We start from the raw sequence: 113400 nt of genomic DNA, 5'->3' as shown, positions 1-113400 counted from the left end.
CGCATACCTCCACGCCAACAGTAAACAACTTTTTCCCCTTCCAATTGTTTTACCTCTTTTACAAAACGTGGCAGCTTTTCTGAAAAAATCTCAAGGCCTCTTTCTCTTGCCGCTTCAGGGCTTTTCTGCTTATAAATTGTACCGACCTCAGCCCTTTCTTCGTCGCTAAAGACGGGTATATTTACACTGTTTGGAATCATAGCATCTTTATATTCGGAAGGTGAACGTACATCTATGATATTGATTTGCTCATTTTGTTGTCTTTTCAGTAACTCATCTAATTGGATATCTTGAAACATCATAATCAACCTTTCTTTAGATGAAAACACATCCATACATTGATTGTAAAACTTTCTCCCAATAATTCAAAATGTACGGACTTAAAATCAAATAGAAGACTAGCCTATTAATCGAACTAGTCTTCTACAATTTAATGTTTTGCTGAATTTCTAAAAATTCTTTTTGTAGTCTTTTTCGGTTTAACATAAACATGGTGAATAAGCTTAATAATCCTGCTGCAATAACTACTATAATGGTGATGGGACTTGTTGCAATATGATCACTATAAACCCCCAGATGTAAGACATATAAAGTGGTAAATAAACTTAGGAATATAACAGAGATCACTTGAATATTTTTATAGTCCAATTTTCGATCCTGTAACTCCGGTTGAAGGGTAAATAAAAATCCCCAGCGAAAATAATAAAGTACAAACGTGAGATGAAATGAAATGAGAGAATAGATAAATTGCAAGGTCATTAAATTTAATAGACCATTAGGGGTGTTCATAATCATGTTTCCTTCAATTAACTGAAAGGAGGAAAGGATTAAATAAGTAATCCCTAGTATGATATTTGCCCCTACATATCCTACCATTGTAACCGTAATTGATTGCCAAAAACGGAGATGGACAAAAAACAAATAGAAACTAATGATGATTCCAATGTTTATCGCTTCCCCTAGGAAGTAGGGAACATTCAAGTAATTAAATAAGAATAAAGACATTCCTGAGATGATAAAACTAACTCCCAATAATCGAAGGTAGATAGAACGTATAGGTATTCGAAAAAGGGTTGTTGAAATAATGAGTGTTGCAAAAGCTTCAAAAGCTCCAAAAAATAATTCGAAAATAAAATAAATCATTTAGCACTTTCTCCTATTCTTTGATGTTTTGTGTCTTGGTGGTCGTCGAATAGTGAGTTTTTTCATGTTTAAACTCTTGTGTTATGGACGTATTCTTGGCGATGGCTCTTTGGATTAAAGGTGACATTATTTTTTGTTTGATTTTTGCTATTGTGGCAAAAATACTATTTTTCTCTATTTCATCTGTGAAATAAATATTCCCTAGCTCTGGGTCATAACGCTTCACCTTTTTTAAATTGACCAAATTCGTCCGATCTAATGAAACAAAACCATCGCTTTCATTTAAAACGGATTGCATTTCCTGTAGCTTCGTAATTTGATGATAGCGTTGATCCCCAATGTAATATACTAGACGACGGTTTTCAGATTCAATAAAATCTACATCAAGTAAATTAATCGTGCAATATGAAATCGTACCATCGGCTTGAGATTGCATGACTGTCATGTATTGATTTCGACTTTTGTTAATAGAAGACAAGTTTCTCTCCTCCCTCTACTATATTATAATCCCTTTGTCAATGATAATTCGCGTACATTAAATAGCCTTTCATTCAGATATTCTTTTTTTTATAATCTATTTAGAAATGATCTCGTGACAGCAAACGAGGGTCAGAATGATGGATAATCATTAGAAGATACGGAAGACTTTAGTTCGGATTCATAGAGATAAAAAAATAGATTAGCGTCTAACCAGAAAAATAGATCAATTCCAACATGAAAGTCTATGAACTCTAAGTGATTATCCATCAATTCATGATTATTGCTTCGAAATTCTTCTATTTGTTAACGTCAGGGTCGCTTTCCCCACTGCAGCTCTCGAATGCTTAATCCAAAATCTATCTGTAGATGTGGGTAATCCTTGAAACTTTCCCAATCTCCACCCCATTCAAACCCTAAATTCTTAGCCAAATCGACAACTTCCATCCAATCTGAATGACCATTTTCATTACCATCGTATTGTAGGTCCCAAATAACATGACCATTCTCTAATTGAATAGCAAAATCAATGGCCAACCCATAATTATGGTACGAGGAACCTCCTTTAGCATAAGTGACAATATTTCCTTCCTCACTTCGGCCTTGTTCATATAGCCGATTTTGTTTTTCAACGGTTCTAAAGTCATCGGTTATAAGAATAGAGATTCCTTTTTCCTTAGCTTGACTGATTAAAGTATCTCGTTTTTCAGCCACCACTGGATGCAGACGATCAGGCATGGGGGTGTTTTTTAAGTCTATTAAGTAATCGATAAATATTACAATCACAAAACCAATTGCAACTAAAATCAACAACCGGCTCAGGTTCTTTTTTATTGAGTTCACGTATTATTCTCCCTCATACATATACTGGCAACCACTCTATTATTATAGTAGACGTAAAAATAAAGAAAAACCCTACAACTTTTACATATTGATTCTTGTGACTGTTTATTTTATTGTAGAAGAGGAGTTTACAATTAGTTCTTTTATATTAAACTACATAGTAAAAAATAATAAGATAAAAAGGAGTATGGTTATGAGTAAAGTACTTGTTTTCGGTCATAAAAATCCAGATACAGATACCATCTGTTCTGCAATTGCGTATGCTAACCTAAAAACAAAGCTTGGGTTGGACGTTGAGCCTGTACGTCTAGGTGAAGTCAATGGAGAGACACAATATGCGTTAGACCATTTTAAGGTAGAGGCTCCACGACTTGTGGAAACTGTATCCAATGAGGTGGACCAAGTGATCTTGGTTGACCATAATGAGCGCCAACAAAGTGTAGATGACATTGATAAGGTCCAGGTAACGGAGGTTATCGACCATCACCGTATTGCCAACTTTGAAACAAGTGACCCTCTATACTATCGTGCAGAGCCTGTTGGCTGTACAGCAACTATTTTAAATAAGCTTTATAAAGAAAATGGTGTGGAAATTGAAAAAGATATTGCTGGACTTATGCTGTCCTGTATTATTTCTGATTCGCTTTTATTTAAATCTCCAACCTGCACGGATGAGGATGTAGCTGCAGCTAAAGAGCTTGCAGAAATTGCGGGTGTAGATGCTGAGAGCTATGGTATTGAGATGCTTAAGGCTGGAGCAGACGTAAGTGATAAGACGGTTGAGCAACTCATTTCCTTAGACGCAAAAGAATTCCAAATGGGATCTGAAAAGGTAGAGGTAGCTCAAGTAAACGTGGTTGATACATCAGACGTATTAGCCCGTCAATCTGAGCTTGAGGATGCAATCCAAAATACAATTAATGACAAAGGCTTAGGCTTATTCTTATTTGTCATTACAGATATCTTAAATAACGATTCTGTGGCATTGGCATTAGGAAATCGCGCTAATGCAGTTGAACAAGCATTTAATGTTCAGCTAGATGACAAGAAGGCTACATTAAAAGGCGTCGTCTCCCGTAAAAAGCAAATCGTTCCAGTCCTAACAGAAACACTAGAAGGTTAATTAATGAAGGCTGTATCCCTTTGATGGGATACAGCCATTTTCGTGGTCCAGGGGGACAGGTTCCTTGTCCCGAAAATAGAAATTGTAATAAATCTACTATGATGGGCTTAGGAGCATCCGAAAGAGACAGGAAACTGCCGAAAGAGGTCGATTTTTTGGCACAAAAATTGTCTAACGATTCAGTATTGTTACGTCAAATTTTAAGTGTTAGCATAAATATATAAATACATATTGATTACAACTTATATCAGCATGGGGTAGGCTTATTGGATTACTAATAGAATCCATGAATACTCCATGTTTTTTTTATGAAGAAGCCCTTATTTTAGTACATCTTTAATAAAGCACCTATGTATAGGAAGCAAAATTAAGGAGGTGAGAGAATTACGCACGTGTGTTTTGTAAGCGATTTCCCAACTCGGGTTTTAGCTAGGACAAGTTTACTTCAGAAAGATGGGTGAGAGAATCTTGGTATAGTGCAATTTTGTTATAAACCTCATTCATTCTAGAAATTATAGTTATTAAGAAGAATCTATTATTCTATAAAAGAATCTGATAGAAAGGTTGTGTAGAAGCATGCTTAAAGGGAAAAAAATAAGAAAGGTCATTATATCAATTTCTTTCTTATTAGTATTAATCTTTACCAATGGAATTCAGAATATTTCGAACGCCGAAGAAAACCTATTTAATAAGGATATATCGATTTCACCTGTTCCTAAATCCATTGAGGAAATTGGTAAAGGGTTTCCGATTAACCCTAAGGTGGGCCTGGTCAAAGAGGTAGATACGGACCCAATGGCACTTCGTGAAGTAAAGGAAACATTAAAAGAAGCAGGAGTTAGAAAAATTGTTGAAAGCAATATCCATAACAGTCTTCCGACAACAGCAGTAACTATATGGGTCGGGGAGTTTTCTGATGAAAATGATTTTAACTTAGTAAAAGAGAAGACTGGAATTGATGAAATAAATGGAAAACATAAAGAAGGCTATACTTTGTATTCAGGGAGAAAAAATGACAAAAAGCATATCGTTCTTATGGGCAATGATTCTAGGGGTACCTTCTACTCTGCGCAAAGCTTGGGCCAATTAATCTTAAAAAAAGATGGTACAGATTGGATGCCTGAAGTAATAATTAAGGATTGGCCTACTTTTCCAATAAGAGGAGCAATTGAAGGTTTTTATGGAGAACCGTGGTCCCATGAAGATCGTTTAAGTCAAATAGAATTTTACGGTGAGCATAAGATGAATAGCTATATTTATGCGCCCAAAGATGATCCATACCATCGCGCAAAATGGAGAGAGCCATATCCTGAGGAAAAACTGAATGAAATTGAAGAACTTGTACAAACTTCAGAGGAAAATCATGTAGAGTTCACCTTTGCCATTTCTCCAGGTGTTACAGTAGCTTATTCTAATGATGAAGACTTTGAAAAACTAGTAAACAAAGCGGAACAAATGTGGGATATTGGAGTACGTTCCTTTGCTATCTTTCTTGATGATATCGATCCCAACTTGAGGCATAGTGAGGACAAAGAAATGTTTGGGGATGATGAAAATCCTTCAGCTGCAGCTCAGGCCTACCTTTTGAATCGATTTAATGAGGAGTTCATCAAACAACACGAGGGTGCAGAACGTTTAATTACGGTTCCTACTGAATACTCTCAAGCAGGAACTACGCCTTATCGTGAACGCTTTGCAGAGCTTGTTGATTCAGATGTAATTGTTCAGTGGACAGGAATTGGAGTTGTAGCGCCAACCATTACAACAGAAGACGCTGACTTAACCTATGAGATTTTTGATCACGATTTATTAATTTGGGACAATTACCCAGTAAATGACATGGATCGGAATAGCCTGTTTTTAGGGCCTCTTGTTGGAAGAGATAATAACCTTTCCCCAGAAAATGGAGTAATAGGATCAACAGCAAATCCAATGAATGAAGCAGAAGCATCTAAGATTCCGTTATTTACAGTGGCTGACTATCTTTGGAATCCAAAGGTATATAATCCAACTGATTCTATAGAAAGAAGTATTCAAGAATTTGGTGGAGATGCAGCTCAGGCTTTAAAGACTTTTGTAGATAGTTCTTATTCATCTTTGATTAGTGGAAAAGAACCATTTTCAGAGGAATTGGCTCCAAACATTACTGAATTTTGGAAAGCTTATGAAAATGAAGACGAGTTAAGAAAGCCTGCCAATGAGTTATTAGATAAGTTTACTAAATTAGAAGAAGCACCTTCAGAGTTACGTAATAAGTTAGATAATGAAAATTTCTTAGATGAAGTTGATCCTTATTTAGACAAGATGGAGCTTTACGGAAAGGCCGGAAAAGCAGCTGTTCATATGCTTCTTGCTGAAAAGGAAAATGATCCAGCGGCAGTAGCAGAACATAAAGAGCAACTGGAAAGCTTATTAGTTGAACTTCAGTCAATCCCGCAAACATTAGGATTAGGTACAGTTCAACCATTTTTTGAAAGGGTCCTATATGGAGAGAATTTAGCTGAAGGAAAAACAGCGATAGCTTCCTCATCAGAAGTGGATTGGTTAACACCTGAATTAGCGACTGATGGAGACAGCAGTACACGATGGGCCTCACTCTATAATGACGATGAATGGATCTATGTAGATTTAGGTGATGTATATACAATTAATCAAGTCGTTTTACAATGGGAAGCTGCTTATGGTAAAGAATACAAAATCCAAGTTTCAAAGGATGGGGAAGAATGGACTGATGTTTACACTGAAAACACAGGAGATGGAGGGACAGACAGAATTAATTTTAACCCAACTCAAGCCCAATTCGTTAAAATGCAAGGCTTAAAACGTGCAACAGGATGGGGATATTCCTTATATGAATTTAAAGTGTACGAAGAGCAATAAAGGGGTTAAGGTTCATGGACAATGAGTAGTAGACCAAGATGATGTAAAAGAGCTATGCCGGATCATATATCTGCATAGCTCTTTTTTACTGATTATGAAAGCAATCCGATCATTTTTAGCCCATGTATTATGCCGTTATCCGCAACGTCCTTCGTAACATGTTTCGCTACCTCTTTAACAGGCTGATAGGCATTGCCCATTGCCACACTATTTGGAATGGTCTCTAGCATTTCGATATCATTCATGCCGTCTCCAAATGCATAGACATTGTCCCAATCAATTCCAAGTTCGTTCACAATCTTTTCAATGCCAATCGCTTTGGAGCCGCCTTCAGGAATAACGTCCATGGAAAACTCATGCCAGCGCATAAACGTTAGGTCATCGAAACGATTTTCATATGGTTGTTCCTCATCCTTGGTGCAAAACAACAAGGTTTGATATAGGTCCCGATTCTCATGAAAGGTTGGGTCATGTTCAGGGTGGCTAAATTTAAGACTTGCAATACTTTCCTCGATGTGTGGGTGGTGCTCAATGTTTGATTTCATCATCTCCTCACTCATGTATACGAGAGGATGGTTATTTTGAGCAGCTAAATCAGTTAACTCTGCAATACTATTCTTATTTAAGGGATTACGATATAAAACCTCATTATGTAAAACCACATATTGACCGTTGTAGCTCACATATGTGTCAATATCCAATTCTTCCATTAGGTTTTCAAATAAAAATGGGGCCCGTCCAGTAGCAATAGCAACAATATGTCCTTGTTTTTTTAAGTCGAAAACCGCTTTTCTTGTAGACTCAGGTAATTTTTTATCATGATCTAAAAGAGTGCCATCAATATCAAAAAATATAATGCTTTTCTTACTCATTGTTTTCACCTATTTCTTCTGTAGTCTTCCCCTATTCTACAATAGATTCCTTTTCAATGACATTTATAAGTAGGATGGGGGACGGTTGGATATGGTATATTGTAGCTAAAGATTGCATAGTGAAAGGAGTTTTATAAAATGTTTTGGAATCTGATCGTACTCATATTTCTGTTATGGATTATTGGTCTCGTTTTAAATATCATAGGCAATTTGATTCATATTTTGTTAGTGATTGCTTTATTTATCATTTTGTTTAAGCTTGGACGCAAATTTGCCAAGAAGTAGTTCCTTAATCCTTTGACCCTGTGAAGATATATTTTAGAAATGAAGTAAAGCGGTTCCTTTCTTCCTTTATTTTCTCATTCTTTTCTTCTTCCTTGATAAAAATATTCTCCAACTCAACAGCATAGTCTAGGACGAGTAGCAGTCCAAGATCCGTTTTCGCATTCTTATTGGTAACGGAGGTGTAATGAATATTATATTTTTGGGCTAGTTTTTTAAAAGGGTTGAAATAACTAGAGCGTAATCGCCCGTTTAAAAGCAGTTGAGCGTCTGGGTATTCTTTTATCGCATTTTCCAGCTCCTGCAAACCACGTTTTTTCATCACCTGACCCTTCGTTAAGGCCAAAACCACCCTTTCTCGTAATGAACCCAAGTATCGCCTTCGCTCATCAGGATTTGTTTCCTTTTTCCCGTATATCCCCTCTTGTAAGTACTCATCCATTTTGTCATTACCCATCAAAATAACCTCCTATTCTCAAATGTTTATACTCAACTAGACCTTAAGTCTTAGTTCAATTTATGTCTGTGGCTCATTATTTTGCTCCCTTATTCTCGATAAAATATAGACAAGCTTAAAGAAAGGGGGCGCCAAGCTATGAAAAAATTCATTTTATTTGTGTTAGGACTAGCTGCGCTAATGGTGCTTTTAGCCAATATGGGTCCAATGATTTTGTTAGCTGTTAGTGTCTGGTTATTGTATGTGGTTTTCAAACAATTCATGAAAGCTGATTCCCTTGGGAAGAAAATAGGGTGGACCATTTTAGGATTGTTTATTTTAAGTATCACATTTTCCAATATTTTTGCCGTCATGGGTCTAGTAGCAGCCTATGGTTTATACCTCATCTATAAAGAATGGAAACAAGACAAGCATTCAGATTCATACACCAGTGATCAATCAGATCCCTTCGTTAATTTTGAAAGAGAATGGGCTGAATTAAATAAATAATAAAAGGAGAGATTGAGAATGGCCAGTTTATTTAAACGTTTAAAGGATACGATTTCGGCAGACTTACACAACATTATTGATGAAAAGGAAGAAAAGAATCCCATAGCGAAACTAAACCAATACATCCGTGAGAGTGAAAAGGAAACTGAAAAAGTTCATAAGCTAATTGAACGCCAGTATCGCCTAAAAGAAGAATATAACCGGGAGTATCATCAAGCTCAGGATATGGCAGACAAACGGAAGCGTCAAGCAGAGATTGCTCAAAAAGCGGGCGAGGAATCCATGGTTGAATTTGCGAACAAGGAATTTGAGGAATATGATCGCCGCGCTGGTAGAATGAAGGACATGCGCAATGAAATGGAAGAACAGCTACACATGTTAGAGCAAAAATACGAAGACATGAAACATCGCTTAAAAGATATGCATGTAAAGCGAATGGAATTAATGGGGCGAGAAAATGTAGCGCGCGCACAATATCGAATGAACCGTGTGATGGATCAGGACGTGGACAAGCCTTACTCTCGTTTTCAGGAAATGGACCAATATATTCAAGACCTCGAACAAAAGGTTAACAGAAACTATCAACGTAGTACCTTTGATAGTAAAATGGCTCAAATTGAGCGAGAGCTAAAAGAGCAAGAAAAGGTTTCTGCTAAATAAGTAAATTATGGTATTCTATTAACGTAACAATGATACTTAAGAAAGACACAGCTTGACTGTGTCTTTTTGCAGACTAAAGAACAAAGGGGGGGCTTTCACATTATGTTGCAGCGAATAAAGACAGATACATTAAACTGGATTTTCGTCATTGTGATTGTCCTCTTTTTACTTGAAATTTTCTTGTTTAATGGATGGCTGATTTTCTCCATGCTATTTTCTGGCTTCTTTATGTTCCTGGGCTGGAAGAATTTCACCCAAACATGGGGCAAAGTGTTTTTCTTTATCGGCAGTATCAGTCTCTTTTTCAATATCATTAATACCATGGCAGTTCGATTTTTAATCATTGCAGCGGTAATCCTTTTCATTCGTCACTATCAACGAGCAAAAAAGGAACCAGACCATCTCACGCCATCATTTGAGCAAGACGATGAAGCTGAGATTGTAGTAAATCAAGAGCCGATGATTCAAACAAAGCCCTTATTAAACAATCGTTTGTTTGGTGACCAAAGTACCGAGCAAACGGCTTATAAATGGAATGATATTAGTATCCATGGGGCATTCGGCGATCGCATCATAGATTTAACGAATACCGTATTACCGAATCAAGCGGTAGTTTCCATCCGCCATTTGATTGGAAATATTGTCATTTATGTTCCCTATGAAGTGGAAATTATGATCACTCATAGCTCCGTTTTTGGACGTGCAAATATATTGGATGAGCATCATGAGAAGCTCTTAAACGAAACACTATCTTATCACACGGTAAACTACCACAATCATGAACCGAAAGTGAAAATTGTCACTTCAATATTTTCTGGAGATATTGAGGTGAGAAGAATATGAAGCTGATTTTGAAACAGGTTGTGATTGGTTTGTTGGCTGCTTTGGGCCTTACCCTTCTTATACTTGGGATTACGTTTTTGACCTTTCCGTTAGAGGATTGGGGCCAATTATTAGATACCTATCTAATGGAGGATATCCCGTATCTTTGGTTTATTCTTGCTGTAGCTGTTTTGGCTGGAATGATCAGTGGGGTTACGTATGGCATGGTGTGGCGTCAAAAGATAAACCACATTCAAAGAAAGCTAGATGAACTGCTAAAGGGGCAAAAGCTCACCATTAATGATTCTGACTCATTAAGAGAGCTACACCATATTTATAAACAGCTCGAACAAATTGATGAGAAATTTAAAACCCAAACCCAAACCTTTCAGCGTATGGCAACTGAACGAGCTAATGAACGAGAGAAAAGCCTACAGGAAGTGGTTGTTCAGGAACGGAATCGATTGGCTAGAGAGTTACATGATTCTGTTAGTCAACAGCTGTTTGCGGCATCCATGATGATGTCTGCCATCAATGAATCGAACCCACCAAAACAGGAATCCCTGAGTAAACAATTATCCTTGATGGAAAAAATGATTCACCAATCTCAGCTTGAAATGCGGGCTCTTCTGCTGCATTTACGGCCTGTAGCATTAAAAGGGAAAACACTGCAGGAAGGGATTGAAGAGCTGTTAGTGGAGCTCACCCAAAAAGTACCGATGAAGGTGGACTGGCAGCTAGAGGATCTGAAGCTTGATAAAGGGATTGAGGATCAGCTTTTCCGAATCCTACAAGAATCTGTTTCGAATACTTTAAGGCATGCAAACGCAAATTCCTTACAGGTATTATTGATCGAACGGGATGAAAATTTCATCCTGCGCGTTGTAGATGATGGGATTGGCTTTGATGTTGATGAAGCCAAAACGAGCTCCTATGGGTTACAAAATATGCAAGAGCGAGCCCTTGAAATTGGAGGAACTTTAAAAATCGTTAGTCTGGAAAATGAGGGGACAAGGCTAGAGGTAAAGGTCCCCCATTTAGAAAGGAAGGATTGTAGTCATGATTAGGGTACTGTTTGCAGATGATCATGAGATGGTGCGGATTGGTGTTTCGGCATACTTAGCATCTCAACAGGATATTGATGTGATTGCAGAGGCAAGTGATGGCGAGGAAGCGGTGAAATTAACTTTAGAACACAAACCGGATATTATTTTGATGGATCTAGTTATGAAGGAAATGGATGGAATTGAAGCAACTAAGCAAATCATGGAATCCTGGAGTGATGCTAAAATTATCATTGTCACAAGCTTTGTGGATGATGAGAAGGTATATCCAGCCCTTGAAGCCGGTGCCACAAGCTACATGTTAAAAACCTCCAAAGCAAATGAAATTGCAGACGCCATACGGGCCACCTATGAGGGTCAATCCATTTTGGAGCCTGAGGTTACAGGGAAAATTATGTCTAAAATGCGCAAACAGTCCGTAGTCGAGCCTCATGAACAGCTAACTGACCGTGAGAAGGAAATTTTGTTGCTCATGGCAGAGGGGAAAACCAATCAGGAAATAGCAGATCAATTATACATTGCTCTTAAAACAGTAAAAGTACATGTGAGCAATATACTAGGAAAGTTAGAGGTACAGGATCGTACCCAGGCAGTCATCTATGCATTTAAGCATGATCTAGTATAAGAAGAAAAACCACGTTAGCATTTTGTTTCCCATGTACGACGTGGTTGTTTACTGTTCGACGTAAATTCGTTTACCAGTGGTTTTGTTGTAGTAGACGACAATTACGTTCTTGGTTTTTGTATCAATAAATGATTCAGAGGTTTTTACATATCCTTCAGGAACCTCATTAGGACGATAATACTTCCTGTGACTCTTTTTATCCGTTTTGTTTGTGATTAGTAATATAACGATTAAAAGTACAATTTGAATAATAAAGTAACCAATGACAAATTTCATCATGATTTATTTCTTCTCCAGTGTTACGGCAGTCCCATATGCGACAATTTCACTCATGTTACTACTAATACTCCCGGAATCAAAACGAAACATAATGATTCCATCTGCACCCATTTGCTGGGCATTTTCAATCATTCGGTCTAATGCTTCCTTTCTCGCCTCCTCTAGCATCTCTACATATTGACGAACCTCTCCGCCAAATAGCCCTTTAATCGACGCAGTAATATCTTTACCAACCCCTCTTGCACGAACGGTTAAACCGAAAGCTGGGCCTTTGATTTCCTTAACTTCATGCCCTGGTACATGCTCACCTGTCATAATAATCATTTTTCATACTCCTCTCGTATTTCCTTAGGATTATTTTAAATACAATTACACAACTCTATACGAATTTAAATGGGGAATCGTTTCGTTTTTAGTGGAAATTTTCAAACTTTTATGTTGACTTACTTACTTTAGGTAAGTATTATTTATAATAAATAGTAAGTTTCATAAAATAAGTAATGGGAAAGGGAGAGGTTTACGTGGCAAAGACAAAGTGGAAGCTTGATGAAAATCATAAAAGTATGGAGTTTGTTGTTAAGCATATGATGATTTCGAAGGTGAAGGGCTCTTTTAAGGATTTTGAAGCATCTATTGAAGCGGATCCTGAAGAATTAACTACAGCCGATATTCAGTTTGAGGTTGATTTAGCTAGTATCAACACACAAAATGAAGACAGAGACAATCATTTGCGTTCAGGTGATTTTTTTGATGTAGAGAATCATCCTAAAATGATTTTTAAGTCTACCAAAGTCGTACGCACAGGTGACGGAGAATATGATGTTACTGGCGATTTAACCATCCGTGGTACGACAAATCAAGAAACCTTTAAAGCCACTTTTGAAGGGGCAGCAAAAGATCCTTATGGGAATGATGTTGTGGCCTTTAGTGCGGAAGGTAAAGTGAATCGTAAAGAATATGGATTAACATGGAATGTTCCACTAGAAGCAGGTGGAGTTCTTGTTGGTGAGGACGTTAAGTTTACGATTGAAACAGAGGCTTTAAAAGCTGAGTAAAGTTTGGTGGGAGGATGTCAAAGGGGCATCCTTTTCCTTTTGTTTCTTAATGGTTTCTGGTGTATTGTACTTGTGTGATATGCCCATTGGAGGTATCCTCTAATTAAGATACTAAAAAAGGGGCAATTGAATATGACGTTAGGATATATTTTGCTTGGAATAGTAATTGTACTATCTATACTTGTCCTTTCGCTTATAGCCATTTCGAAGGGCTATGCCTATAAGCACACGGTAGACCCACTTCCTCCTCAGCAAGAGGAAAAGAATGAAACAAAGGACATGTAGCGTAAGCAATTATTTTGTACTTTTCTAATTTCTAATGGTATAATATGAAAAAATAATACGAATTCCTTCGGGGTCGGGTGTAATTCCCAACCGACGGTGATGGAGGTATAACCTCCTTAGTCCGTGACCCGTGAGACATTTGTCGAACGGTGGACCTGGTGAAAATCCGGGACCGACAGTGAAAGTCTGGATGGGAGAAGGAAAACTATTTTAAATAGGGCGTACTGTGTTTATCATTCAATAAACACATTTATTTGTGATTGGTTTATATATTGTTAATTGTTTTTATCCCTATGCATATATTTAATTCTCCCTCCTGATGGTATATCAGGAGGGTTTTTCATTATCAATAAACCCAATACCAAGCTGAAAAAAGGCAGGGACTAGAAATGAATGATCAATACTTTATGGATTTGGCCCTAACTTTAGCTAAATCAGTTTCAGGTCAAACCAATCCGAATCCACCAGTAGGCTCAGTTGTTGTTAAGGATAGTCAAATTGTCGGTTTGGGAGCTCATTTAAAAGCTGGCGAACCACATGCTGAAGTCCATGCCTTACAAATGGCCGGAGAGAAGGCAAAGGGTGCAACGATATACGTGACTCTTGAACCTTGCAGTCATCACGGAAGGACACCACCCTGTGCAGACCTAATCATCGAAAAGGAACTATCGCGCGTGGTTATCGCAACAACAGATCCAAATGAAAAAGTAGCAGGAAAAGGAATTGAGCGTTTAAGAAATGCAGGCTTACAGGTTGATGTAGGTATACGCAAGGAAGAAGCTCAACATGTAAATAAACAATTCTTTCATTTTATTGAACATAAAACACCATATGTAACACTAAAGTCTGCGACAAGTCTAGATGGAAAGATTGCGACCGTATCAGGCGAAAGTCAATGGATAACAAATGAGGAAGCAAGAGAAGATGTCCACTTTTATCGCCATACACATGACGCCATTTTAGTAGGTGTGAATACGGTCATAAAAGATAATCCAAGTTTGACAACCAGAACTCCGTTGGGTGGTAAGAACCCGACACGCATTATTATGGATACACATCTTAGAACACCACTTGATGCAAATGTAGTCACAAAAGATGATGCCCCAACGTGGATTGTTGTGGGGAATCAGGTTAGTCCGGAACAAAAGGAGCCATACTTGGCCTACCCACACGTAGAAATTATTCAGCTAGAAGAATCGTCCATTCAAGTGAAAACTTTATTAAAAGCTTTAGCCAATAGAAAAGTGATGTCTTTATTTGTGGAAGGTGGAGCAGAAGTTAATGGCAGCTTTTTAAAGGCAAGAGCAGTTCAGCAAATTATCACATATATAGCACCAAAACTGATTGGTGGAAAGGGTGCTCCCACATCTATTGGTGGTGATGGCTTTGCCAACCTTAGTGACAGCTTAGAGTTATCCATTATTTCTGCAGAGAAAATGGGCACGGATATTAAAATTATTGCAGAACCAAAAACGATTAGTTAGGATGAACGCCGCATGTTTACAGGTATAATAGAGGAATTAGGTTCGATTCAAAATATCCATAAAGGTGAGAAGGAAATTGAAATGACGATTGGAGCGGATGAAATCTTAAAGGATGTTCAGTTAGGTGATAGTATTTCAGTCAATGGCGTTTGCTTAACCGTCACCCAATTTCGGGAGGAATCCTTTCAAGTAGACGTTATGCCAGAAACGGTGAAAGCCACATCTTTAAGAACTCTTGATGTTGGTTCTAAGGTGAATTTAGAACGTGCGATGGCAGCAGGTGGCCGTTTTGGCGGACATTTTGTTTCGGGTCATGTTGATGGTATTGGAAAAATTGTTCAAAAGAAACCAGAAGCCAATGCTGTTTATTATCAAATTGAAATTCCAAAAGAACTTCAGCAGTTTTTTATGTTAAAAGGGTCCGTAGCTGTTGATGGAACCAGTTTAACGGTGTTTGGAGTTGACCAGAATATCATTACCATTTCTCTTATTCCGCATACTGTTTCTCATACCGTTTTGGGGGATAAAGAAAAGGGGGATATTGTAAACATTGAGTGTGACATGTTAGCGAAATATGTAGCCAATATGTTGTTTCAAAAGGATCAGAACGAAGATAGTCAATTAAACGAAGGCTTTTTAAAGGAAAATGGATTCATCTAATTATAAAAAGGATGTGAGCAACGTGTTTAATAAAATAGAGGAAGCTATAGAAGATTTAAAAGCAGGGAAGGTAGTCATTGTAGTAGATGATGAGGATCGTGAAAATGAGGGAGATTTTGTTGCTCTAACGGAAAAGGTTACCCCAGAAGTGATCAACTTTATGATAAAGAATGGCAGGGGGCTTGTTTGTACATCCATAACTGAGGAATTATCCGAAAAGCTAGAACTACATTCCATGGTTAAACAAAATACAGATCCTTATGGCACAGCCTTTACAGTCAGTGTCGATCATAAAGACACAACAACTGGAATAAGTGCGGTGGAAAGAGCTCATACAGTTCAACAGCTCATTCATCCAGATTCAAAATCGATTGATTTTAAAAGACCTGGCCACGTATTCCCGATTGTGGCTAGAAAGGGAGGCGTCTTAAGACGTGCCGGACATACAGAGGCAGCGGTTGATTTGGCTAAATTGAGTGGAGCATTCCCATCAGGTGTTATTTGTGAAATTATTAAAGATGATGGAACTATGGCAAGAGTACCAGACTTGGAAAAAGTTGCTGAAGAATTTGATTTAAAATTAATTACCATTAAGGATTTAATTGAATATCGAAACCAAACCGAAAAACTAGTGAAAAGAGAAGTAGAGGTCAAATTACCTACCGCTTTTGGTGATTTTAAGGCCGTTGCTTATACGAATGCAGTCGATAATCGTGAGCATGTTGCCTTAATTAAGGGTGAGATTGACCCTGAAAAGCCAGCACTAGTACGTGTACATTCAGAATGCTTAACAGGAGATGTGTTTGGCTCCTACCGCTGTGATTGTGGACCGCAGCTTCATACAGCTTTGTCCCAAATTGAAGAGGCCGGAAATGGAGTTCTCCTTTATATGCGTCAAGAGGGGCGTGGAATTGGTTTAATTAACAAACTTCGGGCTTATAAATTGCAGGAAGAAGGCTATGACACAGTTGAAGCAAATGAAAAACTCGGCTTTGCTGCTGATTTACGAGACTATGGAATAGGCGCCCAAATCTTAAAAGACTTAGGTATAAAACAAATGAAGCTTTTAACGAATAATCCAAAGAAGATTACTGGGCTAAGTGGATATAACTTAGAGGTTGTGGACCGTGTCCCAATTCAATTGCCACATCGAAAAGAGAACGAGAAGTATATGAAAACCAAGCATGAAAAAATGGGTCATTTATTACAATTTCATATTAATAGCTAATGCTGTAGGAGGAAAAGAAAATGGGAAAAGTATTTGAAGGAAGTTTAGTCGGAACAGATCTAAAAGTAGGAATTGTTGTAGGACGTTTTAATGAATTCATTACGAGTAAATTACTAGAAGGAGCAGAAAATACGTTAAAAAGACATGGTGTCAAAGAAGATAATATTGACATTGCATGGGTACCAGGTGCATTTGAAATCCCATTAATTGCTCAAAAGATGGCAAACTCAAATCAATATGACGCTGTTATTGCGTTAGGAACAGTTATTCGTGGTTCAACTCCACATTTTGATTATGTATGTAACGAAGCGGCAAAAGGAATTTCTTCAGCATCCTTACAATCTGGGAAGCCAGTTATTTTTGGTGTACTAACCACAGATACCATTGAGCAAGCAATAGAACGCGCCGGAACGAAAGCTGGAAACAAAGGTTCAGAAACAGCGGTTGGAGCGATTGAAATGGCTCAACTAGTTAAACAATTAGATCAGTAATCATAAGTTTTTAAGCTAATAAAACTGGGAGATTTTTAAATGATTTTAACCATTTTAAATGAACAAGATGCAAAACAGTATTGGGAGCTTAGGCTTGAAGCCTTAAAAAAGGCTCCCAATGCTTTTCTAACCACATATGAGGAAGCTCTTCAAAAGGAAAATCCAATAGAACAAACGGCAAAACAACTATCAAGTGAGTCTAGTATTACGTTTGGAGCTTTTGATGAGGACCAACTGGTGGGGATGGCGACTTTATTATTCCCTTCAAAGGAGAAAGAAAAGCACAAAGCCTTTCTCGTCGCCATGTATGTAAAACAGGAGTATCGCAAAAAGGGTATTGGTAAACAATTGATCATGAAGGTTATTCAAACTGCCCGCCGCGCAAAAATCGAGCAGCTCCAACTGTCGGTTGTTGCGAATAACGAGTCAGCGATTCGTCTATACCAGTCTATAGGATTTGAATCATATGGAACGGAGAAGAGGGCCATTAAGAGCGGTTCGGATTACTTTGATGAAGAGTTAATGGTGTTGTTTTTATAAACTAACAACATGAGAGCCTATTTTCATACACAAATGTCCCAATAGACGCTTGTCGTGCATAAGGTATCAATGTGAATATTTTTCCAGAAGGGGTTTGAAAATATGGATCATCAAGGTACTTTAGCCTGGCATGAATCGTTAGAACTACATGAGTTAGTGGCGTTTAAGTCTATTGGTGTCATGAAAATGAAGATGGCGTTACCGCAGATTACGGATAAGACGTTGAAGGGTTTATATAGTAGAGCAATTCACGAGAATCAAGATGATCTGCGTGAATTAATGGAGTTTTACCAACACGTACCCAATCCGGATTACCGAGAAGGAGAAGAGCGCAATCCGAATGTCTTTTTTGAAGGGGATTTATTGGCCTTTACGAAATCTGGTGTAAGAAATTATGCTGTAGCCATTACCGAAACAGCAACACCTGCTTTGAAAAATGTGTTGGTTAACCAATTAAATTCATGTATTATCCTTCACGACCTAGTTTATCAGTATATGCATAAAAAAGGCGACTATCCATCTTATGACCTCAACAAATTATTTGCAAATGATATTAAGCTCGCACAAATGGCGCTATCTATGTGAACCTTAAGGGAGAGCAAACTCTTTACTATGAGTTTGCTCTTTTTATATGTTTTAGTGAAAAATATAAATCTAGTATTTAGGTAAGAATAATGTTAGTAAGTGTTCTATAGATAAAATATAGGTTCAATAACCTGTATTTGACTCAAAAAGATTTTCTGAGCTTCAATCCACTAGTTAGAAAAACAATTAATTCCGTATTAGGTTAATAAATTTCACAAGCCGTTCAATAATTTTCCTAACAGGTTCATAAAGCATAGTCTAAGTAGGAATTAGCTACAAGAATATTTAATCATAGAAAAAAGCACTAATCGCACCAAAAACGAAACGGTTTCTGTTTTCCGTGTTTAGAAGATTTAATCGGTAGTTCTTGGTTTCCCCGGATCGCAATGGGGCGGCTGGGTTTGTGATGATTCTGCTAACTTAATTAAATAATAACATTCTTCACGTGCCATATGATCGGCCATTAGAGCAGAAAATGAGGATAGAACCCTCTCGCTTAATTCAAGCTCCTCAACCTCCTCTAAGAAGGCTTTAAATAGTGACATTTCCAGCTCAACATCATGATTAAAACGGTCCAAAGCTGGAAAGCTAGTTAAATTGGATCTGAGATATCCCGTTAGCTCAACAGCCTTTAGATAAAAGCCTTCAAAATGCTTCGTAAAGTCATTACTCTTTTGCTTTAATCTTTTTTCAACACCGTCCAATTCATCGTTAATGGCACCCGCATGGCCATAGGCATCCTGTAGCCAAAGCAAGTGGTGATGGAGTTCGTGAAACACAGGTACGGGCTCACCTTTTGTTAAGTATTTCAACACTTTTAGATATTCGTCTAGCTCATTCACCATATGATTGATAAAAGTTGGGGAAAGGTGAATTTTCACCTGACCTTGTAACTGGCGCTCCAAAATCGATAATTTAAACGTACGGAAGGCTTTAGCTACTTTTTTCGCTTCATCTGAGAGAGGGACAAAGCTTTCTGCAGTACTATTTCGAGCTTGGTTAAGCAATTGATCAAATTGTTGGACAAACGTTTTCGCTTTATCAATATCTGACTTCTCAGATGGATAGAGGGAGTCTCGGATGAACCTTGCATGGTCCCCCAAAACCTGAAGCCAAAATGAATGTTCAAAAGCGGCGCTGTCAGCAAAGGATTTCAATTTATATTCCTCCTTTTTAATAAGTTAGTGCCATTATATTCCTGCATTAGGTTGTCATAGTCGGTATTTTTATCTCATGTTATGGCATATTATTGCGGTCACATTGAAAAGATAATAAGTGAATATACATGGGAGGTGCGACATGAGTAACCAAGAGAAACGAAAGTCAGGACAATCTCCTGCTGATAAGAATTATGAGCCAGAGGATTATCAGAAAAAAGATCAGCTTTCAGCGGGACTTGCGGAAACCCATGAGCAAGCAAGTGATACGCTAACAGAAGGCACTGTTGATGGCAAAATTGAGCGAGAAAATGGAGATGCAGAGGATATTCCGAGAAAAGGCTATGAGTAATACTTAATTGATGGAAAAAAGGGCTACCAACTATTGGTAGCCCTTTTGGTATTACTTCTTATTTTTACTAGGGAGTCGGTTCGCCGGACGCTTTCTTCCTCGTTTACGATTCAGCTCGTCCTTCCGTTGCTTATCGTGCATTCTTGCAACAAATTCACTGGTGCTTTCCATAGGGCAACCTCCTAAGCATAATTCTGTTTGTTAATGTAACCAGAAGGACTTGAAAACATACAAAATATTTTGTATGCTATAAATACCTCATAATACTAGGTAGGTGGAAAGATGTTTAATCGTGAGCTTGTAAAGGGGAGTACCTCGCTACTGCTTTTACAATTACTTCTGGAACGTGATATGTATGGGTATGAGCTTGTTAAGGAAATGGATAAACGTAGTGATCACCAGTTCCAAATTAAAGAAGGTACCCTATACCCTGCCTTACATAAGCTTGAGAAGCAAGCTTATATAGAATGCTACTGGCAGGAACAACCAAAAGGACCTGCGCGTAGATATTACAAAATTACGGAACAGGGTAAGGAAGTATTGCAGGAAAAACAAGATGAATGGCAGAGATATGTTCAAGTGATGAACAAAGTCATTGGGAGAACGGAAAATGATTCAATCTAAGCAGGACTATTTAAAGCAGCTTAGTAAGCAATTAGGAACGCATCCTGAGAAGAAACAGATTATCAATGAATATGATGTACATATCTCTGAGATGATGCATGAAATAACTACCGAAGAGTACATGAAGGTTGTTGTAGATCGTTTAGGTACTCCAGAGGAGATCGCTGATATTTGGAAAGAGGAGCTTTCTGTTACTCCAAATAAAACAAAGTGGTTGTTTGTCCTGGTCAATATTGTGTTATTCACAAGTGGGGCGATATTGACAGCTGTTTATAATGTTTTTGAATGGAACATGGTTGAAATGGTGTGGAGCCATCTTACAGATATCCCAGCACTCATTATGATGATTTATATGTTGTTTTGGGCTTTATTAGGCTATGAGATAGGTAAAGAGTTTGGTCATGGGGGTAGAACACTTCTAAAGAAAACGTTTATTCTTTCCCTAATTCCGAATCTTACGCTTATGTCCTTGACCGTTTTTCAACTGATTCCATATGAGTGGTTTCAGCCATTATTAAATACAAAATTTATCATAGCGTGTATTGTTGCTACAGGCTTTTTATACCCAATTTGTTTAGTGGGGTATAAATGGGGAAAGAAGGTTGCTCTTTCCTAATTTTTTTCATCATATACATAGTAATTCGATGTATATTGAATCACTATATACATCGGAATCAAAAGTAAGGGGTTGTTCGTAGATGTCAATTCAAGTGAATAAGCGGGATGGATTACTTTTACTTCTTTGTTTTGTGCTAGGTATTCTGGCTGAACAAACATTGTTTCATGGAAGAATAGGGATTTCGTACATTATTTTAGTGATGTCGTTTTATGGGGTCTTTTTTTATCGTTTTCGACAGGTAGCATTTCATAATACACGAATCGGGACTTTATTAATGGTCTGTATTTGGGTCATATCTTCTCACTATTTTATTTACTCTGCTTCTGTTTTTTATTTATTTAACTTTTTGGTCATTCCTTTCCTTGTTTTGGTTCATGTAATCATCGTGACACAGCCAAAAGGATTTTCCTGGCATCAATTTCACTTCTTGGTTATTTTGGGCACAAAAATTAAGCAGTTGATAAGTTACAATTTTGCTTTTATCAAAAGGGTAATCTTAAGACTTACGAAAGGGTTAGACCGGCAGCTGGTTAGTATTATAGTCAGGATAGGACTAGGGTTGATTATTTCGGTTCCTTTATTGCTGATTGTTATTGGTCTACTTGTTTCTGCAGATGCCGAGTTTAGTCGATTTATATCTTCTATACCCAATTGGTTGCTACAGATTGATGTAACTCTATTGGTAAGATTATTTGTTATTCTAATCTTCACACTAGCTGTATTTGGATTATTTCAGGTATTGTTGAAAAAGGAAGATATACAAGAACGTAAATGGTTTAAGGAACGAAAAGTGTTAGATGGGATTACGACCTTAACCGTTCTTGTGCTTTTGAATGGGGTCTATCTCTTATTTGCGACCATACAGTTCCAGTATTTCTTTAGCGACACCTTGCAGGCAGGTTTCACCTATGCTGAATATGCGAGACGTGGTTTTTTTGAGCTTATGGCGGTTACACTTGTGAATTGGTCCATCCTTTTAGTGGTAATCAACTTTGTAAAACAGAGTCATAAAGGCCTGAAAAAAGCCCTGCAAATATTACTTACATTACTCGTAGTGTTAAGCGGTGTAATGCTTATATCTGCTTTTATGCGACTATTAATGTATGAAGAGGCTTATGGATTTACGTTAGCAAGAGTGCTCGCACATTCCTTTATGATTTTCTTAATGGTAATTTTTTCATATACACTTATAAAGGTTTGGATTGAGAAGCTTTCCTTGCTTCGTTTTTATCTTATTGTCGCGGTCGTATTTTACGTAGCATTAAATGCGATCAACGTAAATGGCTATATAGTTGATAAAAACATAGAACGATATGAGGAAACAGGCAAGATTGATGTAGAATACATGAGCCGACTATCCTATGCAGGAGTAGAAGGGCTAATGGAGCTCTATGACCGAAACCCTGACGTTCACCGTTTAGAGTCGACCCTAAACAATAAGAAAAAGGAAATGCTATCTCAAGAGTACTCCTGGCAGTCATTTAATTTAGAACGTCAAGAAGTAATAAAGCAATTAAGAGAACTGTCCCTTGATTAGATTACTCAAAAAATTTTTTCCATTTCACTTATATCACTTGCTTTTTTTTGTAAAACAGGGTAAAGTGAAATAGCAAAATGAATTTGAAAGACCGAATATTTACTTGATGACCTCTTTATAAAAAAAAGAAGGTAAAGTAATTTCAGTTTCAATTCTTTTGTAAGACATTTTTTTTATAAGGAGGTCATTTTAATGACTGGAAAAGTAAAATGGTTTAATGCAGAAAAAGGCTTTGGTTTCATCGAGCGTGACGGAGGAGACGACGTATTCGTACATTTCTCTGCTATCCAAGCTGAAGGTTTCAAAACTCTTGAAGAAGGTCAAGACGTTGAATTTGAAATCGTTGAAGGCGACCGTGGCCCACAAGCTGCTAACGTTGTTAAGCTATAATATAAAAATAAAGAGCGTATTCCACATTTGTGGGATACGCTTTTTTTCATTTTGGGAAGGACTAAATAAAGGATTTGCAGAATAACTTTAGAGTGAATATTGTCTCAAAATAAAGGGGGGTTCACATTGTCTGATCACAAAGGGTGTATTAAATGTGGAAGTACCGATGCGGGTAAGAAGGAAGTAGCCATGACTGGTACGGGCCTTTCAAAGATGTTTGACGTTCAGAACAATAAATTTACAGTTGTCTATTGTAAGAATTGTGGATATTCTGAGTTTTACAATACACAAGGTTCAAAGGCTAGTAATGTGTTTGATTTTTTCTTTGGATAAAATATAGGAAAACGAGGTCAAGTCATCATGCAATGGATTCAAAAACAGTTTGAAGATTTAACAATTCAAGAATTATATACAATTCTTAAAGAACGAGTAGATGTATTTGTAGTCGAGCAAAATTGTCCGTACCCAGAAATAGACAATTATGACCAGGTGTCAGAACACTTATATTTGCTACATAAAGGTGAAATGGTGGCTTATTGTCGTCTTCTTCCACATGGAACCATGTATGAAGAAGCTTCGATTGGTCGTGTATTAGTAAATGACAAGTTTCGACGTCAAGGCTATGCAACAGACTTAATGAAGAAGGCTGTCCATGTGCTGACAAGGGAATGGGGAGAAACTTTAGTTAAACTACATGCTCAATCTCATTTGCAGCATTTTTATCGTCAATTTGGATTTAAAGTTACTTCGGATGAATACATGGATGACGGTATTTTACATGTGGATATGCTTTTGAACACAAAAAGCGAAGTAGGCTCTTGAGAATCAGTAGCCTACTTCGCTTTGTTTCATGTATGTTGACTTATTCGGTTACCTGTAAAAAGATAGAATCATATTTTTGAATAAGTTCCATGTCTAAATCCGTAATTCCTTTTGCTCTCCAAGATGTTAGTTTAATGGTTACTACTTTATACTCAATGGATATAAAGGGGTGATGATCCATTTCCTCGGATAGTTCTGCAATCTGATTCACGAATTCAATCCCGGTTAGAAATTCAGTGAATCGATATCTCTTTGTTAGCCATCGGTCATCTTCTAAGCTCCACCCTGATAGGTATTCGAGCTGCTTTTCAATTTCTTCCCCAGTTAAACGTCCCATTATGATCTACCCCCTCCGTATCTTGTCACAAGTAATATTATAAGGGTGAAGTGGAGGTGAGTAAATCATAATCTGGAAAAACTTTTAATTGTCAAATTTTCACTTCGATTTCGGTGTGATTTCTTGCTTATTTACAACCGTTACTCTAAGGGCTATGGCTAGATCTTGCTTTTTTAACTGTTTGCGCTGGGACTTGTAATCCTCCCCGCCGAGAGTTGTCATGTGATTTTTATTGGTTCCTGCAAAGGCAGCAAGATATATTGGCTGGTTTAATACTACGTCTTTCTCCTCGTGGATAAACTTTTGAAACATGGACCCGCTAATTTTTGTCTCCGGTTCAAATTGTTGGGATGTAAGGCCAGATGGTGTGCCGACAAGTATATCCATTGTTCCTTCGCCAGTAGTGCTAGTTGTTCCAAAAGAAACAATCGTATCTTCAAATTCCTTGTTGATGGAACCAAAACTTTTAGTCCCGATTCGGGATTTACCATTTTCAAATACCTCAACTTCAAAAACGAGCTCGTTTTGCTCATGTAGCGTACCGTTTAGGGTGAAGTATTCGATATATCCAATTCCGGTTTTATTGACAAGTGTAGTCTCTTTTTCACTTAGTTCTAAAGGTTGTACGGTTAGTTCATTTGATGGTTCTGTCTTTTCTTCACTACAGGCTGTAAGAATAAAGAATAAAGTCAAGAACAATAAAACTTTTCGCATCCAAAAATTCCTTTCCTAACATGGTACATACATATTGTAACATGGGCTAGAAAGAATTTATTGGTGATTTACTACATAATCATTGACCAAATCTTCAATCTTTCCTTCATCCGGTTTCTCTCCTTCAAAATCAAAGGTTAGTTCCTCAATGAACTCTCCCTCTTTATATACGTGAATGGCTCCCTTTTGTATGCTAACTCCATATTCAATATCAAACCTGAATCCACCCTGCTCAATAGCTCCCATGTCTGTAGCCTCCTTTATTACATACTTTTCCCCACAATGAACCATTCTATTTAGAGGAGGTGTTTTCTTTGCAAGATCGGGATAGAAGAACAGATATTGGTGATCCTTCTCCGCATTTAGATGGTGAGAGAGAAGGCGTGTATGCAGCCCCTGAAGGTGTACAAGCTGGAGTTTCTATGGATGGAGACCCAAAAAAAGAAGTGAATCAAAACCCAGAGGATGCGGTGGTTAAGAAGGATCCGGAAATGTTGAAGTTAAATAAAATAATGGGTGGAAGAGATCAAACTAAAAAGGATTAAAAAATCACCCCATCGCCGTGGTAGACGATGGGGTGATGATAAAACTAGCCTAAAATTTTTACTTTTACCTCTTGAACTCCCCATTGATTAGCCTTTTTTTCGGACGGAATAAACAAATCAATGCGATTACCTTTTATGGCACTTCCGATATCTCCTGCTACGGCAACACCATATCCCTCAACATAGAGCTTTGTACCAAGAGGAATCACATTAGGGTCAACCGCTACAACTTTTTTATCCGGGTTTTCAATTAAATTAATCCCTGTGTTTGTAATCCCGCTACAACCATCACAATGAGCAGTGTAAGCAGTGGCTTTCATGGTCATTGTTTTGGCATTGTCAAGATCATCTTTTGTTAATAGCTCCTGACTAGTCAGTGATAATTCAGTAGAAACATGTCCCCATTTCATAAGGCCATTAATAGAGCTACCGATTTCAAAGGCCAAATCACTCATAGGCACATTTTGAATTTTTTCTAGTTTTTCTTGATCATCTATTTTAACATTTTGGTTTTCATCTGCTGTTATACTATTAAAAGAAAAAAGTGTGAACACAAGTGTCATCACAATTAAGGTTATTTTTTTCATTTGTATTGCCTCCTCTACAATTGGAAATTATAACAGCCGAATATTTCACAGCAATTACATGGCAACAACAAACATGATACAATTTCAATACATTGGTTCATAGATTGTAAAAAAACTAGTGAAATCGATAGAGCTAATGAGTGTAAAAATAGAGTTGGTAGGGGATAGTCGCATAAATATTGTACGAAAAGGATAAAAAATAGAGGAATATCAAGAATTTTAGCGAAATAACGTAAAAGTATTAAAAAAGGGCAAAAAAAATACCTGGTTTCTTACCAGGTAAAAGTTAAACGTCATCTGTTCAATTGAGAAGCAATTGGGGATTGCTTCTTGGATTGGAATGGAAAATAGTTAAACATAGAAAGGTAAACGTATTACCCATGTTTACGCTTAAAATATAAAGATGCTAAACAGGAGATAAAAATGATTGTGATTAAAATACTTAATCCTAACTGAATAACATCTTTTTCAGGCGTTCCCATGGATCATCATACCCCTTTCAAACTTCATTTTGGTAAATTAATGTAAAGCTAATTACAACACATTCTTAACCGGAAACTGTAAACAAAAAAATCTAATTAAATTGGAAGGGAAATACTTGAAAACTACTTAGTAGCGTGGACCAAGATCTTCATCACCAAACAAAATTGCTGGTGCAGCAGTTTCTTCTTCAGGGAAACTATAACCTGATAGAGAGATAACAACAGTAGCTGCCAAAAGCAATGTTACTAGAAACCGTTTCATTTAAATCACCCTTTCTATAAGTTCTCTATTATATTTATAACAGATTTTAAAAATGTACGAATTGTCCAATATAGGCGATTTAGCCTAAAAAATCCGTTGTTACATTGGTTTTTCTAGCTTTTTCTTTAAAAGTTATGAAGATAGTAATATTAATTTACATAATTTTACAAAAAGGATGGACGGAAATGCTTATCAGTGGGAATATTGGGGAAAAAATAAAGGATTTAAGACAATACTTTGGCATTTCTCAAAAAGCAGTCTGTGAAGGAATTTGTTCACAAGCTTATATAAGCCGTTTAGAGAAAGGTGAGATTAATGTTTCAGCTGATATACTTTTTCTACTATCAAGAAGATTAGGAGTGGACATTAACTACTTTTTTGAAAATTATAACTCGCCAAGATCAGAGTATGTAATGACAACGATGCGGGAAGTACGGGATGCGATTAATAAAAGAGATTATGAGCATGCAGATGAAATAGTTTCATTAGAATTAAAAAATCCTCTGTTTAAAAAAAACATAGAAGGTGAGCAATTTTTATTATGGCACAAGGGCATATGTATGTTTGAGTTGGGTAAGGGTGTCGATGAAGCTTTATTTTACATAGACCGTGCATTGGACTGCTGTTTGACAACAAATAAAAACTATTCGGAAAGGGAAATAGAAATATTTCTTGCAAAAGCAATTATACTACATTCTACCAAAAAACTTACTGACAGCAAGAGGATTTATAATGAGTTAACAACAGCACTCAACAAAAATGTTTATATAACTGATCCTAAAATTTTCGTTAGAAGTTTTTACAACTATTCAAGGTTACTTGTAGATATGAATGAATATTCGGAGGCAACTCAAAAAGCAAAACAAGGAATTCAGTATGCGAATAAAAATGGTCTCTTATATTTACAAGGAGAATTATATTTCCAGTTAGCGAGAACTTATGAGCATATGGAAAAGTTAAACTTAGCCATAGAAAATTATAAAACGGCAAAAAGTTGCTTTGCATTAATTGACGACTATAAGCCATTTGAAGTATCTAATAAAAAAGTTGAAGAAATTGAGGAAATGCTTAATCATTAACTTATATTAAGACCTACCATTTGACTTCTATGGGTATGATTCATTTAAAATGATGGTAGGTCTTTTTTTTTTTTGACAAGGTCTTACTAACATCATGGATGGAACAAAATATAATGTATCTCAGTAAGTTATTACAAGATGGTTTAGGGACTGAAAGGGGTATTCTTGCGATGAAGGTTCTTCTTTTGAATGGAACGATTATTGGTGATAAAACCAAAGCAATGCTAAAAGAAGTGGATCAGTATTTACAAAAGATTAATGATAAATTGGAAATAAAGCATGTTTATTTGGAGGACTATGATTTACAATTTTGTGATGGTCGACCTGCTGAAGAATATAATGAGGATACACAAAAGCTTATCGAGGAAATTAGCAATGCAGACGGATATATCGTTGCTACTCCGGTTTTTCAGGGATCGATACCAGGCACATTAAAAAATATGTTTGATCTTATTTCACCTTATGCAATGCGATATAAGCCAGTAGCCATTGTGGCAAATGGTGGGACTTTTCAACATCATTTAGTTGTGGAAAACCAGTTAAAACCCATCCTAGATTATTTTCGCTGCCTAGTCACACCTAACTATGTATATACTCACTCTAGCCACTTCTCCACACAAAATGAATTAATTGATGAAGATGTGAAGAGCAGACTGAAGGAGCTTTCCAGAGTCTTTAATGAATATTTAGGAATGAGTAAAAAAGTTGAGGAAAATTAAAAGTGAACAGGGAATGTATGATACTTAAGTATCATACATTCCTTTTCGTTTTATTTCAGTATTAATTTTACAAGAAATCGCATAAGTTAAGATTAAAGCAAAAAATTTGTCATTTTATGTTATACTTATCAAGTTGGAAAATGAGATATGTAATTTAGAGGAGAGTTGTTCATGCAACATAGAGATGATTTAAGAAATATCGCTATTATTGCCCACGTTGACCATGGGAAAACTACATTAGTTGACCAATTGCTACGTTATTCGGGTACGTTTAGAGAAAACGAGCATGTCGATGAGCGGGCAATGGATTCAAATGATTTGGAAAAAGAGCGCGGAATTACGATTTTGGCGAAAAATACCGCGATTCATTATAAAGATACACGAATTAACATTTTAGATACTCCTGGACACGCCGACTTCGGAGGCGAAGTAGAGCGTATCATGAGAATGGTTGATGGGGTATTGCTTGTCGTAGATGCTTATGAAGGGGTTATGCCGCAAACAAGATTCGTTCTAAAGAAAGCCTTAGAGCAAAAGCTTAACCCAGTAGTTGTTTTAAACAAAATTGACCGCCCTAATGCAAGACCAGAAGAAGTAGTGGATGAAGTGCTTGATTTGTTTATCGAGCTTGGGGCTGATGACGAGCAATTAGAATTCCCAGTTGTCTATGCTTCTGCATTACAAGGTACATCTGGTAATGAACCAGATGAGCTAGGCGAAACTATGGATCCTATTTTCACCACAATTATGGAAAACGTCCCTGCTCCAATCGATAATTCTGAGGAACCTTTACAATTCCAGATTACGTTACTCGATTATAATGATTATGTAGGAAGAATCGGGGTTGGACGTGTTTTCCGAGGTAAGATTAGAGTTGGGGATCAGGTTTCACTGATGAAAAAGGATGGAACGGTTAAAAACTTCCGAGTGTCGAAACTATTTGGCTTTATCGGCTTAAAACGAGTTGAAATTGATGAGGCCCAAGCAGGAGATATTGTTGCTGTTTCAGGAATGGAAGACATTAATGTTGGGGAAACAGTTTGTCCTCCTGATCATCTTGAAGCTCTCCCACTACTAAGAATAGACGAACCAACACTTCAAATGACATTCCTAGTAAACAATAGTCCTTTTGCTGGTAAAGAAGGGAAATACGTTACAGCTCGTAATATAGAGGAACGTTTGTTAACTCAGCTTGAAACAGATGTAAGCTTAAGAGTTGAACCAACTGCTACACCAGATGCTTGGACTGTATCAGGTCGTGGTGAATTACACTTATCCATTTTGATTGAAAACATGCGCCGTGAAGGGTATGAGCTTCAATTGTCTAAGCCTCAAGTCATCAAGAAGGAAATTGATGGGGTCATTTGCGAACCAGTTGAACGTGTCCAAGCAGATGTTCCAGAAGAGTATACAGGATCAGTTATTGAATCCCTTGGCTCTAGAAAAGGCGAAATGATTGATATGGTTAACCAAGGTAATGGTCAGGTCCGCATTGAATTTAAGGTTCCTTCTCGTGGCTTAATTGGTTATTCAACGGAATTCATGACACAAACTAGAGGTTTTGGTATTCTCAACCACACCTTTGATGGATATGAGCCTATGTTTAATGGGACTATTGGTGGACGTCGTGAAGGTGTGTTAGTTTCACTTGAAAATGGAAAAACCACCACATACAGCATTATGTCGTTAGAGGACCGTGGTGTTATTTTCGTAGAGCCTGGTACAGAAGTATATGCTGGGATGATTGTTGGGGAACACAACCGTGAGAATGACTTAACGGTAAACATCACGAAAGAAAAGCACCTAACCAACGTAAGATCAGCTACAAAGGATCAAACGGCAACTATTAAGAGTACACGGAAGATGTCTCTTGAGGAAGCAATCGAATATTTGGATGATGACGAATACTGTGAAGTAACTCCAGAATCTATTCGTTTACGTAAGAAAATCCTGAACAAAAACGAAAGAGAAAAAGCAGCTAAAAGAAAAAAGGATTAATATAAAAGGGCGTCACTTAGTCATATGATTGAGTGACGCCCTTTTTCATTACTCACCAATAAAGTTTGGATTTCGCTTCTCCAAAAAGGCTTGTACACCTTCTTGGTGATCCTTTGTGTTACGTAAAGCCTGTTGTCCATTTGTTTCAGAATCAAGTACCTCTAATAACTTAGGTTGGTTCTGTTTTGCATAAAGAAGCTTTGTTTCAATCATCGCTTTGACAGGTGCACGATGTAAGGCATTCACCTTTTGCTGAACAAATTCCTTAAAGTCACCATGAGCTACGCCATCAACTAAGCCTAATTCTAAGGCCTCAGAAGCTGTGAGTTTCTTTCCTTCCCAAATCACGTGCTTAGCTTTAACCTCACCAAGTCTATTCTGCATAAAAAAGTGGCCGCCACCATCAGGCATTAAACCAATTCCGATAAAGTTCATGGCTAATTTTGCATTTTCATCAGCGATGACGTAGTCGCTAGCTAATGCAAAACTAAGACCTAAACCGGCAGCTGCACCGTTAACTGCACTGATTGTAATTAAAGGAAGGGTATACAACGTGGACATCAATTCCTTTATAGTTGCCATGATTCCACGAAAGGCATCTGGATCTGATTCTTGTAGCATGGTTTTAATATCACCACCGGCAGAAAATGCTTTTCCTTCACCAGTGATTACTAGTACATTAGCGTTACTTTCCTTAACCTCCTTAATTTTACTTAGTAAAGTCTTTAAAAGTTCTACATCCATTGCATTCATACTTTTGGGGCGGTTCAAGGTAAGTGTTGCTGTTTTACCTTCAATTGAAAGAAGTACCGTGTTAGACATGTTAATCACCTCGTTATTTACTTTTTCACGAATAAAACTATTAATTAAAAACGCATAGTAGACCTTCTAATAATAATATTCTCCTCTAGATTAGGTTATTCCTATTAGAGAAGATAAAAAATAAGAGCCAAAATAAGGCTCTTAAAGGGTATATTATTTAGTAGTCTTCTAAACGGAAAGTGTTCGTATAAAAGTGGTGGATTTGTTTATAGTATTCTGAAGCCTTTTTATATTGACGTTTCTCATAATAAATATCTCCAAGTAATTTCAAATGTCGCATTATCTCATTATGCTCACCTGAATTCGTGAAAAAGGGAATAATTTCTTTTTCCATTTTCATAATAAAACCCTCATCTAAGGTGGTTTTATTTAATTTATTTTCAAGAATATAGAATTTAAAGACAAACTTTTGAGAATTAATTGCTTCAGATAATGATTGACCAGAAGAAAGCGACTTTCGAAGTTGACTTATATCTTTTTTTGTATAATAAACTAGACAAAGAAGGTAAATGGAATCAACTTTATCTTCATTTTTCTTATAGTTATCAACTGCAATCATTAAGTGCTCAATAGCTTTTTCTAAATGATTCCATTGGTAATAAATGTATCCCAGATTATGAAATATAGTTGCTATTGTATGAGGTTTGAGGTATTTTTTTTGTTTTTTTAATTTGAGCAAATCTTTTTCAGCTAATTGATATTCTCCAACACCGATATGATTTACAGAAATTAATATTTGTGAATTTGTAATCATCTCGTAATCTATAGCATTTTGAGCATCTTGTAATGATTTCTCTGCATAAATTAAAGATTTATACAATTGATATGTACGTCGATAAAATACAGAAAGATTATAATAAAGACTTAAGTCATATTGATCAAGGTTTGGATAAATCTCTTCAGCATTCTGTAAAGATTTTAAGGCCCCTAATAAGTCGTTTTTATTATATTGGTACATCGATTTAAATTTGTAAAAATAATATAAGGATTCATTATTAAATAGGTCCATCATATCTTCTAGTTGCTGGTAATGAAATGTTAACTTTTTATTATTACTTTGAAAGACATTTAGATACCCAAATTCAAAAATAAAAAATAAATTTTTAATTTCTTGACTACCAGACGCTAGGCAAACATCTTTTAAATAATCATATTCTTCACTTGCTTTTTCAAAGTCCTTATCTTTTATAAATGTATACCAGTCTAATATCCTTTGCCTGGTTTCCACACTTTCCTCTTGAGAATCCAGGCTAATGTTTAACCGCTCGCTTAATAGTTCCAAAACATCACTACTCGGTTCAATGGTTTCATTTTCAATCTTACTCAAATAGGAGACAGAACATATTCCTGAGGCCAGATCTTTTTGTGTCATTCCTTTTCTGGTTCGATAGTATTTAATCAGTTTTCCTTGATACATTCTTATCATCCTAAGCCTTATTGTTTTTAAAATAGTATAATACTATCATATCATATTATTTGCCAATATTTATCAAAAGCGTTATTTTCGAATTTGTTTCTAAAATAGAACTATTCTTTAAAAGTCTAAAATTTTCCTTTGTTGATTGTGGATGTAAGTTCAAGGATAATACTAATATAGATTTAATGATTGATTGGTGGTAACGACATGTGGTCTTTGTTTGAACAACGAATGCAAACTAGAATGGAAAATGAACACATTGTTGGAGCAGCTGTTGCTGTGATGCAAAAAGGAATTGTGATTTATCAGCAAGGCTTTGGAGTTGGAGATTTACAAACTCAAACTCCAGTGAACAGTAATACCGTGTTCGGAACAGCCTCCATTTCGAAATCCTTTACGGCTTTAGCTACATTAAAATTAGCCGACCAAGGCTTTTTATCTATTGATGATTCCATTACGAAATATATACCTGGTTTTCACATAAAGGGGATGGAAAATACAGATGGAATAAAAGTCCACCATCTCTTAACTCATACCACGGGATTAGCTCCTGTTAAACGTAATGAAGAACGAAACCACTTTAAGGATGAGAAACACTTTTTAATGGAGCATCAGCACCCATTACTGGGAAAGCCCGGAGAATATTTTAGCTATTCGAACGATATGTTTTCCCTATTAGGTGAAATTATTGAAAAGGTATCAGGAAAGCTTTATCGACGTTATATTATAGAAGAAATTTTAAGTCCGCTTGAAATGAACCGCTCCACATTAAGTGTTGAGGAGTTACAGAAGCTGAATCAGGTTTCCACGCCTTATACTTACAACAAAGAAAAAAATCAACATGAGGAACAAGACTGGCCAACCCTAGGAGTTTATGAAGTGGGTGGAGGGGTACGCTCTACAGCCCTAGATTTGCTTGAATATGGAGATTTATATTTAAATAAGGGGAAGATTGGTGAATCATCCATTATATCGCCCCAGCAGATTCGAAAAATGTCAAAACCTTATGCTAAAGTTGGTCGAAACCGTTATTATGGGTATGGTCTGAAGGTAACACCAGATTACCACGGGAGAACCCTTATTGAACATGGAGGTAGTCAACCTGGTGTCTCTTCTAATTTTGGATTTATTCCAGAGGAGGAATTGGTGGTAGTGGTCCTCAGTAATGTATCGAATGTAGCGGCAGGAGATATTTGGCTAGAGGCTGTGAATACTGCTATAGGTTTACCTCTTGAGGAGAGAGATGAAAAAGAGCCGGAAATCACACTTTCCATAAAGCAATTAGAACGGCTAGTGGGTACCTATTCATCTGAAGAAGGGATGCGTCTAGAGATTACACTTGATCATGATGTTCCTATTGTGCACATAGATAATGAAGTATATGATGCCTATGCTTCAGATGAGCAAACCTTAGTGGTCAAAGCAACAGAACGGCCTATTCGATTTTACTTTAAAAATAAACAACCATGGGCTGCATTTTTCGGTATGCGTATGTTGCTTAAAGATGATTGAAAAAACTGGAATAATGTGGTTTAATAAGTTTACTAATATGTTTTAGGGGGTTTTGTTTAAGCCAATGAAGGATCATGCGTAATCTCGTTCATGAATTAAATGATATGAGCATGCAAATCTGCCTCGGTAGATGTTTGCGGGATACGTGTGTCCAAGGAAATAAACAAAATGAAAAAAGCTAATGATCTTTTGAAGTAACAATAAGCTCACTCTAAGTATACCGTTAACGTGTTTCCGCAGGCAGAGGCCTGCTTTTTTTATTGGAAAAAAGTGCTTGGAGTGATGTTATGTATATCTGTAAAGTGAAAAAACTGAGTAAAGAAATAAATGGTGAAGTTTTGTTTGAAAATGTTGACCTAGAGATTAAACAAGGGGAGCATATCGCTCTATTTGGAAGAAATGGGGTTGGAAAAACAACCTTGCTAAAGGTTTTAGCAGGCATACTTCCATTTGATTCGGGAGAAATTTACCGCGAAGTTCCCATTTCAAGTTGGGGATGGTTAGAGCAATCTCCAGTAGTAAGCGAAACCATTACTGCCAAAAATTTTGTGTTAAGTGAATTTGAAGAGTGGTTTTCGGTTAAAAGTGATTTAGAAGAGCTGGAAACAAAATTACAGCATAGTCAAGATGAGCATATTTTTGCACAGTACCAGAGTAGCTTCGAAATGTTTTTAGAGCTTGGAGGATATGACCGAGAGCTAGAAGCTGACGTACTATTATCTAGGTTAAACATCGACTCAACGATTTGGGATGTACCTTTTCACCTTTTGAGCGGCGGACAAAAAACAAAGATGCAGCTTGCGAAGATCTTATTAAAGGCACCGAAGTTTATAATAATGGACGAACCGACAAATCATTTAGACCAGGAAACCATCGACTGGTTAGAAAACTGGATGAATCAATATACGGGAGCCATTTTATATGTGTCCCATGATCGATACTTTTTAGATCAAACTGCCCATGCCATAGTCGATTTAGGGCAAAGTGGAAGTACCTTGTATACGGGTGGCTATTCCAATTATAGAGAGCAAAAAGAAATTGAGCGGAAAACAGAAGAAAAGAACTATCAAAAATACAAAAACAAAAAGAAAGAGCTGCAAGAATCCATTCGACGATATCAGCAGTGGTTCCATAAAGCACACCAAGCTGCAGGGCAGGATGATTTTCTAAGATCAAAAGCAAAAAAGAATATATCAAGATACAAGGCGAAAGAATCAGAACTAGAGCGATTAGAAAGTCAAGGGATTCGGAAACCAAAGGATGAAAAAAAACTGAATATCACCTTAGATAGTAGTGGTTTTTCGGGCAAGTCTTTATTGCAGTTTCATAACGTAACGTTTCAATACGGTAAAAAGATAATATGTAAAGACTTCAATTTCAACCTAAATCGCCAGGACAGGGTCGCGGTTATAGGTCCTAATGGCTCAGGGAAATCGACTTTATTAAGGCTATTAATGCAGCAATTGCAGCCGAATGAAGGTTCTGTGACCATTAATCCCCAAACAAAGGTGGGCTATTTTGATCAGGAATTAGACGTTTTAAATGACGAGGAAACCATCCTTGAAAATCTACTTCGTCTACCAAATATGACCCAAACGGAAGCCAGAACAATCCTGGGTTCATTCATGTTTAGACGAGACACCGTGCATAAAAAAGTAAGCAACCTGAGCATGGGTGAAAAATGTAGAGTGGCGTTAATAAAACTGTATTTTAGTAAGGCAAATCTATTAGTGTTGGATGAGCTAACGAATTTTTTGGATATTGAAACAGGGGAGCATATTGAATCTGTCATCCAGTCCTACCCTGGTGCAATGATGATTGTGACGCATGATCGTTATTTTGCGAAAAAGGTAGCGAACCGCATCCTGTCTTTACATGATGGAGAAGTCATCGATTATCATGGTGACTATGATCACTATTTAAAACACATCAAGGATAAAATGGAAGAGGGTCAGCTTTGGATTCAAAATGAGCGTGAAACATTAGAACTAAAATTAGTGGAATTGATGTCGAAGGAAGAAGAAACCATTGATTTAGAGTCTAATTTGCAAGAAATTAAAAAGTTAAAGGGACGATTGGAAGAATTGAGAGAAATGGAACAGGGAAAGTTGTAATTTTTGGTTGTAAGATTAAAAGCTGCGTAGTATATTGTAATTAAAAGAGAATAACGTATTGCCACAAAGGGGAGCCGATTGGCTGAGATTGAACGTTAGAGTTCTTGACCCTTTGAACCTGTAAAGTTAGTGCTTGCGTAGGGATTGTGGTGTTAAGGACATAAAGATCAAAGCAAAGTATGCGCGTCCTTGCGCCATACTTTGCTTTTTTTAATGCCATGAACAAAATAAAAAGGAGGTTTTACACTTGACCAATCAATCAAAAGTCTTATTTTTAGTTGAAGTGGCTATCTTTTCAGCTTTTGCTATTTTACTAGATGAATTATCAGGGTTTTTAACAGGAAGATTTTGGCCACAAGGTGGTTCTGTTTCCATCGGGATGCTACCGGTATTAATTATGGCATTTCGTTGGGGACTAAAAGGTGGTCTACTATCCGGATTGCTATTCGGTGGCCTGCAAATTTTACTAGGAGCTTCTATTTATCACCCGGTTCAAGGGTTTATCGATTACTTTTTCGCCTTCACACTAGTTGGGGTTGCCGGTATTTTTGCGAAACAGGTGAAAGATGGCATAACAAACGGGAATGGAACTAAATGGATAATTTATGTCATTTTAGGTACAATTTTGGGCGGATTTTTACGATTTCTTTGTCACTTCATTGCAGGCATTGTCTTTTTTGCCTCATTTGCTGGAGATCAAAATGTCGTTATTTACTCACTAGTCTATAACGGTGGGTACATGACTTTATCCACGCTATTTTGTATTATCCTATTGATTTTACTCATACCTGCTCTTCCGAAAAAATACTTTTTTGCCATGACGGCTAGAACATAATTAACGCACAGGTCAGAGCTCTAATCATGTGGCATACTCAAACACTTTTAAGCCTAGGGATGTTTCCTTGGGCTTTTTTTATGATTAGAACCCGGGCGAGGAGTGGCTTTAGGTGGTGGTCTTTAGCATAATGCGCCTTAACTTTAGTAAGAGGACTTTGATCATTAGCGTATTTATATTCAACTTTAGCAAGAAATCTTAAAACTTTAGCAAAAACGAATATCTTCAGCATAATGGAGGGATCTTCAGCAAAACAAGGTTGAACTTTAGCATATACAAGGCGCTGATTATACTTCAACATAATCTACTCCATCTTTAGCACGCTGGCCATGATCTTTAGCGAACATCCAGCCAGCATTAGCATAAAAACCTGAAACTTTAGCAAATCCTCCTATCTTCAGCAAAACAGACCAGAATTTCAACATCGAGAGGATCAACTTTAGCATCCACCACAGCCCCCAACCCACACATCCACATCACTACACTAATTTCCAATTAATTCAACCCCCATAGATTCACCTATCAAGCGACCTTTCAGTCAATAAAAAAGTGCTAACGCCTATAAAAAGCGCTGTCCCACTTGTGCCAAACATGTAAGCGTTTACTAAATTTTTGATTAATAAAAATTATCAGAAATTTTTCATTTTACCTGTTGACCTCGGTATAAAATGGAGTTATGATTATCGACAATATTACAAAACATCAAGAAACTAACTGAACGAAAAAAGCTTTTTCAAAACACATAACCCGAAGTTAAACAACTTTCAATTCTGAAGGAGTTGACGAAGGGTTACATTTTGACTTTTACACTTTACTGCATTAACGCTTTTAAGCAAAAAACTAAGAGAGAGGAGTGTTGTATATGGGTAGTCAATGGATTTATTTAAGTGGCGAATACGTGAAAAAAGAAGACGCTGTTGTTTCCGTTTACGACCATGGGTTTTTATACGGAGATGGGGTCTTTGAAGGTATTCGTGCCTACAGTGGAAACATTTTCAAGCTAGATGATCACTTGAATCGTCTTTATGAGTCAGCGCAGTCAATCATGCTCGACATCCCTTACGCAAAGGAGGATTTTGAGCAGATTATTGTGAATACAATTCGCAAAAACAACCTAGAAGATGCCTATATACGCGTCGTGGTCTCAAGAGGTGCTGGCAATCTCGGACTTGATCCAACATTATGTAAAGAACCTCGTGTGATTGTGATCGCAGAAGCACTCGCTCTTTATCCTAAGGAACTATATGAGCAAGGTCTAAAGTTAGCATCTGTGGCATCAAGGAGAAATCGACCTGATGTATTACCACCACAAGTGAAATCATTAAATTATTTAAATAATATTTTAGTTAAACTAGAATCCAAACAAGCCGGTGCGGATGAGGCATTAATGCTAAATGACCAAGGTTACGTAGCGGAATGCTCAGGAGATAATATTTTCATTGTGAAAAATGGAACGATTTTTACTCCACCAGTATACTTGGGTGCTTTAGAAGGTATTACACGAAACGCAATCATTGATTTAGCAAATGAGAATGGATACGAACTTAAAGAACAGCCTTTTACTAGACACGATGTTTATACTGCTGATGAAGTTTTCCTTACAGGAACGGCTGCTGAAGTGATTCCGGTAGTAGAAGTTGACCGACGTAGCATTAATAACGGGCAAATCGGTGATATAACTAAACATCTATTAGCTGAATTTAGAAGAATTGTCACAACAGACGGTGTTCAGTGTTACCCAGAAAAAAACAAAAGCGATGTCAAGGCCATTTAAGGAGGTTCCACCATGCGAAGTGACATGATTAAGAAAGGGATTGACCGCGCTCCACACCGAAGTTTGCTTCACGCAACTGGAGTTAAAACGAGCGACTTAGGTAAGCCGTTTATTGGGGTGTGTAACTCGTATGTGGATATCATCCCGGGTCACAGACATCTCAATAAATTTGCAGAGGTTGTAAAAGACGCCATACGAGAAGCGGGCGGTATACCGTTTGAATTCAATACAATCGGTGTAGATGACGGAATTGCGATGGGGCATATTGGAATGCGCTATTCGTTACCAAGTCGAGAGGTTATCGCAGATGCTGCAGAAACCGTCATTAATGCACACTGGTTTGATGGTGTATTCTACATTCCAAACTGTGACAAAATCACACCAGGTATGTTAATGGCATCAGCACGCACGAATGTACCATCTGTTTTTGTATCAGGAGGACCAATGGAAGCAGGGGTGTCTTCAAGTGGAGATAACCTATCATTAGTTTCCGTTTTTGAAGGTGTCGGTTCTTATAATGCTGGGAATATGAGTCAGCAAGAGTTAACCGAAATTGAACAATTAGCTTGTCCGACATGTGGATCTTGTTCTGGTATGTTTACAGCTAATTCCATGAATTGCTTAATGGAAATGCTCGGATTAACAGTTCCAGGTAACGGTACGATTGTTGCTACATCAGAGGAGAGACACGAGTTAATTTATCAGGCAGCACATCACTTAGTTGAACTTGTTAAGAAGGACATTCGACCAAGAGATATTTTGACGAAAGAGGCTTTTGATGATGCTTTTGCATTAGATATGGCAATGGGGGGCTCTACAAACACAGTTCTTCATACCATAGCCATTGCTCATGAAGCAGGGATCGAATACGACCTACAATCCATTAACGAAATTGCAGAAAAGGTACCGTATTTATCCAAAATCAGTCCAGCATCTGATTATTCCATGCATGACGTGCATCTAGCTGGTGGAGTTAGCGCCATTATCAATGAATTATGTAAGATTGATGGCTTAATTCATAAGGATCGAATTACCGTTACAAACCAATCACTCTATGAAAATGTACAAAACGCAGAAATCATTAATGATCAGGTGATTCGTAGAAAGGAAAATCCTTATAGTCCGGTTGGGGGACTTTCCATCCTGTATGGCAATATTGCCCCAGATGGTGCAGTCATTAAGGTTGGTGCCGTAGATCCATCCATCAAGAAGTTCTTAGGTGAAGCGATTGTCTTTGAATCTCAAGAAGAGGCTCAAAAAGGAATTGATGATGGAACCGTTCAAGCAGGTCATGTTGTAGTCATTCGCTATGAGGGTCCAAAAGGCGGACCCGGAATGCCGGAAATGTTGGCTCCTACTTCATCGATAGCAGGACGTGGTTTAGGAAAAGAAGTGGCTCTTATAACAGACGGTCGTTTCTCAGGAGCGACAAGAGGGATTTCTGTTGGACACATTTCACCTGAGGCAGCAGAGGGTGGACCTATTGGGTTAGTTGAAAACGGAGATGGTATTTTAATTGATTTAGAGACTCGTTCCATTGAATTACTCGTAGAAGATGAGATATTAGCAGAGCGTAGGAAAAATTGGAAGAAACCAGAGCCTAAAATTAAGTCGGGTTATTTAGCCAAATATGCAAAGCTCGTTACATCAGCCAACACAGGCGGTGTTATGAAAATTTAATGAGTTGAGTAAAGTGATGACGGGAACAAAGGAATAAGTGACTGTATTCCCAGAGAGCCGGGGTTGCTGGAAGCCCGGAAATACACCTTATTCCGACATCGTCCCTGAGTGTTAAGCTGAACGGATGATACTAATTAGGCTTAGCCGGGTGCTACTAATTTGGGCACTCGTTATTAAAGAGGCTAGTGAATAGCTTCGTGAGGCAGTGTTTGTGAGGATACTGTGAACATAGGGTGGTACCGTGAAAAGTAAAAGACCTTTTCTCCCCTTATATTCTGCTTTTGTGCAGTTTATATGGGAGGATGGGTCTTTTTTTAATCATTAAAAAACTTTTTATTCAGGAGGGATTATAAAGTGAGCGTTGAAGCCAAGTCGGAAACTCAAACCGGTGCTAAACCGAAAACAGGTGCAGATCTGCTCGTACAATCGTTGATCGATGAGGGAGTAGATACAATATTTGGTTATCCGGGGGGAGCCGTATTACCAATCTATGATGCATTGTATAAGGCAAGGGAGTCATTTGATCATATTTTAGCTCGCCATGAACAAGGATCAGTCCATGCTGCAGAAGGGTATGCAAGAGTGTCAGGTAAACCAGGAGTTGTCATTGCCACTTCAGGACCAGGGGCTACAAACCTTGTAACGGGGATTGCAGATGCGATGATGGATTCTTTGCCACTGGTCGTATTTACGGGGCAGGTTGCACGTTCTGTGATTGGTACAGATGCTTTTCAGGAAGCGGATGTGATGGGGATTACCACACCGATTACCAAACACAATTACCAGGTTCAGTCCTTAAGTGACATACCGCGAATTGTGAAGGAGGCTTTTCATATTGCTTCCACCGGACGAAAAGGCCCGGTTGTTGTTGACATTCCGAAAGATATATCGGCAACCATTCACGATGAGAATTATGACACGGATTTTCATTTGCCAGGATATCAGCCTACAACTAAGCCAAATCCGTTACAAATAAAGAAATTAGCTGATGCTTTAGTAAGGTCCAAAAAACCAGTATTACTTGCGGGTGCTGGAGTCTTACACGGAGAAGCCTCAAGTCAATTAAAAGCATTTGCTGTTAAGCATTCTTTGCCGGTAACGACTACTTTACTTGGTTTAGGTAGTTTCCCTGGTGACCATGAATTATCTCTTGGTATGGCAGGAATGCATGGGACATACGCAGCTAATAAGGCCTTATATGAATGTGATCTTCTCATCAATATTGGTGCTCGCTTTGATGATCGGTTAACGGGAAATCTGAACCATTTTGCCAAATATGCAACGGTCGCTCACATTGATATAGACCCTGCTGAAATCGGAAAAAACGTCGAAACAAAAATTCCAATTGTTTCGGATTCAAAAGCAGCCTTATCCGAACTCCTTTCAGTGGCAAATGAAAGTCCTAAGCACTATGAGTGGATGGATAAACTAAATGCTTATCAAGCAGAATGCCCTTTATGGTATGAGGATTCACAGGAAAAGATCTCTCCACAATGGCTAATTCAGAAAATTCACGAAGCGACGGATGGGGATGCCATCGTTACAACGGATGTGGGGCAGCATCAAATGTGGGCAGCACAATACTATAAATTCACAAATGCAGATAAGTGGGTAACCTCGGGTGGTTTAGGGACTATGGGATTTGGTTTCCCAGCTGCCATTGGGGCACAGCTCGCTAAACCAGATGAAACCGTGGTAGCCATAGTTGGCGATGGTGGTTTTCAAATGACATTGCAGGAATTATCCCTTTTACAGGAAAAAGGGTTGCCAGTAAAAGTCATTATCGTCAATAACGAAGCCTTAGGAATGGTTCGACAATGGCAAGAGAAGTTCTACGATGAGCGTTACTCCGAATCATTACTAACCGTTCAACCCGACTTTGTCAAACTAGCTGAGAGCTATCAAATAAGGGGATTAAGAGTTGAGTCACCTGAAGAATTAGAGCACATCATTCCAGACATTTTTAACTATAACGGTCCTGTTGTTGTCGATTGCCGGGTACTGAAGCTTGAAAATGTCTATCCGATGATAGCCCCAGGTAAAGGACTTCATGAAATGATAGGGGTGAAACCATGAGGAGAGTCATAACAGCAACCGTTCAAAATCGCAGCGGTGTACTCAATCGGGTTACAGGCTTACTTCACAAAAGACAATTTAACATAGAAAGCATTTCAGTAGGTCGAACGGAGACAGATAGTATTTCGAAAATGACATTTGTTGTAGAGGTTCCAGACCACCAAAAGCTTGAGCAGCTGGTCAAACAATTAAATAAACAAATTGATGTATTAAAGGTTTCAGATATTACCGATAAGGCCATTGTTGCTCGTGAATTAGCCCTAATTAAGGTGGTTAGCAACAGTCAGCTAAGAAATGAAATTCAAGGAATTATAGAACCATTTAGAGCATCGATTATCGATGTGAGTAGAGATAGCCTCACGGTTCAAGTAACCGGTAAAACCGATAAAGTTGAGGCTCTAATTGACTTACTTCGTCCATATGGAATTAAGGAATTAGCAAGAACAGGTCTAACTGCATTCTTACGAGGACATCAGCCACAAGTAACTGATTTACCATCATATTCAATTTTAAAATAAAAATCGAAAGGAAGATGTAAAAATGGCAAAGGTACTTTATCACAATGATATTCAAGATGAGGTTTTAAAGGGGAAAAAGGTAGCAGTAGTGGGATATGGATCTCAAGGCCATGCCCATGCACTCAATTTAAAGGAAAGTGGATTTGACGTTGTTGTTGGTTTACGTCGTGGAAAGTCTTGGGATAAGGCTGAGGAAGACGGAATGAATGTAAAATCCGTTCCAGAGGCAGTGGCTGAAGCAGATGTAGTAATGGTACTACTACCAGATGAATTACAAACAAAGGTATATGAGGAACAAATCAAACCAAATTTAGAGGCTGGCAATGCACTAGCATTTGCTCATGGATTTAACATTCACTTTAATCAAATCGTACCACCATCTAATGTCGATGTATTCCTTGTAGCTCCAAAGGCTCCAGGCCACTTAGTAAGAAGAACCTTTGAAGAAGGAGCAGGCGTACCTTCACTATATGGGGTTTATCAGGATGTGACAGGTGAAGCAGCAAGTGTAGCTTTGGCCTATGCAAAAGCGATTGGGTCTGGCCGTGCAGGAATTCTGGAAACAACATTCCAAGAGGAAACAGAAACAGACCTATTTGGAGAGCAAGCAGTCCTATGTGGAGGACTATCCAACCTCGTGAAATCAGGTTTTGAAACACTAACAGAAGCAGGTTATCAGCCAGAGGTTGCATATTTTGAATGTTTACATGAGCTAAAGTTGATTGTTGATCTCATGTATGAGGGCGGACTGGAATACATGCGCTATTCCATCTCAGATACTGCTCAATGGGGAGATTTCGTATCCGGACCTAAAGTGGTCAATGAGGAAACGAAAGAGCGTATGAAGGAAGTTCTATCAGATATTCAAACAGGAGCATTTGCTAAAGGCTGGATTCTAGAAAACCAAGCAAACCGTCCACAATTTAATGCCATTAATGATAAGGAGAGTAAGCACCAGATCGAGGAAGTAGGTAAAGAGTTACGTGCATTAATGCCGTTCGTGAAGAAATCTACTAAATCGAAAAAGGAAGTGGTTACGCATGGCTCAAATTAAGTTTTTTGATACAACACTTAGGGATGGGGAGCAGTCGCCGGGTGTGAATCTAAACCAACTGGAAAAGCTTGAGATCGCTAAGCAGTTGGAGCGACTTGGAATGGACATTATGGAGGCAGGATTTCCTGCTTCCTCCAAGGGGGATTTTGAATCTGTTCGCCAGATTGCTAGGACGATTAAAGACACGTCTGTAACAGGTCTTGCTAGAACGTTTAAATCCGATATTGATATTGCTTGGGATGCTTTAAAAGATGCTGAGGAACCGAGACTTCATGTGTTTTTGGCCACTTCTCCTATTCACATGACCCGTAAGCTTATGAAAACGCCCGAAGAAGTGATTGAGACATCAGTGGAAATGGTTTCTTATGCCAAGAAAAAGTTTACCCATGTGGAATGGTCAGCAGAGGATGCGAGTCGCTCGGATTTAGACTTCCTCGTTACCATTATTAATAAGGTCATTGATGCAGGTGCGACCGTAATCAACCTACCAGATACTGTTGGATATACAACACCAGAAGAGTATGGCAGAATGTTCCGTTATGTAAGAGAAAATGTTCCGAATATAGACCGGGTTGACCTATCTGCCCATTGTCATGATGACTTGGGAATGGCTGTTGCAAACTCTATTGCCGCCATTGAAAATGGGGTTACTCAAGTGGAGGGAACCATTAATGGAATTGGAGAACGAGCTGGTAATGCCTCTCTAGAAGAAATTGCTTTAGCCCTAAAAATCCGTAACGACCATTATCAGCACGGAACGAATTTAGACCTAAAAGAAATCAAGCGTACAAGTGATTTAGTAAGTAAGTTAACTGGAATGGTGGTTCCTGCTAACAAAGCCGTTGTGGGACGTAATGCCTTTGCCCATGAATCTGGTATTCATCAGGATGGAGTACTAAAAGATGTAACCACTTATGAAATTATTACACCTGAAATGGTAGGGGTTAAGTCTAATAATCTCGTACTTGGAAAACACTCTGGACGCCATGCCTTTAAAGACAAAGTGGAGCAAATGGGCTATAAGCTTTCAGAGGAGAAAATTATGGAAGCCTTTAAAACCTTTAAGGCGTTAACAGATAGTAAAAAAGAGGTCACAGACGATGATTTGTTTACCATTTTAACTGACCTTCAAACTGATTCAGTAAGCATTTCACAATATAAGCTTGAATCATTCCAAGTACAATATGGCTCCTTCAATCTACCAACTGCAACAGTTGCACTTACCACACCAGATGGTGAACGTGTAGAGACAGCGCGAACAGGTAAGGGTAGTGTTGAAGCGCTATATAATACGCTTGAGGAGCTTGTACAGGAAGAAGTTCATCTAACTGATTACCAGCTGAACTCTGTTGGCAAAGGCAGAGATGCTCTTGCGGAGGTACATGTAATGGTGACAGTTCAGGATGTTGAAATGAGTGGTAGGGGATCTGCTCAGGATGTGTTAGAAGCATCAGCCAATGCGTTTATTAACGCATTAAATCGGGTTTTAGTTAACCAAAGTCGTACGGATCAAATGAAAGAGGTTCAAGTGTAAAGAGCTTTTAACGTAAGGTGCTCGATAAAAAAGGAGGTTAGGGATTCATGAAAAAGCGTATTGTGTTGTTACCGGGAGATGGGGTTGGTCAGGAGGTTGTTCAATCAGCAAGAGAGGTTTTGGATGCTATTGCAGAGCAGTTTGATCATGAATTTTCCTATCAAGCTTGTGATATTGGTGGAGCGGCTGTTGATTGTTCTGGAACACCATTTCCAGCCGAAACAGAGGATGCCTGTCATCAAGCAGATGCCATTTTATTAGGTGCTGTAGGTGGCCCAAAATGGGACCAAAACCCATCTCACCTTCGTCCAGAGAAAGGTCTTTTGCAGCTTAGAAAGTCGTTAGGTTTATTTGCAAATCTGAGGCCAATCAAAGGGTTTTCTCAATTGTTACACGCGTCTCCCTTAAAGGAAGAGGTTGTTGGAGGTAGTGACCTTTTAATTGTTCGTGAATTAACAGGAGGACTATACTTCGGGACACCAAGTGAAATTAGTAAAGATCGTGAATCTGTGGTTGATACACTAGCCTATCAGCGAATGGAGATTGAGAGAATCGTTGAAAAAGCCTTTCAAAGTGCAAGACTACGAAGAAAGCATCTCACATCAGTAGATAAAGCAAATGTGCTCGAGTCTAGTAAGCTATGGCGCGAGGTTGTGGAAGAGAAAAAGGCAGAATATCCTGATGTAACGGTTGAGCATCAGTTAGTTGATTCAGCTGCAATGAAATTAATTACAAATCCAACCCAATTTGACGTGATTGTAACGGAAAACATGTTTGGTGATATTTTGAGTGACGAAGCCTCTGTACTAACGGGTTCATTAGGAATGCTGCCGTCAGCCAGTGTTCGAACAGATGGTGTCGGGTTATATGAGCCGGTACATGGCTCTGCACCGGATATTGCAGGTAAGGGTGTAGCCAACCCAATTGCGATGATCCTATCTACTGCCATGATGCTTAGACATTCCTTCCAAATGGATGAGGAGGCATGTGCAGTAGAGGAAGCAGTTCAAGAGGTACTCAATTTTGGCTACCATACAGCCGATTTGCATATTAAAGGCGGCGAGCAGGTAAACACCAAGGAAATGACACGCCACGTAGTAGAAGGGATTTCATCAAGAAACGTATCCGAAAGCATTATGAGCTGCTACGCCTAGCTTTACCACACTAACGCATCACCGCAAGTGGGGACAGTCCCCACTTACGGTACAGCGTTAACGCTTTAAAGGAATGGGGGACTGACCCCGAAAAAGGAGTTGAGATGATGGATAAGCCGAAGACGATTGTGGATAAGATCTGGGATCGACATATGGTGCATCAAGAAGAAGGGAAACCGGACTTATTGTATATTGATTTGCATCTTGTTCATGAAGTGACTTCCCCGCAGGCCTTTGAGGGACTGCGGATGAAAAATAGAAAGGTTCGTCGCCCAGAATTAACCTATGCCACAATGGACCACAATGTTCCAACCATAGAAAGGCATATTATTAAAGATGAGGTTTCCAAAACACAAATGCAAACCCTGCGAAAGAACTGTGAGGAGTTTGGGGTATCCTTAGCCGATATTGATCATCCCGATCAGGGGATTGTTCACGTCATAGGACCAGAGCTTGGCCTTACTCAACCTGGTAAGACCATTGTTTGTGGAGATAGCCACACATCCACACACGGAGCTTTCGGAGCTTTAGCATTTGGTATTGGCACGAGTGAGGTCGAGCACGTGCTTGCTACTCAAACCATTTGGCAGCAAAAACCGAAAACCTTAAATGTGAAGGTGAATGGTGAGCTTGGCAAAGGAATTACAGCTAAAGATCTAATCCTGGCCATTATTGCTAAACACGGCATTCGCTTTGGAACAGGCTATATCATTGAGTATACGGGCGATGCTATCCACAGTCTATCGATGGAAGAGAGAATGACTGTTTGTAATATGTCGATTGAAGCCGGTGCGCGAGCTGGTTTAATCAGCCCGGATGAAACCACCTTTGAATATTTAAGAGGAAAACGACATACTCCTAAGAACTTTGATGCAGCTGTTGAGGATTGGCGTTCTCTTGCTACGGATGAGGGAGCGACCTATGATGCAACCGTTGAAATTGATGCTGAGGAAATTGAACCCCAGGTCACATGGGGAACCAATCCAGGCATGTGTGTTCCGGTTAGTGCATCCGTTCCAAGTCCAGAATCAGCTGGAACATCGAATGAGAAAGAATCCATTCAAAGAGCTCTCGAATATATGGGTCTTGAAGCCAACCAACCGATTTCATCTGTTGAGATCGAACATGTATTTATCGGCTCCTGTACGAACTCACGACTAAGTGATCTTCAAAAAGCAGCCGAAATTGTTCGAGGAAAGAAGGTAAAAGAATCTGTGCGGGCTATGGTTGTACCAGGTTCCCATAGTGTAAAAGCAGCGGCTGAGGCGGAAGGGTTGGATGTCATCTTCAAACAAGCCGGATTTGAATGGCGTGATGCCGGTTGTAGTATGTGTCTCGCTATGAATGACGACATTGTACCTCCTGGTGAGCGCTGTGCATCTACCTCCAATCGGAATTTTGAGGGCCGTCAAGGAAACGGAGCAAGAACTCACCTCGTCAGCCCAGAAATGGCAGCCGCCGCAGCAATTGAAGGCCGTTTTGTAGATGTACGTAAATTTGCTTCACCAGCTGTAAGTTAAAATAGTGAAATAAAGGAGGTCAAGCGAATGGAGCCTTTGCGAAAGCATTCTGGTCTTGTTTACCCATTAAATCGCGCAAATATTGATACAGACCAAATTATTCCTAAACAATTTTTAAAGCGAATTGAGCGACAAGGCTTTGGTCAGTTTTTGTTTTACCACTGGCGTTTTGAGGATGATGGCAACCCGCGTCAAAACTTTTCCTTAAATGAAGAAAAGTATAGAGGTACCTCCATCCTGGTTGCGGGCGAAAACTTTGGCTGTGGTTCATCCCGTGAACACGCACCTTGGGCCCTGCAGGATTATGGCTTTAAAGTGATCATCGCTCCAAGTTTTGCCGATATTTTTTACAACAATTGCTTTAAAAATGGTATATTACCTGTCGTTTTAGAGGAAAATGTTGTTCAAAGTCTAATCGAAAAAGCAGAAAAGGAACAGTATGAACTAACTGTGAATCTCGAAGAACAAATCGTCCAGGATTCGACTGGATTACAAGAATCGTTTTCAATCTCTTCCTATCAAAAGGAAATGCTTTTGAATGGATGGGATGAAATAGCTGTCACCTTAAGGCAGGCAGATAAAATTGATCAATATGAACAAAAATTAGTGAAAAATTAGAGGAGTGTGAAGACATTGGGAATTGCGTAACTGGAAATCAAATCACGGATGCGATGCAACAAATTATGGATGTAGTTCATCGCACCCCTGTGCATTCGTCAACATCCATTAACAAGCTAACAGGAAAAAATGTCTATTTTAAAATGGAGAATCAACAGAAAACAGGCGCCTTTAAATTAAGAGGTGCGAGCAACAAAATTGCTCAACTAACTGATTCTGAGGCGAGAAGGGGGGTTATTGCCGCATCTGCAGGAAACCATGCCCAAGGTGTTGCCTTTGCTGCAACGAAATTAGGGATTAACTCTAAAATTTTTATGCCTGAAAAAACCCCTAATGCAAAGGTTCAAGCAACCAAGGGCTACGGCGCACAAATCGTGTTAACCGGTGAGTCCTTTCAAGAGGCTTATGAAGCCGCGATGGAAACGCAGCAAAAAGAAGATCTTGTTTTTGTGCATCCATTTGATGATCCGGATGTGATTGCAGGTCAAGGAACCATTGCACTTGAAATGCTACAACAGGAACCATCACTTGATACTATCATGGTACCTGTTGGTGGTGGGGGACTGATAAGCGGAATTGCCATCGCTGCTAAGCATATTAATCCCAAAATCCGGATTATTGGCGTTCAGGCGAAAGGTGCAAGTCCAGCTTATAATCGGTTTTATCGAAGTGGACCGTCAACTGTCAAAACGGTTTCCACGATTGCAGACGGCATTGCCGTGAAAAAGCCAGGCATCCAAACCTTCCCACTCATCCAACAATATGTAGACGATATAGTCACTGTTTCGGATGAAGATATTGCTCTAGCCATGGTTTACATGCTAGAACGTAGGAAGTCACTATTAGAAGGAGCAGGTGCTACTGCTTTTGCTGGACTTTTGGCACACGGTCACCGTATTCCATCAAAGCAATGTGGAGTCATTGTTAGTGGAGGAAATATGGATCTATCGAAAATGCCGATGATCCAGAGTTTAGCACAGAAAAATCATTTAACTTGTTTAGCGTAGTAAAGGTGCCCCCAGCGAAATCGGTTGGGGGTTTTTTTATTTTTTTGATTGTGTGCAATTGTGGGGATATCAGTGTTAATCACCTAGGATTCCATAGCAAAAGTTATACTAAGTTACAATACAGTCTTAAGAGATGTAATTTATTCTGGATCAGGTTCAATAAATTTGACGAGCGGTTTAATAATTCCCAAAGCAGGTTTAAATAGCATTATCCAAACAGGAATTAACAAAAAGAATATTCAATAAAAGAAAAAAAGGTTCAGTTCTTTTCATGCTAGTGCAATCCAGACCAATTTCTCCATCCACAAGTCGCACCATCATAACCCAATATGATATGATATGAAAAGTAATTTTAATTCAAAAACGGAAATGGGGATCAATTCCAATGTGATACTAAACTTCTTTAACAGAAACAAATACAAGATAAGATGGCTAATCATCTGTAGAAGGAGTTTTAAATATGTCAGATATCAATCAAGAAGTAAGTAGACGGAAGACCTTTGCAATTATCTCCCACCCAGACGCAGGTAAAACCACGTTAACGGAAAAAATGTTGCTATTAGGGGGAGCCATTCGGACGGCAGGGTCTGTAAAAGCGAAAAAATCAGCTAAATTTGCTACATCAGATTGGATGGAGCTCGAGAAGCAAAGAGGAATTTCGGTTACATCTAGTGTGATGCAGTTTGAATATCAAGGCTCAAAAATTAACATTTTGGATACACCTGGTCACCAAGATTTCAGTGAAGACACATATCGAACCTTAATGGCTGTTGACAGTGTGGTCATGATTCTAGACGTAGCCAAAGGGGTAGAGGCCCAAACGAAAAAGCTTTTCAAGGTATGTCGAGATCGGGGAATTCCGATTTTTACCTTTATTAATAAAATGGACCGTTTCGGAAAAGAACCATTAGAGCTGTTTGAAGAAATTGAAGAAGTGCTTGGCATTGAATCAACGCCGATTAACTATCCTATTGGTATGGGACCAACGTTCAAAGGGGTTTATGATCGTTTTGAAAAACGAATTGAATACTACGAGGATGGCGAAAAAGCGGGTACGCAATACATTGAGGACTATGATCAGCTTCAAGAGTCTTTAGAAAATGTTGCAGATCAAGCTACGATTGATCAGTTAATTGAAGATCTCATGCTTGTGGATGAGGCTGGCAACGAATTTGATGCTGATGCGGTTAAAGAAGGAAAACAAACGCCAGTATTCTTCGGTAGTGCCGTTTCTAGCTTTGGGGTACCAACCTTTTTAGAGCACTTTTTACTAATGGCCCCATACCCAGCAAGCCGTGAGTCTTCAAAAGGAACAGTTGAACCAACAGATGATGTATTTTCTGGCTTTGTGTTTAAAATTCAAGCGAACATGGACCCTGCTCACCGAGATCGAATTGCCTTTTTACGAATTTGTTCGGGAAAATATGAAAAGGGGATGTCTACCTGGCTTGAGCGTACGGGAAAACAAATGAAATTGGCCCAACCGCAGCAATTTTTTGCCGATAGTCGGGAAAGTGTAGAAGAGGCGTATGCTGGTGATATTGTCGGACTTTATGACCCAGGTGTCTATCAAATCGGAGACACTGTTTGTGGGTCGAAGGATATTTTTAGCTTTGGGGACCTCCCGCAATTCCCACCCGAGCATTTTGCCAAAGTGCGGCCGAAAAATGCGATGAAGCATAAGCAATATATTAAGGGAATACAGCAGTTGGCCCAAGAGGGTGCAATACAGGTTTATCGTACACCTCGTATGGAAGAAACGGTGTTAGGTGCCGTGGGTCAGCTACAATTTGATGTATTCATTTATCGAATGAAGGCCGAGTATGGAGTAGACTTAGTGATGGAGCCATTAAGCTATCAAATTGCTCGGTGGGTCGAAGAAGGTGAAATTCCTAATAAGCTGATGCACACAAGTACAAGTATGGTTGTTAATGACTATTTGGACCGCCCAGTCATGCTGTTTAAGAATGAGTTTAATTTGGATTATTTTAAAGGTCAAAATGAAGAGATTAAGCTAACCGACAAACCACCTAGAACAGAGTAATGGTAATGAGCTTGGATTCAGTTTCCAAGCTCATTTTTTATCATGAAAAATGGTAAAATTACGTTAACATTTTCTGGAACTGGAGGGAGAGGGATGAAATATCAGTTGAAACCGATGAGTCAATCAGATGCTGAGATCATTGCAGAATGGAAGTACGAGGGGCCGTATTCCTTTTATAATCCGAAAAGTGATGAAGAAGATTTACAGCTACTTTTAAGTCCACAAACTAGGGAAGGTGTCTATTATTCTGTATTTGACCAGGATGAGAGTTTAGTGGGCTATTATTCCTTTAATGATGAGGGTAAATCTGTAGAAATTGGCCTAGGATTACGTCCGGATTTAACTGGACAAGGCGGGGGTCGAGAATTTGTTATCGCCGGGTTGGAATATGCCCGTCATAAATTTAATCCGCAACATTTTAAATTAGCTGTTGCCACCTTTAACCATCGGGCCATCAAGGTATATGAACGAGTAGGTTTTGAAAGAGGTCAAACGTTTTTACAGAGGACCAATGGGGGAGAGTATGAGTTTCTAAGTATGTCTATGGATGCCAATAAAGGCACTTATTCTGAATGAAGGATACAATTTTATTACATTGGCGATTTGACAGTGCCAAAGTACTGAGAAATTCATAGAATATGGTAGATAAATGAAAACCATGCACTTTTGTAGGGGAGTGATGATGATGAAGGATGCACTTCGGTTGACCCTTACAGTTGTTGAAGTTATGGTAAATGGTAAAAAAGTTGTTTACGAATTAAACCAGAAGACTAGTTGTAAACAGCTGAATTGAGGCACTGTCCAATGTGGGCAGTGTTTTTTGTTGTGGGGCCGTGGGTGAGGGAGGCGGACGCGAATATGTGAATTTTGACTGGAAAGATTGGTGCGGCGACCGAATTATAGCTAAATCTGACAGGATTATCGATGGTTGACTGATAAAACTGCGAACTGACCTGAATACAATAATTATAAACTTGAATGGGGACGATTGTGACCGAATTATTTGAGTACCTAACTGCATAAATAACTTAACAGACTGATTTACATATCCACAGGACACAGGAGAACGCCCTCTCAGGCTTTTCTTCTTCACATAAAAAAGGGTATACCCCCTTCCAAATCGAAATAGTATATTACCAATCTATTACATAAGAGGTGGTTATCCATGTCCAAGACAATTGATTTGGGACAACAAATTACGTTAACAGATGTTTATGATTTAGGGATGGAGCAGAGGACAGGGTCTTATTTGTTCCATGAGAGGGATTTAACTATTGTTGAAACGAGTGCAAGCCCCTCCATTCCTTATTTGCTAAAGGGATTAAAGAGTTTAAGCATTAACCCAAGGGACATAAAATATATCATCGTAACCCACATTCACTTAGATCATGCGGGTGGGGTTGGACTATTATTAGAAAAATGTCCGAATGCGAAAGTGGTGGTCCATCCAAAGGGAAAACGTCATTTGGCGAATCCTTCTAAATTGATTGCGGGAGCGAGGGCGGTATATGGAGATCAATTTGATGAACTATTTGATCCTATTGTGCCAGTTCCTGAGGAGCGATTAATTACAAAGGAAGATGGGGCAACCCTTCAAATTGGAGAGAATCGCACCTTAACTTTTATAGATTCACCAGGACATGCCAAGCATCATTTTTCTATCTACGACCCAGTTAGTAATGGTGTTTTTACAGGGGATACTATTGGAGTATATTATCCTCAAACAAAAACAAACGGCTTTGAATTTGTGTTACCGTCTACATCACCCAATCAATTTGATCCAGATGCAATGTTGAATTCACTGGAAAAAATCAAAAATCTAAATGTGGACCAAATATTTTTTGGTCATTATGGCCGTACAGAAAATCCGCAATTGATTTATGAACAAATTTGGTATTGGCTGCCTAAATTTGTGGATGCAGGAAAAAAGGTGATGGAGGAAAAACCTGATAGTTCGTTGGATGAAAAAGTAGGTGCTGTTTCAAATGAGCTACTCCGGTCAGTTACTGAATTTTTAGCTGAAAAGGGCATTGACCAAGATGATGATGTCTTTAAATATATCAATGTAGATATGCAGGTGTGTGCCATGGGGATTGTGGATTATTTATTGAAATAGATGAATCTAATTATATAAAGAAACACTACACATTAGTTTGTGTGGTGTTTTTTAATTTTTAAAATTAATATAAATTTAAAAAATTTATTGACAATTTAGATAACTAACGATAAGATACAAAAAAGATACTTTGTAATAACAAAGTTGTTAAATATTAGTACATAAGAAATCCAGGGGGTGAGGGAAAATAAAACAGCCGCTGAATGCAATGATTTTTAATGATATTTATCAAAAAATAAAGTCGAATTACTATTCTGTCGGTGATTTACTTCCCACCGAACATGAAATGCAAGAAATATACGGCGTGAGTAGAGCCCCGATAAGAGTGGCATTGGGTAGACTCCAAAATGAGGGGTTCATTCAAAGAAAGCCTGGTAAAGGTACAGTTGTCGCTGAAAATTCCGTTTCTGCACCATGGACACCAATGGGAGGGTTTAGCTCACACTTTAAAACGAAAGCAAGTGTTCTCGAATGTAATACCATCGATGTTTCCAAGGCTATTGTAGAAGAGCATATTACAAATAAACTGAAGCTTGAGCCTGAGACTCCAGTCATCAAAGTAACTAGATTAAGAAAAGAAAATAATAATCCTATTTTTCTACTAAATCATTATTATGTAGATGTTGAAATGGAGAAAATAAAACAAGCCGGAGATATTTTATATATGAGACAATTCGCCTCTCAGGTGCTTGGGATAAATTTTGAGTATGTAAATGAGGAATTGGTTGCTATCAATGCAGATAAATATTTAGCGAATCTGCTAGAAGTTGAACTAGGAGAAGCCCTTTTAAAGGTGTCGAGAATATCGTATGACAAAGATTTTAAGCCTGTCGAATACGTTGAATATTATGTGAAAGCAAAAGATTGGCCATATAAAGTGATGTTTTCTAGAGAAGGCCAGAACTTTGAGTATTAAATAAACATAGTAGCGAACCAAATAAAGGGGGGGTCCAAGTGAAAAGGCATAGAGATTTAGCATATTTTTTACGTTATCTTTGTAGCTTTCTACTTTTAGTTATTGTAGTTGTGACCTTATTACAGGTATTTTTCAGGTTTGTTTTAGATAGCCCACTAACGTGGACTGATGAACTATCCAGGTTATTACTAGTATGGGTAGTATTCTTGGGGGTAGGGGTTGTATCTTTTGATGACAAACATTTAGCTGTAAATATGTTACAGGAAAATATGTCACCGAGAGTGCACTTAATCACAACATTCATTATGAGAATTATTATTATGATCTTCTTAGTCATTTTAATCCTCACCTCCTTGGATGTTGTAAAGGTAGCCCACTTGAAACAATCAGGTGCATTAGAGATACCGTTTTCTTTCTGGAGAGTAGCAGCACCAGTTGGAGCAGGAGTTATGATCTTTTTCACCATTATGAGAAGTATTAATGATATCAAGGATTTTAAAGCTGGAGTCTATCACCTTGATACAAATAACGAGGAGGTGAACGAATGATATTCTTAATAGTTCTATTAATGATTGTGTTAATTATAGTTGGGATGCCGGTTGCTTTTGCGTTAGGTTTATCCTCCTTAGTCTATCTGGTTATTGAAGGTGTCGATTTAGGAATGGTAGCTCAAAGCATGGTTAGGGGGGTAGATTCGTTTACATTACTCGCCGTACCATTCTTCTTACTCGTAGGAGAGTTAATGAATTCGGGGGGGATTACAAACCGAATTATTGACGTAGCGAGAGTTATTGTTGGACATATTAAGGGTGGACTAGCTCAAGTTAATATTTTAGCGAGTGTATTGTTTTCTGGAATTTCAGGTTCTGCAACAGCTGATACTGTAGCATTAGGTTCTGTTTTAATTCCATCAATGGAGAGGGAAGGCTATGATAAAAAGTTTGCTGCTGCTATAACGGCTGCGTCTTCTATTGTTGGTCCTATTATTCCACCTAGTATTACATTAATTATTTTTGGGATTGTTACTCAACAACCGATTGGGCCATTGTTGATAGCCGGTATTGTTCCAGGTGCATTATTAGCCATATCCCTTATGATTTATACCTATTTTATAGCAGCAAAAAGAGGATATCCAAAATATAAGCGAGCTACATTTAAGGAGGCAAGAAGTGCTGTTTCATCAGGTTTTCTTGCCTTATTACTACCAATCATCATTGTAGTTGGGATTGTCAGTGGGGTATTCACACCAACAGAGTCAGCGGCGATAGCCGTTTTATATGGAATTATAGTAACGTTTTTCTACTATAAAAATGTTAATTTAAAGTCTTTCGTTGGAATCTTGAAAAAATCGAGTTTTGATACGGCTAATATTTTGTTTACACTTGCTGCCGCGACAGTGTTTGCTTGGGTTGTTACCATGTCAAAAATATCTGAAAAGTTAGGAGATTTAATACTAAGTATCTCAACGAATGAGTATATCATTCTAACTTTAATGGTTATTTTTATGCTAATTATTGGATTGTTCATGCTCCCTTCAGAAGCGATTATCGTTTTTGCTCCAATATTAACACCAATAGTTATGCAAGTTGGTGTAGACCCTATCCACTTTGGTGTTCTTATGGTATTAACTTTAACTATTGGGGGAGCTACACCTCCTGTAGGAATCATGTTATATATTGTTGCGGATATAGCGAAGTTAAGGTATACAAAACTAGTAAAAGAAATATTACCTATGTATATCCCACTAGTAGCAACAGCGTTTATTATTGCATTTGTTCCTTCTTTAACACTATTTATTGTAGATCTGTTTTTTGAATAATACAAACTAGGAGAGATTTTAATGAGTTCTAACAAAAAGGCATTACATCTAATGACTTGGCAGGAAGTAGACGAAGCGTTTAAAGAGGATCCCGTTGTTTTAGTTCCTTTAGGTTCAATGGAGGAGCATGGGCCACATTCGATTACAGGCGACTATCTAGCCGCAACAGAAATTGCTAAACGAGTAGCTGAGAATAGTGATGCTCTTTATATTCCAACCATTCCCTTTGGTAACTCAGAGTACTTTAGAGGGTATCCTGGCACGATATCACTTTCACAGGATACGGTGCTAAGAATTTTGGAAGATATATTTGTAAGTTTAATGGAACATGGAATAACAAAAATTGTTGTTTTAAATGGCCATGCGGGTAATGGACCGGCTGTAGATCAAGTTGCTAGAAAGATTAGAAGAGACCATAAAGTAATGATTGCATCCATTGATTTATGGCAGACACTTAGCCCTGAAAAGAAAAAGGAAATATACAAAGAAGAGGATCCTTCTGGTCACGGTGGGGAACCACTAACCTCAGTTATGAGCTATTTATATCCAGACAAAATGAGAATGGATTTATTGGGAGATTGGGAAGTGCAAAACAAATGGCAAGAGTTTGAAGTTAGTAACTTTAAAAAGGTTAAGTTAGGAGACTCTTCAGCTAATATATTTTTCAATATGGAGGAGATTTCTGAACGAGGTGTTCTAGGTAATCCAACCAATTCTTCAGCAGAAAGAGGAAAAGAAATAGTTGATTATTTAACAGAATACGGTGTTGAATTAGTGAAAAAAGTATCAAAGTCTAATATGAAACTTAAATAGAAAAATAGATTCATTTAAAGGAGGTGATTTTAAAGCCTTCCAAAAGACAAGTAATCTTTTATTCAAAATTCAAACGATAAACTCAAATTAGGGGGACAGAAAAATGAAAAAACTATGGCTAACTTTAGCAGTTGTTGCACTAATGTTATTCGTCGCAGCTTGTTCAGACTCTGATAGTTCAAGTGGTTCAGAAGGAGAATCTAGTGAAGGAGATACATTTGAAATCTCTTATAGTACTTGGGCAAGTGAAGGGGAACCAGCCTACCAAGGAATGGAGAAATTTAAGGAAATTGTGGAAGAGAAAACAAATGGTAATGTAAAGGTTGAACTATTCCCTGGAAACCAACTAGGTTCAACTGTTGAGCAAATGGAGCAAGTTAAAATGGGTACAATTGAAATGATGTCTAGTGGAGATCCTGGAATGGATGAAATTGAATATCTTTCTCTACCTTACTTGATGAAGTCTTACAAACATTGGAATGCTGTTTTAGAATCAGATATTGGTCAAGAATGGAATAATCAATTAATTAGTGAACAAGGGGTTAGAAATATTGGTATTTTACCTCGTGGTCCTAGAGTAATTTCAGCAAATAAGGCTATTAAAGAGCCTGCTGACATGGAAGGCTTAAAGGTTCGTGCTCCAGCCACGGATTACTATGTACAAACTTTCGAAGCATTAGGAGCAAATCCTACTCCTATGGACTTTGGTGAGGTATATAATGCGTTACAAACTGGGCTTGTTGAAGGTCAAGAAAATCCACTTGAAACGATATATGCAGCCGGTTTTCACGAGGTACAAGACTATGTTATCAATTCTAATCATATGTTCAAGCCAGCTTTTGTAACAGTTAATGACGAATTCTTCCAAAGCTTACCGGAAGACTATCAACAAATCTTCATTGATGCTGCAAAAGAAGGGGAGGCATATGCACAAGAACAACTAGATGCTAATGCTGCAGATATGAAGGCTGAAATGGAAGAAGCTGGCGTTGAATTTATTGATCCAAACATTGAAGCCTTCAAAGAGGCTACTCAAGTAGTTCGTGATAACCTAGGAACTGAAGTCTGGGGCGAGGAAGTTTATAAGCAAGTAGCAGAAATTGGTCAGTCCGAATTAGATTAATAGAATTGCGAAGGTTATATGTTTCATATAACCTTCCTCTTTTTATTTTTAAATAAACATCATGCATTAGAGGGGCGACAATATGGATATTCAATCAATTACTTCAGAAATTCTAGATCAAATGATAGAGATAAGAAGACATATACATCAAAAACCTGAGTTGAGTATGAAAGAATATAACACAACCCAATTGATAATTGATACGCTTAAGGATACCAGTATTGAACTTCAAAAACTGAAAAATGGTACAGGTGTCGTTGGCGTCTTAAGAGGAAAAGAACACGGGGATACATTAGGTTTACGAGCCGACATTGACGCACTCCCAATTGTTGAAGAAACCGGTTTGGAGTTTTCTTCTGAACATGAAGGGATTATGCATGCTTGTGGTCATGATATTCATACAACTGTTATGCTAGGTGCAGCATTAGTCTTAGATAGAAAGAAGAATTCTCTCAAAGGAAATGTTAAATTCATTTTTCAACCAGGTGAAGAAACCATGCAAGGGGCACAATTTGTGATAGAGCAACGTGTTTTAGAGAGTGAACCTAAAGTCGATCGGATAGTTTGTTTGCACACATGGCCCCTAATTGATGCAGGACAGATAGGTGTTCGTCATGGTCCTATTATGGCAGCCACAGATACTTTTGAAATTGAAGTGAAAGGTTCTGGAGGTCATGCGGCTCACCCGCATAAAAGTGTTGATCCTATTCCTGTTGCGGGTCAAATTGTTTCGGGCTTACAATCCATCGTATCTCGTCAACTCTCACCGTTGAATTCTGCCGTCGTTACACTTGGTCAAATTCACGGAGGAAATGCAGATAACATTATTGCAAACAAAGTATTAGTCTCTGGTACTATCAGAACTCTAGATCCAGAGACTAGAGATCACATTAAGGATAGTGTTGCTGAGATGAGTGAATATATCGCGAGTGGACATAAAACGACCGCCACAGTCAAATTTAATCCTGGTAGTCATCCAGTGATTAATAATGCCGAATTAGTGGATAAATTGTCAGATACTGTTAAGCAATACTTGGGTGAAGAAAGTCTAGTTTATCTCCCTGAACCTTCCCTAGGTGGTGAGGACTTTTCTTTTTACCTTCAGAAAGTAGAAGGTATGTTGTTTAGACTCGGCACTAGAAATGAGAACGAACAGTCTTCTCGTTCGTTACACAATCCAGGTATTATTTTTGACGAGAAGGCAATACCAACTGGCATCATAGCAATGAGTTCTTTTGCATTAGAATATTTAAATGAGAATGAATAGGAAGTGTATGCACACTTAAAAGATGGCATCAGTTACACGTAAAGCTGTAGTTGATGCCTTTTCGTTTAAAAAGGAAAAGAAAGGAAATGTCTATGTCGAAAAATCCGTTTAAAGTCGCTGTTGTCCAAGCAGGTTCTGAAGTGATGAATAAAGAAAAAGGAGTCAAAAAAACCATAAAATTATTGGAAGAGGCCGGAAAGCAAAATGCAAAAAATTATCGTGTTTCCTGAAGCATTCATTCCAGCATACCCGCGAGGCATGTCATTTGGTGCGGTGGTAAGGAGCAGGTCAGCAGAAGGTAGAAAGGATTTTTTAAACTACTGGAAAAATTCAATTACCGTACCAGGTCCTGAAACAGAGCAAATCGGGAAAGCAGCTAAAAAGGCAGGAACTTATGTGGTCATGGGTGTGATTGAGAAGGATAGTGAATCAAGCCAAGGAACCCTTTATTGTACAGCCTTGTTTTTTGCCCCCGATGGTGAACTGTTGGGTAAGCATCGTAAAATGAAACCAACAGGTTCAGAGCGATTAATCTGGGGTGAAGGTGATGGAAGTACGATACCGGTTTTTGATACGCCATACGGCAAAATTGGGACATTAATTTGCTGGGAAAACTACATGCCATTGGCTAGGGCTGCGATGTATTCAAAGGGGGTCCAAATATATATTGCCCCTACAGCAGATCACCGGGATACATGGTTTGCATCCATGCGCCATATAGCAGCTGAGGGAAGATGCTTTGTCCTATCATGTAACCAATATTCGACAAAGGATAAGTATCCAGATGAAATTGCATCAAGAGAAGAATTTAAAGAGGTATCAAATGAATTAACACGTGGTGGCAGCTGTATTGTGGACCCATTAGGTGAGTTTATTGTAGAGCCTGTGTTTGGAGAAGAAAAAATAATCTATGCAGATATCGATCTTGATAAAATTGTCGAATCGCAGTTTGATTTTGATGCAGTGGGTCACTATTCAAGACCTGATATTTTTCAATTAACAGTAAATGAAAAGCAACAAAAGAATACGATCTTCGAATAATGTTCGTAATCGAAAAAACAATGTAAGGCTATTGACGCTTCTCACATATAAACCTATTATATTAGGAGATGAAAATTAAATAAGCCGTGTAATAAGGTGTGGGCAGCTAGCTGTCTGCTTAATAGGGAAGCCGGTGAAAATCCGGCGCGGTCCCGCCACTGTAAATGGGAGCAACCTAAAATAATCACTGTCTTCGGATGGGAAGATTTAGGAAGCGATGAACATGAGCCAGTAGACCTGCCTTATTATATAAGCTGATTTCCTTCGGGTTTAAAGGAAAGGCTCACAAACCTTGTTGATTGTTGACGAATATTGTGAATAAGCCTCGATTTCCTGACTTAAGGAAATCGGGGCTTTTATTAGTTTTTCTACTTATGATAAGGAGGAGCAGAAAATGAAGAACACATTACGACATATTTTATTAGCCGTACTTATTGCATTTGTCGCTGTTGGATTAATGGCATGTTCATCGGATGAAGGAGAGCAAGGAGAGAACAATTCGGAGACATCAGAAAATAATCAACAAGAAGCTGATTCATCATCTGAGAATGAAGGTAGTTTTCCGGTTACGATAACAGATGATTCTGGAGAGGAAGTAACGATAGAAGAGGAGCCGGAGAAAATTATTTCGGTTATTCCTAGTGCAACAGAAATCGTTTTTGGTCTAGGTTTAGGTGATAAAGTTGTCGGCGTGACCGATAATGATAACTATCCTGAGGAAGTTAAGGAGATTGAATCTGTGGGGGCGTTTGAGCTTAATTTTGAAAAGATTGTTTCCCTAGAGCCTGATTTGGTCGTTGCAGATGTAAACAATGGAGAAGCTATTCAGCAAATGAGAGACCAAGGTGTGAAGGTACTAGTTCTTGGTGCGCAAACACTTGAAGAGACATATGAGGATATTTTAACCGTTGGAAAGGCAACTGGTACGACAACGAAGGCAGAGGAAATTGTAGCATCCATGAAAAAGGATGTAGAAGAGGTTGAGAATGTAGTTGAGGATATTCCTGAGGAAGAGCGAAAAACAGTTTGGTTAGAAATTGGAGAAGAATTATTTACAGCTGGCAGTGGGACCTTTTTAAACGAAATGGTAGAAAAGGCCGGCGGAATCAATATTATGGCAGATCAAGATGGCTGGCCTCAGATTAGTGAAGAAGAAGTCATCGAGAAAAACCCGGATGTTATTTTTGTTACCTATGCAAACTATGTCGAGAATGCTGTTGACAAAGTGAAAAAGCGGGAAACATGGCAGGATATTACGGCCATTCAAGAGGGTGAGGTTCATGCGTTGAATTCTGATATTACAGAGCGTACTGGACCGCGAATTACACAGGGCTTAAAAATGATTGCAGAAATCTTGTATCCAGAAAAATTTAACCAGTAATTGAGGAAGAAGTTGAATGGAATGACTGGACCAAACCAACATCGAAAAAAGCTAATCATTTGGATACCAATCTTACTTATCGTTCTGTTTTTCTCTGTCCTGTTTAGTGTATCTGTCGGGAGTGCTGAAATAGATGTCATCACGGTATGGTTGGTGATTTGTTCCAAGCTTCCTTGGATTGGTGAAGGAATCGATCCATCCTGGAAGGATTCAACAGAAACGATAATCTGGAATATAAGAATGCCTCGTATTGTACTTGGGATGTTGGTAGGGTCCGCTTTGGCCACTGCTGGGGCAATTTATCAAGGAGTACTGCGGAACCCTTTGGCTGACCCCTTTATTTTGGGTGTTTCTTCTGGTTCAGCCTTAGGGGCAGCCCTTGTTTTCCTATTTGGTTGGCATACCTTATTATTAGGCAAATTAACGTTGCCAGTGGTTGCATTTGTATCTGGATTATTTACACTTTTTATAGTTTATGTGCTAGCGAGAATCAATCATAGACTGCAAATGGAAACACTCATATTAGCTGGGGTTGTGGTGCAAGCCTTTATTTCATCCATGCTCTCACTCACTTTAGCTCTTGCAGAAGAGAAAATGCAGACGATTATGTATTGGATGATGGGAAGTTTAACCCTTACAGATTGGAGCTATAATGGCATTGTTTTACCCTTTATCATTGTTAGTCTTATTATAGTTACGTTCCTAATGAGGGAGTTAAATATGTTAGGACTTGGCGAGGAAGCTGCTTATCATACAGGCGTTTCTGTGCAAAAGGTTAGGTTGGTTTTATTAATTGTCGCATCTTTACTAACTGGTGCAGCTGTTTCAGTATCAGGCACGATTGGGTTTGTGGGGTTAATTATCCCGCATATGATTCGCTTGATTTTTGGGTCGGATTACCGTGTCATTTTGCCCTTATCTGTGATTGGGGGAGCGATTTTTCTAGTTGGAGCAGATATGATTGCCAGGACTATATTAGAGCCAAGGGAGTTGCCAATTGGAATTATTACTGCCTTTTTAGGGGCACCTTTCTTTGGGTATTTACTAAGGAAAAAGAAAACCAATTATTTTTAGGAGGGCGGATGTATATGCTTACAGTTGAAACCATTTCCAAACAATATGGCGAAAATAATGTACTGAGAAACATTTCGTTCAAGGTGAATAAAGGAACGACTGTAGGCATTATCGGTCCAAATGGTTCGGGGAAATCGACTTTATTAAAAATTATATCTGGTATTCTTCCTTCTACTTCGGGTTTTGTTAATTTTGAGGGTACGAACATACAACAACTAAAACAAAAGGATCTAGCTAGGAAAATGGCAGTATTATCGCAAAATGGACTTGAACCCATGCCTATTTCCGTTTACGATACTGTCATGATGGGACGCTATCCACATTTGAAGTGGTATCAAAGAGTAGGAGCGCATGATGTTGAAAAGGTTCAAGAGGTTCTCTACTTAACAGGCATTAATCATTTGCAGGACCAACTCCTAGATACCCTTAGTGGTGGGGAAAGGCAACGGGTAGCCATTGCGAAGGCGATGGTTCAAGAGCCAGAAATTCTGTTACTAGATGAGCCGACGACCTATCTTGATATTGGTCACCAGTTAAATGTATTGGAACTAGTAAATTACTGGAAGGAAAAAACAGCTTTAACGGTTGTAATGGTGCTACACGATTTAAATCTAGCCTCGCAGTTTTGTGAACAGCTTATCCTTTTGAATGAAGGTGAAATTGAAAAGATCGGTTCAAGTAATGAGGTCATCCAACAGGATATATTAGAAAAAGTGTATGAGACGATTCCAGAAATCGTAACGCACCCGATAAACCAGGCACCACAAATTCTGTTAACAGGAAATCTCCATTAATATAATTATAGCTGGGTAAATTCTTACCCAGCATTTCATTTACTCCCCACGTTTCCTTCTTTCTGTTACTGATTCTCCAGCAATTCCCCAGTTGTCTGTTTCTACTTCATCAATGACCACAACCGTCGTTTTGGGGTTTTTCCCCAACACATCCTTCAGTAAATTTGTAGCACCCTCAATCAATTGTTGTTTTTGTTCTGTGGTAGCTCTTTGTTCTTCCTTTGTAATTTTGATATTGACATACGGCATTTTGATCATCCTTTCGTTTTTAATAATGGATGGACTGATTAACATTTGAGTGATTTTTTGAAGCTTTATATTGACCAACTCCCAGAAACATCAACCCGAAAAACAAAACGACTGCTGCTAGAACCAGAGATGAGTTGTACTTTCCAGAAGTTGAAATTAAATATCCAGCAACCACTGGTCCAATGATTTGTCCAATCCCGTAAATACACGTTAGGTATCCAATCACCTTACTGCTTTGTTCAGGGAAAATCTGACGTGCAGTTAACACACATAGAGTCGTAATCCCCATAAAGGTTAAACCAAATAAGAGTGCACCAATTAAGGCTCCATAAGCATTGAAAAATAATATAGGAAAAAGAACTCCAATCATCTGCATAACAAAAGCGATTTGCAGGGTGAGAAGCTTACCCCATTTTTGGGCAAGATGCGCCCAGATGATACATGAGGGGATAGCCGCGACTCCTACAAAAATCCAACTCAAAGAGGGGTATGAACTTAATGCGGGTATATCTTTTACAAGAGCAACTAAAAAGGTACCGCTGATAATATAACCACATCCCTCACACCCGTAAGCAGCTATCAGCCAAGGCAAAAGAACTTTTTGGCCCTTGGAACTTGCGGTTGGTTGCTTGCTTTGTTTGAAGGATGACTGAGGCTCCCTAAGCCACAACATGGAAAAAACACCTATCATGAGCGAGATTAGACCTAAGCCTATCCAGCTACCTTGCCAGTTAAAGAATTGGTCGAAAACTGGAACCATAAAGCCGGTTATAAATATACCTATACCTACACCACTGTAAAAAAGTCCTGACCATGTTGAACGCTTACTGCGAGCTAAATGGTCTAAAACAATACTAGATGCTAGTACAAAGACGAATCCACTCGTTAATCCGGAGATAAAGCGAAAAATAAACCACAGCCAAAACAGGCTTGTGAGTCCCATGAGAAAGGTGGTGAGAATATTAATCAGAAGATATAGTTGGATATAAAATCCCTTACCTTTGCCCCATTTCACCATTCCTCCGGCTAAAGCACCTAACAGATATCCTAAATAATTACTAGAGGCTAGATTTCCCGCCATTGCATCGTTAAGCTCAGTTGCTTCTTGCATGAGTGGTAATATGGGAGTATAAGCAAACCTCCCAATTCCCATCACAATACATAATGCCGAGATTCCGCCAATAACAGGTAACAACGTGTTGGATTTATGACTCATTCCATCGCCCGCTTTTATTAGAAAATTCATTCATCTTAATCATACATGGGTTAGAATAGATAGTAAATAAAGTATAAAATGTTTTTGCAAAATCCTTTTACTTACATAAACTTCTGATAAAATAAGTAAGTATGATGGAAATGAATGTGATAAGGGGAATTGATCGATGAATGTTGAATGGAAAAATATTTTTCGTGGTTTATTGATGGGAACCAGTGATGCTGTACCTGGGGTTAGTGGCGGTACCATTGCGGTTATATTAGGGATATATGATCGATTAATTGAGGCGATTAATGGCATCCTCAGTAGAGAATGGAAAAAACATCTTGGGTTTTTGATTCCTTTAGGTGTAGGAGTTGTTGCGGCTCTAGTCACCATGAGTCATGTCATTGAATGGCTGTTTGCACATTATCCCAATCAAACGTATTTCTTTTTTATCGGTTTAATTATTGGGGTTCTGCCTTATTTATTTCATAAAGCAGATGTAAAATCGAACTTTCAAGTGGGACATTATATGCTATTGGTTATTGCAGCCCTTCTCGTTGCATCTTTGGCCTTTTTTAAGGAACCAAGTGGGGGAGCCCTTTTAGATACAACAAAAACAGGCGTATTAGTTACGCTGTTCTTTTCCGGGTTTATCGCAAGTATGGCCATGATTGTACCTGGAATTAGTGGTTCAATGCTTTTATTAATCATGGGGACATATGAGACCATCTTCAATGCAATAGGAGAATTTAATCTTCTTGTGATAGGCATTTTTGGAATCGGTGTGGTAATTGGTATTGTCTCATGTACGAAAATCATTCGTTATTTCTTAACTAATCATCATGCACATACGTTTGCCGTCATTATCGGTTTAGTCATTGGTTCGGTTGCTGTGATTTTTCCAGGCTTCGAGAGAGAGGTTGGCATGTCCATCTTAAGTATTGTTACGTTTGCGTTAGGACTTGTGGCTGCGGTAAGCCTAGGAAAAATTGAATATAAGTAAGAAAAAAGCCTTGAACTAGCACGATGTTCAAGGCTTTTCCTATGGTTATCGTTAAATTTTATGGAAAACAGGCTTCTGTTGCTCAAACGTAGCTACATACTTAAAACCAGTCTTCTTCAGTAGCTCGATGGTTTCCTCATAATGTGTACCTAAAGTCGAAGGGGAATGGGAGTCAGACCCAATCGTAATGATTTCACCATTCATATCCTTATATAACTGCAAAATATCTTCGCTTGGCATAGCAGAGCCTAAGCCATACTTGAATCCAGAATTATTCACCTCGATGCCTTTACCTTCATGAATGACTACCTTGAAAATCTCCTCGATGTAATCAAGAAAATGGTAAACGTCAGGCTCATACTTGTACCTTTTCACAAGGTCTAGGTGTCCTAGAATACTATATTGGTTAAAGGATTTTATACAGGATAAAAGCTCGCCGTAATATTGCTCGTACGCTTCGTTCAATGATTTCTCTTCAAAAAAGCGTCCAGAGTGAAGGTCAATTTTGTCAGTTGTGTGCATGGAGCAAATGATAAAGTCAAAAAACTCCTGATTGACGATTTGGTTATAATCCTCTAATACATGAGGTTGAACACCAAGCTCCACGCCTTTTTTGATCGTGATTTTATTTTTATACTTTTCTTGAAATCTCTTAATGGTTTGGTCATAGTTGTCCAAATCAAGTAGGAAGCTAATGGTTGGGTCAGGATAATCGTAGTCGATGTGCTCTGTAAAACAGATTTCCTGAATGCCCCGCTTTTTCGCATTTTCGATCATTTCTTCCATTGGGATATCGCAATCTGCGGAAAAATCGGTGTGAACGTGATAGTCAAACATCTATAAACATCCTTTCTATACCCTTAACTATAACAATTTGAATAGATTCATAACAACTAGAATTTTTTGATAAGTACTACTAATCTGTTGACTTATCTCCTAATTACTAATACAATACAATAAAACTTTAATTAAATAAAGTGATAAAGTGATAAAGAGATAAAGGGATGGTTAATTTGTTACATGAAAGCAAAAGAATTCCTGAAGGGGTAACGGATCTAGATTCATTTGATTTAGCAAAAAAAGAGAATGTCACGTATACCTTAAAAGAGCTGTATAGAAATAATGGATACCGACAAGTGCAAACCCCTATCTTTGAATACTATGATTTGTTCTTAGATATAAAAGGTACGATTGCTAAAGAAAAAATGATTAAACTCATCGATCGCGATGGGAAGATTTTAGTGCTACGTCCAGATGCTACGATTCCAATTGCGCGCATGGTGGCTACCAATTACCAAAAACAAGATTCCGAAATTAAGCTTTCCTATTTTACGAATGTTTTCCGAATGGATGATGATCAGCAGGGTCTACAAAATAGAGAGTTAACGCAAGCTGGGATTGAGCTGTTTGGCAAGCCAGATGTTGAAGCTGATGTTGAAGTTATTCGTTTAACAATTAAGTCCCTTCAAGCATTAGGTTTTCGCGATTTTAAAATTGACCTGGGCCAGGCCAATTATTTTAAGGAATTAATGAATCTATCAACCATTTCGAATGAACAGCTTCAGGAAATTCGCAATCGGATTGAAAATAAAAATGTGTCTGAGCTACGCCAAATATTAGCGGACATTGAAATGGACGCTGCTTATAAAGAGGCAATCTTATCGATGCCACTACTATATGGTGAGCCCGAGGAAGTCATTGCAAAGGCAGAGAACCTTGCCTTGAATGAGGAGATGAAAAAAGAATTAGATCGTCTCCGTCAGGTCTATCACCAGCTCACTGAAGAAGGCTTTGGGGAGTTTTTATCGATCGACCTTGGCTTAATTAACCATTTGAATTATTACACAGGAATTATTTTTCAAGGCTATATTAAAAACTTCGGTAAGCCAGTTGTGGTAGGTGGACGTTATGATCAACTAACCAAACAATTTGGAACCAATCTACCAGCTACAGGCTTTGGATTTTATTTAGATGACTTGTTAGCGATTATGAAGGAAGCGTAAGAATGGAGGTACTTTCGTGAGTGAAGTGAAAATTGCTTTAGCCAAAGGAAGATTGGAGCAGCTAACACTAGCGGCTTTTCAAGAAATAGGAATTGAATTTCCAGATTTTACAAAGGACAGTCGAAAGCTCATTTTTGAAGATAAAAATCATCAATACCAAATCGTGCTTGTGAAGGCAAGCGACGTTCCGACCTATGTAGAAAAAGGCGCAGCGGATATCGGAATTGTTGGGAAGGATACATTATTAGAAAATGGTGCAGATGTTTTTGAGGTGCTAGATTTAGGTTTTGGTAGGTGTAAATTTGCTGTTGCGGGCTTGCCTGAACAAAAAAACAATCAGTCCTCAAAATTAACAGTTGCCTCAAAATATCCGAAAGTTGCCAAGGACTATTACCATAAAAAAGGGATATCGATTGAGACGATTAAGCTGAATGGTTCGGTGGAATTAGCCCCGTTAATCGGGTTGTCTGATGTCATCGTGGACATTGTAGAAACAGGGCGAACATTGAAGGAAAATGGCCTCGAGGTATTAGAGGATATCTCTGAAATTAGTGCGCGTCTTGTCGTCAATAAAGCTAGCTTTAAAACGAAAACAGATCGTATTCATTCTTTAATTCAGGATATAGAATCAGTGATTGAAAAACAAACGGTGTCTTAGAGAGGGGTATTTTTGATGAGAGAAGGTAATTTGGAGCGGAAGACAACAGAAACCAATATAAATCTCAAGTTAAATCTTGACGGAACTGGAAAGAGCCAAATCGACACAGGAATTGGCTTTTTTAATCATATGTTGGTACTCCTCGCAAGTCACGGATTTATGGACTTAGATGTAAAGTGCCAGGGTGATGTAGACGTAGACTTTCATCATTCAGTTGAGGATGTTGGGATTGTGCTAGGGCAGGTTTTTAAAGAGGCCTTAGGGGATAAAAAAGGGATTACTCGTTATGCGACCGAGCACTCTCCTATGGATGAGTCTTTATCAATGGTTTCGATTGATATTAGTGGGCGGCCATATTTACAATACAATGTTTCCTTGCCAGTCGAAAAGGTTGGGCAATTTGATACCGAGCTCGTGGAGGAATTTTTCCGTGCCTTTGTGAATCATGCAGGCGTTACCTTACACATTAACCTGTTATATGGCAGTAATGGTCACCATATCATTGAATCTATTTTTAAAGGCTTTGGTCGTGCGTTAGACCGTGCAACAGAAGTTCAAGAACGAATTCAAGGCGTTCGTTCAACAAAGGGAATGCTGTAATAAGGAAAGGAGCACAATCCATGATTTCCATTATTGATTATGGAGCAGGTAATTTAAAAAGCGTGAATCATGCACTAAACAAGTTAGGCTTTGAGGCTGAAATCATATCGAGCAAAGAAAAAATCAACCAAAGTACAGCACTGATTTTACCAGGGGTTGGGGCATTTGAAGATGCTATGAATCAATTGAGAGATTTGGATTTAGTGGATTGTATAAAAGACAATGTGCAAGCAGGTAAGCCGATTCTAGGTATTTGTCTCGGAATGCAATTATTCTATGAAAAAAGCTATGAAAATGGGGAATGGGAAGGACTAGGTTTACTAGAGGGAGAAGTAGTCCGCTTTGGTGACCAATTGAAAGTCCCACATATGGGATGGAATAACCTAATCCCGGGTCCGAATTTTGATGCTCAAAATGGAATTGGAACGGGAATTGAGCAAAAGGATTACACGTATTTTGTCCATTCGTACTATGTAAAACCGAAAAATCGCGAGGAAGTTGTTTTGGGATCGGACTATGGAATTGAATTTCCGGCGGTTGTCCAAAAGAACAATATCTATGGGATGCAGTTCCATCCTGAAAAAAGTAGTGAAGTAGGAATGACACTGTTGAAAAACTTCGGGGAGTTGATTACATGATCCTTTATCCGGCTATTGATATTCGAAACGGAAAATGCGTAAGGCTTATTCAAGGAGATTATAACAAAGAAGACGTCTATGGTGATCCAGTTGAAATGGCGTTGAGATGGATAGATAAAGGAGCAGAGGCTCTTCATTTGGTCGATTTAGATGGAGCATTATCAGGCACCTCAGAAAATTTGACAACCATTGAATCGATTGTCGAAAAAACCGATGTTCCAATTCAAGTAGGCGGCGGAATTCGTACGATGAATCAAGTGGATGCCCTTGCTTTTATTGGAGTAAGCCGAATAATCTTAGGTACAGCTGCTCTTCATGATGAACAATTTTTAACGGAAGCTGTTAAAAAATATCCAAAAGAGATTGCTGTTTCTATTGATGCCAAAAGAGGGTATGTGGCAACAGATGGTTGGACGAAAACAAGTGAGCGTAAGGCATTGGACTTTGCCAAAGAATTAGAGGATAAAGGGGTACAGACCATTATTTACACTGACATTGCTAAGGATGGAATGCTGTCGGGTCCAAACCTTGAAGAAATTCAAACGGTCAATAAAAACGTCGGATTAAATGTCATTGCATCTGGTGGGGTTTCTACTCCAGAAGATGTGCGAACTTTGTCTAAGTTGGACGTTCACGGGGCTATTATTGGTAAAGCTTTATATACAGGTAAGATTGACTTAGAAGAGATATTAAGGGAAGTGTAACGATGCTGGCAAAACGAATCATCCCATGTTTAGATGTTCGTAATGGAAGAGTTGTGAAGGGCCAAAAGTTTCAAAATATCGTGGATGTTGATGATCCGGTCAAATTGGCTAAGGTCTATAGTGAAATGGGTGCAGATGAACTGGTTTTTTATGATATTACCGCTTCTAATGAAGAGCGTAACATTTTTATAGATGTGGTCGAGCGTACGGCTGAGCAAGTACATATTCCTTTCACAGTAGGTGGGGGAATTCGATCTGTTGAGGACTTCCGAAAAGTATTAAAAGCTGGTGCGGATAAAGTGTCGGTCAATAGTGCAGCTGTAAAAAATCCACAAATCATTCAAGAGGCAGCCCGTAAATTTGGCAGTCAATGTGTCGTCTTATCCATCGATGTCAAGCAAAAAGAGGATGGACAGTGGACGGTCTTCTTAAATGGTGGCCGCATGGACACAGGTAAAGACGCACTAGAATGGGCAATAGAAGGGGAAAGACTCGGTGCAGGTGAGATTGTCTTAAATGCCATGGACACGGATGGAGTGAAAACCGGCTTTAGCACGGATATTACCAAGGGGATTTCGGAACATGTCAATATACCCGTAGTGGCATCAGGAGGAGCAGGAAAGATTGAGCATTTTCTAGATGTGCTAACAGAAGGAAAGGCTGATGCAGCTCTTGCCGCATCTGTTTTCCACTTCGGTGAAATCGAAATGAAAGATTTGAAAGATTACTTATATGAAAATGGTGTAGAAGTGAGGCGTGTATAACATGACTTTTTCCATAGATGAGATAAAATTTGACGAAAAGGGCTTAGTACCCGCTGTAGTTCAGAATCAAAAGTCCGGGAAAGTATTAATGCTAGCCTATATGAATAAGGAATCCCTGCAAAAAACGATTGAAACCAAAACCACTTGGTTTTACAGTCGTAGCCGCCAAGAGCTTTGGAATAAAGGGGAAACATCAGGGAATACCCAGCATGTTAAAAAGTTGAGCTATGACTGCGATGGAGATACTTTGCTAGTAGAGGTTGAGCCTAATGGGGTTGCTTGTCACACTGGAGCGGAGAGCTGTTTTTTTAATGAGATTGAGCTTGATGGTGTTGAAGAAACCAGTGAGGTCGATCAAGGCATTGTAGACTATTTGTATCGCTATATTAAAAATCGAAAGGAAAATCCAGTTGAGGGTTCTTATACCAATTACTTATTCCGTGAAGGTGTAGACAAAATCCTGAAAAAGGTTGGGGAAGAAACAACCGAAGTGATTATTGGAGCAAAAAACCGAGATAAAAATGAACTGGCCAATGAATTTTCGGATCTTGTCTACCATTCCATTGTGTTAATGGTCGAGCAGGGAATTTCGGTAGATGATATTAAGGAAGTTTTAACCAACCGCCATAAAGAGAGGAATTATGAGCCGAAAAGGGCAGCGAAGAGGGATTCTAATGAGTAAATTTTGGAGTGAGCGACTACAAGCAACCGAGCCATATATTCCAGGAGAACAGCCCAACAATACAAATGTCATCAAGCTCAACACCAATGAAAATCCCTATCCGCCATCTCCTAAAGCTTTAAAGGCCATTCAAGAGGCGACAGATGAGACGTTAAGGTTATATCCACCCCCAACGGTAAATGAGCTAAGAGAAACAATTGCTAAGTATCACGGGGTTCACCCTGATCAAGTATTTATCGGGAATGGCTCAGATGAAGTATTGGCTTTTTCCTTTATGGCCTTTTTTAATCCTGGTGAGCCAATTTTGTTCCCAGATATTACGTATAGCTTTTATCCAGTCTATGCCAAGCTGTTTAATATCGATTATAAGCGTGTACCTGTTCGTAGTGATTTTACATTACCAGTTGAGGAGTTTTTTCAGTCTGAGGGTGGCGTGATTTTTCCAAACCCCAATGCCCCAACAGGGTTAACACTGTCACTAATTGAAGTAGAAAGTATCGTAAACCAGAACCCTGATCAGGTAGTCATCATTGATGAAGCCTATATCGATTTTGGTGGACAATCGGCGGTTCAATTGGTGAATCAATATGAAAATCTGTTAGTCATTCAAACCTTATCAAAATCGAGATCGCTCGCTGGGATGAGAGTGGGATTTGCGATTGGTGATCATCAACTCATCGAAGGGTTAAACCGGATTAAAAATTCATTTAACTCCTACACATTAGACCGATTAGCAATAGCGGCAGCAAAGGCAGCTTTTGATGATGAAGAATATTTTCAAGATGTTCGAGGCCAAATCATCCATACTCGTGAACAAACGTCTAAAAGGCTTCATACCCTTGGCTTTGAGGTTATCGATTCAAAGGCTAACTTCCTTTTCGTACGTCACCCACATGTGGATGCAGAAGATTTGTATCTGCAGTTGAAGGAGCAAAATATTTTTGTCCGGTACTTCAATAAACCAAGAATTCAGGAATATCTTCGTATATCAATAGGAACAGCTGATGAGATGGAACAATTTATCATAGCTCTAGAACCAGTGCTCCAAGAAGTGAAAAAGTAGTTCTAATCATCTTCATAAGATAAATAACTATGGTATAGTTAGCTTGCGGTAAAGGATAAGACGTAGATAAGGAGTTTAACACAATAATGAATAAAACTCGGTCGCTTTGCTATATCATAGGCTTGCTTATCGTAACATTGGGAATTTCCCTTACCATCAAATCTGATATGGGTGTAGGTGCCTGGGATGCCCTGCATGTTGGTTTATCTAAGCTTTTGTTTACAGTTGGAACGTGGGTAATTATTACTGGAACCATGTTAATTATCATTAATGCAATTTTATTAAAACGAAAGCCAGACGTATATGCTTTTATTACGATATTTATCATGGGACCGGCAATTGACCTTTGGCTATGGCTCTTAAATATTGAGCCATATAACTTGATGATGAAATTTGTCATTTTTACCATAGGGCTATTGGTATTATCCACTGGTGTTTCTATTTATCTACAAGCGAAATTTGCCCCGGCTCCTATTGACAATCTAATGATTGCCATTCATACAAGATTTCATGTGAAGTTAAGTGTGGCTAAAACCATTGGGGAAGTCATTGCCCTTATATTTGCACTGATATTTAAGGGACCAATTGGGATTGGGACGATTTTAGTTACTTTTTTAGTTGGCCCTATTATCCAAGTTATTTATCCTAGAGTAGAAAAAATAGTGGGGCAGTTTTCATGAGAAACGATTGATGAATTTATTGTCAATCGTTTCTTTTTTGTGGGCTGAGTGAAAAGGAAATAAACTCGAAAGCAACCTATTGAAAAAAGCTTTTCACTTCTTCGGGTACTACTTTTACATTTACGATTTTATGTTCATCCTCATCCTCACTTTTCGGGGCGAATTCAACGAGCAACATCTCCCCATTGTCGAAAGTCAAGAGCTCATAATTCTTATAATTGGCCCCAGAGGTGGATATTTCTCCGAATTGCTTAAAACGATCTTTTGAGACATTGTCTTTAGTTCCATCGTAAAATAAGGTCTGAAATAAAGTATATTGCTCCTGGTCAATGTGGTATTTCATTAAGAAAGCGGCATTTGTTGGTGAGTCTGGCTCTACGTATTTTTCATGGCTACAGCCGGTTATAGTGAAAAGTAAAACAAAAATAAAAACGAATATAAACCTCATAATCATCCTCCTAGTTCCATATTATAACATTTGCGCTAACAAAATAATTTATAATCATGTAGTGAATTAGGAAAGGTAAAAGTAGAAAGGAGTGATTTCGCTTGAGAAAAGAAAAGCCGAGAAAAGATGAGCCAACAATTGCAGCTGGCATGGATACAGAGGATGAGTTGAAAGAGGAAGCGACAGAAAAAGAGGTTGAAAGAGGGGATTACACTAGGGTCACATCATTATCTCTAGATGAAAACGACCCTAGTTAATGGAAAAACACTTGGATGTGGGAATCCAAGTGTTTTTCTTGAGGTGCTTTCTATTCCTTTGTTCTTAACAGTCTAAGCCCATTTAATGTGACGAGTAGGGTAGCGCCCATATCCGCGAAAATCGCAATCCATAATGTTAACCATCCAGGAATTACGAGTAGAAGCGCCAAAACCTTTATGCCGATGGAAAAGATAATATTTTGTTTGATAATCGTAAGTGCGCGCTTACTAAGTTTTATCGTAAAAGGTAGTTTCGATAGGTCATCACTCATTAAGGCTAAATCGGCCGTTTCAAGTGCTGTATCTGTACCTGCCCCACCCATGGCAATTCCAACATTTGCAGCGGCAAGTGCGGGAGCGTCATTCACCCCATCTCCAACCATTGCTACTTTTCCATATTGTTTGTGATAGTCCTTAATAAAGTTGAGCTTATCTTCAGGTAATAGATTTGCTTTTGTTGTTTTGACGCCAACTTCATTAGCAATAGAACGGGCTGTTTTGTCATTATCTCCTGTTAACATAACGGTGTTTTGAACACCAAGGCTATGAATTTGTTTCACAATTTCACGGCTCTCATGGCGAGGCTCATCCCTTACTGCAAATATGGCGATAACATCCTTTTGATCCCCATAAAGCATGACGGTTTTGCCTTCGTTTTGCCATTGATCAAACGTTTGTTTGATTGTCTCAAACCCTTGTGTTGAAAGCATTTCCTTCGCTAGTTTGAGATTTCCGACCCAGTAGGTAGAACCATTGAAATTTCCTTTAATTCCTTTCCCCGTAACAGAGGAAAAGTCGGTAATCTCCACTTGATCGGTCACACCGAATTGCTCACTATAATTCATAAAGGCTTTAGCTAAAGGGTGCTGAGAGTATGATTCCAGATTTCTTACCATTTTTAAATGGAAATCTTTTTTTTCCTCACTTATCCAATCTACATCTGTTACTTTTGGTTCACCGTTTGTTAGGGTTCCCGTTTTATCGAAAGCAATGGCATTGAGTCCACCTATTTCTTCTAGGTAGATGCCACCTTTAATGAGTACACCCTTTCTAGCTGCGGTACCAATTGCTGTGACAATAGAAACTGGTGTTGATACCACTAGTGCACATGGACATCCAACCACGAGAACAGCCAATCCTTGATAAACCCACTCACTCCATGATTGCCCAAATAGGAGAGGAGGTACGATCGCGACTAAAAAGGCAATCATGATAATAATTGGTGTATAGTATTTAGCAAATCGATCAACAAAGGCCTGTGATGGCGCTTTTTCTGCCTGGGCTTCTTCAACAAGATGAATAATCTTGGCTAAGGTGGTGTCTTCGGAGGTTTTCGTGACTTCAACCTCTAAATAGCCTTCTTCATTTAATGTCCCAGCAAAAACTTCATCTCCATGTTGCTTTTCAACAGGAACAGATTCTCCCGTAATTGTCGCTTGATTAACGGCTGAGTTCCCTTTGATTACGACGCCATCAAGCGCAATCTTTTGACTAGGTTTCACAAGTAGGGTGTCGCCAATTTGCACATCCTCAACAGCAAGCTCAATTTCCTCTCCCTTACGACGAATAACAGCTGTATTAGGGGCTAAATCCATTAATGATCGAATAGAATTTCTCGCCATGTCCATTGAGTAGGATTCTAATGCTTCACTTATGGCAAATAAAATAACAACAACGGCACCTTCCCCCCATTCACCTATCAGGGCTGCTCCAATAATGGCAATCGTCATCAAGGTGTGCATATTAAATTCTAGCCGAGCAAGATTTTTCAACCCGGTTATAAATAAAGAATACCCACCTAAAATCATGGCCATTAAAAAGGAAATGACCGTATAGTAGTGAGATTCCCCATTTTCGGCTGCTGATAGATAACCAACAATCACTAAAAAGATAGAAATTAAAACAAAAGAATGCCTTTGCCAAAAAGGTTCCTTCTTTTCGCTCTCATCTGGTTTTTGCTGGTTTTCAGGTCTTATCTTTAAGTTTTCAAATGCCCCAGCTTTTTCTAAATCAGCAATGGAGGTATCGCCAAAAACGGTGATTTTTGCAGCTCCAAAATTTACTTTTGCATCTTTCACACCATCCAGGTGCTTAACGTTCGCCTCGAACTTTCCGGCGCAGTTTGCTCAGGTCAGTCCTTCAATGCGATAAATCTCTTTTTGATATAGATCAGCCACGATGATTCACCTCCTTGTAGTGAGTAAAGGCTAAATCAATCATTTGTTTCACATGTTGATCGTCTAATGAATAATAAGCAAGCTTTCCTTGTTTTCTATATTTAGCTAAACCATTTTTTCGCAGCTGGCGTAAATGATGTGAGGCTGTGGCGTTAGATGAACCTACAATGTTGGCTACATCACATACGCATAATTCTTCTTCAATCGAAAGTGCATAGGCAATCCTGAGTCTAGTTTCATCAGAAAACGCTTTAAATAAGTTTGAGACAGAATCAATGGGCTGTGCTGCTACTTCAGGTTGAACACGATTGACCACGTTTTCATTTATACAGGATACATCACAGACATCCTTTGCTTTCAAGGGTATCCACCTCAATTAATCGTTGTTTGTGATTCATTATATTCAAATGTACATTTGAATGTCAATCATGTAATTTGCACTAGAGACAATAGAATTATAATCTTATAATAGTTTATACGTTGAAAAGGGAGACAGCAGGAGGGTGTAGAATGGAAATAATAAGATTAGCAAAGCTTTCAGATATCCCAGATATTATGAAAATAGTAAAAAAGTCTATTCAAATTATGCAGAAGAATGGCAATGAACAGTGGGGAGAGGACTATCCTTTGGCAGAGCATTATGAAGGGGACATTAAGGAAGACCATCTCTATGTCTATGAAGATAATGGGGAGGTTACAGGTGTTGCATGTATTAGCAATGAAGGCCATAATGAATATGATGAGATGAACTGGTCGTATGATGAACCATACTTATGTATTAAACGTCTTGCTGTTGACCCGGAAGTTCGTAAGCGTGGAATAGGTCTAAAATTCTATCAGAAGGCGGAAGAGCTAGCGTTAGAAAGAGGAATACAAACGATTCGCACGGATACATACTCAAAAAATAAAGGAGCAATTAAGCTTTTTGATAGAGGTGGCTATCAATTTGTCGGTGAAAGATATAACGGTGGAAAAGAGGCACCATTTTATTATTATGAGAAGAGGTTTTAAAGGGAAAAGCCTAAATCGGCATTATTGCCGATTTAGGCTTATTTTTATTTCCAATCCCTTGCTAGCGCTGAGTATATAACTACATCATGAAAATGGTCGTACAAAAATTCACCATCCCGAACAATTCCTTCTTGCTGAAAGCCTAGTCGTTCAGGGATTGCACGACTTTTCGTATTATCAACGCCACAGCGGATTTCAACACGATTGAGTTCTAATTCTTGAAAGGCATGTTCGACTAATGCCTTGGTTGCTTTTGTGATAATTCCTTTACCTTGATATCCCTTTGCTAGCCAATAGCCAATCGATGTTTGTTTACTGGCCCAGTTAATTCCATGGTACCCAATCATGCCAACGATTTCTTGACGATATAGAATGGCCACTTGAAAGCCATCATTTTTTGCGAATTGATTCAGCCACATCTCGATAATGGGATGATAATCCTCAGGTGTTGTGGAGCTATCGACCCAAGGCAACCATTCACGTAAGTAGCTGCGAGAATGGTCCACCACTTTGAATAATGTTGCTGCATCTCTTTTCTCCAATAACTTTAATTGAATGTCATCATCAACATAAAATGTGAACATGATTCTTCTCCCCAATCTACTTCGTAAGCTTCAAGAACGTTTCTGCATCTTGTACACAAAGGTTAATTCCTTTTTCCCAGAATGCCTCTTGGGTAATATCTTCACCTAGGTGCTTCATAGCTAATTCTTCAACTGACATAATGGCTGTGTCTCTTAGTAAAGCCATATATTTTTCCTCGTAATCTGTACCTTCCTCAATGGCCTTCGCATAAATGCTTAATGAGAATAAATAGCCAAAGGTGTATGGGAAGTTGTAGAATGGCACACCTGTAATATAAAAGTGCAACTTAGACGCCCAGAAACGTGGATGAGCCTCATTTATAGCACCACCATATGCTTCCTGCTGTGCATCAACCATAAGCTCATTTAAGCGACTAGCAGGAACCACACCATTTTTTCGTTCCTCATAAAATCTTGTTTCAAAAAGAAAACGGGAATGGATATTCATAAACATGGCTACACTGCGTTGTAGCTTGTCTTCTAGCAAGGATTTTTGTTGTTCCTCTGATGATGCCTCTTTTACAGCTGCATCTGCCACAATCGCTTCGGCAAAGGTTGAGGCAGTTTCAGCTACATTCATAGCATAGCTGCGGTTTAGGGGGTGCATTGGTTTTAACGTATGACTATGAAAAGCATGACCTAGTTCATGAGCTAACGTTGCGACATTAGACATCGAACCACTATATGTCATAAAAATGCGCGACTCCTCACTTAATGGGAAAGAGGTACAAAAGCCACCTGGGCGTTTTCCGGGACGATCCTCCGCTTCAATCCAAGCCCCATCAAATGCCTTTTCTGCAAATTGAGCCATCTCAGGACCAAATTTTTCAAAGTGCTTTAGGATAAACTTCGCCCCTTGTTCATAGGAGAGCGTTTCTTTTTCACTTGAAATCGGTGCATTTAAGTCATACCAATCTAATTTTTCTTTACCTAAGAGCTCTGCTTTCCGATTTAAATATTTAACAAAAGCTCCCTTGTGTTTTGTGATTGCTCCCCACATGGCATCAAGGGTATCTTGCTGCATACGATTATATTCAAGCGGTTCTTTCAATACATGGTCCCAACCTCGTTTTTCGTAAACGTTAAGACGAAAACCAGCAAGATGATTCAATGTCTTGGCAAATAGTTCTTCCTTTTCTCCCCATGCCTTCTCTAGCTTTTCAAAAATTTTTTTACGCACCTTGGGGTCGGAGTGGGAACCAAGGTTATTGGCTTGGCCAACTGATAATTCCTTTTCTTCCCCATCAAGGGTAAAAGGAATGGTCATGGAGCCAACGATGGTATCATACATTTGACCCCAACCGTGATAGCCATCAACCGACAGACTTTCGATGAGGGCTTCCTCTTGTTCGGAAAGCTTATCTGTTGCCTTTTTCCGCCATTCCTCTAAAACAAATTCAAGTTCAGATAATGCTGGATGTTGAAGTAACCCTTTCCAAACTTGATCGGTCGAGGCCGCTAGTTTTTGTTGAAATGTATTAAAGGCGGTTGAAAATTGGGCGCTTAAGGTTGTCACCTGACTGCGTAAAACATTCGCTTGTTTGTCTGCCATATTTTGTGCTTCCAGACAGCTCACAAATGCTCCTGCTTGGCGAAGGTTCATGATGACGTTTTTCGCGTTTTCAATTTGTTCGGCTACTATTTCTGCTTGGTCTTTGGAATGAGGTGTTTGGAACTGATTCATTTTTTCTGAAAATGCTGTTGTCATTTCCGTTAAGTTTTTTAAATGGTCTTGGAATGCTTTGGAATCACTTCCGCCTGGAAAGATCGATTCTAAATCCCAAACTTCTGAATATGTAGTTGACATGTATAACTTCCTCCATTAAGTCATGATAATTATTAGTTTAGCATAAGTGATTCTGCTGTTCGTGTTATTTGCAAAAAATTCTGTCATGTGGGCAGGAAATTTTCAATAGGGAAAGGAAAAAAAGATATAGAATATAAGGAAATGGGGTTGGATAATTTTGAGTGTGAAATTGGAGAGAGTGGGAACCACATACATTCCTGTTCAAAGTGTGGAACAAGCAACCGAATGGTATGAAAAAACGCAGAACTTCAGCATCAAGATGAAAATAAAGCCATTGTGCAATTAGCGAATCAAAGCTTTTTTCTCGTAAAGGCAGCAAAAGAGCAAACTGCCAATTATAAGGATGCATCTGGAAAAGAGTGGTTTTCTTTAACTTTTGAAGTGAATGGTTTAGAGGCTTTGTATCAGCTACACCAAGAGCTTAAAGATAAAGAGGTAAAAGTAGGTGACATCGAGGATAGGGGACATCCTGGGGAAAATTTTGTGTTTTTGGATTCAGACGGGAATCAATTTGATGTTTGGAGTGAGCTTAGTCCAGAATTTAAATCACGATATCAAATTGATTAAAAAAGAGCTGAATCCTCCAATAATGAGGATTCAGCTTGAATATTATCTAGACATAACTAAGTCACCAAAATTGGCTTTTAAACCCTCGCCTTTAACAAGCTGAAGTCTACCATTATCTAGTGGCCACTCTGCTATATAATGTTCATTCTGATTATGAATAATCTTTGGTTGCCCCAATCTGTATGTTTGTTCAAACTGCTTGCTGGCTTTCTGGATGTCAGAAACGCCTACTTGTATTGTTGAGAAATCCATTTCGTTAACGGACTCCTCATTCGGTGGCTGATTCCCTTCACCCTCCCATTCAATCAAAAAAGGCAAAATCTCATCATTCATTTGATATTTAGGAAATAGCATTCTCCATTTTAAAGTAGACCCATCTGGTTTTACCCTACTTCCTGGAAAGGGTCCTTGATAGGGGATCTCTTGCTTATTAAAGTGATGAATCAGCTTATCCATTTGATTGGTTCTTAAGGCAAACTGAATAGGCTCCTCCATTTTTTGCTGGTGTGCATAAGCTGTATGTTGAATTAAAGGATTATCCGAAGCGTGAGCCTTTTCTTTGTCCTCAATCCCTAACCATTCGATATAGCTGTTATTGTTCATGAAAGCAAGGTAATTGTATGTTCCCCATGGCTCATGGTGCCCACCTTTAACAACAACAACCTCATTCTGTTTTGAAGCTTTTTCAATATCATTTTCAATAGATTCCCCATAAACAACAAGATGATCAAAGGCCAACAAATAATCTCCCCCTTTAAGCTTTTTGAAAGGCATCCATAATCAGTTGATAGGATTCAAACCTCTTTTCAGTTGAAGTAGCAATCGTATTAACAATGATTTCATTTACTCTATAAGCTTTTGCCAATTGCTCAAGCCGTTCTCTTACTTGGACTGGATCCCCAACAATCATACGGTTGCGGTTATGACGGACACGCTCCTCTTCAAAATACGTATAAGTAACATTGGCGGCTTCTTCTGGAGTCGGGTATTCATCTCGGAAATCCCCATTTTCCACACGCAATAGCTGTAAATCTAAACTTTTCGCCAAATACTCGGCCTCTTTTTCCGTCGGAGCACAAATAACAAAAATCGCTACACTACCCTCAGGTTCTTGCCGATATTCTGATGGCTGGAAACAGTTAAAGTAAGCATCCATGGCACCTGTTCCACCCTCACCATTAATAAATTGGGCAAATGTATAGGAGGCACCAAGCTGAGCTGCAAGTGTAGCACTAGTTCCGCTTGAACCTAGCATCCAAATCGGTGGCCATGTATCCCCAAGTGGTGTTGCTTTTACTTTATAGGTTTGGTGTTTTCGGCCTTGAAGATAACTCATTAATTCTTGAACCTGCTGAGGATAATCCTGAACGTTTGGGTATTTCCCTTTATTTAAAGCGTAATTCACTCCAGGCATACCACCAGGTGCACGCCCAATTCCTAGGTCAATGCGTCCTGGATATAGGGACTCCAGCACGCGGAACATTTCAGCAACCTTAAAGGAGCTGTAGTGGGGAAGTAAAATACCACCTGTCCCAACACGAATTCGCTCCGTATTGGCAGCGAGATGTGTAATGAGAATTTCAGGAGCTGAACCCGCTAAAGTCTTTGTACTATGGTGCTCGGAAACCCAAAAACGATGATAGCCAAGTTTATCGACGAACTTGGCCAGCTCTGTCGTTTGGTTTAATGCATCCTGGGGTGTAAACCCCGGTAATACAGGGGACTGGTCTAATACACTCAATTTTAATGACATCATGAACATCCTTTTTTATGTAAGAAGTTAATTTTATTTTTCCCTTTTTGAGGAAGAAATTCAATGATTGTGCTTGAGGAGAGGATTAGGCGAGGTGTAGTAATATCCAATCAGTAAAAAATGATATTCAATCAGGAAAATTGATAGTTTATCAGTAAATTGGGCAAATATATCAGTAAATTCCAAAATGTAGAGCACTATCAAAAAGGATTTTCCTTGAAAATCTTTAATATTAATAGTGTAGAGAGGAGAATTTAAGATGAAACATGCTCTTGTTGTTGGTGGAACAGGGATGTTAGCAGATGTGACATTATGGCTGAATAAAAAGGGATACTATGTTTCAGTTATGGGGAGGCGAAAGGACAGGTATCACAAATTAATGGAACAAGTACATGATCCAAAGAGGATTTCGAGTATCTTGGTAGACTATCATAATACGGATGAATTACGGAAGCGGCTGATGGAATCGATTAAGGAACACGGACCCTATGAGTTAGTTGTTGCTTGGGTCCATTCGTCTGCACCAGAGGCTTTGCCTACTTTGCTGCAATTACAAGCGGAAAAGGGTCTCAAACAAACGTTTGATCTATATCATGTAAAGTCTAGTACATCGTATATTAAGAGAGAAAAACCTGATTTACCCTCTTCATGCTCTTATCATGAGGTATTCCTAGGCTTTAAGCTTTTTGGTCACCATTCCAGGTGGTTAACTCATCAAGAAATATCGGACGGAGTGAAGGATGCGATTCATCACAATCGGAAAGAAACCATTGTTGGGCAGCTGGAGCCTTGGGAGAAACGCCCACATTAATGGAATTATGAGATTTTAAAAGAGGAGATGAACGAAATGGGGAGATTACAAGATCAAGTAGCAATCATAACAGGTGCAGCCAATGGAATTGGCTTAGAATCCGCTAAAACATTTCTGCGAGAAGGGGCAAAGGTTGTATTAGCTGATTTTGATGAGGAAACAGGTAAACAAAGAGAACAGGAACTAAAAGGTGAGGGTATGGACTGTCTGTTTGTTCAGGTAAATGTTGCAGACCGAAACAGCGTAGATGCAATGGTAAAGACAGCTGTAGATTATTTTGGTCAGATCGATATTTTAATAAACAACGCAGGTATTACGAGAGATGCCATGCTTTCGAAAATGGATCCTGAACAATTTCAACAGGTCATCGATGTCAATATGACTGGAGTTTTTCATTGTACCCAAGCCGTGCTGCCACATCTTATTCATCAAGGCAAAGGAAAAATTATCAATACATCTTCTGTCTCAGGAGCGTATGGAAACGTAGGACAAACCAATTACGCTGCGGCGAAAGCGGGACTAATTGGGATGACGAAAACCTGGGCGAAGGAGTTAGGACGCAAATCGATTAACGTAAATGCTGTAGCTCCTGGGTTTACGGAAACATCCATGGTAGAGAGTGTACCTGAAAAAGTGATTGATTCCTTAAAACAGCAAGTACCGATGAATCGTCTTGGAAAGCCTGCTGATATTGCAAATGCTTATTTGTTTTTAGCATCGGATGAATCCGATTATATTAATGGCCATGTGCTTCATGTAGATGGGGGTATTATGATGTAATCAAACAAATGTTTGTTTGATAGCCATTAACCCTACTGTACCTGTGTTTTTTAAAATATGGTATAGTGAAAATAGAATAAATTTACAGGGGGATGTTTCCATGTTTACCTATCCTTTTGAACAAATTGTTGAGGTTGAAAACATCGGAGAACCTACTAAACAAACGTTTGATCAATTTCTTAGAAATACAAATTTACCATCAGTGAAGAAGGCAAAGGATGACGAAGAGAAAGTTTTACTGCTGGCCATTGATGTTCAAAATGATTTTATGGATGCAGGAGCGTTAGGGGTACCAGGCGCAAAACAGGATGTAGAAAGATTGCTGCAGTTTATCCACCACAACTTTGAACAGATCACCCACATCATGGCGTCCATCGACACCCACAAACCACAGCAAATTTTTCACCCTTGTTGGTGGGAAGACTCCTCCGGAAACGAACCAGAGCCACTCACCATCATAACATATGAAGATATTCAATCAGGAAAATGGTCACCGCGTTTTCATCATGAGAAGAGTATGGCTTATGTTAGAAAATTAGAGGAGCAAAGTAAGAAACAGCTTTGTATTTGGCCATATCACTGTATCCAAGGCTCGTATGGTGTTTCATTGGAGAGCCAGTTTACGAAAATGGCATATTTGCACTCGTTGTTAAGAGATTACGAGCTAAAAACAGTAGTCAAGGGCGAAGATCCATTAAGTGAGATGTATGGTATTATTCAGCCTGAGTATAGTGAGAAGGAATTAGTTAGATATGATGTAGTGGAAGAGATTAAGCAATATGACAAAGTGATTATAGCGGGTGAAGCAGCGTCCCACTGTGTGATTGAGTCGGTCATACAGATTGTTGAGCATGTGAAGGATGACCGTAGATTACTAGAAAACATCTATGTGCTAACGGATTGTATGAGTTCGATTCCTGGGTTTGAAGAGGAGACGGAGAAGGAGTTTCAAACGTTACATAGGGATTACGGGGTACAGTTGATTTTGACTAGTGAGTGGTAGTTTGGTGGGGTGGAGTTCAGATGATGCTGTGCTATGATGTGATGTGTGCTTATGCTAAAGTTGTGGTTGAAAAGGCTAAAGAATAATAGTTGTATGCTGAAGTTGGCCTTGGAAATGCTGAAGAACAGCGGAAATGCTGAATATGCGATTTGCTTTGCTAAAGTTTACGACCATTAAGCTGAAGAACGAGAAGATTATGCTGGAGTTGGGCTGAAATATGCTGAACCCCGCACCGCACCTGAACCACCAGCCGCACCTGCACCTCAAAAGCTAGCTGAAATCGCCACCGAGACCCGCCACCACGAATCAAGCCCAATCAACCCACCAACCAAGGAGATGAAATAAGTGACAAACTGCCTCGAAGTCAAAGACCTACAACTATCCATACGAAATAAGCCCATACTACAGGATATCACCTTTGCCGTTCCAAACGGAAAAATCATGGCTCTGGTTGGGCATAATGGTGCAGGAAAATCGACGACTATGAAGGCGATTATGGGATGGCAGGATAAAGACGAAGGAGAAATTTCTATTCAAGGTATACAACAGGATAAGCATTTTCTTCGTTATAAAACCCAATTTTCGTATATCCCTGAAGAGCCTTTATTAATGTCAGAGTTAACCGTCTATCAACATTTCCAATTGTATGGAGCGAGCTATCAAATTGAGGAAGATTTACTGAACGAGAGAGTGGAATATTATACAAAGGAATTTGAAATTCAGGATAAACTAAGTGAGTTCCCCGAATCCTTATCAAAAGGAATGCGACAAAAGGTTCAAACTATTTGTGCATTACTTCCAGAGGTACCGTTATTGTTAATTGATGAACCTTTTATGGGATTGGATATCTATGCTGCACAATTTCTTATTGAGGAGCTTAAAAATAGAAAGGAACAAGGGACCGCAATTTTATTAACTACACATCAGCTAGAAAAAGTAACAGACCTTTGTGATTACTATGTTCTGTTATCCAATGGGGTGATTTCGGAGTCAGGGGAAATCGAAGCGTTTAGTGGGCTACAAAGGAGAGAAGTTCACGATGAGTAAGCTACCTTCATTAGCCCCAACCTTGAGGTGGCTTAGGAAAAATCGTTTCAAGAAGAAATTAAATTTAATAAAGATGTCCATTCGTACCGTAATTGATTTAACAATAGCTATTTATCTACTAGGCTTTGGTTTCATTTGGTTAGTTATCCTCAGAGACCAGCTTCTATACTTTCAGCCATACTTTGATTTGTTGGAAGGGCAACAATCAACAGTTTGGGTGTTCACGATTTTTATAGCTCTGCTTATACGAGGTCTAATCCTATCATTTCGGGACCCTGGAATCTACATAACCAGTACAGAATTTCAATTAAGCCTGCTCCCTTTTTCTAGGATGAAAATTTGGGCCTATAGTTTGTTTGAAAGACTAGTTTTGATGACTGTTAAAACCTTTCTTTTCCTTCTTATTCTATGGGTGATGACACCTTTAAATTTTGATTTTATTACTCTATTATTTATCACAATATGGATTGGGAATGTGACGGGGATTAGTATACAGTGGAGAGCATTTCAAATTGAAACTCTAAAACATGTTCTAACCATTGTTCTCTCCGGTATCGTTTTAATTGCGATCAGGTATTTGGTGTTACTCAATGAACTATCTGGAAGTCTAATATTATGGATTAGTTGGTTTGCTGGTATTTTGTTAGCCATATCCTTATTTACAGTCCATAGTTTAATATATACAGATTGGACCAAGGTTGTAAGCTTCAGTGATGTGAAGGTCTGGAATATGATGATTGTCCAGAAATTAACCAAAATAACGATCAAGCCACCGCAGAAGTTTCATCTTTTCACAAAAATATTTCAGGGGAAGAGGGCAAGGCGTCCATTTCCTTATGATTTGTCTGTTATTTCAGTAAGATTGTGGCGTCATTTTTTTAAGGAGCAACTAGGGATTATATTACAATCAGTCGGAGTCATGCTACTACTTATATTGATCCTTGGCTCTCAAGGCACCTGGCAACTAGGTGTATCTATAGCACTATCAATCATGATTATCACACAAGTTATGGGTAGCATGTTTATGTATCAATTTGAGCAGCCTATCATGAGTGCCATTCCTTGGCAAGTCGGGGCATGGTTTCGCTCTTATCAAAAATGGTATGTTGCGCTAGTAGTTGTCCTAACATTGGCTTATACAGGCATGCTATATTTTCATAATCTAGAAACTTGGATGATTATTAGTAATGCTTGTTTTTATGCGTTTTGGATTTTCTTTGATTTGGAACTATCCGTCTTTCCTAAGGTTCGACTGTTAACGGATCAGGTGCGGGGAAATGATTTATTCTTTTTGGTTCGGATAGTCGGTGCCTTAGCTGTTTATTTAAGCATATATTTTGGATGGATTAGTTTAATTGCGATTGGAATCATGATTTTCGTCCGCATCAAAAAAGGAGTATTAATGATTGATTGAAAGTAGAGGAGGAATTTAATTGAGTCACTTAAAACAAGAGGTCCATGCTGTTTTTGTTCATGTCACAGATTTAAAGAAATCTGCAGAGTGGTATAGTAAACTATTAGAATTGCACTTTAAAGAGGAGGAGGTACAATCCCCAGTCTACAATATGCCTTTAAAAAGTGGGGCGTACATGACATTAGATGACCATGCTTTTGATCCAAGCTTTGAATTTACCCCTTCTCGTCATCCAGCTTTTAATTTTATGACTAGTGATTTGAAGGCTGCTTATGATTGGATAAAACAAGAAGGCATCCCAGTTGTACGTGACATCGAGACACATGGTAATTTTGGTTGGATTCACATTATGGATCCAGATGAAAATGTGTTGATGATCTGTGGTGATGTAGCATAGAGCAAAAGCCCTTTAGAAAGGATTACTTTTTACACACGGCAATTCCAAGTGGGTAATAGATTCCTTTTCTAGGGGGCTCTGGTTCAATCAATACCCCATCCTGATAATAAAAGGAAACGTCGGTATAGCAAGTGAATAAAGCACGAAATTCTTCAGGAGTTAATTGATGTACATGAAATGGCGATCCACATTCAACCCCTCTTCCTTGTCCAAAAGGAGTCGAAACAATTAATGTTCCCCCAGGCTTAAGCAATTGATGATAATTTTTTAATAGTTTTTCTTCATCCTCAATGTGCTCAAGTGTTTCAAAGCTTAAAATAGAATCGAATTGACCGATCTGATTGGGTAGTGTTAAATCCGTTGCATCCTTTACCATGAAACTGGACTGTGGATGATAGTATTTACCTTTTGCATATTCGATAATGTCTTGGTCAATATCAATGCCAATGACTTCATCAATTTGCTTCTTTCGTTTTTTAGTAACAAAATGTGTCCCATAGCCTGCACCACAGGATAGGTCCAAGACTCTACCTACTGCATAGGGGAGGGCAAACTGATACCTTGCTATATGCTCTAGTAGTAGCATATTCATCGAATCCATATATTCTGGTATAACTCTTTCGCCAGTATCCTTAACCATATTCTCAATCCTTCTCTAAAATGATAACGCTATGATATCATATCTCAAAAAGTAAACTAAAGAAAGAAAAAAAGCACTATTTATAATAGCGCTTTCATAATTTAGGTTAAAAAAGTTAAGATATCTTCACATGTTTTTCCTCATTCTTTTCATGCTCACGATAATATTTAACGAGGTTTGGAATTATGGATTTAAAGTCGGGACATGAGATGGTGCTGTTTTCTAAGCCTTTTTGAGCATTGCGACAGTCATATTCGCATTGATCCGTAAAATAATCTAACACCTGTTTTTCGGTTTGAAGCCATTTCCGGAAAAACGGGATAGAGAGTAGCATTTCCGCACTTTTTAATGGTACCCTTCCTCGAGGTTTCCTTCCTAAATATTCTTGCATAAACATTGAGTATAATTCTCTAGCCGTATAAGGAGATGGATCTGTGAGATGATAAGTTTGGCTTTCTTTTGATGTGTCGTGTGCAAAAAAGACTGTAGCCTCGATAATGTAATCCAACGGAACCAAATTGACCTTAGCATCTAGGTTTCCAAAGTAAGGCAGAATGGGCATAAAACGAAGGTGTCTAATAAAATTAAGGACAAAGTAAGGACCATCAAACTTTAATGTTTCTCCTGTTTCTGAATGGCCAACAACAATGCCAGGACGAATAATGGTAATGGGTATATCGGATTCGAGTTCCTCTAGTAATTTTTCTGCTTCATATTTTGTTTTTTCATAGTGGTTATTAAATCCTTTGTCGTGTTCTAATTCATCTTCGTAAATCACACCCTGTCGTTTGCCGGCTACGTATGCAGTACTGAAATAGATATACCTCTCTAAATTCGTAAGAGAGAGGACAAAGTCATTCATATTTTTTGTCCCAAACACATTTACTTTTTGAGCAGGCTCGAACGGTACGGCTAAATCATAAATAGCAGCTAAATGAAAGACATGTGTAACGGAATCCTGTAATAAACGGATGCTATCATGCTCAAGTCCAAGATTCTCTTGAGTGATATCTCCCTCAACTAACGTTATTTTGCCTTCATCAATGCCAGTGTCATTTAATAAGTTTTTTAATGATTTCTCTGCGTCTTGCATCATAGAGGGCAGCACTAGTGCATAAATGTGTTGGACGGGGTATTCTGCTTGAAAAATTCGTTTGATTAAATACGTAGCCAGATACCCTGGATAACCAGAAAAGAAATAGACATTACCCAAGCTATTCACTCCTTAAATCAAATTTAGTTATCTATATTCTACAAAATGGTTGTTCATACCTTTAACGATTACTTCACCTAAGTTTAAAAAAACGAGTCAATGGGTAAGGATATCAGTAGAGCGCGAATGGAACTCTTAGCTTACTTGAGGTGATACGTAGTGAACCAAGAAGAGATCATCGTGTATACTAGTCAAAATTGTAATCAGAGTAAAAAAGTAATGAATCTATTGGAAAATTGGAATAAACACTATGAAGAAAGGAACATATCTGAAGATCGTTCATATTTAAAGGAATTACAACAAAATGGAATTTATGCTACTCCAGCTACGTTTATTGAGGATAAATGTATACTAGGTTATCAAAGAAGAGCTATTGTTCAAGCAATAAGTTAGTAATTGAACTAGATAGAATCACACTCCCAGATTGTCCTAACATAAATTGTAATAAGGTCAATATTAGGGGGTGTTTTTAATGCAAAGAAATTGGAACTATCAACCAGGTCCAAACCATTTTCAAAACATGTATCCACCTCAATTTCCATTTCAGAATCAAGGTTCCTTTCATGGTATGAAGTCACCATATGAACAATTTCAAAAACCTCCAATGCCAATGGGGAAATACCCTATGAACCAAGGAGGCGGACCAATGGGAGGACCTTATCCAAAGGGGCCCAATCCGCTTTTACAGGCCTTCCAGGATCAAAACGGTCAAATGGATTTTGACAAGGTCTTTTCAACTGTTGGGCAGGTAGTCAACACAGTCCATCAGGTTCAGCCATTAGTGAAACAGGTTGGCTCGATGATAAAGGGGTTTAAGGTGTAAAAGAGAGGCTGATCATTGCTTTCTGATTAGAGGCAATTTCATCAGCCTCTTTTGTTTTAATCTGTTTGGGGGCGAATGTGTGCAATACTTAGATTTCGGGGGTCATCTACCTCGTTTTTGTTCAATAAGGTCACTGAGGTTCAATTCAGGATTTAGATAGCAATTAATCCATGTCAAAGTGCTGCAACCCCAAGATTCCCAACAAATACCACAGATTGCTGATTGAATGACCTAGCCAGTATTGAATCTTCCTAATATATGTTAAAATATAGAACGTTGTTTCTTAATTTATAAGGGGGGGATGAATTGGCTAATGATCATACAAAGGCAAAGGTCCCTATTCAATCTTCCTTTTATTATGGATGGGTGATTGTTGCTGTTGCAGCTTTAAGTGTCTTTTTCTCTGGACCAGGTCAAACCTACTCCATATCTATTTTTAAGGAGTATTACATAGAAGACTTTGGCTACTCGAATTCATTTGTTTCAGGATTATATTCGGTTGCTACATTATTAGCTGGATCGCTTTTATTTGTTGTTGGGCGATTGACGGATAAATTTGGTCAGCGTACTATGATGACGGCCATTGGCATATTACTGGCTGTAACGTGCTTTTGGAACAGTTTCATTTTTGGACCGGTTATGATGTTTATCGGCTTTTTTATGCTCCGAATATTTGGTCAAGGCTCAATGACGCTACTACCAAATACTCTAGTGCCACAGTGGTTTATGGCTAAACGGGGCAAAGCCCTTAGTCTTATGGCGATTGGCACATTTGTTAGCTCTGCTTTATTTCCACCTTTAAATACGTTCTTAAATAATACAATTGGCTGGAGATATACGTGGGTATTCTGGGGAGTCCTTCTGCTTGTTATTTTTGTACCTATCGCATTTGTTTTCGTTCGGAATAAGCCTGAAGATGTTGGGCTTGAAATGGATGGGAAGAAGACAAACTATCCAGTGAGAACTCATTTACATGTGGATGTAAGCGAGGTTAGCTGGACGGTAAAAGAAGCCATGAGAACCCGGGCTTTCTGGTTTATTCTGTTTTGTGTGAGTGTACCTGCGCTTGTGAATACAGGGGTTACCTTTCATATTGTATCGATTGCAGAGGGTAAGGGGTTAACAGCTGGGCATGCTTCGATGATTTTATCCTTAATGGCTATTATTGGTTTTCCATTATCCTTTGTATCGGGTTATTTGGTGGATCGATATCAAGTGAAATATGTTCTAGCCATTACCTTCTTAGGACATATCATTTCCATTTTAATGCTCTGGCAAGTTAGCTCGGTAGTAGGAGCTGTGATTTACGGTGTTCTATGGGGGATTGTAAATGGATTAGAAAGAATTGTTTTAAATATCGTTTGGCCAAACTATTTTGGGCGTGAACATTTAGGAAGTATAAAAGGGATTGCTCAATCTGTTATGGTCCTCGGCTCTGCTCTTGGCCCATTACCATTTGGCCTTTTTTACGATTGGTACCACGGCTATGATGAAATTTTACTTATTATCATATTATTTCCACTTACAGCAGGCATATTGTCTTTACTGGCATCAAAGCCTGTTTATAAAAAATAAGACGAAGAGACCTAAATCTCTTCGTCTTATTTTTACACTAATCTCTAAAAAATGAGATTACAATTCCACCCTCACCAGCGTATGTTGCAATCAACGGCCCCATATCCATAAACAAGGAGTCCTTAAATGAATAGCGCTCCTTCATATCCTCAAGCACTTGACTTGCTCTTGCTTTATCATTTCCGTGAGCCATTGAGATGGTACCAAAGCTTTTGGTTTGTTCACCAATTTGCTCAATGAATCGGCGCATCGCTTTTTTGTTTCCTCTTACCTTTTCCGCTACATCAATGGTTCCTTCCTCTGTTGCGTGTAAAAGGAGTTTAATATTCAGGGTTTTGGCAATCGCACCTTTTACACGATCTAGTCGTCCACCCTTAATTAAATTATCTAAGGTTTTCAATACAAATAATGTGGAGAGTTTCTCTGTCCTCTCTTTCAAATGAGAAACAAGGTCGTGAAAATGGACATTTTCTAGCATTTTCTTACGTGCCTCATGTAGTAAAAGAGCAATACCACAGGAAGCAGTCTTTGTATTAATGACTTCAATCGTTCGGTTAGGTTGCTCTTCTAATAGCATATCTTTACCTATGACCGCACTTTGATAGGTACCGCTAACCCCTTTGGATAATGAAAGCATGAGAATGGATTTATTCTCATCAACTCTTTTATAAGCTTCATAGAAGTCTTGTGGACTAGGTGCAGATGATTTAGGTAACTCATCAGCCTCCCTCATTAGATCGTAGTATTCAGGGAACTCCTGATCAGGACTTACTTTGTATGTCTTTCCATTCAGTTCAATGTTAAGGGGGACAATTGAAATATTAAGCTTTTGTTGTAAAGCTGCAGGGATATCTGCGCCCCCATCAGTCATTAATTGAATGTTCATTCATCATCACTCTCCCAATGATATTCCTTATATATGATCCTTGCTTTCTTCTACGATCATTCTTGGTCTTCTTGAAGTACTAAAAATGAACAGCATTAAACCAAAAATGACAATGAAGCCTCCGAGAATTTGGAACCATGTAATTACTTCTCCGAGTATAAAATAGGCTAATATGGACGCCCCAACCGGCTCGAATAGCATTCCCATTGTAATGGTTGAAGTACTGATCCATTTAAGCGCCCAATTAAATAGTGTATGGCCCAAAAAGGTAGGTACAATGGCTAACGCTAAAAAGATGAGCCAATGGTCGAGAGGGTAGCCAATAAACGCTTCTTGATTAACAATATTATATAAAATTAAGGTTATGGAGCTTACCCCATATACGACAAATGTATAGGTGGCTAAGGATATCCTTTTTCTAACATTCTGTCCTAATAAGAAATATCCTGTTACCATAATTGCTCCTAATAAAGCTAACATATCACCAAAGAACGCTAAGCCACTAATTTTAAAATCGCCCCAGCTAATGATGATACTTCCAATTATTGCGATCACCATACTTATGATGGCGCCATAAGTAAAGCGCTCCTTAAAAAAGAAATACGTTCCGATAAAGGCGAAGATAGGCTGTAAAGTGACCAATACGACTGAACTCGCGACAGAAGTATAGTTTAATGACTCAAACCAAAAGATGAAATGAAAGGCAAGGAAGACTCCGGAAAAAATGGACAGCCTCCAGTCCTTTTTTTGTATATATCTAAATTCATGCCGTCTCTTCAACAGTATATAAGGAGACATGATTAAGACCGCTAATAACAGTCGATAATTAGCAATAATCGATGCAGGGGCATCGTGCGCTAGTTTTACAAGAATCGCAGCTGTCGAAACACTGATGACACCAATTGTTAACGCGAGATATGGAGCAAATAGTTTATTCCCCATTTGTATCCTCCAGCTGTGCTTAAAGTTAAAGTCATTTTATCATGGATTTCAGACAATTACATCATGGTAGGCATCTATTAAATCCAATGAGAGCGATGTTTATGTCCCATCAAGAGGAAGTAAGCCAACCCGAAGCCTCCCATAAAGCCGAAGATATGGGCATAGATATTTATGTTTGCCCGCATAAATGTCATAATAAAAGCAAAAATCATGATGACGACGATCATTTGGGTACTTTGGTAATCTAGTAAATGCTTTCGATATAAGACGATAAACAAATAAGCTCCAAACAAACCAAACACAGCACCAGAAGCACCAGCATGAGTAAGTATTTCTGATCCTAGCCATAACGTCACTAGGTTCCCAACAAGGCCTGAAACTACATAAAGTAAGATAAATTTTAGTTTTCCAAGCATTCGTTCAAGTCCCGGACCGAATAATACAAGGGAAAAAGAATTAAAAACAGCATGCATAAGACCAAAGTGAAAGAAAATAGCTGTGAAAAGTCGCCAATACTCTTGGTCGTAATAAATGAGGCCATTTTGAGCTAAGCCAAATGACCGAATAGCCTCCAAAAAGGGGATAGGAAGAAAATCGGTAAAAAACCATAAACCTAAATTGATGGCTACTATTACGCTGACAACAGGATAAAAGCGGATAAACTCTTGAAAACTTTCTGTACGAACAAACATCATATCACCTATTCATCGTATTTTTATGGTGCTATTCTTCTCTATACATATAGAAGGATTGTCTAATCGTTATGCAGATTTCTTAGAAAGAAGGGGAGTATTTTGATTACAGGATTAGGAATCGATTTAATTGAAAAAGAAAGAATCAACAATGCTATGAAAAAAAGCGACCGTTTTTGTAAACGAATCTTATCTGACCGTGAAAATGTTATTTTCCAAAGTATAACATCTTGGCAGCGAAAAGTTGAGTATCTTGCAGGGAGGTTTGCTGCTAAGGAAGCGTATGCTAAAGCATCTGGTACGGGGATTGGAAAGGAAATGGCATTTAAGGATATTGAAGTATTACCTGACTCTAAGGGAAAACCAGAATTATATTTCAAAGGGGAAAAAAATCCGAAATCCTTAGTCTCTATTTCACATGGGAGGGAAATTATAATAGCAGAAGTCATAATTCAGGAAGGCTAGTCTGCATATTCGGATAGTTTGTCTCATATATTTTAGTGCGGGTAGGAGGGAACAACCTACACATGAGTTTCAAGGGGAATGTGTAACCGTTAATCAAAATCAAAGCTTTGGTGATGAGGAAGGGGCGATCTGAGATTGTAACGAATGAAGGAGGGTTATAGCATAATAAGGTGACTAATGTGTTTATCAAAAAGCGAAGAGATTAACGGAATTATACATTTCATCAGTAGTGTTCCCTTGGTTTTGAAATGAGGCAAAGGAGTTGTGATCATGAAGAAAAAACATTTGCTCTGGAGCTTGGCGGTATTCTTACTTATTTTCTTAGCTGCTTGTGGTGAGAAATCAAAAGAGGATATTGTGAATTCTCTTGAGAAACAGGCTGAGGAAATGAGCGGATACAAGGCGCAGGCAAAGATGAATTTAAAGACTGGTGAAGAAGTACAAAGTTATGAAATCGATGTATGGCACAAGAAAAAGGATCTTTACCGAGTACAATTGAATAACCCAAGTAGTGAAAAAGGCAATCAAATTATTTTGAAAAACAGTGAGGGTGTATTTGTTCTTACACCGGCACTCAACAAAAGCTTTAAGTTTCAAAGTGAATGGCCGGACAACAGTAGTCAGCCATATCTCTATTCCTCCTTGGTAAATGATATTATGAATGACCAAGAGGCTGAATTTAAAACAACAGAAGACTACTATGTATTTACAACGAAAACGAACTATCAAAGCAACAAAAACTTACCTTATCAGGAAATCACCTTTGATAAGGAAACACTAAAGCCTGTTTTAGTCAAAGTAATGGACAAGGATTACAAGTCCTTAGTTGAAATTACGTTCTCATCATTTGAATATGATCCAAAATTTGCAGAGGATGACTTTGATACGAAGAAGAACCTAACAAGTAGTTCTGCTGATGTGCCAGCGATGGCGAATGCTGAAGAGGAAGTAGAGATGCAGGTTCTTTACCCTTTAAACCTTCCTGAAGGTACATCATTAGTGGAAGAAAGAAAGGTTGACTTTGAAAACGGGACAAGAGTGATCCTTACATTTGAAGGGGACAAGAATTTCACTCTGATTCAGGAAAAGTATACAGCTTACCCAACGAGTATTTCATCACCGGTATCGGTTGAAGGTGACCCAGTTGACCTAGGGTTTACAGTGGGAGCTTTATCAGACGGTACGGTAGAATGGAGTAACAACAATACAAGATTTTACTTAGCTAGTGAGGACCTAACTAGAGAGGAATTAATTGAAGTGGCCTCTTCGGTTGAAGGTAAAAGCTATAAGTAATGGTTCCTAACAGACTCGGGGAGGGTTTACTCCTGTCCTATAAATCCTTAGTACAAGGTGAGGAGGAGTGACCTCCACTTTTGAGTCTGTTTTTCTTGTCCATTTGATTATTTGACATATGACAGCTCAACATTAAATAATAGAGGAAAAGGGAAAAGAGGGTTCGGGACTTGGATTTGCAACCTTTTTATCGAGATACATGGGTAGAAGTACATTTAGATGCCATTCGACATAATATTCAGCAACTAAAACAAGTTCTTCCCGATCACACGAAAATTTTTGCTGTTGTCAAAGGGAATGCGTATGGACATGGGGACATTCAAGTCGCAAATGTCGCACTTGAGGAAGGAGTTTATGGATTATCCGTAACACTCCTAGATGAAGCCCTGCGCTTGAGAAGGGCTGGTATTAAGGCTCCTATTTTAGTGATGAGCTGGACACGTCCTCAAGATGTTGAGGTTGCCATAAAGAATAATATAACGTTAACCGTTTTTCAAAGAGATTGGATAGAGCAGGCCAAGAATTTCATAGGAACAAAGGCTCTTTCAGTCCATGTTAAATTGGATACTGGGATGGGGCGTGTAGGAGTCCGTACTGATGATGAATTAGTCCAGTTAATGGAGGGATTGCAGGGCGATCGGTTCCACGTTGCTGGCGCATTTACTCATTTCGCAACAGCAGATGAAGAGGAACTCTCCTATTACGAAAAACAACGGTCACGTTTTATAGAACGCATTGAATTATTTCGTTCGTTTATTCAACACCCTGTCGTTATTCATTCAGGAAATAGTGCGGCTAGTATGCGATTTCCGGGTGATGTATTTGATGGGGTCAGGTATGGAGTGAGCTTGTACGGGTTATACCCATCTTCTTATTTGAAGCAAATAAAGCCGATTGATTTACAACCAGCCTTTTCCCTTCATAGTCGCCTCATACATGTGAAACAAATGCCTAAGGGTGAGGGCATAAGCTATGGAAGAACGTATGAAACGAATGAAAATGAATGGGTTGGTACTGTACCTATTGGTTATGCAGATGGCTGGATTCGCAGGTTAAATAGCCGATATGTACTCATCGGCGGCAAACAAATGCCGATTATTGGTCGGATTTGTATGGATCAATTTATGGTTAGGTTAGACAAGGAATATGCGGTAGGGGAAAAAGTTACGTTAATCGGGAAACAGAAGAATGAAGAAATCACAGCGGATGATGTTGCAGAAACATTAGAAACGATTAACTATGAAGTCCCGTGCTCAATTAGCTACCGAGTTCCAAGGGTTTACGTGAGTCAAAATGAAGTAATTTACATTGAAAATAAAGTAATCTAAAAAAATTCGTTTAAAATGAAACATAATTGTGTAAAATTGGAATAGATATTTAAATGTTTGGTAGTCGGAAAAAGGTATTAAATAGTTGTAGCATTCCATATAGTTTAAAGTAGCTTTAAAATGTACAAGAAAACTTTGCAAAGCACTCTTTTGCGTGGTATTATTGTGATGGATTTATACATTTGTCAGGTATTCATGGTGGAGGTGTATGTTGTGTCCGAGGGTTCACAAGAAATTTTAGTAAAACTACCACAACAAATGGTGAGGGAGCTAGACAATTTGAGGGAAAATGAAAATTGCGATCGGAACGACTTGATTTGCCAAGCTATGAAAATGTATTTGCATGATAAAAAGAAGCGTGATATCCGAGAATCAATGCGCCGCGGTTATGTAGAAATGGCTAATATTAACCTAAATATTGCATCTGAAGCTTTTCAAGCTGAAGAGGAGGCGGAGAACACCCTGGAGCGCTTAGTGAGCGGGGGGTAACGTAGATTGATGGTGAAAAGAGGCGACGTCTTTTTTGCGGATCTCTCCCCCGTGGTAGGGTCGGAACAAGGTGGCGTTCGCCCAGTATTAGTCATTCAAAATGATATAGGTAATCGTTTTAGCCCAACCTGTATTGTTGCAGCAATTACCGCGCAAATACAGAAAGCTAAATTACCGACCCATGTTGAAATCGATGCGAAGAAGTATAGCTTTGAGCGTGATTCGGTAATCTTATTGGAGCAAATCCGCACGATTGACAAGCAACGACTAACCGATAAAATAACACAACTAGATGAGACCCTAATGAAGCGTGTTGATGAAGCGTTACAAATCAGTCTCGGACTTATTGATTTTTAAAGCTACTCTTTGGAGTGGCTTTTTTATTTTTTCTGAAATCCTAGACTATAGTCATTGGCTAATTTTGGTTAGGAATGATAATCTATAATAGAGTGACTATTTTTAATACACAAAGAATTATATTACTATACATAAAATATTAATATGGGAGGTCAGTGATATTGGATAAGCTGTTGCAGGAAATTGTTTTGGATAACAGTGATGAAATAATCAAAAAATGGCTTGGAGAAATTGCTGATGAGAAAATGAACACCAAGTCATTACCAGTGTCAGAGGAGCTTTTTGAAAGCACAAATCGTGAATTTGTAAATGCGATTTTTTCTAGTGTGGAGCAACAAGGTTCGTTTGATGATTTGCATGATTTCTCAGAACGTCTCATTAACCTAGGTTGGCCTTTAAGTTATTTAACAGAGGGAATGCAAGCATTTAGAAGAGTGACCACTAATTTCATCTTAGAAAAAAGTGAAAATGTGGATACAGAATTCTTTAAGCAAGTGGTTGAAAGTGTAGATATTTGGGTAGATCCAATTGTTAACTTTTTGGTCAGTGAATATTCTGGAAGCTGGGAAAATACAGTTTCCCTCCAGAGAATGGCCTTGCAGGAATTATCCGCCCCATTGATCCCAGTCATGGAAGGGATTACGGTAATGCCGTTAATCGGCACCATTGATACAGAGAGAGCAAAACTCATTATGGAAAATTTATTAGATGGTGTCATGAAGCATAATGCGGAAGTAGTATTAATTGATATTACAGGAGTACCTGTGGTTGATACAATGGTTGCGCACCATATTATCCAGGCGGCAGAAGCTGTGCGTTTAATCGGAGCAGATTGTATTTTAGTCGGTATACGACCGGAAATTGCCCAAACCATTGTAAATCTTGGAATTGACCTATCCAACTTCCCAACGAAAAGCTCTTTACAAAAAGGGTTCCGTTCTGCCCTTGAAATTACAGATCGAAAGGTGATTGACCTTAAAAAAGACGAGAAAAAAATTGAGAAAATTTTAGACTCAATAGATAAGGAGTGAAACTTTGAGAATACCAATTTTAAAGTTACATAACTATTTATTGATTTCCATCCAAACAGAGTTAGATGATAAGACGGCGATCCAATTTCAGGAGGACCTATTAAATAAGATACATGAAACATGGGCATCCGGAGTCGTGATTGATTTAACCTCTGTAGATATAATTGATTCCTATATTGCAAAAGTATTGGGGGATGTAGTGTCCATGTCTGACTTGATGGGTGCAAAAGTTGTTCTTACAGGGATCCAACCTGCAGTAGCGATGACATTGATTGATTTGGGTATACACCTAAAAGATGTTCCGACAGCGCTAGACTTAGAACAAGGCCTTATAAAACTTAGACAGGAATTGGAGGAGTAGTATGATGGACATTCAATTCCAATCCTTTATCCCGATAAAAAAAGAATGGGATATTGTTGCTGCAAGGCAACAGGGCCGGGACATGTCTAAGCAAATAGGCTTTGGCTCGGTCGATCAAGCAAGAATTGCAACAGCGATTTCGGAACTGGCAAGAAACATTTACTTGTATGCTGAACAGGGGAAAATATGCTTTGAAATTCTTGATGATATGGAACATAAGGGCATTAAAATAATCGCCAAAGATGACGGCCCAGGCATTCCGGATGTCGGTAAGGTTATGGAGGATGGCTATACGACTTCGGGAGGTTTAGGTGCGGGCCTGCCTGGTATTAAACGATTGATGGATTATTTTGACATAGTATCAGAAGAAGGAAAAGGGACAGAGGTAACCGTTCAGAAATGGCTCCGATAGAGGGGGGGTAAGTGGCCTTGGAAAAATATAAAAATTTATTAAAACAATACCTCGAAACAGAAGATGAAGCGGCCTTATATCGTGCAGACCAGTTTAGTAAGAAGTCCCTAATGGATGATATCTCTCCGGATGAAATTTTACAAATACATATTGATGCCATGCTAGATTTATATCCGGACTTATCAAAAGACATGCGTTTATCATTAGACTTTTTATTGGAAACGATGATTTCTTATGGAATTGCTCATCAGGAATTCCGGGTTCTCCGCGAAAAGCAGTTGGAATTAAAGTCGGAAATAGAAGTAGCTGCTAACATGCAAAGTACCTTATTAAACACCAATATCCCTGAGGTAGAGGGGTTAGATATAGGAGCCATTTCCATAGCTGCCAATCAAATGAGTGGAGACTACTATCATTTTATAAAGGACCAAGAAGATAATGTTGGTATTGGTGTAGCAGATGTAATAGGGAAAGGTATCCCTGCTGCGTTATGTATGTCGATGATTAAATATGCTTTGGATAGTTTTCCAGCTAATCGATTAAATCCGAAAACTATTTTAAGGCTGTTAAATCGTGTGGTTGAACGGAATGTTGAACCTGGGATGTTTATTACTATGTTTTACGGGTTTTATAACAAAAACGAGAATTGTTTACAATATGCCTCTGCTGGTCATGAGCCAGGTTTATTTTACAATGCTAAAACCGATTCATTCGAAACTTTAGAAGCAAAAGGTATTGTTTTAGGTGTTGAAGATTCTATTTCCTATAACCAATTCACGAAATGCTTATCTGTAGGAGATATGATTATTTTATTAACTGACGGTGTCACTGAATGTAGAAAAGGTGACCAATTTATCGAAACAGATGAAATTTTACAAGTAATAAAAGAGTATCTACATTTACCAGCACAAGATATTGTGGAAAATGTATACCGTCATTTTGAAAGAGTACAAGACTTTGATTTGCGAGATGATTTTACATTAATTATTTTACGTCGAAAAGAATAGAATTTTGAAATAGGACGTTTAGAAGTTTCAAAGAACGGGTAATAAGATAGAAGTTAAACAAATAAACTTTTGGGGGTTCTAATCGTGAATTTGAGCATTGATGTTTCTGAAAAGAATGATGTTCATGAAGTAAAACTCTCTGGAGAAATCGATGTATATACGGCGCCCAAATTAAAAGAAACCATTTTACCTTTAACAAAGCAAAAAGGGGCCACAGTTAAAATTGATTTAGAGAAAGTACAATATATGGATAGTACGGGCTTAGGAGTTTTTATAAGCGGCTTGAAGGCAGCTAAGGAATATGAATCAAAACTCATACTAGTGAATTTAAAGGATCGGGTGTTTCGTTTGTTTGATATTACCGGCTTAAAAGAAGTTTTTACAATAGAAGATACTATTCGAGGTGGAAAGTAATGCAAGAACCCTTTGACTTTATTGAACTCAAAATACCAGCTAAGCCGGAGTATGTGGGTATTGTTCGATTGACAATTTCGGGAATTGCAAATCGATTAGGTTTTTCATTTGAAGAAATTGAGGATTTAAAGGTTGCCGTTTCAGAAGCCATTACAAATACCGTTCAACATGCGTATCGGGAGGTGGAAGACGGCGAAGTTACGGTGGGATTTGGTTTATACTATGACCGCTTAGAGACTATGGTTTCAGACCGGGGGGGAAGTTTTGATTTATCAAATATTAAGCAAAAAATAGGCCCTTATCAACCAGATGAATCCATTGAAAGTCTAAAAGAAGGTGGTTTTGGTCTGTTTCTTATAGAAGAACTTATGGATAAGGTCGAAATCAATAATGATTATGGTGTGATTGTGATTATGACCAAATATCTCCATAAAAATGGGGTGGAACATAATGACGACCAAATCTCAACCACACAATGATCGAGAAGACCAGGTTTATAGATGGATTAAAATACTGCAGGATGAACCTGATGATGAATCCACACATGAAAAAATTGTACTAGAATTTGACGAAATGGTTCGATCACTTGCGCTAAAATACTCCAAAAACAGCGCGATTCATGAGGATCTTGTTCAGGTTGGAATGCTTGGACTAATGGCTGCTATCAAGCGCTATGATCCTTCTTACGGGAAGACGTTTGAATCGTTTGCAATCCCAACGATTGTAGGAGAAATAAAGAGATACATTCGAGATAAAACATGGAGTGTTCATGTTCCACGCCGTATTAAAGAATTAGGGCCGAAAATCAAGAAAGCTGTTGAACATTTAACGACAAGTCTTCAACATGCACCTTCCATACAAGAAATCGCAGACTATCTTGGCATATCTGAAGAGGAAGTATTGGAAGCTATGGAAATGGGACAGAGCTATCGGGCTCTTTCGGTTGATCGAAATATTGAAGCGGATTCTGACGGTGGAAAGGTTTCTATTCTTGATCTAGTTGGCTCAAAAGAGGATGGCTACAATCAAGTTGACTACAAAATGTTATTAGAAAAGCTAATGCCTGTATTATCTGAACGGGAACAACAAATCTTGCGCTGTACGTATTTTGATAACATGAGTCAAAAGGAAACAGGAGAACACCTTGGAATCTCTCAAATGCATGTTTCACGCCTTCAAAGACGTGCCCTGAGAAAATTACGTGATGTTCTTCAGTCAGAAAGTCCGGAGGTTTTATTTTGAATGGAAAAGAAAATCAAATCGAGGTATCTGTTTTCCAGCAACCCAAAATTGGCAACAAATGTAATGGGGATTATTTTTTTTATAAGGAGACAGAGACTCAGTTTATTTCAGTTCTAGCTGACGGTTTAGGCAGTGGGGCCGATGCAAACGAGTCCTCGTCCGCAGCAATTCATATTATTAAGGACCATCATACAGAACCAATGGAAAAACTAATAAAACTTTGCAACAATCAGTTAATTCATAAACGTGGGGTTGTTTTGGGGATAATTAAAATGGATTTAGTCAATAAAACCTTTGAATTAACATCCATCGGCAATGTTGGTATTGCTATATTAAAGCCTAACGGCGAGAAAAAACGCAATATTCCTACTCCTGGATATTTACCAAGCTACGGCCATTCCTTTAAAGTGAAAAGAGGAGAATTAGAGCCTGGTCATGTATTTCTTATGTATTCAGATGGCGTTTATGAGCGGAGTTTGCTAAAGCATGTAACCGAGAAGCAGGATATGTTTGTCATTACAGACAGGTATGCTAAACGTGAAAGAGAAAATATTGCAGATGATACAACATTATTAGCAATGAGATATGGTTGAATGGGGGTCTTTTCGATAAAAGGAAAAGGCCTTTTTTATATGTAAAAAGGATATAAACGCCATCTTTTGTTAAAATGAAAGATGGACCATATTTTTTAGGTAAAGCAATTCGAGGAGGAAATGTTTTGACAGAAGTTTACAATGACCATAGAATCGTAAAGACGATAAGCAGTTCAATGGGAATACCAATACATACTACCCAAACGGTAATCCAGTTACTACAGGAAGGAAATACCGTCCCCTTTATTGCTCGCTATCGTAAAGAACAAACTGGTGGGCTAGATGAAGTACAAATTAAAGATATTGAAGATAAATATGAATATGGGGTTCAACTAAGTAAGCGAAAGGAAGAAGTTATCCGTTTAATAGATGAACAAGGAAAATTAACCGAAGAATTACAGCAGGATATTATAAAGGCAGAACAACTTCAAAAAGTGGAGGATCTATATCGTCCATATAAACAAAAGAGAAGAACTAGAGCGACTAAAGCGAAAGAAAAAGGATTAGAGCCTTTTGCAAGTCGTGTTTATCAGCGTCAACAAGAGGTTGAAGTAGAGGAAGAGGCTAAAGCTTATTTCTCTGAGGAGCATGAATTAACAACAGTTGAAGACGTACTTTCTGGTGTAAATGATATTATAGCCGAATGGATTTCTGATGAACCAAAATTCAGAGAAAAAATTCGAAAGGAAACCTTTAAGCATGGCGTACTAGAGACAAAAGTCAAAGATGAAGAAAAAGACGAAAAAGGCATCTTCAACATGTATTATGACTTTCATGAACCGATTCGGAAAATTGCTTCACATCGCGTGTTGGCAATGAATCGTGGGGAAAAGGAAGATATTATAAAGGTTTCCATCACAGCGCCTGAGGAACAGATCATATCGTTTTTACAACATCAAGTCCTTGCACAACCGAATGATAAGGCTAAGTCTGTACTTATGAATGCGATCGAAGATGGGTACAAACGCTTGATTGAACCATCGATTGAACGAGAAATTCGAAATACCTTAACAGAAGAGGCGGAAGAGCATGCTATTCAAGTCTTTTCGAAAAACCTAAGGAATTTGCTTCTGCAACCACCATTAAAGGGGAAAACCGTTTTAGGTGTGGATCCTGCCTACCGGACAGGCTGTAAATTAGCAGTCGTTGATGAGACCGGAAAAGCAGGGGACATTGCAGTGATGTATCCGACTCCACCTAAAAATGACCGTGCCGGTGCTGAAAAGATCTTTTTAGGTATGATTGAAAAGTATCCAGTTGAAATCATTGCCATTGGAAATGGAACAGCATCAAGAGAGACAGAGCAATTTATAGCAGAAATGATTCAAAAACACAATTTAAATATGGGCTATATTATCGTGAATGAGGCTGGAGCCAGTGTGTACTCAGCATCTAAACTCGCTCGCGAGGAATTTCCTGATTTGCAAGTGGAAGAGAGAAGTGCCATTTCAATTGCTAGACGACTACAGGATCCTCTTAGTGAATTAGTTAAAATTGATCCGAAGTCGATTGGTGTCGGTCAATATCAACACGATGTAAGTCAGAAGAAACTTAGCGAATCTTTGACTTTTGTTGTCGAAACCGTTGTTAACCAGGTTGGAGTAAATGTGAATACTGCTTCTGCTTCTTTACTTCAATATATTTCAGGATTAAATAAAACAGTTGCGACAAATATCGTCAAATATCGCGATGAAAATGGGAAAATCAAGAATCGTAAACAATTGAAAAAGGTTCCTCGTTTAGGTGCCAAAACTTATGAGCAAGCAATCGGCTTTTTGCGGATCACAGATGGAGATGAGCCTTTAGATGCAACACCAATTCATCCGGAGAGCTATAATCAAACGAAGTCCCTGTTAAGTATGTTGGAGCTCTCCACTGATGATTTAGGTCAAGAGCAATTAATTACAGCGTTAAACAAAACTGATACAGAAGAGATTGCTGAACAATTGCAGTTAGGCACACTAACTTTAAAAGATATAATTGAAGCGCTCAAAAAACCAAACCGTGATCCGCGTGATGAAATCGAAAAGCCAATCCTGAAAAAAGATGTTTTATCCATGGAAGACTTGAAATCTGGAATGGAACTTCAAGGGACCGTCCGCAATGTTGTCGACTTTGGTGCGTTTGTGGATATTGGCGTGAAACAAGATGGTTTAGTTCATATTTCAAAATTATCCAACCAATTTGTAAAGCATCCATTAGACGTTGTCGCGGTAGGTGATATTGTGACGGTTTGGGTAGATGATGTAAACATACAGCGGGAACGAATTGCTTTAACGATGTTAGAACCAAGTACGGAGTCGTAAGTACAATTCAATGACTTGAGGTCTTTTCGTTATGGACAAAACGTTTCCGATAAAAAAACCAGCACTGGTTCAGCAATTTAATTTGGTGCAAGTCCTTTTTGCGGAAGGCTTTCTGCATTTGATTTAATAACCAGTTTGGCATACTACCCCCTCCATAATTTATAGTTATGATTAGGATATGCAAAACAGACGCTGGGGTTCAGATGTATTATTTAGAAATGAGAAAAAACCTTCCCAATTGAGGGAAGGTTTTCTATATGAATGTTGTTTTATTAGCTATATAGAGTCTGAAGGTTTTTGATTGTATAAGGAATCAAATCACTGTAAAATAAAATTATAATAAATGTTGGAGTCATCTTAATGGACAATAATGAACTTACTCAACTTGTGAACCAGCTTTCAATTGAATACTTTCATAAACCCTTTGTTGATCAAGCTTCCTTTAATGGACGTTTACGAACAACAGGTGGTCGATATTTACCTTCAAAGCGAAAAATAGAAATCAATCCAAAATACCTGGATGAACTAGGTATGGATGAGTTGATAGGTATTATCAAGCATGAGCTATGTCACTACCACTTGCATATTGAGGGGAAAGGCTATCAGCATCGAGACCGAGATTTTAGAGAATTACTCAATAAGACTGGGTCACCAAGACACTGTCGAGCATTACCGTCTGTTCGAGAGCGAACAAACTCACACACATATAAGTGTACGCAATGCGGGCATTTATATTATAGAAAGAGAAGGGTCAATGTCCAGAAGTATAGATGTGGGAAGTGTAGGGGTAAACTAAAGAAGGTTTGAGCTTGACATGGAATGAAAACATACTAATAAAAAAGTTCAAAAATATGTTGACGAAAAAATGTGTCCATGTTAAATTAAATAAGCCTTACGAAAGAGACAATGTCTTAACAATAAATCAATTCAATAAACCTTCAAAAATGGTTTGACAAAACGTTTGTGATGTTGTAATATATTTAACGTCGTCGCAATTGATGACGAAAAACAATTATTTTTATTCCACCGTAGCTCAGTGGTAGAGCAATCGGCTGTTAACCGATCGGTCGTAGGTTCGAATCCTACCGGTGGAGCCAGTGGAGAAGTACTCAAGTGGCTGAAGAGGCGCCCCTGCTAAGGGTGTAGGTCGCGTAAGCGGCGCGAGGGTTCAAATCCCTCCTTCTCCGCCATTATGGCCCGTTGGTCAAGTGGTTAAGACACCGCCCTTTCACGGCGGTAACACGGGTTCGAATCCCGTACGGGTCATTCTTTTTTAGTCTTAAAAAACTATAGGTCCGGTAGTTCAGTTGGTTAGAATGCCTGCCTGTCACGCAGGAGGTCGCGGGTTCGAGTCCCGTCCGGACCGCCATCTTGTTGGGCCATAGCCAAGCGGTAAGGCATCGGGTTTTGATCCCGTGATGCGCTGGTTCGAATCCAGCTGGCCCAGCCATTTTTTATTGCAAAAAAAGATGTTTTAGTATATTTAGAAGCAAAGCAAAGCAGTCAGTGCTTCTTATTTAAATAAAACGAGCCATTAGCTCAGTTGGTAGAGCACGATCGAATAAGCTTCGTAGCAAGTACCTCAGCGTACCAATCGAATTGCTACTTGAATTGACTTTCTGAGATTGGGACGTCGTAGATGCAATAAAGTACGAAGAGAATTAAAGAAATCGTTCCACTATATTAAATACGAGCCATTAGCTCAGTTGGTAGAGCATCTGACTTTTAATCAGAGGGTCGGAGGTTCGAATCCTCCATGGCTCATCAAGGAAGTTATGGTTGGATTCTCACCTACGGTTCTCCTTGTTTCGATTAATGAATTAGGGAAACAAGGACTAGCCTGCGGCGTCGGAATCCTCCATGGCTCATCATTATTTCTAATTAAATACGCGGGTGTGGCGGAATTGGCAGACGCGCTAGACTTAGGATCTAGTGTCTTTCGACGTGGGGGTTCGACTCCCTCCACCCGCACCATTAAAAATAACAACAATAGATTGTGCGGTCGTGGCGGAACGGCAGACGCGCTAGGTTGAGGGCCTAGTGGGGGTTTACCCCGTGGAGGTTCAAATCCTCTCGACCGCATTGAAAATGTCATTTTCGAAATTAACTATTGCAAAATAATAAACGACATGTTATGATTAATCTTGTCGCAAAAAAAGCGCCCGTAGCTCAATTGGATAGAGCGTTTGACTACGGATCAAAAGGTTAGGGGTTCGACTCCTCTCGGGCGCGCCAGTCCGGGAAGTAGCTCAGCTTGGTAGAGCACATGGTTTGGGACCATGGGGTCGCAGGTTCGAATCCTGTCTTCCCGACCAGTTAATTTAAATAACGCGGGTGTAGTTTAGTGGTAAAACCTCAGCCTTCCAAGCTGATGTCGTGGGTTCGATTCCCATCACCCGCTCCATAATATATGGGCCTGTAGCTCAGTTGGTTAGAGCGCACGCCTGATAAGCGTGAGGTCGGTGGTTCAAGTCCACTCAGGCCCACCATTACAATCTTATTTGTAGTGAAGAAAAATTCGAACCTTGAAAACTGAACAAACCAACCAGTACGTCAATTCGCTATTTTAATAGCAATTTGATTTTTAATTGAGCTTTATGGATTTTGACATCCAATACTATTTTGGAGAGTTTGATCTTGGCTCAGGACGAACGCTGGCGGCGTGCCTAATACATGCAAGTCGAGCGCGGGAAGCTAACTGATCCCTCCGGGGTGACGTTAGTGGAACGAGCGGCGGACGGGTGAGTAACACGTGGGCAACCTGCCTGTAAGACTGGGATAACTCCGGGAAACCGGGGCTAATACCGGATAACACTTTGAACTGCATGGTTCGAAGATGAAAGGCGGCTTTTGCTGTCACTTACAGATGGGCCCGCGGCGCATTAGCTAGTTGGTGGGGTAAAAGCCCACCAAGGCCACGATGCGTAGCCGACCTGAGAGGGTGATCGGCCACACTGGGACTGAGACACGGCCCAGACTCCTACGGGAGGCAGCAGTAGGGAATCTTCCGCAATGGACGAAAGTCTGACGGAGCAACGCCGCGTGAGTGATGAAGGTTTTCGGATCGTAAAGCTCTGTTGTTAGGGAAGAACAAGTACGAGAGTAACTGCTCGTACCTTGACGGTACCTAACCAGAAAGCCACGGCTAACTACGTGCCAGCAGCCGCGGTAATACGTAGGTGGCAAGCGTTGTCCGGAATTATTGGGCGTAAAGCGCGCGCAGGCGGTTTCTTAAGTCTGATGTGAAAGCCCACGGCTCAACCGTGGAGGGTCATTGGAAACTGGGGAACTTGAGTACAGGAGAGGAGAGTGGAATTCCACGTGTAGCGGTGAAATGCGTAGATATGTGGAGGAACACCAGTGGCGAAGGCGACTCTCTGGCCTGTAACTGACGCTGAGGCGCGAAAGCGTGGGGAGCGAACAGGATTAGATACCCTGGTAGTCCACGCCGTAAACGATGAGTGCTAGGTGTTAGGGGGTTTCCGCCCCTTAGTGCTGAAGTTAACGCATTAAGCACTCCGCCTGGGGAGTACGGCCGCAAGGCTGAAACTCAAAAGAATTGACGGGGGCCCGCACAAGCGGTGGAGCATGTGGTTTAATTCGAAGCAACGCGAAGAACCTTACCAGGTCTTGACATCCTCTGCTACCTCTAGAGATAGAAGGTTCCCTTCGGGGACAGAGTGACAGGTGGTGCATGGTTGTCGTCAGCTCGTGTCGTGAGATGTTGGGTTAAGTCCCGCAACGAGCGCAACCCTTGATCTTAGTTGCCAGCATTAAGTTGGGCACTCTAAGGTGACTGCCGGTGACAAACCGGAGGAAGGTGGGGATGACGTCAAATCATCATGCCCCTTATGACCTGGGCTACACACGTGCTACAATGGATGGTACAAAGGGCAGCGAAGCCGCGAGGTGAAGCAAATCCCATAAAACCATTCTCAGTTCGGATTGTAGGCTGCAACTCGCCTGCATGAAGCCGGAATCGCTAGTAATCGCGGATCAGCATGCCGCGGTGAATACGTTCCCGGGCCTTGTACACACCGCCCGTCACACCACGAGAGTTGGCAACACCCGAAGTCGGTGGGGTAACCTTTTGGGGCCAGCCGCCTAAGGTGGGGCCAATGATTGGGGTGAAGTCGTAACAAGGTAGCCGTATCGGAAGGTGCGGCTGGATCACCTCCTTTCTAAGGAAAACATCATCACTTTCGTGATGAATAAAAAGATGTACTGGTTGTGTTTGTTTAGTTTTGAAGGATCGAATGATTCTTCAAACCAAGTACCTTGAAAACTAGATAAGAAACAATCAAGAGCATGACAATGCGTTTATTAAGTTAAGTGAACAAGAGCGCACGGTGGATGCCTTGGCACTAGGAGCCGATGAAGGANGTACACACCGCCCGTCACACCACGAGAGTTGGCAACACCCGAAGTCGGTGGGGTAACCTTTTGGAGCCAGCCGCCTAAGGTGGGGCCAATGATTGGGGTGAAGTCGTAACAAGGTAGCCGTATCGGAAGGTGCGGCTGGATCACCTCCTTTCTAAGGAAAACATCATCACTATCGTGATGAATAAAAAGATGTACTGGTTGTGTTTGTTTAGTTTTGAAGGATCGAATGATTCTTCAAACCAAGTACCTTGAAAACTAGATAAGAAACAATCAAGAGCATGACAATGCGTAAAGGATTGAAGAGGAAGTTCTGTTAAGAACCGTCACGTCCTGTGACGAACACAGAACTAACTTCATCCATGAAGTTAAGTGAACAAGAGCGCACGGTGGATGCCTTGGCACTAGGAGCCGATGAAGGACGGGACAAACACCGATATGCTTCGGGGAGCTGTAAGTAAGCTTTGATCCGGAGATTTCCGAATGGAGAAACCCGCTGTCCGTAATGGGACAGTATTCTTATCTGAATCCATAGGATAAGAAAGGCAACCCGGGGAACTGAAACATCTCAGTACCTGGAGGAAGAGAAAGCAAATGCGATTTCCTGAGTAGCGGCGAGCGAAACGGAAACAGCCCAAACCAGAAGGCTTGCCTTCTGGGGTTGTAGGACACTCCTTTGGAGTTACAAAGAAACAAGGTAGGCGAAGCGGTTTGGAAAGACCCGCCATAGAAGGTAACAGCCCTGTANGATATGCTTCGGGGAGCTGTAAGTAAGCTTTGATCCGGAGATTTCCGAATGGGGAAACCCGCTGTCCGTAATGGGACAGTATTCTTATCTGAATCCATAGGATAAGAAAGGCAACCCGGGGAACTGAAACATCTCAGTACCTGGAGGAAGAGAAAGCAAATGCGATTTCCTGAGTAGCGGCGAGCGAAACGGAAACAGCCCAAACCAGAAGGCTTGCCTTCTGGGGTTGTAGGACACTCCTTTGGAGTTACAAAGAAACAAGATAGGCGAAGCGGTTTGGAAAGACCCGCCATAGAAGGTAACAGCCCTGTAGTTGAAACCTTGTTTCCTCCGGAGTGGATCCTGAGTACGGCGGAACACGTGTAATTCCGTCGGAATCTGGGAGGACCATCTCCCAAGGCTAAATACTCCCTAGTGACCGATAGTGAACCAGTNAGAGAAAGCAAATGCGATTTCCTGAGTAGCGGCGAGCGAAACGGAAACAGCCCAAACCAGAAGGCTTGCCTTCTGGGGTTGTAGGACACTCCTTTGGAGTTACAAAGAAACAAGGTAGGCGAAGCGGTTTGGAAAGACCCGCCATAGAAGGTAACAGCCCTGTAGTTGAAATCTTGTTTCCTCCGGAGTGGATCCTGAGTACGGCGGAACACGTGTAATTCCGTCGGAATCTGGGAGGACCATCTCCCAAGGCTAAATACTCCCTAGTGACCGATAGTGAACCAGTACCGTGAGGGAAAGGTGAAAAGCACCCCGGAAGGGGAGTGAAAGAGAACCTGAAACCGTGTGCTTACAAGTAGTTGGAGCCCTATGCATATTTTCCTTTGGAAAATTGCTGGGTGACAGCGTGCCTTTTGTAGAATGAACCGGCGAGTTACGATCCCATGCAAGGTTAAACAGATGATGTGGAGCCGCAGCGAAAGCGAGTCTGAATAGGGCGTTTTTAGTATGTGGTCGTAGACCCGAAACCGTGTGACCTACCCATGTCCAGGGTGAAGGTAAGGTAACACTTANCCCCGGAAGGGGAGTGAAAGAGAACCTGAAACCGTGTGCTTACAAGTAGTTGGAGCCCTATGCATATTTTCCTTTGGAAAAATGCTGGGTGACAGCGTGCCTTTTGTAGAATGAACCGGCGAGTTACGATCCCATGCAAGGTTAAACAGATGATGTGGAGCCTCAGCGAAAGCGAGTCTGAATAGGGCGTTTTTAGTATGTGGTCGTAGACCCGAAACCGTGTGACCTACCCATGTCCAGGGTGAAGGTAAGGTAACACTTACTGGAGGCCCGAACCCACGTACGTTGAAAAGTGCGGGGATG

Annotated in this window: 123 protein-coding genes, 12 tRNA genes, 2 rRNA genes, 2 pseudogenes and 3 riboswitches (1 of these 142 only partly in view); of the genes and pseudogenes, 104 read left to right on the top strand and 35 right to left on the bottom strand. The window is 39.1% G+C overall.

Annotation, left to right across the window (positions count from 1 at the left end; translation table 11 throughout):
- The 4 genes from mnmH to GH754_RS13465 form a co-directional block, all read right to left on the bottom strand.
- Positions 1-299: the start of a tRNA 2-selenouridine(34) synthase MnmH gene (mnmH, locus tag GH754_RS13480; protein WP_153729213.1), read on the bottom strand. 748 nt of this gene lie to the left of the window's left edge; only the first 299 of its 1047 coding nucleotides appear in the window; its start codon is at positions 297-299; the stop codon falls past the left edge of the window.
- Between the two features lie 124 nt (positions 300-423).
- A complete protein-coding gene (locus GH754_RS13475) occupies positions 424-1143 on the bottom strand; it encodes a hypothetical protein (RefSeq protein ID WP_153729212.1) in 720 nt (239 codons plus the stop codon).
- Positions 1144-1156: 13 nt separating this feature from the next.
- On the bottom strand, positions 1157-1621 hold the full coding sequence (locus tag GH754_RS13470) for a LytTR family transcriptional regulator DNA-binding domain-containing protein (protein ID WP_153729211.1): 465 nt from the start codon (positions 1619-1621) through the stop codon (positions 1157-1159).
- 311 nt (positions 1622-1932) lie between these two features.
- Positions 1933-2463, bottom strand: coding sequence for a M15 family metallopeptidase (locus GH754_RS13465; protein ID WP_407690672.1), 531 nt, complete (start codon positions 2461-2463; stop codon positions 1933-1935).
- A 193-nt stretch (positions 2464-2656) separates the two neighbouring features.
- Between GH754_RS13465 and GH754_RS13460 the strand changes: the two genes are divergently transcribed.
- Both GH754_RS13460 and GH754_RS13455 read left to right on the top strand, forming a co-directional pair.
- A complete protein-coding gene (locus tag GH754_RS13460; protein WP_153729210.1) occupies positions 2657-3586 on the top strand; it encodes a manganese-dependent inorganic pyrophosphatase in 930 nt (309 codons plus the stop codon).
- Between the two features lie 576 nt (positions 3587-4162).
- The gene (locus GH754_RS13455) at positions 4163-6466 is read left to right on the top strand and encodes a beta-N-acetylglucosaminidase domain-containing protein (RefSeq protein ID WP_153729209.1); all 2304 of its coding nucleotides are present in this window, start codon (positions 4163-4165) and stop codon (positions 6464-6466) included.
- Positions 6467-6558: 92 nt separating this feature from the next.
- Here the strand turns inward: GH754_RS13455 and GH754_RS13450 are convergent, their stop codons facing one another.
- Positions 6559-7338: a Cof-type HAD-IIB family hydrolase gene (locus GH754_RS13450; RefSeq protein ID WP_153729208.1), complete on the bottom strand. Its 780-nt coding sequence runs from the start codon at positions 7336-7338 to the stop codon at positions 6559-6561.
- Positions 7339-7476: 138 nt separating this feature from the next.
- On the opposite strand from GH754_RS13450, the gene GH754_RS13445 reads away from it, so the two are divergent.
- Entirely contained in the window at positions 7477-7623 is a 147-nt protein-coding gene (locus tag GH754_RS13445) for a lmo0937 family membrane protein (protein ID WP_153729207.1), read from the top strand.
- Between the two features lie 4 nt (positions 7624-7627).
- Here the strand turns inward: GH754_RS13445 and GH754_RS13440 are convergent, their stop codons facing one another.
- On the bottom strand, positions 7628-8077 hold the full coding sequence (locus GH754_RS13440; protein ID WP_153729206.1) for a YueI family protein: 450 nt from the start codon (positions 8075-8077) through the stop codon (positions 7628-7630).
- Positions 8078-8215: 138 nt separating this feature from the next.
- Here GH754_RS13440 and GH754_RS13435 point away from each other — a divergent pair, with 138 nt between their 5' ends.
- From GH754_RS13435 to GH754_RS13415, 5 genes are all read left to right on the top strand, one after another.
- Entirely contained in the window at positions 8216-8566 is a 351-nt protein-coding gene (locus GH754_RS13435) for a lmo0954 family membrane protein (protein ID WP_153729205.1), read from the top strand.
- 18 nt (positions 8567-8584) lie between these two features.
- Entirely contained in the window at positions 8585-9226 is a 642-nt protein-coding gene (locus GH754_RS13430; protein ID WP_153729204.1) for a PspA/IM30 family protein, read from the top strand.
- 102 nt (positions 9227-9328) lie between these two features.
- Positions 9329-10069, top strand: a complete 741-nt coding sequence (gene liaF, locus GH754_RS13425; RefSeq protein ID WP_153729203.1) for a cell wall-active antibiotics response protein LiaF — start codon at positions 9329-9331, stop codon at positions 10067-10069.
- Complete coding sequence (locus GH754_RS13420) at positions 10066-11115, top strand: sensor histidine kinase (RefSeq protein WP_153729202.1); 1050 nt, start codon at positions 10066-10068, stop codon at positions 11113-11115. The genes liaF and GH754_RS13420 overlap by 4 nt, the downstream gene beginning before the upstream one ends.
- Positions 11108-11737: a response regulator transcription factor gene (locus GH754_RS13415; protein ID WP_153729201.1), complete on the top strand. Its 630-nt coding sequence runs from the start codon at positions 11108-11110 to the stop codon at positions 11735-11737. Before GH754_RS13420 ends, GH754_RS13415 begins: the two co-directional genes overlap by 8 nt.
- 48 nt (positions 11738-11785) lie before the next feature.
- Here the strand turns inward: GH754_RS13415 and GH754_RS13410 are convergent, their stop codons facing one another.
- On the bottom strand, positions 11786-12016 hold the full coding sequence (locus GH754_RS13410; protein WP_153729200.1) for a hypothetical protein: 231 nt from the start codon (positions 12014-12016) through the stop codon (positions 11786-11788).
- A gap of 3 nt (positions 12017-12019) precedes the next feature.
- Positions 12020-12340, bottom strand: a complete 321-nt coding sequence (locus tag GH754_RS13405) for a YbjQ family protein (protein WP_153729199.1) — start codon at positions 12338-12340, stop codon at positions 12020-12022.
- 197 nt (positions 12341-12537) lie between these two features.
- Between GH754_RS13405 and GH754_RS13400 the strand changes: the two genes are divergently transcribed.
- The 8 genes from GH754_RS13400 (at position 12538) to GH754_RS13365 (ending at position 18344) form a co-directional block, all read left to right on the top strand.
- The gene (locus GH754_RS13400) at positions 12538-13071 is read left to right on the top strand and encodes a YceI family protein (protein WP_323742018.1); all 534 of its coding nucleotides are present in this window, start codon (positions 12538-12540) and stop codon (positions 13069-13071) included.
- A 132-nt stretch (positions 13072-13203) separates the two neighbouring features.
- On the top strand, positions 13204-13356 hold the full coding sequence (gene ytzI, locus GH754_RS13395) for a YtzI protein (protein ID WP_153729197.1): 153 nt from the start codon (positions 13204-13206) through the stop codon (positions 13354-13356).
- A gap of 59 nt (positions 13357-13415) precedes the next feature.
- Positions 13416-13562, top strand: a riboswitch (FMN riboswitch).
- Positions 13563-13745: 183 nt separating this feature from the next.
- A complete protein-coding gene (gene ribD, locus GH754_RS13390; protein WP_153729196.1) occupies positions 13746-14840 on the top strand; it encodes a bifunctional diaminohydroxyphosphoribosylaminopyrimidine deaminase/5-amino-6-(5-phosphoribosylamino)uracil reductase RibD in 1095 nt (364 codons plus the stop codon).
- A 12-nt stretch (positions 14841-14852) separates the two neighbouring features.
- On the top strand, positions 14853-15500 hold the full coding sequence (gene ribE, locus GH754_RS13385) for a riboflavin synthase (protein ID WP_153729195.1): 648 nt from the start codon (positions 14853-14855) through the stop codon (positions 15498-15500).
- A gap of 22 nt (positions 15501-15522) precedes the next feature.
- Positions 15523-16728 carry a bifunctional 3,4-dihydroxy-2-butanone-4-phosphate synthase/GTP cyclohydrolase II gene (locus tag GH754_RS13380; RefSeq protein ID WP_323742017.1) on the top strand — a complete coding sequence of 402 codons (1206 nt, stop codon included), beginning with the start codon at positions 15523-15525 and terminating at the stop codon, positions 16726-16728.
- A gap of 20 nt (positions 16729-16748) precedes the next feature.
- Positions 16749-17219: a 6,7-dimethyl-8-ribityllumazine synthase gene (ribH, locus tag GH754_RS13375; protein ID WP_153729193.1), complete on the top strand. Its 471-nt coding sequence runs from the start codon at positions 16749-16751 to the stop codon at positions 17217-17219.
- 42 nt (positions 17220-17261) lie between these two features.
- Complete coding sequence (locus GH754_RS13370) at positions 17262-17759, top strand: GNAT family N-acetyltransferase (protein ID WP_323742021.1); 498 nt, start codon at positions 17262-17264, stop codon at positions 17757-17759.
- Positions 17760-17861: 102 nt separating this feature from the next.
- Positions 17862-18344, top strand: a complete 483-nt coding sequence (locus GH754_RS13365) for a spore coat protein (protein WP_153729191.1) — start codon at positions 17862-17864, stop codon at positions 18342-18344.
- A 353-nt stretch (positions 18345-18697) separates the two neighbouring features.
- On the opposite strand, the gene GH754_RS13360 is transcribed toward GH754_RS13365, so the two are convergent.
- Entirely contained in the window at positions 18698-19501 is an 804-nt protein-coding gene (locus GH754_RS13360; RefSeq protein WP_153729190.1) for a DUF2935 domain-containing protein, read from the bottom strand.
- 142 nt (positions 19502-19643) lie between these two features.
- Between GH754_RS13360 and GH754_RS13355 the strand changes: the two genes are divergently transcribed.
- Complete coding sequence (locus GH754_RS13355) at positions 19644-19853, top strand: YozQ family protein (protein WP_153729189.1); 210 nt, start codon at positions 19644-19646, stop codon at positions 19851-19853.
- Between the two features lie 51 nt (positions 19854-19904).
- Here GH754_RS13355 and GH754_RS13350 read toward each other — a convergent pair whose 3' ends face one another.
- Positions 19905-20024, bottom strand: coding sequence for a DUF4023 family protein (locus GH754_RS13350; protein WP_153729188.1), 120 nt, complete (start codon positions 20022-20024; stop codon positions 19905-19907).
- 111 nt (positions 20025-20135) lie between these two features.
- Here GH754_RS13350 and GH754_RS13345 point away from each other — a divergent pair, with 111 nt between their 5' ends.
- From GH754_RS13345 to GH754_RS13320, 6 genes are all read left to right on the top strand, one after another.
- The gene (locus GH754_RS13345; RefSeq protein ID WP_153729187.1) at positions 20136-20477 is read left to right on the top strand and encodes a PadR family transcriptional regulator; all 342 of its coding nucleotides are present in this window, start codon (positions 20136-20138) and stop codon (positions 20475-20477) included.
- The gene (locus GH754_RS13340) at positions 20464-21093 is read left to right on the top strand and encodes an HAAS signaling domain-containing protein (protein ID WP_153729186.1); all 630 of its coding nucleotides are present in this window, start codon (positions 20464-20466) and stop codon (positions 21091-21093) included. Before GH754_RS13345 ends, GH754_RS13340 begins: the two co-directional genes overlap by 14 nt.
- Positions 21094-21175: 82 nt before the next feature.
- Positions 21176-22633, top strand: a complete 1458-nt coding sequence (locus GH754_RS13335) for a DUF4153 domain-containing protein (RefSeq protein WP_153729185.1) — start codon at positions 21176-21178, stop codon at positions 22631-22633.
- A gap of 192 nt (positions 22634-22825) precedes the next feature.
- Entirely contained in the window at positions 22826-23023 is a 198-nt protein-coding gene (locus tag GH754_RS13330; RefSeq protein WP_153729184.1) for a cold shock domain-containing protein, read from the top strand.
- A gap of 126 nt (positions 23024-23149) precedes the next feature.
- Positions 23150-23356, top strand: coding sequence for a zinc ribbon domain-containing protein (locus GH754_RS13325; protein WP_153729183.1), 207 nt, complete (start codon positions 23150-23152; stop codon positions 23354-23356).
- Between the two features lie 27 nt (positions 23357-23383).
- On the top strand, positions 23384-23845 hold the full coding sequence (locus GH754_RS13320; protein WP_153729182.1) for a GNAT family N-acetyltransferase: 462 nt from the start codon (positions 23384-23386) through the stop codon (positions 23843-23845).
- Positions 23846-23885: 40 nt separating this feature from the next.
- Here the strand turns inward: GH754_RS13320 and GH754_RS13315 are convergent, their stop codons facing one another.
- The 3 genes from GH754_RS13315 to GH754_RS13305 form a co-directional block, all read right to left on the bottom strand.
- Positions 23886-24182, bottom strand: a complete 297-nt coding sequence (locus GH754_RS13315; RefSeq protein ID WP_153729181.1) for a 4a-hydroxytetrahydrobiopterin dehydratase — start codon at positions 24180-24182, stop codon at positions 23886-23888.
- 99 nt (positions 24183-24281) lie between these two features.
- Positions 24282-24896 carry a hypothetical protein gene (locus tag GH754_RS13310; RefSeq protein WP_153729180.1) on the bottom strand — a complete coding sequence of 205 codons (615 nt, stop codon included), beginning with the start codon at positions 24894-24896 and terminating at the stop codon, positions 24282-24284.
- Positions 24897-24953: 57 nt separating this feature from the next.
- Positions 24954-25142: a DUF5370 family protein gene (locus tag GH754_RS13305; protein WP_153729179.1), complete on the bottom strand. Its 189-nt coding sequence runs from the start codon at positions 25140-25142 to the stop codon at positions 24954-24956.
- Between the two features lie 68 nt (positions 25143-25210).
- On the opposite strand from GH754_RS13305, the gene GH754_RS13300 reads away from it, so the two are divergent.
- Positions 25211-25441 carry a hypothetical protein gene (locus GH754_RS13300; RefSeq protein ID WP_153729178.1) on the top strand — a complete coding sequence of 77 codons (231 nt, stop codon included), beginning with the start codon at positions 25211-25213 and terminating at the stop codon, positions 25439-25441.
- Positions 25442-25485: 44 nt separating this feature from the next.
- Here GH754_RS13300 and GH754_RS13295 read toward each other — a convergent pair whose 3' ends face one another.
- Both GH754_RS13295 and GH754_RS19825 read right to left on the bottom strand, forming a co-directional pair.
- A complete protein-coding gene (locus GH754_RS13295) occupies positions 25486-26028 on the bottom strand; it encodes a 3D domain-containing protein (protein WP_153729177.1) in 543 nt (180 codons plus the stop codon).
- A gap of 609 nt (positions 26029-26637) precedes the next feature.
- Positions 26638-26772, bottom strand: a complete 135-nt coding sequence (locus tag GH754_RS19825) for a hypothetical protein (RefSeq protein ID WP_267206667.1) — start codon at positions 26770-26772, stop codon at positions 26638-26640.
- A 185-nt stretch (positions 26773-26957) separates the two neighbouring features.
- Between GH754_RS19825 and GH754_RS13290 the strand changes: the two genes are divergently transcribed.
- The 3 genes from GH754_RS13290 to typA all read left to right on the top strand — a co-directional run bounded on the left by GH754_RS13290 (position 26958) and on the right by typA (position 30568).
- The gene (locus tag GH754_RS13290; protein ID WP_194841361.1) at positions 26958-27851 is read left to right on the top strand and encodes a helix-turn-helix domain-containing protein; all 894 of its coding nucleotides are present in this window, start codon (positions 26958-26960) and stop codon (positions 27849-27851) included.
- A gap of 170 nt (positions 27852-28021) precedes the next feature.
- Entirely contained in the window at positions 28022-28570 is a 549-nt protein-coding gene (locus tag GH754_RS13285) for an NADPH-dependent FMN reductase (RefSeq protein WP_153729175.1), read from the top strand.
- Between the two features lie 171 nt (positions 28571-28741).
- A complete protein-coding gene (typA, locus tag GH754_RS13280; RefSeq protein ID WP_153729174.1) occupies positions 28742-30568 on the top strand; it encodes a translational GTPase TypA in 1827 nt (608 codons plus the stop codon).
- A gap of 48 nt (positions 30569-30616) precedes the next feature.
- On the opposite strand, the gene GH754_RS13275 is transcribed toward typA, so the two are convergent.
- Both GH754_RS13275 and GH754_RS13270 read right to left on the bottom strand, forming a co-directional pair.
- Positions 30617-31390, bottom strand: coding sequence for an enoyl-CoA hydratase (locus tag GH754_RS13275; protein ID WP_153729173.1), 774 nt, complete (start codon positions 31388-31390; stop codon positions 30617-30619).
- A gap of 157 nt (positions 31391-31547) precedes the next feature.
- Positions 31548-32807 carry a helix-turn-helix domain-containing protein gene (locus tag GH754_RS13270; protein WP_194841360.1) on the bottom strand — a complete coding sequence of 420 codons (1260 nt, stop codon included), beginning with the start codon at positions 32805-32807 and terminating at the stop codon, positions 31548-31550.
- Positions 32808-33014: 207 nt separating this feature from the next.
- On the opposite strand from GH754_RS13270, the gene GH754_RS13265 reads away from it, so the two are divergent.
- The 3 genes from GH754_RS13265 to thiT all read left to right on the top strand — a co-directional run bounded on the left by GH754_RS13265 (position 33015) and on the right by thiT (position 37268).
- A complete protein-coding gene (locus GH754_RS13265) occupies positions 33015-34319 on the top strand; it encodes a serine hydrolase domain-containing protein (protein ID WP_153729171.1) in 1305 nt (434 codons plus the stop codon).
- A gap of 287 nt (positions 34320-34606) precedes the next feature.
- Positions 34607-36433 carry a ribosomal protection-like ABC-F family protein gene (abc-f, locus tag GH754_RS13260; protein WP_153729170.1) on the top strand — a complete coding sequence of 609 codons (1827 nt, stop codon included), beginning with the start codon at positions 34607-34609 and terminating at the stop codon, positions 36431-36433.
- Positions 36434-36490: 57 nt separating this feature from the next.
- Positions 36491-36594, top strand: a riboswitch (TPP riboswitch).
- Positions 36595-36680: 86 nt separating this feature from the next.
- Positions 36681-37268, top strand: a complete 588-nt coding sequence (thiT, locus tag GH754_RS13255) for an energy-coupled thiamine transporter ThiT (protein ID WP_153729169.1) — start codon at positions 36681-36683, stop codon at positions 37266-37268.
- A gap of 37 nt (positions 37269-37305) precedes the next feature.
- On the opposite strand, the gene GH754_RS19470 is transcribed toward thiT, so the two are convergent.
- Complete coding sequence (locus tag GH754_RS19470) at positions 37306-37566, bottom strand: hypothetical protein (protein ID WP_194841359.1); 261 nt, start codon at positions 37564-37566, stop codon at positions 37306-37308.
- Entirely contained in the window at positions 37556-37714 is a 159-nt protein-coding gene (locus tag GH754_RS13250) for a hypothetical protein (RefSeq protein ID WP_153729168.1), read from the bottom strand. The genes GH754_RS19470 and GH754_RS13250 overlap by 11 nt, the downstream gene beginning before the upstream one ends.
- A 416-nt stretch (positions 37715-38130) precedes the next feature.
- Here GH754_RS13250 and ilvE point away from each other — a divergent pair, with 416 nt between their 5' ends.
- The 23 genes and pseudogenes from ilvE to GH754_RS13135 all read left to right on the top strand — a co-directional run bounded on the left by ilvE (position 38131) and on the right by GH754_RS13135 (position 64591).
- Positions 38131-39042: a branched-chain-amino-acid transaminase gene (gene ilvE / locus GH754_RS13245; protein ID WP_153729167.1), complete on the top strand. Its 912-nt coding sequence runs from the start codon at positions 38131-38133 to the stop codon at positions 39040-39042.
- A 12-nt stretch (positions 39043-39054) separates the two neighbouring features.
- Positions 39055-40722 carry a dihydroxy-acid dehydratase gene (ilvD, locus tag GH754_RS13240; protein WP_153729166.1) on the top strand — a complete coding sequence of 556 codons (1668 nt, stop codon included), beginning with the start codon at positions 39055-39057 and terminating at the stop codon, positions 40720-40722.
- 354 nt (positions 40723-41076) lie between these two features.
- A complete protein-coding gene (gene ilvB / locus GH754_RS13235) occupies positions 41077-42798 on the top strand; it encodes an acetolactate synthase large subunit (RefSeq protein ID WP_323742016.1) in 1722 nt (573 codons plus the stop codon).
- Complete coding sequence (gene ilvN, locus GH754_RS13230; RefSeq protein WP_153729165.1) at positions 42795-43316, top strand: acetolactate synthase small subunit; 522 nt, start codon at positions 42795-42797, stop codon at positions 43314-43316. Before ilvB ends, ilvN begins: the two co-directional genes overlap by 4 nt.
- Positions 43317-43338: 22 nt before the next feature.
- Complete coding sequence (gene ilvC / locus GH754_RS13225; RefSeq protein WP_153729164.1) at positions 43339-44370, top strand: ketol-acid reductoisomerase; 1032 nt, start codon at positions 43339-43341, stop codon at positions 44368-44370.
- Positions 44357-45904 carry a 2-isopropylmalate synthase gene (locus GH754_RS13220; RefSeq protein ID WP_153729163.1) on the top strand — a complete coding sequence of 516 codons (1548 nt, stop codon included), beginning with the start codon at positions 44357-44359 and terminating at the stop codon, positions 45902-45904. Before ilvC ends, GH754_RS13220 begins: the two co-directional genes overlap by 14 nt.
- Positions 45905-45951: 47 nt before the next feature.
- Positions 45952-47058: a 3-isopropylmalate dehydrogenase gene (leuB, locus tag GH754_RS13215; RefSeq protein WP_153729162.1), complete on the top strand. Its 1107-nt coding sequence runs from the start codon at positions 45952-45954 to the stop codon at positions 47056-47058.
- A gap of 107 nt (positions 47059-47165) precedes the next feature.
- Positions 47166-48578: a 3-isopropylmalate dehydratase large subunit gene (gene leuC / locus GH754_RS13210; protein ID WP_153729161.1), complete on the top strand. Its 1413-nt coding sequence runs from the start codon at positions 47166-47168 to the stop codon at positions 48576-48578.
- A gap of 27 nt (positions 48579-48605) precedes the next feature.
- Positions 48606-49196: a 3-isopropylmalate dehydratase small subunit gene (leuD, locus tag GH754_RS13205; protein WP_153729160.1), complete on the top strand. Its 591-nt coding sequence runs from the start codon at positions 48606-48608 to the stop codon at positions 49194-49196.
- A gap of 65 nt (positions 49197-49261) precedes the next feature.
- Positions 49262-50203, top strand: coding sequence for a threonine ammonia-lyase (gene ilvA / locus GH754_RS13200; RefSeq protein ID WP_228550262.1), 942 nt, complete (start codon positions 49262-49264; stop codon positions 50201-50203).
- Between the two features lie 460 nt (positions 50204-50663).
- Positions 50664-52247, top strand: a complete 1584-nt coding sequence (locus tag GH754_RS13195; protein WP_153729158.1) for a peptide chain release factor 3 — start codon at positions 50664-50666, stop codon at positions 52245-52247.
- Between the two features lie 93 nt (positions 52248-52340).
- Positions 52341-52823: a GNAT family N-acetyltransferase gene (locus GH754_RS13190; RefSeq protein WP_153729157.1), complete on the top strand. Its 483-nt coding sequence runs from the start codon at positions 52341-52343 to the stop codon at positions 52821-52823.
- A 589-nt stretch (positions 52824-53412) separates the two neighbouring features.
- Positions 53413-54363 (top strand): MBL fold metallo-hydrolase, encoded by a 951-nt coding sequence (locus GH754_RS13185; RefSeq protein WP_153729156.1) that lies wholly within the window; start codon positions 53413-53415, stop codon positions 54361-54363.
- A gap of 208 nt (positions 54364-54571) precedes the next feature.
- Positions 54572-55279 carry a GntR family transcriptional regulator gene (locus GH754_RS13180; protein WP_153729155.1) on the top strand — a complete coding sequence of 236 codons (708 nt, stop codon included), beginning with the start codon at positions 54572-54574 and terminating at the stop codon, positions 55277-55279.
- A 38-nt stretch (positions 55280-55317) separates the two neighbouring features.
- Entirely contained in the window at positions 55318-55827 is a 510-nt protein-coding gene (locus GH754_RS13175) for a TRAP transporter small permease (RefSeq protein ID WP_153729154.1), read from the top strand.
- On the top strand, positions 55824-57098 hold the full coding sequence (locus tag GH754_RS13170) for a TRAP transporter large permease (protein WP_153729153.1): 1275 nt from the start codon (positions 55824-55826) through the stop codon (positions 57096-57098). The genes GH754_RS13175 and GH754_RS13170 overlap by 4 nt, the downstream gene beginning before the upstream one ends.
- A gap of 21 nt (positions 57099-57119) precedes the next feature.
- Entirely contained in the window at positions 57120-57911 is a 792-nt protein-coding gene (locus tag GH754_RS13165) for a creatininase family protein (RefSeq protein WP_153729152.1), read from the top strand.
- Between the two features lie 103 nt (positions 57912-58014).
- Positions 58015-59034 carry a TRAP transporter substrate-binding protein gene (locus tag GH754_RS13160; protein ID WP_153729151.1) on the top strand — a complete coding sequence of 340 codons (1020 nt, stop codon included), beginning with the start codon at positions 58015-58017 and terminating at the stop codon, positions 59032-59034.
- Positions 59035-59116: 82 nt separating this feature from the next.
- Positions 59117-60301 carry a M20 metallopeptidase family protein gene (locus tag GH754_RS13155; RefSeq protein ID WP_153729150.1) on the top strand — a complete coding sequence of 395 codons (1185 nt, stop codon included), beginning with the start codon at positions 59117-59119 and terminating at the stop codon, positions 60299-60301.
- Between the two features lie 86 nt (positions 60302-60387).
- Positions 60388-61342 (top strand): annotated as a pseudogene (locus GH754_RS13150) (carbon-nitrogen hydrolase family protein).
- A gap of 77 nt (positions 61343-61419) precedes the next feature.
- A riboswitch (cobalamin riboswitch) is annotated at positions 61420-61601 on the top strand.
- A 135-nt stretch (positions 61602-61736) separates the two neighbouring features.
- The gene (locus GH754_RS13145) at positions 61737-62723 is read left to right on the top strand and encodes an ABC transporter substrate-binding protein (RefSeq protein ID WP_153729149.1); all 987 of its coding nucleotides are present in this window, start codon (positions 61737-61739) and stop codon (positions 62721-62723) included.
- A 21-nt stretch (positions 62724-62744) separates the two neighbouring features.
- Positions 62745-63797 (top strand): FecCD family ABC transporter permease, encoded by a 1053-nt coding sequence (locus GH754_RS13140; RefSeq protein ID WP_153729148.1) that lies wholly within the window; start codon positions 62745-62747, stop codon positions 63795-63797.
- A 14-nt stretch (positions 63798-63811) separates the two neighbouring features.
- Positions 63812-64591 carry an ABC transporter ATP-binding protein gene (locus GH754_RS13135; RefSeq protein ID WP_194841358.1) on the top strand — a complete coding sequence of 260 codons (780 nt, stop codon included), beginning with the start codon at positions 63812-63814 and terminating at the stop codon, positions 64589-64591.
- Positions 64592-64630: 39 nt separating this feature from the next.
- Here GH754_RS13135 and GH754_RS13130 read toward each other — a convergent pair whose 3' ends face one another.
- Together GH754_RS13130 and GH754_RS13125 are read right to left on the bottom strand one after the other, a co-directional pair.
- A complete protein-coding gene (locus GH754_RS13130) occupies positions 64631-64840 on the bottom strand; it encodes a 4-oxalocrotonate tautomerase family protein (RefSeq protein ID WP_267206666.1) in 210 nt (69 codons plus the stop codon).
- 19 nt (positions 64841-64859) lie between these two features.
- Entirely contained in the window at positions 64860-66056 is a 1197-nt protein-coding gene (locus GH754_RS13125) for a YbfB/YjiJ family MFS transporter (RefSeq protein ID WP_194841357.1), read from the bottom strand.
- Between the two features lie 166 nt (positions 66057-66222).
- Between GH754_RS13125 and GH754_RS13120 the strand changes: the two genes are divergently transcribed.
- The gene (locus GH754_RS13120) at positions 66223-67044 is read left to right on the top strand and encodes a DUF368 domain-containing protein (protein ID WP_153729144.1); all 822 of its coding nucleotides are present in this window, start codon (positions 66223-66225) and stop codon (positions 67042-67044) included.
- A 51-nt stretch (positions 67045-67095) separates the two neighbouring features.
- Here the strand turns inward: GH754_RS13120 and GH754_RS13115 are convergent, their stop codons facing one another.
- Complete coding sequence (locus tag GH754_RS13115; protein ID WP_153729143.1) at positions 67096-67881, bottom strand: histidinol-phosphatase HisJ family protein; 786 nt, start codon at positions 67879-67881, stop codon at positions 67096-67098.
- 167 nt (positions 67882-68048) lie between these two features.
- Here GH754_RS13115 and hisZ point away from each other — a divergent pair, with 167 nt between their 5' ends.
- The 9 genes from hisZ to GH754_RS13070 all read left to right on the top strand — a co-directional run bounded on the left by hisZ (position 68049) and on the right by GH754_RS13070 (position 74836).
- Positions 68049-69047, top strand: coding sequence for an ATP phosphoribosyltransferase regulatory subunit (hisZ, locus tag GH754_RS13110; protein WP_153729142.1), 999 nt, complete (start codon positions 68049-68051; stop codon positions 69045-69047).
- Between the two features lie 16 nt (positions 69048-69063).
- A complete protein-coding gene (hisG, locus tag GH754_RS13105) occupies positions 69064-69705 on the top strand; it encodes an ATP phosphoribosyltransferase (RefSeq protein WP_323742015.1) in 642 nt (213 codons plus the stop codon).
- Between the two features lie 15 nt (positions 69706-69720).
- Positions 69721-70305 (top strand): imidazoleglycerol-phosphate dehydratase HisB, encoded by a 585-nt coding sequence (gene hisB, locus GH754_RS13100; protein WP_153729141.1) that lies wholly within the window; start codon positions 69721-69723, stop codon positions 70303-70305.
- A 20-nt stretch (positions 70306-70325) separates the two neighbouring features.
- Complete coding sequence (hisH, locus tag GH754_RS13095; protein ID WP_153729140.1) at positions 70326-70943, top strand: imidazole glycerol phosphate synthase subunit HisH; 618 nt, start codon at positions 70326-70328, stop codon at positions 70941-70943.
- Positions 70940-71647 (top strand): 1-(5-phosphoribosyl)-5-[(5-phosphoribosylamino)methylideneamino]imidazole-4-carboxamide isomerase, encoded by a 708-nt coding sequence (gene hisA / locus GH754_RS13090; protein ID WP_153729139.1) that lies wholly within the window; start codon positions 70940-70942, stop codon positions 71645-71647. Before hisH ends, hisA begins: the two co-directional genes overlap by 4 nt.
- 2 nt (positions 71648-71649) lie before the next feature.
- Positions 71650-72411, top strand: a complete 762-nt coding sequence (gene hisF / locus GH754_RS13085; RefSeq protein ID WP_153729138.1) for an imidazole glycerol phosphate synthase subunit HisF — start codon at positions 71650-71652, stop codon at positions 72409-72411.
- A 1-nt stretch (position 72412) separates the two neighbouring features.
- On the top strand, positions 72413-73093 hold the full coding sequence (hisIE, locus tag GH754_RS13080; protein WP_153729137.1) for a bifunctional phosphoribosyl-AMP cyclohydrolase/phosphoribosyl-ATP diphosphatase HisIE: 681 nt from the start codon (positions 72413-72415) through the stop codon (positions 73091-73093).
- Complete coding sequence (hisC, locus tag GH754_RS13075) at positions 73086-74156, top strand: histidinol-phosphate transaminase (RefSeq protein ID WP_153729136.1); 1071 nt, start codon at positions 73086-73088, stop codon at positions 74154-74156. The genes hisIE and hisC overlap by 8 nt, the downstream gene beginning before the upstream one ends.
- Positions 74157-74242: 86 nt before the next feature.
- Positions 74243-74836 carry a YczE/YyaS/YitT family protein gene (locus tag GH754_RS13070; RefSeq protein WP_153729135.1) on the top strand — a complete coding sequence of 198 codons (594 nt, stop codon included), beginning with the start codon at positions 74243-74245 and terminating at the stop codon, positions 74834-74836.
- A gap of 76 nt (positions 74837-74912) precedes the next feature.
- Here GH754_RS13070 and GH754_RS13065 read toward each other — a convergent pair whose 3' ends face one another.
- Positions 74913-75284 (bottom strand): hypothetical protein, encoded by a 372-nt coding sequence (locus GH754_RS13065; RefSeq protein ID WP_153729134.1) that lies wholly within the window; start codon positions 75282-75284, stop codon positions 74913-74915.
- Positions 75285-75385: 101 nt separating this feature from the next.
- On the opposite strand from GH754_RS13065, the gene GH754_RS19465 reads away from it, so the two are divergent.
- Entirely contained in the window at positions 75386-75541 is a 156-nt protein-coding gene (locus GH754_RS19465) for a hypothetical protein (RefSeq protein WP_194841356.1), read from the top strand.
- A 50-nt stretch (positions 75542-75591) separates the two neighbouring features.
- Here GH754_RS19465 and GH754_RS13060 read toward each other — a convergent pair whose 3' ends face one another.
- Entirely contained in the window at positions 75592-77724 is a 2133-nt protein-coding gene (locus GH754_RS13060) for a heavy metal translocating P-type ATPase (protein WP_323742020.1), read from the bottom strand.
- The gene (locus GH754_RS13055) at positions 77711-78079 is read right to left on the bottom strand and encodes an ArsR/SmtB family transcription factor (protein WP_153729133.1); all 369 of its coding nucleotides are present in this window, start codon (positions 78077-78079) and stop codon (positions 77711-77713) included. Before GH754_RS13055 ends, GH754_RS13060 begins: the two co-directional genes overlap by 14 nt.
- A gap of 149 nt (positions 78080-78228) precedes the next feature.
- Here GH754_RS13055 and GH754_RS13050 point away from each other — a divergent pair, with 149 nt between their 5' ends.
- Positions 78229-78729: a GNAT family N-acetyltransferase gene (locus GH754_RS13050; RefSeq protein WP_153729132.1), complete on the top strand. Its 501-nt coding sequence runs from the start codon at positions 78229-78231 to the stop codon at positions 78727-78729.
- A gap of 44 nt (positions 78730-78773) precedes the next feature.
- Here GH754_RS13050 and GH754_RS13045 read toward each other — a convergent pair whose 3' ends face one another.
- Both GH754_RS13045 and GH754_RS13040 read right to left on the bottom strand, forming a co-directional pair.
- The gene (locus GH754_RS13045; protein ID WP_153729131.1) at positions 78774-79313 is read right to left on the bottom strand and encodes a GNAT family N-acetyltransferase; all 540 of its coding nucleotides are present in this window, start codon (positions 79311-79313) and stop codon (positions 78774-78776) included.
- 16 nt (positions 79314-79329) lie between these two features.
- On the bottom strand, positions 79330-81120 hold the full coding sequence (locus tag GH754_RS13040; protein WP_153729130.1) for a M3 family oligoendopeptidase: 1791 nt from the start codon (positions 81118-81120) through the stop codon (positions 79330-79332).
- Positions 81121-81277: 157 nt separating this feature from the next.
- Between GH754_RS13040 and GH754_RS13035 the strand changes: the two are divergent.
- Positions 81278-81687, top strand: a pseudogene (locus GH754_RS13035) (VOC family protein).
- A 42-nt stretch (positions 81688-81729) separates the two neighbouring features.
- Here GH754_RS13035 and GH754_RS13030 read toward each other — a convergent pair.
- Both GH754_RS13030 and GH754_RS13025 read right to left on the bottom strand, forming a co-directional pair.
- Positions 81730-82428 carry a VOC family protein gene (locus GH754_RS13030; RefSeq protein ID WP_194841355.1) on the bottom strand — a complete coding sequence of 233 codons (699 nt, stop codon included), beginning with the start codon at positions 82426-82428 and terminating at the stop codon, positions 81730-81732.
- 13 nt (positions 82429-82441) lie between these two features.
- Positions 82442-83440 carry an LLM class flavin-dependent oxidoreductase gene (locus tag GH754_RS13025; protein ID WP_153729128.1) on the bottom strand — a complete coding sequence of 333 codons (999 nt, stop codon included), beginning with the start codon at positions 83438-83440 and terminating at the stop codon, positions 82442-82444.
- A 259-nt stretch (positions 83441-83699) separates the two neighbouring features.
- Between GH754_RS13025 and GH754_RS13020 the strand changes: the two genes are divergently transcribed.
- The 6 genes from GH754_RS13020 to GH754_RS12995 all read left to right on the top strand — a co-directional run bounded on the left by GH754_RS13020 (position 83700) and on the right by GH754_RS12995 (position 88892).
- The gene (locus tag GH754_RS13020; protein WP_153729127.1) at positions 83700-84251 is read left to right on the top strand and encodes a short-chain dehydrogenase; all 552 of its coding nucleotides are present in this window, start codon (positions 83700-83702) and stop codon (positions 84249-84251) included.
- 36 nt (positions 84252-84287) lie between these two features.
- Complete coding sequence (gene fabG / locus GH754_RS13015; RefSeq protein ID WP_153729126.1) at positions 84288-85031, top strand: 3-oxoacyl-ACP reductase FabG; 744 nt, start codon at positions 84288-84290, stop codon at positions 85029-85031.
- Between the two features lie 100 nt (positions 85032-85131).
- Entirely contained in the window at positions 85132-86034 is a 903-nt protein-coding gene (locus GH754_RS13010; RefSeq protein ID WP_153729125.1) for a cysteine hydrolase family protein, read from the top strand.
- Positions 86035-86379: 345 nt separating this feature from the next.
- Positions 86380-87081 (top strand): ABC transporter ATP-binding protein, encoded by a 702-nt coding sequence (locus GH754_RS13005; RefSeq protein WP_323742014.1) that lies wholly within the window; start codon positions 86380-86382, stop codon positions 87079-87081.
- Positions 87074-88495 carry a hypothetical protein gene (locus GH754_RS13000; protein WP_153729124.1) on the top strand — a complete coding sequence of 474 codons (1422 nt, stop codon included), beginning with the start codon at positions 87074-87076 and terminating at the stop codon, positions 88493-88495. Before GH754_RS13005 ends, GH754_RS13000 begins: the two co-directional genes overlap by 8 nt.
- A gap of 19 nt (positions 88496-88514) precedes the next feature.
- Positions 88515-88892, top strand: coding sequence for a VOC family protein (locus GH754_RS12995; protein ID WP_153729123.1), 378 nt, complete (start codon positions 88515-88517; stop codon positions 88890-88892).
- A gap of 22 nt (positions 88893-88914) precedes the next feature.
- On the opposite strand, the gene GH754_RS12990 is transcribed toward GH754_RS12995, so the two are convergent.
- Together GH754_RS12990 and GH754_RS12985 are read right to left on the bottom strand one after the other, a co-directional pair.
- Positions 88915-89532 carry a class I SAM-dependent methyltransferase gene (locus GH754_RS12990; protein WP_153729122.1) on the bottom strand — a complete coding sequence of 206 codons (618 nt, stop codon included), beginning with the start codon at positions 89530-89532 and terminating at the stop codon, positions 88915-88917.
- 115 nt (positions 89533-89647) lie between these two features.
- Positions 89648-90754 (bottom strand): SDR family oxidoreductase, encoded by a 1107-nt coding sequence (locus GH754_RS12985; RefSeq protein ID WP_323742013.1) that lies wholly within the window; start codon positions 90752-90754, stop codon positions 89648-89650.
- Positions 90755-90904: 150 nt separating this feature from the next.
- Here GH754_RS12985 and GH754_RS12980 point away from each other — a divergent pair, with 150 nt between their 5' ends.
- From GH754_RS12980 to GH754_RS12970, 3 genes are all read left to right on the top strand, one after another.
- Positions 90905-91138, top strand: coding sequence for a glutaredoxin family protein (locus GH754_RS12980; RefSeq protein WP_323742012.1), 234 nt, complete (start codon positions 90905-90907; stop codon positions 91136-91138).
- Between the two features lie 79 nt (positions 91139-91217).
- Positions 91218-91568, top strand: a complete 351-nt coding sequence (locus GH754_RS12975; RefSeq protein ID WP_153729120.1) for a YppG family protein — start codon at positions 91218-91220, stop codon at positions 91566-91568.
- Positions 91569-91874: 306 nt separating this feature from the next.
- Positions 91875-93143 (top strand): MFS transporter, encoded by a 1269-nt coding sequence (locus tag GH754_RS12970; protein ID WP_153729119.1) that lies wholly within the window; start codon positions 91875-91877, stop codon positions 93141-93143.
- 37 nt (positions 93144-93180) lie between these two features.
- Here GH754_RS12970 and GH754_RS12965 read toward each other — a convergent pair whose 3' ends face one another.
- The 3 genes from GH754_RS12965 to GH754_RS12955 all read right to left on the bottom strand — a co-directional run bounded on the left by GH754_RS12965 (position 93181) and on the right by GH754_RS12955 (position 95663).
- Entirely contained in the window at positions 93181-94029 is an 849-nt protein-coding gene (locus GH754_RS12965; RefSeq protein WP_153729118.1) for a DegV family protein, read from the bottom strand.
- A gap of 27 nt (positions 94030-94056) precedes the next feature.
- Entirely contained in the window at positions 94057-94971 is a 915-nt protein-coding gene (locus GH754_RS12960) for a DMT family transporter (RefSeq protein WP_153729117.1), read from the bottom strand.
- Between the two features lie 77 nt (positions 94972-95048).
- A complete protein-coding gene (locus tag GH754_RS12955; RefSeq protein WP_194841354.1) occupies positions 95049-95663 on the bottom strand; it encodes a rhomboid family intramembrane serine protease in 615 nt (204 codons plus the stop codon).
- A 102-nt stretch (positions 95664-95765) separates the two neighbouring features.
- On the opposite strand from GH754_RS12955, the gene acpS reads away from it, so the two are divergent.
- The 14 genes from acpS (at position 95766) to GH754_RS12885 (ending at position 106961) form a co-directional block, all read left to right on the top strand.
- The gene (acpS, locus tag GH754_RS12950) at positions 95766-96128 is read left to right on the top strand and encodes a holo-ACP synthase (RefSeq protein WP_153729115.1); all 363 of its coding nucleotides are present in this window, start codon (positions 95766-95768) and stop codon (positions 96126-96128) included.
- A 270-nt stretch (positions 96129-96398) separates the two neighbouring features.
- Positions 96399-97421: a LolA family protein gene (locus GH754_RS12945; RefSeq protein ID WP_153729114.1), complete on the top strand. Its 1023-nt coding sequence runs from the start codon at positions 96399-96401 to the stop codon at positions 97419-97421.
- 170 nt (positions 97422-97591) lie between these two features.
- Entirely contained in the window at positions 97592-98749 is a 1158-nt protein-coding gene (gene alr / locus GH754_RS12940) for an alanine racemase (protein ID WP_153729113.1), read from the top strand.
- Between the two features lie 195 nt (positions 98750-98944).
- Positions 98945-99238 (top strand): antitoxin, encoded by a 294-nt coding sequence (locus GH754_RS12935; protein WP_153729228.1) that lies wholly within the window; start codon positions 98945-98947, stop codon positions 99236-99238.
- 6 nt (positions 99239-99244) lie between these two features.
- Positions 99245-99595 (top strand): type II toxin-antitoxin system PemK/MazF family toxin, encoded by a 351-nt coding sequence (locus tag GH754_RS12930; RefSeq protein WP_153729112.1) that lies wholly within the window; start codon positions 99245-99247, stop codon positions 99593-99595.
- Positions 99596-99756: 161 nt separating this feature from the next.
- Entirely contained in the window at positions 99757-100626 is an 870-nt protein-coding gene (locus GH754_RS12925; protein ID WP_153729111.1) for an RsbT co-antagonist protein RsbRA, read from the top strand.
- Between the two features lie 4 nt (positions 100627-100630).
- A complete protein-coding gene (locus tag GH754_RS12920) occupies positions 100631-100987 on the top strand; it encodes an STAS domain-containing protein (protein ID WP_153729110.1) in 357 nt (118 codons plus the stop codon).
- 10 nt (positions 100988-100997) lie between these two features.
- A complete protein-coding gene (locus GH754_RS12915; protein WP_323742019.1) occupies positions 100998-101399 on the top strand; it encodes an anti-sigma regulatory factor in 402 nt (133 codons plus the stop codon).
- A gap of 17 nt (positions 101400-101416) precedes the next feature.
- Complete coding sequence (locus tag GH754_RS12910; protein ID WP_153729109.1) at positions 101417-102406, top strand: PP2C family protein-serine/threonine phosphatase; 990 nt, start codon at positions 101417-101419, stop codon at positions 102404-102406.
- A gap of 84 nt (positions 102407-102490) precedes the next feature.
- The gene (locus tag GH754_RS12905) at positions 102491-102820 is read left to right on the top strand and encodes an STAS domain-containing protein (RefSeq protein WP_323742010.1); all 330 of its coding nucleotides are present in this window, start codon (positions 102491-102493) and stop codon (positions 102818-102820) included.
- A complete protein-coding gene (rsbW, locus tag GH754_RS12900; protein ID WP_153729108.1) occupies positions 102820-103299 on the top strand; it encodes an anti-sigma B factor RsbW in 480 nt (159 codons plus the stop codon). The genes GH754_RS12905 and rsbW overlap by 1 nt, the downstream gene beginning before the upstream one ends.
- Entirely contained in the window at positions 103271-104062 is a 792-nt protein-coding gene (gene sigB, locus GH754_RS12895; RefSeq protein WP_153729107.1) for an RNA polymerase sigma factor SigB, read from the top strand. Before rsbW ends, sigB begins: the two co-directional genes overlap by 29 nt.
- Entirely contained in the window at positions 104059-104655 is a 597-nt protein-coding gene (locus GH754_RS12890) for a SpoIIE family protein phosphatase (protein WP_153729106.1), read from the top strand. The genes sigB and GH754_RS12890 overlap by 4 nt, the downstream gene beginning before the upstream one ends.
- 176 nt (positions 104656-104831) lie before the next feature.
- Positions 104832-106961, top strand: a complete 2130-nt coding sequence (locus GH754_RS12885) for a Tex family protein (RefSeq protein WP_153729225.1) — start codon at positions 104832-104834, stop codon at positions 106959-106961.
- Positions 106962-106968: 7 nt separating this feature from the next.
- Here GH754_RS12885 and cmpA read toward each other — a convergent pair whose 3' ends face one another.
- Complete coding sequence (gene cmpA / locus GH754_RS12880; RefSeq protein WP_153729105.1) at positions 106969-107103, bottom strand: cortex morphogenetic protein CmpA; 135 nt, start codon at positions 107101-107103, stop codon at positions 106969-106971.
- A 218-nt stretch (positions 107104-107321) separates the two neighbouring features.
- Here cmpA and GH754_RS12875 point away from each other — a divergent pair, with 218 nt between their 5' ends.
- The 15 genes from GH754_RS12875 to GH754_RS12805 form a co-directional block, all read left to right on the top strand.
- Positions 107322-107768, top strand: coding sequence for a SprT family protein (locus tag GH754_RS12875; protein WP_153729104.1), 447 nt, complete (start codon positions 107322-107324; stop codon positions 107766-107768).
- A gap of 215 nt (positions 107769-107983) precedes the next feature.
- Positions 107984-108058 (top strand) — tRNA-Asn (locus GH754_RS12870).
- Between the two features lie 2 nt (positions 108059-108060).
- A tRNA-Ser gene (locus GH754_RS12865) sits at positions 108061-108151 on the top strand.
- A gap of 4 nt (positions 108152-108155) precedes the next feature.
- Positions 108156-108227, top strand: a tRNA-Glu gene (locus tag GH754_RS12860).
- Between the two features lie 26 nt (positions 108228-108253).
- Positions 108254-108330: transfer RNA gene (locus GH754_RS12855), tRNA-Asp, on the top strand.
- Between the two features lie 6 nt (positions 108331-108336).
- A tRNA-Gln gene (locus tag GH754_RS12850) sits at positions 108337-108411 on the top strand.
- A gap of 241 nt (positions 108412-108652) precedes the next feature.
- Positions 108653-108725, top strand: a tRNA-Lys gene (locus GH754_RS12845).
- Positions 108726-108850: 125 nt separating this feature from the next.
- Positions 108851-108935, top strand: a tRNA-Leu gene (locus tag GH754_RS12840).
- A gap of 24 nt (positions 108936-108959) precedes the next feature.
- Positions 108960-109043, top strand: a tRNA-Leu gene (locus GH754_RS12835).
- Between the two features lie 76 nt (positions 109044-109119).
- Positions 109120-109196 (top strand) — tRNA-Arg (locus GH754_RS12830).
- A gap of 3 nt (positions 109197-109199) precedes the next feature.
- Positions 109200-109276 (top strand) — tRNA-Pro (locus tag GH754_RS12825).
- A 15-nt stretch (positions 109277-109291) separates the two neighbouring features.
- Positions 109292-109365, top strand: a tRNA-Gly gene (locus tag GH754_RS12820).
- Between the two features lie 8 nt (positions 109366-109373).
- Positions 109374-109450: transfer RNA gene (locus GH754_RS12815), tRNA-Ile, on the top strand.
- Between the two features lie 130 nt (positions 109451-109580).
- Positions 109581-111142: ribosomal RNA gene (locus GH754_RS12810) — 16S ribosomal RNA — on the top strand.
- Between the two features lie 565 nt (positions 111143-111707).
- Positions 111708-113400 (top strand): 23S ribosomal RNA (locus GH754_RS12805); the annotation flags it as partial.

This window comes from Salinibacillus xinjiangensis (assembly GCF_009649735.1).
GTDB lineage: Bacteria > Bacillota > Bacilli > Bacillales > Alkalibacillaceae > Salinibacillus > Salinibacillus xinjiangensis.
Note: the sequence above shows the minus strand (reverse complement) of the source record. Positions and strands in the feature narration are given on the sequence as shown.

What these genes read in the sequence shown, in the direction of transcription:
- GH754_RS13475 (WP_153729212.1), bottom strand. Translation starts at nt 1,143, where the DNA reads ATGATTTATTTTATTTTCGAATTATTTTTTGGAGCTTTTGAAGCTTTT.
- GH754_RS13460 (WP_153729210.1), top strand. Translation starts at nt 2,657, where the DNA reads ATGAGTAAAGTACTTGTTTTCGGTCATAAAAATCCAGATACAGATACC.
- GH754_RS13455 (WP_153729209.1), top strand. Translation starts at nt 4,163, where the DNA reads ATGCTTAAAGGGAAAAAAATAAGAAAGGTCATTATATCAATTTCTTTC.
- GH754_RS13450 (WP_153729208.1), bottom strand. Translation starts at nt 7,338, where the DNA reads ATGAGTAAGAAAAGCATTATATTTTTTGATATTGATGGCACTCTTTTA.
- GH754_RS13445 (WP_153729207.1), top strand. Translation starts at nt 7,477, where the DNA reads ATGTTTTGGAATCTGATCGTACTCATATTTCTGTTATGGATTATTGGT.
- GH754_RS13440 (WP_153729206.1), bottom strand. Translation starts at nt 8,077, where the DNA reads ATGGGTAATGACAAAATGGATGAGTACTTACAAGAGGGGATATACGGG.
- GH754_RS13435 (WP_153729205.1), top strand. Translation starts at nt 8,216, where the DNA reads ATGAAAAAATTCATTTTATTTGTGTTAGGACTAGCTGCGCTAATGGTG.
- GH754_RS13430 (WP_153729204.1), top strand. Translation starts at nt 8,585, where the DNA reads ATGGCCAGTTTATTTAAACGTTTAAAGGATACGATTTCGGCAGACTTA.
- liaF (WP_153729203.1), top strand. Translation starts at nt 9,329, where the DNA reads ATGTTGCAGCGAATAAAGACAGATACATTAAACTGGATTTTCGTCATT.
- GH754_RS13420 (WP_153729202.1), top strand. Translation starts at nt 10,066, where the DNA reads ATGAAGCTGATTTTGAAACAGGTTGTGATTGGTTTGTTGGCTGCTTTG.
- GH754_RS13415 (WP_153729201.1), top strand. Translation starts at nt 11,108, where the DNA reads ATGATTAGGGTACTGTTTGCAGATGATCATGAGATGGTGCGGATTGGT.
- GH754_RS13410 (WP_153729200.1), bottom strand. Translation starts at nt 12,016, where the DNA reads ATGATGAAATTTGTCATTGGTTACTTTATTATTCAAATTGTACTTTTA.
- GH754_RS13405 (WP_153729199.1), bottom strand. Translation starts at nt 12,340, where the DNA reads ATGATTATTATGACAGGTGAGCATGTACCAGGGCATGAAGTTAAGGAA.
- ytzI (WP_153729197.1), top strand. Translation starts at nt 13,204, where the DNA reads ATGACGTTAGGATATATTTTGCTTGGAATAGTAATTGTACTATCTATA.
- ribD (WP_153729196.1), top strand. Translation starts at nt 13,746, where the DNA reads ATGAATGATCAATACTTTATGGATTTGGCCCTAACTTTAGCTAAATCA.
- ribE (WP_153729195.1), top strand. Translation starts at nt 14,853, where the DNA reads ATGTTTACAGGTATAATAGAGGAATTAGGTTCGATTCAAAATATCCAT.
- ribH (WP_153729193.1), top strand. Translation starts at nt 16,749, where the DNA reads ATGGGAAAAGTATTTGAAGGAAGTTTAGTCGGAACAGATCTAAAAGTA.
- GH754_RS13365 (WP_153729191.1), top strand. Translation starts at nt 17,862, where the DNA reads ATGGATCATCAAGGTACTTTAGCCTGGCATGAATCGTTAGAACTACAT.
- GH754_RS13355 (WP_153729189.1), top strand. Translation starts at nt 19,644, where the DNA reads ATGAGTAACCAAGAGAAACGAAAGTCAGGACAATCTCCTGCTGATAAG.
- GH754_RS13350 (WP_153729188.1), bottom strand. Translation starts at nt 20,024, where the DNA reads ATGGAAAGCACCAGTGAATTTGTTGCAAGAATGCACGATAAGCAACGG.
- GH754_RS13345 (WP_153729187.1), top strand. Translation starts at nt 20,136, where the DNA reads ATGTTTAATCGTGAGCTTGTAAAGGGGAGTACCTCGCTACTGCTTTTA.
- GH754_RS13340 (WP_153729186.1), top strand. Translation starts at nt 20,464, where the DNA reads ATGATTCAATCTAAGCAGGACTATTTAAAGCAGCTTAGTAAGCAATTA.
- GH754_RS13335 (WP_153729185.1), top strand. Translation starts at nt 21,176, where the DNA reads ATGTCAATTCAAGTGAATAAGCGGGATGGATTACTTTTACTTCTTTGT.
- GH754_RS13330 (WP_153729184.1), top strand. Translation starts at nt 22,826, where the DNA reads ATGACTGGAAAAGTAAAATGGTTTAATGCAGAAAAAGGCTTTGGTTTC.
- GH754_RS13320 (WP_153729182.1), top strand. Translation starts at nt 23,384, where the DNA reads ATGCAATGGATTCAAAAACAGTTTGAAGATTTAACAATTCAAGAATTA.
- GH754_RS13315 (WP_153729181.1), bottom strand. Translation starts at nt 24,182, where the DNA reads ATGGGACGTTTAACTGGGGAAGAAATTGAAAAGCAGCTCGAATACCTA.
- GH754_RS13310 (WP_153729180.1), bottom strand. Translation starts at nt 24,896, where the DNA reads ATGCGAAAAGTTTTATTGTTCTTGACTTTATTCTTTATTCTTACAGCC.
- GH754_RS13305 (WP_153729179.1), bottom strand. Translation starts at nt 25,142, where the DNA reads ATGGGAGCTATTGAGCAGGGTGGATTCAGGTTTGATATTGAATATGGA.
- GH754_RS13295 (WP_153729177.1), bottom strand. Translation starts at nt 26,028, where the DNA reads ATGAAAAAAATAACCTTAATTGTGATGACACTTGTGTTCACACTTTTT.
- GH754_RS19825 (WP_267206667.1), bottom strand. Translation starts at nt 26,772, where the DNA reads ATGAAACGGTTTCTAGTAACATTGCTTTTGGCAGCTACTGTTGTTATC.
- GH754_RS13290 (WP_194841361.1), top strand. Translation starts at nt 26,958, where the DNA reads ATGCTTATCAGTGGGAATATTGGGGAAAAAATAAAGGATTTAAGACAA.
- GH754_RS13285 (WP_153729175.1), top strand. Translation starts at nt 28,022, where the DNA reads ATGAAGGTTCTTCTTTTGAATGGAACGATTATTGGTGATAAAACCAAA.
- typA (WP_153729174.1), top strand. Translation starts at nt 28,742, where the DNA reads ATGCAACATAGAGATGATTTAAGAAATATCGCTATTATTGCCCACGTT.
- GH754_RS13275 (WP_153729173.1), bottom strand. Translation starts at nt 31,390, where the DNA reads ATGTCTAACACGGTACTTCTTTCAATTGAAGGTAAAACAGCAACACTT.
- GH754_RS13270 (WP_194841360.1), bottom strand. Translation starts at nt 32,807, where the DNA reads ATGTATCAAGGAAAACTGATTAAATACTATCGAACCAGAAAAGGAATG.
- GH754_RS13265 (WP_153729171.1), top strand. Translation starts at nt 33,015, where the DNA reads ATGTGGTCTTTGTTTGAACAACGAATGCAAACTAGAATGGAAAATGAA.
- abc-f (WP_153729170.1), top strand. Translation starts at nt 34,607, where the DNA reads ATGTATATCTGTAAAGTGAAAAAACTGAGTAAAGAAATAAATGGTGAA.
- GH754_RS13250 (WP_153729168.1), bottom strand. Translation starts at nt 37,714, where the DNA reads ATGCTAAAGTTGATCCTCTCGATGTTGAAATTCTGGTCTGTTTTGCTG.
- ilvE (WP_153729167.1), top strand. Translation starts at nt 38,131, where the DNA reads ATGGGTAGTCAATGGATTTATTTAAGTGGCGAATACGTGAAAAAAGAA.
- ilvD (WP_153729166.1), top strand. Translation starts at nt 39,055, where the DNA reads ATGCGAAGTGACATGATTAAGAAAGGGATTGACCGCGCTCCACACCGA.
- ilvN (WP_153729165.1), top strand. Translation starts at nt 42,795, where the DNA reads ATGAGGAGAGTCATAACAGCAACCGTTCAAAATCGCAGCGGTGTACTC.
- ilvC (WP_153729164.1), top strand. Translation starts at nt 43,339, where the DNA reads ATGGCAAAGGTACTTTATCACAATGATATTCAAGATGAGGTTTTAAAG.
- GH754_RS13220 (WP_153729163.1), top strand. Translation starts at nt 44,357, where the DNA reads ATGGCTCAAATTAAGTTTTTTGATACAACACTTAGGGATGGGGAGCAG.
- leuB (WP_153729162.1), top strand. Translation starts at nt 45,952, where the DNA reads ATGAAAAAGCGTATTGTGTTGTTACCGGGAGATGGGGTTGGTCAGGAG.
- leuC (WP_153729161.1), top strand. Translation starts at nt 47,166, where the DNA reads ATGGATAAGCCGAAGACGATTGTGGATAAGATCTGGGATCGACATATG.
- leuD (WP_153729160.1), top strand. Translation starts at nt 48,606, where the DNA reads ATGGAGCCTTTGCGAAAGCATTCTGGTCTTGTTTACCCATTAAATCGC.
- ilvA (WP_228550262.1), top strand. Translation starts at nt 49,262, where the DNA reads ATGGATGTAGTTCATCGCACCCCTGTGCATTCGTCAACATCCATTAAC.
- GH754_RS13195 (WP_153729158.1), top strand. Translation starts at nt 50,664, where the DNA reads ATGTCAGATATCAATCAAGAAGTAAGTAGACGGAAGACCTTTGCAATT.
- GH754_RS13190 (WP_153729157.1), top strand. Translation starts at nt 52,341, where the DNA reads ATGAAATATCAGTTGAAACCGATGAGTCAATCAGATGCTGAGATCATT.
- GH754_RS13185 (WP_153729156.1), top strand. Translation starts at nt 53,413, where the DNA reads ATGTCCAAGACAATTGATTTGGGACAACAAATTACGTTAACAGATGTT.
- GH754_RS13180 (WP_153729155.1), top strand. Translation starts at nt 54,572, where the DNA reads ATGATTTTTAATGATATTTATCAAAAAATAAAGTCGAATTACTATTCT.
- GH754_RS13170 (WP_153729153.1), top strand. Translation starts at nt 55,824, where the DNA reads ATGATATTCTTAATAGTTCTATTAATGATTGTGTTAATTATAGTTGGG.
- GH754_RS13165 (WP_153729152.1), top strand. Translation starts at nt 57,120, where the DNA reads ATGAGTTCTAACAAAAAGGCATTACATCTAATGACTTGGCAGGAAGTA.
- GH754_RS13160 (WP_153729151.1), top strand. Translation starts at nt 58,015, where the DNA reads ATGAAAAAACTATGGCTAACTTTAGCAGTTGTTGCACTAATGTTATTC.
- GH754_RS13155 (WP_153729150.1), top strand. Translation starts at nt 59,117, where the DNA reads ATGGATATTCAATCAATTACTTCAGAAATTCTAGATCAAATGATAGAG.
- GH754_RS13145 (WP_153729149.1), top strand. Translation starts at nt 61,737, where the DNA reads ATGAAGAACACATTACGACATATTTTATTAGCCGTACTTATTGCATTT.
- GH754_RS13140 (WP_153729148.1), top strand. Translation starts at nt 62,745, where the DNA reads ATGACTGGACCAAACCAACATCGAAAAAAGCTAATCATTTGGATACCA.
- GH754_RS13135 (WP_194841358.1), top strand. Translation starts at nt 63,812, where the DNA reads ATGCTTACAGTTGAAACCATTTCCAAACAATATGGCGAAAATAATGTA.
- GH754_RS13130 (WP_267206666.1), bottom strand. Translation starts at nt 64,840, where the DNA reads ATGCCGTATGTCAATATCAAAATTACAAAGGAAGAACAAAGAGCTACC.
- GH754_RS13125 (WP_194841357.1), bottom strand. Translation starts at nt 66,056, where the DNA reads ATGAGTCATAAATCCAACACGTTGTTACCTGTTATTGGCGGAATCTCG.
- GH754_RS13120 (WP_153729144.1), top strand. Translation starts at nt 66,223, where the DNA reads ATGAATGTTGAATGGAAAAATATTTTTCGTGGTTTATTGATGGGAACC.
- GH754_RS13115 (WP_153729143.1), bottom strand. Translation starts at nt 67,881, where the DNA reads ATGTTTGACTATCACGTTCACACCGATTTTTCCGCAGATTGCGATATC.
- hisZ (WP_153729142.1), top strand. Translation starts at nt 68,049, where the DNA reads ATGGTTAATTTGTTACATGAAAGCAAAAGAATTCCTGAAGGGGTAACG.
- hisB (WP_153729141.1), top strand. Translation starts at nt 69,721, where the DNA reads ATGAGAGAAGGTAATTTGGAGCGGAAGACAACAGAAACCAATATAAAT.
- hisH (WP_153729140.1), top strand. Translation starts at nt 70,326, where the DNA reads ATGATTTCCATTATTGATTATGGAGCAGGTAATTTAAAAAGCGTGAAT.
- hisA (WP_153729139.1), top strand. Translation starts at nt 70,940, where the DNA reads ATGATCCTTTATCCGGCTATTGATATTCGAAACGGAAAATGCGTAAGG.
- hisF (WP_153729138.1), top strand. Translation starts at nt 71,650, where the DNA reads ATGCTGGCAAAACGAATCATCCCATGTTTAGATGTTCGTAATGGAAGA.
- hisIE (WP_153729137.1), top strand. Translation starts at nt 72,413, where the DNA reads ATGACTTTTTCCATAGATGAGATAAAATTTGACGAAAAGGGCTTAGTA.
- hisC (WP_153729136.1), top strand. Translation starts at nt 73,086, where the DNA reads ATGAGTAAATTTTGGAGTGAGCGACTACAAGCAACCGAGCCATATATT.
- GH754_RS13070 (WP_153729135.1), top strand. Translation starts at nt 74,243, where the DNA reads ATGAATAAAACTCGGTCGCTTTGCTATATCATAGGCTTGCTTATCGTA.
- GH754_RS13065 (WP_153729134.1), bottom strand. Translation starts at nt 75,284, where the DNA reads ATGAGGTTTATATTCGTTTTTATTTTTGTTTTACTTTTCACTATAACC.
- GH754_RS13050 (WP_153729132.1), top strand. Translation starts at nt 78,229, where the DNA reads ATGGAAATAATAAGATTAGCAAAGCTTTCAGATATCCCAGATATTATG.
- GH754_RS13045 (WP_153729131.1), bottom strand. Translation starts at nt 79,313, where the DNA reads ATGTTCACATTTTATGTTGATGATGACATTCAATTAAAGTTATTGGAG.
- GH754_RS13040 (WP_153729130.1), bottom strand. Translation starts at nt 81,120, where the DNA reads ATGTCAACTACATATTCAGAAGTTTGGGATTTAGAATCGATCTTTCCA.
- GH754_RS13025 (WP_153729128.1), bottom strand. Translation starts at nt 83,440, where the DNA reads ATGTCATTAAAATTGAGTGTATTAGACCAGTCCCCTGTATTACCGGGG.
- GH754_RS13020 (WP_153729127.1), top strand. Translation starts at nt 83,700, where the DNA reads ATGAAACATGCTCTTGTTGTTGGTGGAACAGGGATGTTAGCAGATGTG.
- fabG (WP_153729126.1), top strand. Translation starts at nt 84,288, where the DNA reads ATGGGGAGATTACAAGATCAAGTAGCAATCATAACAGGTGCAGCCAAT.
- GH754_RS13010 (WP_153729125.1), top strand. Translation starts at nt 85,132, where the DNA reads ATGTTTACCTATCCTTTTGAACAAATTGTTGAGGTTGAAAACATCGGA.
- GH754_RS13000 (WP_153729124.1), top strand. Translation starts at nt 87,074, where the DNA reads ATGAGTAAGCTACCTTCATTAGCCCCAACCTTGAGGTGGCTTAGGAAA.
- GH754_RS12990 (WP_153729122.1), bottom strand. Translation starts at nt 89,532, where the DNA reads ATGGTTAAGGATACTGGCGAAAGAGTTATACCAGAATATATGGATTCG.
- GH754_RS12975 (WP_153729120.1), top strand. Translation starts at nt 91,218, where the DNA reads ATGCAAAGAAATTGGAACTATCAACCAGGTCCAAACCATTTTCAAAAC.
- GH754_RS12965 (WP_153729118.1), bottom strand. Translation starts at nt 94,029, where the DNA reads ATGAACATTCAATTAATGACTGATGGGGGCGCAGATATCCCTGCAGCT.
- GH754_RS12960 (WP_153729117.1), bottom strand. Translation starts at nt 94,971, where the DNA reads ATGGGGAATAAACTATTTGCTCCATATCTCGCGTTAACAATTGGTGTC.
- GH754_RS12955 (WP_194841354.1), bottom strand. Translation starts at nt 95,663, where the DNA reads ATGTTTGTTCGTACAGAAAGTTTTCAAGAGTTTATCCGCTTTTATCCT.
- GH754_RS12945 (WP_153729114.1), top strand. Translation starts at nt 96,399, where the DNA reads ATGAAGAAAAAACATTTGCTCTGGAGCTTGGCGGTATTCTTACTTATT.
- GH754_RS12935 (WP_153729228.1), top strand. Translation starts at nt 98,945, where the DNA reads ATGGTGGAGGTGTATGTTGTGTCCGAGGGTTCACAAGAAATTTTAGTA.
- rsbW (WP_153729108.1), top strand. Translation starts at nt 102,820, where the DNA reads ATGCAAGAACCCTTTGACTTTATTGAACTCAAAATACCAGCTAAGCCG.
- sigB (WP_153729107.1), top strand. Translation starts at nt 103,271, where the DNA reads ATGACGACCAAATCTCAACCACACAATGATCGAGAAGACCAGGTTTAT.
- GH754_RS12885 (WP_153729225.1), top strand. Translation starts at nt 104,832, where the DNA reads ATGGGAATACCAATACATACTACCCAAACGGTAATCCAGTTACTACAG.
- cmpA (WP_153729105.1), bottom strand. Translation starts at nt 107,103, where the DNA reads ATGCCAAACTGGTTATTAAATCAAATGCAGAAAGCCTTCCGCAAAAAG.
- GH754_RS12875 (WP_153729104.1), top strand. Translation starts at nt 107,322, where the DNA reads ATGGACAATAATGAACTTACTCAACTTGTGAACCAGCTTTCAATTGAA.